At 59.7% G+C, this 109,399-nt stretch carries 92 protein-coding genes, 8 tRNA genes and 3 pseudogenes; 44 read left to right on the top strand and 59 right to left on the bottom strand.

The window, feature by feature from the left end; translation table 11 throughout:
* Positions 1 to 13: 13 nt before the first annotated feature.
* From GWQ27_RS15800 to miaB, 6 genes are all read right to left on the bottom strand, one after another.
* Positions 14 to 1,342, bottom strand: a complete 1,329-nt coding sequence (locus tag GWQ27_RS15800; protein WP_275907744.1) for an IS4 family transposase — start codon at positions 1,340 to 1,342, stop codon at positions 14 to 16.
* Positions 1,343 to 1,476: 134 nt separating this feature from the next.
* Positions 1,477 to 3,021, bottom strand: coding sequence for an apolipoprotein N-acyltransferase (gene lnt / locus GWQ27_RS15805; RefSeq protein WP_275907745.1), 1,545 nt, complete (start codon positions 3,019 to 3,021; stop codon positions 1,477 to 1,479).
* A gap of 277 nt (positions 3,022 to 3,298) precedes the next feature.
* On the bottom strand, positions 3,299 to 4,183 hold the full coding sequence (gene corC, locus GWQ27_RS15810) for a CNNM family magnesium/cobalt transport protein CorC (RefSeq protein WP_005317320.1): 885 nt from the start codon (positions 4,181 to 4,183) through the stop codon (positions 3,299 to 3,301).
* Positions 4,184 to 4,278: 95 nt separating this feature from the next.
* Positions 4,279 to 4,743: an rRNA maturation RNase YbeY gene (gene ybeY / locus GWQ27_RS15815; RefSeq protein WP_219592881.1), complete on the bottom strand. Its 465-nt coding sequence runs from the start codon at positions 4,741 to 4,743 to the stop codon at positions 4,279 to 4,281.
* Positions 4,740 to 5,783, bottom strand: a complete 1,044-nt coding sequence (locus GWQ27_RS15820; protein ID WP_275907746.1) for a PhoH family protein — start codon at positions 5,781 to 5,783, stop codon at positions 4,740 to 4,742. Before GWQ27_RS15820 ends, ybeY begins: the two co-directional genes overlap by 4 nt.
* 56 nt (positions 5,784 to 5,839) lie before the next feature.
* Positions 5,840 to 7,273 carry a tRNA (N6-isopentenyl adenosine(37)-C2)-methylthiotransferase MiaB gene (gene miaB, locus GWQ27_RS15825; RefSeq protein ID WP_265452494.1) on the bottom strand — a complete coding sequence of 478 codons (1,434 nt, stop codon included), beginning with the start codon at positions 7,271 to 7,273 and terminating at the stop codon, positions 5,840 to 5,842.
* 267 nt (positions 7,274 to 7,540) lie between these two features.
* Between miaB and GWQ27_RS15830 the strand changes: the two genes are divergently transcribed.
* The 3 genes from GWQ27_RS15830 to GWQ27_RS15840 all read left to right on the top strand — a co-directional run bounded on the left by GWQ27_RS15830 (position 7,541) and on the right by GWQ27_RS15840 (position 10,698).
* Positions 7,541 to 8,704: an FAD-dependent monooxygenase gene (locus tag GWQ27_RS15830; protein ID WP_275907747.1), complete on the top strand. Its 1,164-nt coding sequence runs from the start codon at positions 7,541 to 7,543 to the stop codon at positions 8,702 to 8,704.
* A 175-nt stretch (positions 8,705 to 8,879) separates the two neighbouring features.
* A complete protein-coding gene (locus tag GWQ27_RS15835; RefSeq protein ID WP_275907748.1) occupies positions 8,880 to 9,539 on the top strand; it encodes a cold shock domain-containing protein in 660 nt (219 codons plus the stop codon).
* 202 nt (positions 9,540 to 9,741) lie between these two features.
* Positions 9,742 to 10,698: a sensor domain-containing diguanylate cyclase gene (locus tag GWQ27_RS15840; RefSeq protein WP_265455720.1), complete on the top strand. Its 957-nt coding sequence runs from the start codon at positions 9,742 to 9,744 to the stop codon at positions 10,696 to 10,698.
* Here GWQ27_RS15840 and GWQ27_RS15845 read toward each other — a convergent pair.
* Positions 10,684 to 11,646, bottom strand: coding sequence for a LysR family transcriptional regulator (locus GWQ27_RS15845; RefSeq protein WP_275907749.1), 963 nt, complete (start codon positions 11,644 to 11,646; stop codon positions 10,684 to 10,686). The two genes, GWQ27_RS15840 and GWQ27_RS15845, sit on opposite strands and share 15 nt — an antisense overlap.
* A 115-nt stretch (positions 11,647 to 11,761) precedes the next feature.
* Between GWQ27_RS15845 and GWQ27_RS15850 the strand changes: the two genes are divergently transcribed.
* Positions 11,762 to 11,986, top strand: coding sequence for a hypothetical protein (locus tag GWQ27_RS15850; protein WP_058393800.1), 225 nt, complete (start codon positions 11,762 to 11,764; stop codon positions 11,984 to 11,986).
* A complete protein-coding gene (locus GWQ27_RS15855) occupies positions 11,983 to 12,636 on the top strand; it encodes an HAD-IA family hydrolase (RefSeq protein ID WP_275907750.1) in 654 nt (217 codons plus the stop codon). Before GWQ27_RS15850 ends, GWQ27_RS15855 begins: the two co-directional genes overlap by 4 nt.
* 62 nt (positions 12,637 to 12,698) lie before the next feature.
* Here the strand turns inward: GWQ27_RS15855 and GWQ27_RS15860 are convergent, their stop codons facing one another.
* The gene (locus GWQ27_RS15860) at positions 12,699 to 13,301 is read right to left on the bottom strand and encodes a nitroreductase family protein (protein ID WP_275907751.1); all 603 of its coding nucleotides are present in this window, start codon (positions 13,299 to 13,301) and stop codon (positions 12,699 to 12,701) included.
* A 321-nt stretch (positions 13,302 to 13,622) separates the two neighbouring features.
* On the opposite strand from GWQ27_RS15860, the pseudogene GWQ27_RS15865 reads away from it, so the two are divergent.
* Positions 13,623 to 13,941, top strand: a pseudogene (locus GWQ27_RS15865) (diguanylate cyclase); the annotation flags it as partial.
* Positions 13,942 to 14,175: 234 nt separating this feature from the next.
* Complete coding sequence (locus tag GWQ27_RS15870; protein WP_212538966.1) at positions 14,176 to 14,649, top strand: YMGG-like glycine zipper-containing protein; 474 nt, start codon at positions 14,176 to 14,178, stop codon at positions 14,647 to 14,649.
* Positions 14,650 to 14,719: 70 nt separating this feature from the next.
* Here the strand turns inward: GWQ27_RS15870 and GWQ27_RS15875 are convergent, their stop codons facing one another.
* The 5 genes from GWQ27_RS15875 to GWQ27_RS15895 form a co-directional block, all read right to left on the bottom strand.
* Complete coding sequence (locus tag GWQ27_RS15875; RefSeq protein ID WP_275907752.1) at positions 14,720 to 15,676, bottom strand: D-2-hydroxyacid dehydrogenase; 957 nt, start codon at positions 15,674 to 15,676, stop codon at positions 14,720 to 14,722.
* A 127-nt stretch (positions 15,677 to 15,803) separates the two neighbouring features.
* On the bottom strand, positions 15,804 to 16,556 hold the full coding sequence (locus GWQ27_RS15880) for a DUF3530 family protein (RefSeq protein WP_021138193.1): 753 nt from the start codon (positions 16,554 to 16,556) through the stop codon (positions 15,804 to 15,806).
* Positions 16,557 to 16,675: 119 nt separating this feature from the next.
* On the bottom strand, positions 16,676 to 17,242 hold the full coding sequence (gene efp / locus GWQ27_RS15885; protein ID WP_021138194.1) for an elongation factor P: 567 nt from the start codon (positions 17,240 to 17,242) through the stop codon (positions 16,676 to 16,678).
* A 45-nt stretch (positions 17,243 to 17,287) separates the two neighbouring features.
* Positions 17,288 to 18,475, bottom strand: coding sequence for an elongation factor P maturation arginine rhamnosyltransferase EarP (gene earP, locus GWQ27_RS15890; protein ID WP_275907753.1), 1,188 nt, complete (start codon positions 18,473 to 18,475; stop codon positions 17,288 to 17,290).
* Positions 18,476 to 18,607: 132 nt separating this feature from the next.
* A complete protein-coding gene (locus GWQ27_RS15895) occupies positions 18,608 to 19,651 on the bottom strand; it encodes a GMP reductase (protein WP_058393805.1) in 1,044 nt (347 codons plus the stop codon).
* A gap of 403 nt (positions 19,652 to 20,054) precedes the next feature.
* Between GWQ27_RS15895 and GWQ27_RS15900 the strand changes: the two genes are divergently transcribed.
* Positions 20,055 to 20,558 (top strand): ATP-dependent zinc protease, encoded by a 504-nt coding sequence (locus GWQ27_RS15900; protein ID WP_087755086.1) that lies wholly within the window; start codon positions 20,055 to 20,057, stop codon positions 20,556 to 20,558.
* 74 nt (positions 20,559 to 20,632) lie between these two features.
* On the opposite strand, the gene GWQ27_RS15905 is transcribed toward GWQ27_RS15900, so the two are convergent.
* The 7 genes from GWQ27_RS15905 to GWQ27_RS15935 form a co-directional block, all read right to left on the bottom strand.
* Positions 20,633 to 22,078: an ATP-binding protein gene (locus GWQ27_RS15905; RefSeq protein ID WP_275907754.1), complete on the bottom strand. Its 1,446-nt coding sequence runs from the start codon at positions 22,076 to 22,078 to the stop codon at positions 20,633 to 20,635.
* A 76-nt stretch (positions 22,079 to 22,154) separates the two neighbouring features.
* The gene (locus GWQ27_RS15910) at positions 22,155 to 22,844 is read right to left on the bottom strand and encodes a response regulator (RefSeq protein WP_005317257.1); all 690 of its coding nucleotides are present in this window, start codon (positions 22,842 to 22,844) and stop codon (positions 22,155 to 22,157) included.
* Between the two features lie 112 nt (positions 22,845 to 22,956).
* Entirely contained in the window at positions 22,957 to 23,589 is a 633-nt protein-coding gene (locus GWQ27_RS15915; RefSeq protein ID WP_275907755.1) for a tetratricopeptide repeat protein, read from the bottom strand.
* Positions 23,586 to 24,446: an SDR family oxidoreductase gene (locus tag GWQ27_RS15920; protein WP_275907756.1), complete on the bottom strand. Its 861-nt coding sequence runs from the start codon at positions 24,444 to 24,446 to the stop codon at positions 23,586 to 23,588. Before GWQ27_RS15920 ends, GWQ27_RS15915 begins: the two co-directional genes overlap by 4 nt.
* Positions 24,447 to 24,516: 70 nt before the next feature.
* Positions 24,517 to 25,173 (bottom strand): iron-containing redox enzyme family protein, encoded by a 657-nt coding sequence (locus GWQ27_RS15925; protein ID WP_021138202.1) that lies wholly within the window; start codon positions 25,171 to 25,173, stop codon positions 24,517 to 24,519.
* On the bottom strand, positions 25,170 to 26,666 hold the full coding sequence (locus GWQ27_RS15930) for an AMP-dependent synthetase/ligase (protein ID WP_275907757.1): 1,497 nt from the start codon (positions 26,664 to 26,666) through the stop codon (positions 25,170 to 25,172). The genes GWQ27_RS15925 and GWQ27_RS15930 overlap by 4 nt, the downstream gene beginning before the upstream one ends.
* Entirely contained in the window at positions 26,663 to 27,307 is a 645-nt protein-coding gene (locus tag GWQ27_RS15935; RefSeq protein WP_111587353.1) for a thermostable hemolysin, read from the bottom strand. Before GWQ27_RS15935 ends, GWQ27_RS15930 begins: the two co-directional genes overlap by 4 nt.
* A 238-nt stretch (positions 27,308 to 27,545) precedes the next feature.
* Between GWQ27_RS15935 and GWQ27_RS15940 the strand changes: the two genes are divergently transcribed.
* Both GWQ27_RS15940 and GWQ27_RS15945 read left to right on the top strand, forming a co-directional pair.
* Positions 27,546 to 28,184 (top strand): class I SAM-dependent methyltransferase, encoded by a 639-nt coding sequence (locus tag GWQ27_RS15940; protein WP_111587354.1) that lies wholly within the window; start codon positions 27,546 to 27,548, stop codon positions 28,182 to 28,184.
* 81 nt (positions 28,185 to 28,265) lie between these two features.
* The gene (locus GWQ27_RS15945) at positions 28,266 to 29,486 is read left to right on the top strand and encodes a winged helix-turn-helix domain-containing protein (RefSeq protein WP_275907758.1); all 1,221 of its coding nucleotides are present in this window, start codon (positions 28,266 to 28,268) and stop codon (positions 29,484 to 29,486) included.
* A gap of 77 nt (positions 29,487 to 29,563) precedes the next feature.
* Here GWQ27_RS15945 and frdD read toward each other — a convergent pair whose 3' ends face one another.
* The 7 genes from frdD to mscM all read right to left on the bottom strand — a co-directional run bounded on the left by frdD (position 29,564) and on the right by mscM (position 39,401).
* Positions 29,564 to 29,920 (bottom strand): fumarate reductase subunit FrdD, encoded by a 357-nt coding sequence (gene frdD, locus GWQ27_RS15950; RefSeq protein WP_042020380.1) that lies wholly within the window; start codon positions 29,918 to 29,920, stop codon positions 29,564 to 29,566.
* A gap of 11 nt (positions 29,921 to 29,931) precedes the next feature.
* Entirely contained in the window at positions 29,932 to 30,330 is a 399-nt protein-coding gene (locus GWQ27_RS15955; protein ID WP_021138209.1) for a fumarate reductase subunit C, read from the bottom strand.
* A gap of 16 nt (positions 30,331 to 30,346) precedes the next feature.
* Positions 30,347 to 31,081, bottom strand: a complete 735-nt coding sequence (locus tag GWQ27_RS15960) for a succinate dehydrogenase/fumarate reductase iron-sulfur subunit (protein ID WP_169045585.1) — start codon at positions 31,079 to 31,081, stop codon at positions 30,347 to 30,349.
* Entirely contained in the window at positions 31,074 to 32,858 is a 1,785-nt protein-coding gene (gene frdA, locus GWQ27_RS15965) for a fumarate reductase (quinol) flavoprotein subunit (protein WP_059111472.1), read from the bottom strand. Before frdA ends, GWQ27_RS15960 begins: the two co-directional genes overlap by 8 nt.
* 516 nt (positions 32,859 to 33,374) lie before the next feature.
* Entirely contained in the window at positions 33,375 to 35,252 is a 1,878-nt protein-coding gene (locus GWQ27_RS15970) for a methyl-accepting chemotaxis protein (RefSeq protein ID WP_099994083.1), read from the bottom strand.
* 117 nt (positions 35,253 to 35,369) lie between these two features.
* Positions 35,370 to 36,095, bottom strand: coding sequence for a glycerophosphodiester phosphodiesterase (locus GWQ27_RS15975; RefSeq protein ID WP_275907788.1), 726 nt, complete (start codon positions 36,093 to 36,095; stop codon positions 35,370 to 35,372).
* Positions 36,096 to 36,119: 24 nt separating this feature from the next.
* Positions 36,120 to 39,401: a miniconductance mechanosensitive channel MscM gene (gene mscM / locus GWQ27_RS15980; RefSeq protein ID WP_275907759.1), complete on the bottom strand. Its 3,282-nt coding sequence runs from the start codon at positions 39,399 to 39,401 to the stop codon at positions 36,120 to 36,122.
* Positions 39,402 to 39,556: 155 nt separating this feature from the next.
* On the opposite strand from mscM, the gene GWQ27_RS15985 reads away from it, so the two are divergent.
* The gene (locus GWQ27_RS15985; protein WP_275907760.1) at positions 39,557 to 40,894 is read left to right on the top strand and encodes an MATE family efflux transporter; all 1,338 of its coding nucleotides are present in this window, start codon (positions 39,557 to 39,559) and stop codon (positions 40,892 to 40,894) included.
* A gap of 96 nt (positions 40,895 to 40,990) precedes the next feature.
* Here GWQ27_RS15985 and GWQ27_RS15990 read toward each other — a convergent pair whose 3' ends face one another.
* The gene (locus GWQ27_RS15990; protein WP_275907761.1) at positions 40,991 to 41,815 is read right to left on the bottom strand and encodes a peptidoglycan DD-metalloendopeptidase family protein; all 825 of its coding nucleotides are present in this window, start codon (positions 41,813 to 41,815) and stop codon (positions 40,991 to 40,993) included.
* 47 nt (positions 41,816 to 41,862) lie between these two features.
* Positions 41,863 to 42,717 (bottom strand): hypothetical protein, encoded by an 855-nt coding sequence (locus tag GWQ27_RS15995; RefSeq protein WP_275907762.1) that lies wholly within the window; start codon positions 42,715 to 42,717, stop codon positions 41,863 to 41,865.
* 176 nt (positions 42,718 to 42,893) lie between these two features.
* Between GWQ27_RS15995 and GWQ27_RS16000 the strand changes: the two genes are divergently transcribed.
* A complete protein-coding gene (locus GWQ27_RS16000) occupies positions 42,894 to 43,670 on the top strand; it encodes a BPSS1780 family membrane protein (RefSeq protein WP_275907763.1) in 777 nt (258 codons plus the stop codon).
* A gap of 67 nt (positions 43,671 to 43,737) precedes the next feature.
* Here GWQ27_RS16000 and GWQ27_RS16005 read toward each other — a convergent pair whose 3' ends face one another.
* The gene (locus tag GWQ27_RS16005; RefSeq protein WP_059111480.1) at positions 43,738 to 44,637 is read right to left on the bottom strand and encodes a LysR family transcriptional regulator; all 900 of its coding nucleotides are present in this window, start codon (positions 44,635 to 44,637) and stop codon (positions 43,738 to 43,740) included.
* A 128-nt stretch (positions 44,638 to 44,765) separates the two neighbouring features.
* Between GWQ27_RS16005 and GWQ27_RS16010 the strand changes: the two genes are divergently transcribed.
* From GWQ27_RS16010 to oxyR, 4 genes are all read left to right on the top strand, one after another.
* Entirely contained in the window at positions 44,766 to 45,626 is an 861-nt protein-coding gene (locus tag GWQ27_RS16010; protein ID WP_275907764.1) for a Vmh family MBL fold metallo-hydrolase, read from the top strand.
* Positions 45,627 to 45,708: 82 nt separating this feature from the next.
* On the top strand, positions 45,709 to 46,344 hold the full coding sequence (locus GWQ27_RS16015; protein WP_275907765.1) for a DsbA family protein: 636 nt from the start codon (positions 45,709 to 45,711) through the stop codon (positions 46,342 to 46,344).
* 224 nt (positions 46,345 to 46,568) lie between these two features.
* A complete protein-coding gene (locus tag GWQ27_RS16020) occupies positions 46,569 to 48,209 on the top strand; it encodes a methyl-accepting chemotaxis protein (RefSeq protein WP_265433366.1) in 1,641 nt (546 codons plus the stop codon).
* Between the two features lie 159 nt (positions 48,210 to 48,368).
* On the top strand, positions 48,369 to 49,265 hold the full coding sequence (gene oxyR / locus GWQ27_RS16025; RefSeq protein WP_021138222.1) for a DNA-binding transcriptional regulator OxyR: 897 nt from the start codon (positions 48,369 to 48,371) through the stop codon (positions 49,263 to 49,265).
* A gap of 61 nt (positions 49,266 to 49,326) precedes the next feature.
* Here oxyR and GWQ27_RS16030 read toward each other — a convergent pair whose 3' ends face one another.
* Positions 49,327 to 51,813, bottom strand: coding sequence for a PBP1A family penicillin-binding protein (locus GWQ27_RS16030; RefSeq protein ID WP_275907766.1), 2,487 nt, complete (start codon positions 51,811 to 51,813; stop codon positions 49,327 to 49,329).
* A gap of 285 nt (positions 51,814 to 52,098) precedes the next feature.
* Between GWQ27_RS16030 and tapM the strand changes: the two genes are divergently transcribed.
* The 18 genes from tapM (at position 52,099) to GWQ27_RS16120 (ending at position 70,005) form a co-directional block, all read left to right on the top strand.
* Positions 52,099 to 53,172 carry a PilM family type IVa pilus assembly protein TapM gene (gene tapM / locus GWQ27_RS16035; protein WP_275907767.1) on the top strand — a complete coding sequence of 358 codons (1,074 nt, stop codon included), beginning with the start codon at positions 52,099 to 52,101 and terminating at the stop codon, positions 53,170 to 53,172.
* Entirely contained in the window at positions 53,160 to 53,738 is a 579-nt protein-coding gene (gene tapN, locus GWQ27_RS16040) for a PilN family type IV pilus biogenesis protein TapN (protein WP_005317129.1), read from the top strand. Before tapM ends, tapN begins: the two co-directional genes overlap by 13 nt.
* Entirely contained in the window at positions 53,735 to 54,334 is a 600-nt protein-coding gene (gene tapO, locus GWQ27_RS16045) for a PilO family type IV pilus biogenesis protein TapO (protein WP_275907768.1), read from the top strand. The genes tapN and tapO overlap by 4 nt, the downstream gene beginning before the upstream one ends.
* Positions 54,331 to 54,861, top strand: coding sequence for a pilus assembly protein PilP (locus tag GWQ27_RS16050; RefSeq protein WP_275907769.1), 531 nt, complete (start codon positions 54,331 to 54,333; stop codon positions 54,859 to 54,861). The genes tapO and GWQ27_RS16050 overlap by 4 nt, the downstream gene beginning before the upstream one ends.
* A gap of 16 nt (positions 54,862 to 54,877) precedes the next feature.
* The gene (locus GWQ27_RS16055; RefSeq protein ID WP_111587368.1) at positions 54,878 to 57,070 is read left to right on the top strand and encodes a type IV pilus secretin PilQ family protein; all 2,193 of its coding nucleotides are present in this window, start codon (positions 54,878 to 54,880) and stop codon (positions 57,068 to 57,070) included.
* 191 nt (positions 57,071 to 57,261) lie between these two features.
* Entirely contained in the window at positions 57,262 to 57,780 is a 519-nt protein-coding gene (gene aroK / locus GWQ27_RS16060; protein ID WP_005317117.1) for a shikimate kinase AroK, read from the top strand.
* Positions 57,781 to 57,794: 14 nt separating this feature from the next.
* On the top strand, positions 57,795 to 58,874 hold the full coding sequence (gene aroB / locus GWQ27_RS16065; protein WP_275907770.1) for a 3-dehydroquinate synthase: 1,080 nt from the start codon (positions 57,795 to 57,797) through the stop codon (positions 58,872 to 58,874).
* Positions 58,867 to 60,462 (top strand): SPOR domain-containing protein, encoded by a 1,596-nt coding sequence (locus GWQ27_RS16070; RefSeq protein ID WP_275907771.1) that lies wholly within the window; start codon positions 58,867 to 58,869, stop codon positions 60,460 to 60,462. The genes aroB and GWQ27_RS16070 overlap by 8 nt, the downstream gene beginning before the upstream one ends.
* A gap of 70 nt (positions 60,463 to 60,532) precedes the next feature.
* The gene (locus GWQ27_RS16075; protein WP_017412038.1) at positions 60,533 to 61,405 is read left to right on the top strand and encodes a Dam family site-specific DNA-(adenine-N6)-methyltransferase; all 873 of its coding nucleotides are present in this window, start codon (positions 60,533 to 60,535) and stop codon (positions 61,403 to 61,405) included.
* A 192-nt stretch (positions 61,406 to 61,597) separates the two neighbouring features.
* On the top strand, positions 61,598 to 62,272 hold the full coding sequence (gene rpe, locus GWQ27_RS16080) for a ribulose-phosphate 3-epimerase (RefSeq protein WP_005317108.1): 675 nt from the start codon (positions 61,598 to 61,600) through the stop codon (positions 62,270 to 62,272).
* Positions 62,259 to 62,927, top strand: a complete 669-nt coding sequence (locus GWQ27_RS16085) for a phosphoglycolate phosphatase (RefSeq protein WP_058393825.1) — start codon at positions 62,259 to 62,261, stop codon at positions 62,925 to 62,927. The genes rpe and GWQ27_RS16085 overlap by 14 nt, the downstream gene beginning before the upstream one ends.
* 38 nt (positions 62,928 to 62,965) lie before the next feature.
* Positions 62,966 to 63,970, top strand: coding sequence for a tryptophan--tRNA ligase (gene trpS, locus GWQ27_RS16090; RefSeq protein WP_021140399.1), 1,005 nt, complete (start codon positions 62,966 to 62,968; stop codon positions 63,968 to 63,970).
* A gap of 123 nt (positions 63,971 to 64,093) precedes the next feature.
* Positions 64,094 to 64,309: a hypothetical protein gene (locus tag GWQ27_RS16095; protein ID WP_005317103.1), complete on the top strand. Its 216-nt coding sequence runs from the start codon at positions 64,094 to 64,096 to the stop codon at positions 64,307 to 64,309.
* A gap of 21 nt (positions 64,310 to 64,330) precedes the next feature.
* The gene (locus GWQ27_RS16100; RefSeq protein WP_096118611.1) at positions 64,331 to 64,912 is read left to right on the top strand and encodes an aminodeoxychorismate synthase component II; all 582 of its coding nucleotides are present in this window, start codon (positions 64,331 to 64,333) and stop codon (positions 64,910 to 64,912) included.
* Between the two features lie 277 nt (positions 64,913 to 65,189).
* The gene (locus GWQ27_RS16105) at positions 65,190 to 66,407 is read left to right on the top strand and encodes an aspartate aminotransferase family protein (protein WP_059111492.1); all 1,218 of its coding nucleotides are present in this window, start codon (positions 65,190 to 65,192) and stop codon (positions 66,405 to 66,407) included.
* Between the two features lie 75 nt (positions 66,408 to 66,482).
* Positions 66,483 to 67,502 carry an arginine N-succinyltransferase gene (astA, locus tag GWQ27_RS16110; protein ID WP_005317100.1) on the top strand — a complete coding sequence of 340 codons (1,020 nt, stop codon included), beginning with the start codon at positions 66,483 to 66,485 and terminating at the stop codon, positions 67,500 to 67,502.
* Positions 67,503 to 67,586: 84 nt separating this feature from the next.
* Positions 67,587 to 69,056 (top strand): succinylglutamate-semialdehyde dehydrogenase, encoded by a 1,470-nt coding sequence (gene astD / locus GWQ27_RS16115; RefSeq protein ID WP_275907772.1) that lies wholly within the window; start codon positions 67,587 to 67,589, stop codon positions 69,054 to 69,056.
* A 151-nt stretch (positions 69,057 to 69,207) separates the two neighbouring features.
* Positions 69,208 to 70,005, top strand: coding sequence for a DUF1338 domain-containing protein (locus tag GWQ27_RS16120; protein ID WP_169045599.1), 798 nt, complete (start codon positions 69,208 to 69,210; stop codon positions 70,003 to 70,005).
* A gap of 192 nt (positions 70,006 to 70,197) precedes the next feature.
* Here the strand turns inward: GWQ27_RS16120 and GWQ27_RS16125 are convergent, their stop codons facing one another.
* On the bottom strand, positions 70,198 to 70,794 hold the full coding sequence (locus GWQ27_RS16125; RefSeq protein ID WP_275907773.1) for a beta-phosphoglucomutase family hydrolase: 597 nt from the start codon (positions 70,792 to 70,794) through the stop codon (positions 70,198 to 70,200).
* Between the two features lie 186 nt (positions 70,795 to 70,980).
* Here GWQ27_RS16125 and GWQ27_RS16130 point away from each other — a divergent pair, with 186 nt between their 5' ends.
* Complete coding sequence (locus GWQ27_RS16130; protein WP_021140393.1) at positions 70,981 to 72,345, top strand: MDR family MFS transporter; 1,365 nt, start codon at positions 70,981 to 70,983, stop codon at positions 72,343 to 72,345.
* 81 nt (positions 72,346 to 72,426) lie between these two features.
* On the opposite strand, the gene nifJ is transcribed toward GWQ27_RS16130, so the two are convergent.
* From nifJ to GWQ27_RS16160, 6 genes and pseudogenes are all read right to left on the bottom strand, one after another.
* Complete coding sequence (gene nifJ, locus GWQ27_RS16135; RefSeq protein ID WP_275907774.1) at positions 72,427 to 75,969, bottom strand: pyruvate:ferredoxin (flavodoxin) oxidoreductase; 3,543 nt, start codon at positions 75,967 to 75,969, stop codon at positions 72,427 to 72,429.
* A gap of 383 nt (positions 75,970 to 76,352) precedes the next feature.
* Positions 76,353 to 77,507, bottom strand: a complete 1,155-nt coding sequence (locus GWQ27_RS16140) for an MFS transporter (RefSeq protein ID WP_275907775.1) — start codon at positions 77,505 to 77,507, stop codon at positions 76,353 to 76,355.
* Between the two features lie 10 nt (positions 77,508 to 77,517).
* Entirely contained in the window at positions 77,518 to 79,077 is a 1,560-nt protein-coding gene (locus tag GWQ27_RS16145; protein WP_275907776.1) for an ABC-F family ATP-binding cassette domain-containing protein, read from the bottom strand.
* Positions 79,078 to 79,460: 383 nt separating this feature from the next.
* Complete coding sequence (locus tag GWQ27_RS16150; protein WP_275907777.1) at positions 79,461 to 81,251, bottom strand: hypothetical protein; 1,791 nt, start codon at positions 81,249 to 81,251, stop codon at positions 79,461 to 79,463.
* A 483-nt stretch (positions 81,252 to 81,734) separates the two neighbouring features.
* Positions 81,735 to 83,373, bottom strand: a pseudogene (locus GWQ27_RS16155) (alpha-glucosidase).
* A 160-nt stretch (positions 83,374 to 83,533) separates the two neighbouring features.
* Positions 83,534 to 83,875 (bottom strand): DUF1622 domain-containing protein, encoded by a 342-nt coding sequence (locus tag GWQ27_RS16160; protein WP_275907778.1) that lies wholly within the window; start codon positions 83,873 to 83,875, stop codon positions 83,534 to 83,536.
* A gap of 236 nt (positions 83,876 to 84,111) precedes the next feature.
* Between GWQ27_RS16160 and GWQ27_RS16165 the strand changes: the two genes are divergently transcribed.
* Positions 84,112 to 85,782 (top strand): molecular chaperone HscC, encoded by a 1,671-nt coding sequence (locus GWQ27_RS16165; RefSeq protein ID WP_275907779.1) that lies wholly within the window; start codon positions 84,112 to 84,114, stop codon positions 85,780 to 85,782.
* Here GWQ27_RS16165 and GWQ27_RS16170 read toward each other — a convergent pair.
* From GWQ27_RS16170 to pnuC, 7 genes are all read right to left on the bottom strand, one after another.
* Complete coding sequence (locus tag GWQ27_RS16170; protein WP_275907780.1) at positions 85,779 to 88,550, bottom strand: J domain-containing protein; 2,772 nt, start codon at positions 88,548 to 88,550, stop codon at positions 85,779 to 85,781. The two genes, GWQ27_RS16165 and GWQ27_RS16170, sit on opposite strands and share 4 nt — an antisense overlap.
* A 2-nt stretch (positions 88,551 to 88,552) precedes the next feature.
* Complete coding sequence (locus GWQ27_RS16175; RefSeq protein WP_017412610.1) at positions 88,553 to 89,302, bottom strand: DUF1266 domain-containing protein; 750 nt, start codon at positions 89,300 to 89,302, stop codon at positions 88,553 to 88,555.
* Positions 89,303 to 89,407: 105 nt separating this feature from the next.
* The gene (locus GWQ27_RS16180) at positions 89,408 to 90,286 is read right to left on the bottom strand and encodes an alpha/beta hydrolase (RefSeq protein WP_275907781.1); all 879 of its coding nucleotides are present in this window, start codon (positions 90,284 to 90,286) and stop codon (positions 89,408 to 89,410) included.
* Positions 90,287 to 90,373: 87 nt separating this feature from the next.
* Positions 90,374 to 90,700, bottom strand: coding sequence for a N(4)-acetylcytidine aminohydrolase (yqfB, locus tag GWQ27_RS16185; protein WP_275907782.1), 327 nt, complete (start codon positions 90,698 to 90,700; stop codon positions 90,374 to 90,376).
* A gap of 21 nt (positions 90,701 to 90,721) precedes the next feature.
* A complete protein-coding gene (locus tag GWQ27_RS16190) occupies positions 90,722 to 91,393 on the bottom strand; it encodes a Crp/Fnr family transcriptional regulator (RefSeq protein ID WP_275907783.1) in 672 nt (223 codons plus the stop codon).
* Positions 91,394 to 91,540: 147 nt separating this feature from the next.
* Entirely contained in the window at positions 91,541 to 92,266 is a 726-nt protein-coding gene (locus GWQ27_RS16195) for a nucleoside phosphorylase (RefSeq protein WP_059168408.1), read from the bottom strand.
* Positions 92,263 to 92,985 (bottom strand): nicotinamide riboside transporter PnuC, encoded by a 723-nt coding sequence (pnuC, locus tag GWQ27_RS16200; RefSeq protein WP_275907784.1) that lies wholly within the window; start codon positions 92,983 to 92,985, stop codon positions 92,263 to 92,265. The genes GWQ27_RS16195 and pnuC overlap by 4 nt, the downstream gene beginning before the upstream one ends.
* 295 nt (positions 92,986 to 93,280) lie before the next feature.
* Here pnuC and GWQ27_RS16205 point away from each other — a divergent pair, with 295 nt between their 5' ends.
* On the top strand, positions 93,281 to 95,113 hold the full coding sequence (locus GWQ27_RS16205) for an SLC13 family permease (RefSeq protein WP_275907785.1): 1,833 nt from the start codon (positions 93,281 to 93,283) through the stop codon (positions 95,111 to 95,113).
* A gap of 193 nt (positions 95,114 to 95,306) precedes the next feature.
* Here GWQ27_RS16205 and GWQ27_RS16210 read toward each other — a convergent pair.
* The 14 genes from GWQ27_RS16210 to lolB all read right to left on the bottom strand — a co-directional run bounded on the left by GWQ27_RS16210 (position 95,307) and on the right by lolB (position 103,364).
* A tRNA-Leu gene (locus tag GWQ27_RS16210) sits at positions 95,307 to 95,391 on the bottom strand.
* A gap of 8 nt (positions 95,392 to 95,399) precedes the next feature.
* Positions 95,400 to 95,476, bottom strand: a tRNA-Met gene (locus GWQ27_RS16215).
* Positions 95,477 to 95,610: 134 nt separating this feature from the next.
* Positions 95,611 to 95,685 (bottom strand) — tRNA-Gln (locus GWQ27_RS16220).
* A 13-nt stretch (positions 95,686 to 95,698) separates the two neighbouring features.
* Positions 95,699 to 95,775: transfer RNA gene (locus GWQ27_RS16225), tRNA-Met, on the bottom strand.
* A gap of 134 nt (positions 95,776 to 95,909) precedes the next feature.
* A tRNA-Gln gene (locus tag GWQ27_RS16230) sits at positions 95,910 to 95,984 on the bottom strand.
* A gap of 40 nt (positions 95,985 to 96,024) precedes the next feature.
* A tRNA-Gln gene (locus GWQ27_RS16235) sits at positions 96,025 to 96,099 on the bottom strand.
* A gap of 13 nt (positions 96,100 to 96,112) precedes the next feature.
* Positions 96,113 to 96,189: transfer RNA gene (locus tag GWQ27_RS16240), tRNA-Met, on the bottom strand.
* A gap of 235 nt (positions 96,190 to 96,424) precedes the next feature.
* Entirely contained in the window at positions 96,425 to 97,516 is a 1,092-nt protein-coding gene (gene ychF, locus GWQ27_RS16245; protein ID WP_017412588.1) for a redox-regulated ATPase YchF, read from the bottom strand.
* 171 nt (positions 97,517 to 97,687) lie between these two features.
* Complete coding sequence (gene pth, locus GWQ27_RS16250; RefSeq protein ID WP_021140052.1) at positions 97,688 to 98,284, bottom strand: aminoacyl-tRNA hydrolase; 597 nt, start codon at positions 98,282 to 98,284, stop codon at positions 97,688 to 97,690.
* Between the two features lie 196 nt (positions 98,285 to 98,480).
* Entirely contained in the window at positions 98,481 to 100,469 is a 1,989-nt protein-coding gene (locus GWQ27_RS16255; protein ID WP_275907786.1) for a bifunctional metallophosphatase/5'-nucleotidase, read from the bottom strand.
* 101 nt (positions 100,470 to 100,570) lie between these two features.
* Entirely contained in the window at positions 100,571 to 101,518 is a 948-nt protein-coding gene (locus GWQ27_RS16260) for a ribose-phosphate pyrophosphokinase (RefSeq protein WP_005317019.1), read from the bottom strand.
* 311 nt (positions 101,519 to 101,829) lie between these two features.
* A tRNA-Gln gene (locus tag GWQ27_RS16265) sits at positions 101,830 to 101,904 on the bottom strand.
* Positions 101,884 to 102,753 (bottom strand): 4-(cytidine 5'-diphospho)-2-C-methyl-D-erythritol kinase, encoded by an 870-nt coding sequence (gene ispE, locus GWQ27_RS16270; RefSeq protein WP_275907787.1) that lies wholly within the window; start codon positions 102,751 to 102,753, stop codon positions 101,884 to 101,886. Before ispE ends, GWQ27_RS16265 begins: the two co-directional genes overlap by 21 nt.
* 26 nt (positions 102,754 to 102,779) lie before the next feature.
* The gene (gene lolB / locus GWQ27_RS16275) at positions 102,780 to 103,364 is read right to left on the bottom strand and encodes a lipoprotein insertase outer membrane protein LolB (protein WP_058393840.1); all 585 of its coding nucleotides are present in this window, start codon (positions 103,362 to 103,364) and stop codon (positions 102,780 to 102,782) included.
* 120 nt (positions 103,365 to 103,484) lie between these two features.
* On the opposite strand from lolB, the gene hemA reads away from it, so the two are divergent.
* The 7 genes and pseudogenes from hemA to GWQ27_RS16310 form a co-directional block, all read left to right on the top strand.
* Entirely contained in the window at positions 103,485 to 104,741 is a 1,257-nt protein-coding gene (gene hemA, locus GWQ27_RS16280) for a glutamyl-tRNA reductase (protein WP_005317012.1), read from the top strand.
* Between the two features lie 53 nt (positions 104,742 to 104,794).
* The gene (gene prfA, locus GWQ27_RS16285) at positions 104,795 to 105,883 is read left to right on the top strand and encodes a peptide chain release factor 1 (RefSeq protein WP_005317010.1); all 1,089 of its coding nucleotides are present in this window, start codon (positions 104,795 to 104,797) and stop codon (positions 105,881 to 105,883) included.
* Positions 105,884 to 105,932: 49 nt separating this feature from the next.
* Positions 105,933 to 106,802, top strand: a complete 870-nt coding sequence (gene prmC, locus GWQ27_RS16290) for a peptide chain release factor N(5)-glutamine methyltransferase (RefSeq protein ID WP_275907789.1) — start codon at positions 105,933 to 105,935, stop codon at positions 106,800 to 106,802.
* A 44-nt stretch (positions 106,803 to 106,846) separates the two neighbouring features.
* On the top strand, positions 106,847 to 107,230 hold the full coding sequence (locus GWQ27_RS16295; protein WP_021140057.1) for a SirB2 family protein: 384 nt from the start codon (positions 106,847 to 106,849) through the stop codon (positions 107,228 to 107,230).
* 11 nt (positions 107,231 to 107,241) lie between these two features.
* Positions 107,242 to 108,042 (top strand): tetratricopeptide repeat protein, encoded by an 801-nt coding sequence (locus tag GWQ27_RS16300; protein ID WP_021140058.1) that lies wholly within the window; start codon positions 107,242 to 107,244, stop codon positions 108,040 to 108,042.
* 155 nt (positions 108,043 to 108,197) lie between these two features.
* Positions 108,198 to 109,052 carry a 3-deoxy-8-phosphooctulonate synthase gene (gene kdsA, locus GWQ27_RS16305; RefSeq protein ID WP_021140059.1) on the top strand — a complete coding sequence of 285 codons (855 nt, stop codon included), beginning with the start codon at positions 108,198 to 108,200 and terminating at the stop codon, positions 109,050 to 109,052.
* A gap of 118 nt (positions 109,053 to 109,170) precedes the next feature.
* A pseudogene (locus tag GWQ27_RS16310) lies at positions 109,171 to 109,399 on the top strand (IS3 family transposase); the annotation flags it as partial.

Here is a 109,399-nt window from a genome sequence, read left to right on the forward strand (position 1 = left end):
TAATGCCAGTCAGTTAAGCCTGACTGGCATTGTTTTTATTGGCTTTTTTTACACTGTATTTCTGTGGCCTTGGCTTCACGCAGCGGGGGTAGCTTCGTTCCCTTCGTGCCGGCAGCACAAACTGCCCCGCCTGCTGCTCCAGCTCCGCCACCCGCTTCGGGATATTTCCCGCGGACATGTACGGCATGCAACTCAGTTCATGGATGAGGTACACCGATGCCATGTGAAAGCTCAGCTGGCTTGCCGTGTATCCCTTTAGACTCGCCGCCATCTTCACCATCTGGCTGCGCAGCAGGTTGTACGCCAGCAGCACGCCCCACAGCTCTTGCCGTATCCCCGTCGCCTTCTTGCTACGCAGGGTCAGTCGGTGTTGTTGCAGGCTGTGCTTCATCTCCCGATAGCCCAACTCGATTTCCCAGCGATGGCTGTAGAGCTCGACAATCTCGGCACCCGGAAAGCGCATCGGGTCAACCATTGAGGTCAGCACTTGGCGCTCCTTGCCGTTGAGGCTACGGGTCAGCAAGCGGGCTTCTATCGTCTCTGGCAGTTGCGGCCACTTCTTGCGTGCCTGTGGACTGGTCTTGAGCTGCACCAGTGCATCCTGGCGCCCCAGCTTGCGTACCACCTCGTATTGCGTGCCCTTTTTGAGCGGTAGCAACCAGTGTCGCTCGCTGCCGGTGGTGTGCCAGGCGTGGAGCAGACCGAGGGAGTAAAACCCCTTGTCGAACAGGGTGAGCGAGTGGTCCGGTGTGCGTGCAATGAGCTGCTCGGCCAGCGCCATCTCGTTGATGGCGCAACTCTCCATGACAGCCTGAACAAGCAGGTGGCTGGTCAGCTCCATCTGGCAGAGCATGCGCACCTGCGGATAAGCGGTCTCACCATGCTGGGTGCCGGGCTTGGCAAACGCAGCAGCATTGTCCGGGGTATCGGACGTGCGCCACATCACGCCATCGACGGCGAGCAGTTGCAGCCCGGCCCAGCCGGGGTGATTGGCCTGCTGGTGCCAGAGAGAGGCGGTCTCGTGAAACAGGCGTTCGATGCTCTTGTGGCCAAGCTTCTGGCGAGCTTGCAGGAAGGCGCTGGGGGCGACAAAGGGGCGGTCACCGGGCAAGAGGATATCGAGCTGATTGACCAGCTGAGTCATGGGGACGTTGCGGAAGATAGCCATGCCGATGATGGCCCAGACCAGTCGCTCCATGGGTATGCGGCGACGGCGCAGGGTCACGACATCCTCTTCGGCGAGCAGGGTAGTGATGAGCGCAGGGGGAATGAGGTCGGAGAGTGATTCAAACTGGGCAGCATTGCTGGCGTGAAGGAAATCGAGGGCCTGTTCGATACGCATAAAAAATCCGAAACCAAATCAACAGGTTTCAGATTTTTACACATCAGCAGGATCGGTCAATGGATCCTTAACTGATCGGCATTACCCCATGGGGCGCCTCTTTTGTTGATGTACAGGTGTCGGAACGTGCCGGATCAGAATTCACGGGCCCAGGGATGGGCACGTGGACGCAACGCCAGCGCGAGCCCCAGCAGCAGGGCCGTCATGCCGTACAGCGGCCAGTCGCCAAAGCGCAGGTAGGGGGTGGATCCGTGGGCGGGACGTACCTCGGCGCGCAGCACACCTGCTTCGAACTGCGGGATCTGGCCTATGATGCTGCCGTCAATCTCGGTGACGACAGTGATACCAGTGTTGGTGCCCCGCAGCAGCGGGCGGGCCAGCTCGAGGGCGCGCATGCGGGCGATCTGCAGGTGCTGCCAGGGGCCGATACTGGTGCCGAACCAGGCATCATTGGAAACGGTCAGCAGGAAGTCGGTATCGGGCTGCACATTGCGGCGCACCTCTTCGGGGAAGATGATCTCGTAGCAGATGGCGGCGGCAAACTTGAGCCCCTTGGCAATCAGGTTCGGTTGCTGTTCGTCCCCCCGGCTGAAGGAGGACATGGGCAGGTTGAAGAAGGGGGCTATGGGGCGCAGTAGATCCTCAAACGGCACGAACTCGCCGATGGGCAGCAGGTGGTGCTTGTAGTAGCGGTTCTTGTGCTCATAGTGATACGCCTCCTTGCCGTCAGCGTCCTGCACTCCCATGCCAAGCACAGTATTGAAGAAGCGCTGCTGCTCGAAATCGTAGTGGACTATGCCTGCCAGCAGACCCGTATCGTTCACCTTCATCGCCTTGTCCAGGCTCTCCAGGTAGTTGCCCATCTCTTTCTCGATGGCCGGGATCGCCGATTCCGGCCAGATGATGATGTCGGCATCCTGATTTTCGCGGCTGAGATCCTGATAGGTGCGCACCGTCGGTACCAGGGCCTCCGGATCCCACTTGAGGGACTGGGCGATATTGCCCTGTACCAGAGCTACCTTGACCGGCTCGCCCCGGGTCACCCAGTTGAGCTGCATCAGTCCATGGGCGGCACCGATCAGTGCAACGGGCACCAGCAGCCAGACGGGTTTGCGGTTCTGCCACACCAGCCAGAGAGCGGACGTCGACAGCAGCAGTGCCAGCGTGATTCCCTGCACCCCCAATATGGGGGCAAAGCCCTTGAGCGGTCCGTCGATCTGGCTGTAACCAAACCAGAGCCAGGGGAAGCCTGTCATCACCCAGCCCCGCAACCAGTCAGCTACCAGCCAGAGCGCCGGGAAGGCGAGCAGCCAGCGGCTCCAGTGACGGCCACTGAAGAAGCGGGCAAAGGCCCAGCAGGCCAGGGCCGGATAGAGCGCCAGATAAGCCGAGAGCCCTGCCAGCAATACGAAGGCGACCGGCAGCATGATGCCGCCAAACATGGTCATGCTGACGTGGATCCACCATAGCCCCGGCAGGAACAGGCCCATGGCATAACCAAAACCGCGCCGGGCCGCCTGTTTGGGATTGGCCTTGTCCAGCAGCGCGTAGAGGCCGAGCAGGGAAGGGATGACCAGAGGCCAGTAGTCGAACGGCGAGAAGGCCAGGACGGCGAGCGCGCCGGATGCCATGGCAAACAGACTGGTCAGGAGTTTTGATTTCACGGGCGATGATTTCACGGACTATGCAGGCTCGGATTGGACGATAACAGGTTGATTGGCCGGTATCTTAACCTGTAAATGCGGTTAACGGCGAGCCTCCCGGCTGCCTGGGCCTGTTCAAGCAAAAAGCCGGGCAGGAAATGGGCGACAGGCACGGTTCACTGGGGGAAGGGAGGGTTGTGGGGTCAAGGGGCGGCAGCTTGCCCTGCCACCAAACGGCAAGCGCCCCGACGAGCGGGGCGCTGATGCTTCACGGCAATACAGTTGCGTGAGGCTTATAGGGCGTCAGAGCGACTTATTGCGCTTCAGACTGGGCCGCGACATGGTTGTCGGGGATCTTCACCTGCAACTGCTGCAGGCGGCGCCGGTCGGCGTGCATCACCTTGAACAGGTAACCTTGCAGCTCGATCTCCTCGCCCTTTTTCGGCAGGTGGCTGAAGGCGTGCATCACAAGACCGCCCACAGTATCCACCTCTTCATCGCTGAACTGGGTGCCGAAGAAGTCGTTGAAATCCTCGATCTCGGTGAGGGCACTGACTGCGAAGACCCGCTTGCTGATGCGGCGGATCTCGTCCGGCTCATCTTCGATGTCGTCGAACTCGTCATCGATCTCGCCGACGATGAGCTCCAGTATGTCCTCAATGGTCACGAGACCCGAGACACCGCCGAATTCGTCCACGACGATGGCCATGTGATAGCGCTCTTCGCGAAACTCCTTGAGCAGCCTGTCGACCCGCTTGCTCTCGGGCACTATCACGGTCGGGCGCAGGATTTTTTCCAGCTGCAGCGGCTCGCTGGCATGGTGGCCGCCAAAACCGAACGGCAGCAGATCCTTGGCGAGCAGTATGCCCTCCACATGATCCTTGTCTTCGTTGATCACCGGAAAGCGGGAGTGACCTGACTCTATGATCACGGGCAAGATATCGTCCACCGGCTGGGACTTCTCTATGGTGACCATCTGGGAGCGGGGGATCATGATGTCGCGAACGCGCAACTCGGCTATTTCGAGTACGCCTTCAATCATGTCCTTGGTGTCCTGATCGATGAGATCGCGCTCCTCGGCATCCGCTATCACATCCACCAAATCGTTGCGGTCTCTTGGCTCGCCCTGGAAGAGTTGGCTGAGTTTGTCGAGCCAGGTTTTCTTCGGCGAGCCGGTACTAGGGTGATCGTCAGTCATTTTTTCTCTTGGTTACTCGCTTGAACACATTTGGAATTGTTTTGGGTATGTAAGGATGGCCATCGGCTGTTTCAAGGCGATGACGATCCCGTCCTTTACTCTTCGTCGTTCAGATAAGGATCGGCAAAGCCGAGTTCCTGCATGATGTCACGTTCCAGCTGTTCCATCTCCTCTGCCTCGTCATCCTCGATATGGTCATAACCTAGCAGATGGAGACTGCCATGCACAACCATGTGGGCCCAGTGTGCTTCCAGCGGCTTGTTCTGCTCGGCAGCCTCCTGTTCCACCACCTGGCGGCAGATCACCAGATCGCCGAGCAGCGGCAGCTCCAGACCGGGCGGTGCCTCGAACGGGAAGGAGAGCACATTGGTGGGCTTGTCCTTGCCGCGATAGGTGAGGTTGAGCTCGCGGCTCTCCGCTTCGTCGACGATACGCACCGTCACTTCGGCCTCTTCTTGGAAGCCGAGAATGGTACCGTCCAGCCAACCTTGCAGCTGTGCTTCGCCGGGCAGGCCGTCGGTGTCCGCGCAGGCCAGTTGCAGATCCAGGGTCACACTCATTGGGCACTCTCCTTATGGGATTTGCTGGCCGCCTGCTCGTCTGCCAGTTTGGCATCGAACGCTTCGTACGCCTGCACTATGCGTGCCACCACTGGGTGGCGAACCACGTCTTTGGATTCAAAGAAGTTGAACGACAGGCCATCGACACCTTGCAGCACTTCCAGCGCGTGGCGCAGACCGGATTTGGCGCTACGTGGCAGGTCCACCTGAGTGATATCACCGGTCACTACCGCCTTGGAGTTGAAGCCGATGCGGGTCAGGAACATCTTCATCTGCTCTGTGGTGGTGTTCTGGGCCTCATCCAGGATGATGAAGGCATCATTGAGGGTGCGACCGCGCATATAGGCGAGCGGCGCCACTTCGATGATATTGCGCTCCATCAGCTTCTCGACCCGCTCGAACCCCAGCATCTCGAACAGGGCGTCGTAGAGCGGGCGCAGGTAAGGGTCGACCTTTTGGGAGAGGTCCCCGGGCAGAAAGCCGAGTTTCTCACCCGCTTCCACCGCAGGACGGGTCAGCAGTATGCGACGGATCTCCTGACGCTCCAGCGCATCCACCGCCGCCGCCACTGCCAGATAGGTCTTGCCGGTACCGGCCGGGCCTATGCCGAAACAGATGTCGTGGCTGACGATATTGGCAATGTACTGGGCCTGATTGGGGCTGCGTGGCTTGATGAGGCCGCGTTTGGTTTTGACCGTCACCTCTTTGTCATAGGGGATGCTTGATGCCGGTTCGTCATCTTGCTCCAGCACCCGCGACTCCTGAATGGCCAGATGCACCATGTCGGGGATGATGTCGGTCACCTTGCCGCCCTTGAGGGGCTGGGTTTCCACATAGAGGTGCTTGAGTATGACGGCCGCCGCATCCACCTGGGCCTGTTTGCCCAGCAACTGGAAGTGGTTGTCACGGTAGCTGATCTCGACGCCGAGACGGCGCTCCAGCTGTTTGATGTTGTCATCGAAGGGGCCGCACAGGCTGGCAAGGCGCTGGTTGTCGGCGGGCTCCAGATGCAGATTCAGGGTCGCTATGTGTCGGCTCAAAATATCCTCGTCTTGACGCAGTGCCCATCCGACAAGGCCAGATGGGCACGAAGAGATTAGTGGGGAGTGAAGGCGGCCACGCCGAGGGCATCGGGCACATTGTCGGGACGACGAGCCAGGATCTCGCGGGGCGCAGTGGCGATGCGCAGGTTCATCTCATCCTCACCGCGGATAAAGCGACCGCGCAGTGAGTTGGGACGCACCTCTGTGATCTCCACATCGGCAAAGCCGCCGATCAGGGTGTGCTGCCCTTCGAAGTTGACCACGCGGTTGTTCTCGGTGCGACCACACAGCTGCATGGGGTCGAGCCTGGAGGGCCCTTCCACCAGGATGCGCTGGGTGGAGCCCAGCATGGCACGGCCAATCTGCATCGACTGGTTGTTGATGACATGCTGCAGGCGAGCCAGACGGACCTTCTTCACTTCCATGTCGACGTCGTCTGGCATATCGGCGGCCGGCGTGCCGGGACGCGGGCTATAGATGAAGCTGAAGCTCATGTCGAAGTTGATCTCTTCGATCAGCTTCATGGTGGCCTCGAAATCCTCGTCCGTCTCGTTCGGGAAGCCGACGATAAAGTCGGAACTGATGGTGATGTCGGGACGGGCGGCGCGCAGGCGACGGATCTTGGACTTGTACTCCAGCACGGTATGCGGGCGCTTCATCATGGTCAGGATGCGATCCGAACCGCTCTGCACCGGCAGGTGCAGGAAGCTGACCACTTCCGGCGTGTCCTTGTAGACCTCGATGATGTCGTCGGTGAACTCGATGGGATGGCTGGTGGTGTAGCGAATGCGGTCTATGCCGTCGATGGCGGCCACCAGGCGCAGCAGCTCGGCAAAGGAGCAGATGCTGCCATCAAAGGTCGGGCCCCGATAGGCGTTGACGTTCTGGCCCAGCAGGTTCACCTCGCGCACGCCCTGTTCGGCGAGCTGGGCGATTTCGTAGAGCACGTCATCCATCGGCCGGCTCACCTCCTCGCCGCGGGTGTAGGGCACCACGCAGAAGGAGCAGTATTTGGAGCAGCCTTCCATGATGGAGACAAAGGCGGTGGCGCCTTCGGCGCGGGGTTCAGGCAGACTGTCGAATTTTTCGATCTCGGGGAAGGCGATGTCCACCTGGGCACCACGGCCCTCCTGGACCTGCTTGATCATGGCGGGCAGGCGATGCAGGGTCTGCGGACCGAAGACGATATCCACATAGGGGGCGCGACTGCGGATGTTCTCCCCTTCCTGAGAGGCCACGCAGCCACCCACGCCGATCACCAGACCGGGTTTGTTTGCTTTGAGCTTTTTCCAGCGGCCCAGCTGGTGGAACACCTTCTCCTGTGCTTTTTCGCGAATGGAGCAGGTATTCAGCAGCAAGACATCTGCCTCTTCGGGCTCTTCGGTCAGCGTGTAGCCATTGCTGGCATCTAACAGGTCGGCCATCTTGGACGAGTCATACTCGTTCATCTGGCAACCCCAGGTTTTAATGTGAAGTTTCTTGCTCATTGCTTCTCTTGACTTGTGTTGAAATCGGCATGGTCAAAGGACCGGGCATTTTACTCCGCAATCTGGATACTGCCTAGCTAATATCCAGCCCGCCATGGGGGGCTTTGCCTCGGAGCATGTCCGTATGGGTATGGGCTTTCTCCTTGATTTGGCGCAGCAATTCGCAATTTGTCTCACTGTTTCTGCCGGTCCCTTGCGGTATCATGTCCCCATTCGGTCCGGCCCCGCCTACTCTGGTCCGGTGCGTCCCCTTTCAGGAATCAAGTTATGGAACAGTGTGATATCGCCATCGTCGGCGCTGGCATGGTCGGCGCCGCCACCGCCTGTCTGCTGGCGGCACAGGGCCTCTCCATTCGGGTCATAGAGACCCAATTACCCGAGCAATACGCCCCCGAGCAGCCGCTGGATCTGAGGGTTTCCGCCATCAGCCAGGCCTCGGTGGCGATGCTGGATCAAGCCGGCGCCTGGTCGCACCTGCAGCAGATGCGGCTCTGTCCCTACCGCCGGCTGGAGACCTGGGAGCTGGATGGCTTTGTCACCCGTTTCGACGCGGCCGATCTCGGCCTGCCCCAGCTTGGCTACATCATAGAGAACCGGCTGGTGCAGCTGGCCCTGCTCAAGAGGATGGAGGATTTTCCCAACATCCAGACCCACACACCGACAGCGGTGATGAGCCTGCGTCAGAGTGCGGATGAGGCGGTACTGACCCTGGACGACGGCACAGAGCTTTGCGCCCGCTGGGTGCTGGCCTGCGATGGTGCCGAGTCCCAGATGCGCCGGCTGGCTGGCATAGGCGTGTCCCGCTTTGAATATCGCCAGCACTGCATGCTGATCAACATCGACACCGAGTTTGCGCAGGAAGACATCACCTGGCAGCAATTTACCCCGAGTGGCCCGCGCGCCTTTTTGCCTCTACCCGGCCAGCACGGCTCTCTGGTGTGGTATGACAATCCCGCCCGCATTCGCGCCTTGTCGGCCATGAGCAACGAAAAGCTGGGGGAGGAGGTGCGTCGCCACTTTCCGGCCCGGCTCGGCGGCTTCACCGTCACGGCCAAGGGGAGTTTCCCGCTGGTGCGACGCCACGCCAATGACTATCACGCCGATCGGGTGGTGCTGCTCGGCGATGCCGCCCACACCATCAACCCGCTGGCGGGGCAGGGGGTCAACCTTGGCTTCAAGGATGTGGCCTGCTGGACCGGGTTGCTGGCAAAAGCCGGTGCCGACTGGCATCAGCTGGCCCTGGCGGAGCGTTACGAGCGCCGCCGTCGCCCCGACAATCTTTTAATGCAGTCGGGGATGGATCTCTTCTACGGTGTGTTCAGCAATGAGATAGGACCGCTCAAGCTGGCTCGCAATCTGGCCCTCAATCTGGCGGACAAGGCAGGCCCGCTCAAGGAGATGGCGCTACGTTACGCACTGGGGCTGGTATGACCCGCATCGGGTTGAGGGCGTGGCACCGCCTTGGTGATGTACGTTAATTCGCCAGAACCTTTTCGATCCCTTGTCTTTGCTCACTATTTTGAGATTTTCCCCCTGATCCCTCTGTTGAGCTGGCGCCGTTTTAGGGCAACATGGTGTCAGCATTGATGGCCACAAGGATGAGGGCATGCGTTATCAGGGACGGATCGCGAGCTGGAACGAGGCGCGAGGCTTCGGCTTTATTACGCCGGAGCAGGAGGGGGGCGAGCAGCAAGGGAGCGAACTGTTCGTGCACATTTCGGCCCTGCAATCCGATGGCTCGCTGCCCAACGTCGGGGAGCGCGTCTCCTACCAGCTAGGCACTGGCAAGGATGACAAGCCCAGAGCCGTGCAGGTGTTCTTTCCCGACAGACCCTTGTCGCTGGCGGACGGGTTCAATCCACCTTCGGCATCCCCCCGGCTCGGCAGAGAGACCAGCACCCGATCGCCACAACCAGCATCACCCAGACCCGGCTCCCGCCCTCGCCCCGCCTATCGCCACAAGAGCAGCTGGCGTGGCAAATTGATCCCCCTGCTGCTGGTGGTGGGATTGTTCTCCCTCTACTCCCTTTTTTCGACCGACTCTGTGGTCCCCTTGCCGGTTTCCTTCTTCATCGGTGATGAAGGCAGTGCCTCCCGTAGCACGCCACAGACCTCTGCTCTCAGCTATCAGTGTGATGGTCGTGAGTATTGCTCCCAGATGACCTCTTGCGAGGAGGCTACCTGGTTCTTGCGACATTGCCCGAATACCAAGATGGACGGAGAGGGGGATGGGGTGCCCTGTGAACGGCAGTGGTGTGGCCACTGAGGCTGGCCTGCCCGATTGCCGCTGCGAATATCCACCACTCTTTTCAGGCTGATGCAGCATATCGGATAGGGTAATACCGGGCCATGCCCTGTCTGTTCGTTGGCGCCACCTTTGTTGGCAAGGTGACGGATGGCAGCTTTACTTCTAGTGCTGACTCGTTTGTTGCCGTATATGCCGTTTATTATTTTTCAGGATCATGGTCATGGTGGATTACTTTCAGGGCTCGTTGTTTCACTTTTCCGAACGGGCGCAGTACCTGGCAGCCTTGCTGAACTCGCTGGAAGACCAGATCGCCGTGATTGATCGGGCTGGGGTTATCCACTACACCAACCTCGCCTGGAACCGGTTTGCCGAGCAAAACGGCATGCCAAAAGGGTATGACTGGCTGGGTATCAACTACTTGCGGGTGTTCGACAGTGCCGTCGAGCCGTTGGTGCTGATGGCGGCAGAGGGGATCCGCCGGGTGCTCTGTGGCGAACAGGACCATTTCCATCTGGAGTATCCCTGCCACAGCCCGGATATACAGCGCTGGTTCATGATGCGGGTCTCCCCCGTGCTGGGGGTGGATGTCGAGTTTTATACCATCACCCATATCAATATCACTGAGCGCAAGTTGCTGGAGCTGGATGTGACCCACCTTTCCCAGCATGATCCCCTGACAGGTCTTGCCAACCGGCGCCTGTTCAACAGTTTTCTGCATAACGAGTGGCGCCGCAGCATGCGGGAGCGCACGCCCATCTCTTTCATCATGCTCGATCTGGACAACTTCAAGGCGTGCAACGATCACTTCGGCCATCAGGTTGGAGATGATCTCTTGCGGCAGGTAGGTCACCTGCTCAACGCCTTTTGCCAGCGGCCTGCGGATCTGCCAAGCCGGTTCGGGGGCGATGAATTTGCGGTGGTCCTCGGCAATACCGGCAAGGAGGCCGCCTTGAGGATGGGGGAGGCGATTCGCCTCGGGATCAAGGAGTTGAGTATGAATGAGCTGGGCGATGCCCGGCTCAGCGCCAGTATCGGCATTGCTACCCAGCTCCCTGAGCGGGTGCTGATCTCGGAAGATGAGCTGCTGGCCGCTGCCGACATGGCTCTCTACACGGCCAAGAAGGAGGGGAAGAACCGTTGCCACAGCGTGGCTTGCCCCTCATTACCCAACCCTTGAGTGAAGGCCACATTCAACAATGGGACCATGGCGAGGCTTTATCCCTTCGGACTCTGCCGGCTGAGGTGCGGGATGTGCCGCCATGACCAGTTGCAGGAATCGATCGCGAATGGGATCGGCAAACTCGGAATTCCAGACCAGACTGATTTCCCACTCTGACTTTGGCCCGGACAAGGGGTAGAGGGTAACACCCTGGCCCGCGATAAAGCTGACGCTGCGTGGCAGTATGGCGTTGCCGATCCCGGCGGCCACCAACGCGACCAGTGTCTGTATATCCTCTGCTTCCTGGACTATGGCGGTCAGCCGGTTGGCGCCAAGGAAGCTGGCGATCTGCTGGCTCAGCCCAGGACAACGATGGCCGACCATTTGCAGCAGGGGCTGGTTGGCGAGGGCCCACTCAACGTCGAAGGTGGCCGGATCCGGCCCCGTCATCTGGCTGGGAACGGCCAGCACCAGCCGGTCGGTCAGCAATCTGTACTCTTGCAATTGAGGGGCCTGTGGTCTGCGCATGAAGCCCAGTTGCAATTGACCCGACAGCAGACGCTCATGCTGGGTGGCTGAGGTCATGTCCTGCATGTGTACCATCACATCGGGTACCTGCTGCTTGAAGCGAGCGACCAGCGAAGGAGCCAGCGCAAAGCTGGACAGCCCGAAGCCAATCTTGAGCCGTCCGGCAATGCCGCTCGCCAGCGCCAAGGCGTGGCGTTCAAATCCCCTGCCGTGCTCGACCAGTGCGCTGGCCTGGGTGAGCAGCTGGGTGCCGATGGCGGTCAGTTGGGCGCCATGGCGACCCCGGTTGAACAGGGTGCTGCCAAGGGCCAGCTCCAGCCCCTGGATCTGCTTGGTCAGCGCCGGCTGGGTGATAAACAGCCGGCTGGCAGCCTCCCGGTAGTTGGTGGTCTCGGCCAGCATCACGAATGCCTGCAGTTGCCTCAAGTCGAATTTCATTCCGTTTGGTTATCCAATGTAGCGATTAATTGATTATAAATTATCTAACTGCCTTGTTCTAATGGTCTCGTTACGGGCCATTTGCCCGCTCTGACGTGCAACAAGGAGCCATATCATGTCTACCGAACGCTATCTGTTTTTGATCAAGGGAACCCTGGTGATGGCCCAGCCACTGGCTGCGCCGGAGACTGGAGAACTGCTGACCAGCCTGCTGCAACAAGGCTTCGTCGTCGGGCCTTTGCAAGTGTGGGCGAGCAATGCCGAGCAGGCGTTGGCCTGTTATGAGCAGAGTGCCCAGCAGCGGGCCTTCAGCAATGTGTTGGCTGGGGCCTCGTCATGACCTGGCTCACCCTGCGGGCTGCGGCCCTGTTGCTGGACATGGATGGCACCCTGGTTCACTCCACCGACGAGGTGGAAACCGTGTGGCGACTCTGGTGCCGACGTCATCAGCTGGCCCCTGAGCCCGTGCTGGCCATGTGTCACGGCTTGCGCTCGCGGGAGGTGATCCGGGCCCTGGCGCCGCAGCTGGACATGGCGCAGGAGGTCGCCTTGCTCGATGAGCTGGAGATCCATCACACCGGGCGCGGTGAGGCCATCATGGGCAGCCGGGCTCTGCTGACCCGCTTGCCAGCCGAGCGCTGGGCGCTGGTCACCTCTGCCAGCCAGAGGGTTGCCCGCCATCGGCTGGAGAGTGCCGGTTTGCCGCTGCCTACCCTGCTGGTGGCAGCGGAGGACGTGGTTCATGGCAAGCCGGACCCCGAACCCTATCTGCTGGGGGCCGAGCGGCTCGGGGTTGCCCCTGCCGACTGTCTGGTGTTCGAGGATGCACCGGCTGGCATACAGAGCGCCCTGCGAGCCGGTTGCGCCGTGGTGCAGGTCGGAGGCAAGCGGTTGCTGGATCCGGCCGTCATAGCCGTGATCCAGGATTGGCGTCAGGTGAGTGTGGAAGAAGACGAGAAGGGTATGTTGCAGGTTGGCCTGCTGACCTGACGGGCGTCTGGAAACAAGCAGCCCCCGACCAGCGGGGGCTTGAAGCGGATGTGGGGTCCGGGTTATTTGAAGACGCGAAACCGCACTGCATCATCCATGAAGGTCTTGTCGCCAGCCGGTTGCTCGATGCTGCCAAAAGGCATCTGGGCGCGCAGCAGCCAGCTGGCGGGCAGGTCCCACTCCTTGCGTACCGCGTCGTCGATCAGTGGATTGTAGTGTTGCAGGGAGGCGCCAACCTTCTCCTGGGCCAGGGTGGTCCAGACCGCAAACTGGGCGATGCCGGTGGCATGTTCCGACCAGATGGGGAAGTTGTCGGCATACAGCGCAAACTTCTGCTGCAGATCCTTGATGACATCCGTATCCTCGAAAAACAGCACTGTGCCGAACCCTGCGCGGAAGCTGCCATCTACCTTGGTTTCACTCTGGGCATAGGTGTCCGGTGGCACGATTTTCTTCAGCTCGGCCTTGACGATATCCCACAGCTTGTGGTGCTGGGCGCCAAACAGTATGACGGCGCGGGAGCTCTGGGAGTTGAAAGAGGAGGGGCTGTGCTTGATGGCATCCTGGATCAGGGTCGTCAGCTGCTCCGGCGTGTGAGACACCTGGTCGCCCAGGGCATAGATGGTACGACGTACTTTGATCTGTTCGATAAACGGACTGCTCATAACATCTCCTTTGTTTGACAGATAATCGCATTCGGTGGTCGTTGCAAGGCCATCCGGCTCCGATTGTGCAAGCTATAGACTATAACACTCGCTTCCTCCTTAACCGTCAACGCCCAGTGGTCACTGTTTTTACTCTCCGTGGATATTGGTTGGCAGGGAAGAATGAGCCGCCTCACATTCTGGCGTTTTTAATCCATAGGCGGTTCTCCCGCCGATATCTATCGACGATTGCTTCTGCCTTTTCACCACAAGTTCAGTTCACATCTGCTGTTTCAGTGGCAGTGTGATGATCAAGTAGGTGCCCAACCGGGTAGACGAGCTGCCGAGCCTGGCACCGGCGCCGTCTATCGGAGCGGGGGGACGAGTTGGCTGCCCTGCTGCCGTGGGAGCGCCACGAGCGGGAGTCGCGACTGCATCATCTGCTGGCGCGGGTACGCAACCAGCAGTGGCTGGAATCCAGGCACAGGTCACCCTGAGCGCGGGCGGTGCCCACTACCCGGAGGATGGCCTCTTTTTGTTCGAGCGAGCCGACGAATGCCTCTACCAGAGCAAGCGACCGGGTCGGGATCGCTGGCATCTCTTTCCATATCCAGATACTGGCGGTGAGCCTGCATCCCCCGGGGTGACAATATCTGTCTGATCCCTGCATGCCGTTGCCGGGCTGCGACAGCCTGACGCTGGACTAAATACCGTTCACCTTGTGCCGAACTGAGATTTTTTATCTTTATTTTCATGGTGTTAATTTTTGATTTTTCTTCCTGACGTCTTGCCGGGATTCCTTTGGATTAAATGTCAGGCTGTTTGCGCCACTGGCGCGGCGGGTGGCCATTTGTATAGTGCAGGGGAAATTAATCAGGTTTGACAGGAGTACCCCATGGAGATGAAAAAGCGCGGCATGAGTGCCCTGGCCCTGTTGGGCTCCCTGCTGCTGATGAGCGGCGCTGTGCAGGCCTCGGAAACCCTCAACACCATACTCGGTGGCGGTGCAGGCGGTGTGGCGGGCACCATGATTGGCAAAGAGCTTGGGGGCGATACCGGAGCCCTGGTCGGTGCGGCACTCGGCGGTGCGGCCGGTGGCGCCGCCACTGCCAATAAGGGAAACAAGAATGAGGCTGCCCTGGGTGGCGCCGTCGGTGCACTGGGTGGCGCGGCCATCGGTAAGAGCGTCGGCGGCAGCACAGGCCAGCTGATCGGGGCCGGTGTCGGGGGGGCCAGCGGCTCGGCCATCGGTGCCAAGACGGGGGATGGTCACAAAAGCAATAACAACCGCTACGACGACGATCATCACTACAAGAAACATAAGAAGCACAAAAAGCACAAGAAACACAGATGGCACGACGATGACTGATGTCAGCCTTGCTGCGTGCTGGCGACAACTAGAAAGAGGGGCCAACAGGCCCCTCTTTGCATGATATGACTCAGACCAGCCGGTGCTGGCGTCGTCCCTCGGCGAAGGCGTTGATATTGTCGATCAGCTGATCCGCGAGGCGCTGCATCGACTCCTCGCTGGCCCAGGCCACATGGGGCGTCAGGATGAAATTGGGGTATTGCAAAGCCTGCATCAGCGGATGATCCGAGGGCGGCGGCTCGACGCTCGCCACGTCGAAACCGGCGCCGCCGAGGCGACCGTTGGCCAGCGCCTTGAGCAGTGCCGCTTCATCCACCAGGCCGCCACGGCCCACGTTGATGAGCAAGGCGCCCGGTTTCATCAAGGCCAGCTCCCGTTCGCCGATCAGGTGGCGGGTGTAGGGGGTGAGCGGGCAGTGCAGGCTGACCACATCCGAGCTTTGCAGCAGCGCATCCAGCGGCAGCCGATCTTCGTCGTGGCTGGCGCCTGTCTGGCTCTGGGCGTAACGCACTATCATGCCCATCCTCTGCGCCCGTTCGCCGAGCCCCTGACCCAGGGTACCTTTGCCTATGATGCCGAGCTGCTTGCCGTGCAGATCCATGATGTTGTGGTCGAAGAAGCAGAACTGGCCGCTCTGCTGCCAGCGCCCCTCCAGCAGGGACTGGCGCCAGGCAAACAGGTTGCGCGACAGGGCCAGCATCAGTGCCATGGCGTGCTCCGGCACAGAGGGGCCCGAGTAGTTGCGGATGTTGCACACCCCGACGTTGGCTGCCCGGCACGCCTCCAGATCCACGTTGTCGCTGCCGGTGGCCGCCAGGGCGATCAGCTTGAGATCCGGCAGTTGTGCCAGCTCAGGGGCGCCGATGCGTACCTTGTTGATGATGGCGATGCTGGCATTCCTGAGCCGTTCCACCACCTGCTCGGGGGCCGTGCTTGGATGGCTCTGCCAGTGATGGGGAAATTCGGGCCTGTGCAGTGTGATGCCCGCATCCAGGGTATCGCTATCGAGAAAAACTATCTGCTGCATGACGCCTCCTGCCATTGGAGCCGTCATGATGCCAAACATGGGCGCCAGGGAGCCAGTCCGAACGCCGTCAATGGTGAATCAATGGCGCTGTCTGTGACGCTGGCGGCATTTTGGGGGCAGGTCGAGGTCAGAGCCAGCCGAGGTGGGTGAGCCAACCCTGAATGCGGGTCGGTGTTTCATCCAGCTCCATCAAGGCGTAGGGGCGGTAGTTGAGCTTGTGGCTGCGGCGGCTCTCGCTGCGACGAGCTTCGGCGGCCAGCAGTGGCCAGCGCCCGCCCTCTTCCTGATAGAGATCCAGGGTCGGCATGGTGGCCTGGGCTACCTGCTTGGCCAGGGTCTGGTTACTTTGCACATTCGGGAAGAAGCCATCGAGCAGCACCAGAGCATCGGGGGCGGGCACTTGCTCGCTGGCGATGAGATTGGTGGCCCAAGCGGCGCTGGTGCCCTGGGCCAGTATCAGCTTGAAGCCCCCTTCTTGCAGTTTGGCATCCCCCAGCTTGATGATGCGGGCGGCAAACTGCTTGCGAAAGTCGTCGATGGCCTGCTGTTTCTTCTCGGCGGCGGGGTCCAGCTCCGCCTGTTGGGGAGAGGGAAGCAGCAGCAGGGTATCGAAGCCGAGCCGGCCGAGGGCCCGTGTCAGTTGCCACAGCTGGCCGCTGCGCTGCCAGTCCGGCAGCAGGATCGCCAGCCCCACATAACTGTCGCTGTCGTGCTTGGCGAACAGCACTGTCTGCTTGTCGATCTGGGTGCTATCGGGCAGCCCTTGCCAGTCGCTGTTCTGCCAGTAGTCGAGGGGGGCGGGTGGCGTGACTTCGCTGGCCTGCGAAGCACCGCTTGCCAGCAGGGTCAGTAACAGCAGTGATAAGGATAATCTAGCCATAGTGCGCTCCCCGGTTAACTGGGTTAGCGGCGGCGGGCCGGTTTTCTGAAGTGCGGCCAGGGGATCAATAAAAAAGCGAGCCAATGGCTCGCTTTTTTGCATTCAATTCAAGGGGTCGATCAGGAGAGACGACGCTTGAACTCGCCGGTGCGGCTGTCGATTTCGATCTTGTCGCCGATCTCTACGAAGGCGGCAACCGCCAGCTCGTAGCCAGTGCCCTTCAGGCGGGCAGGCTTGGTCACTTTACCTGAGGTGTCGCCACGGGCGGCCGGCTCAGTGTACTCAACTTCGCGAACTATGGTGGTCGGCAGTTCTACGGAGATGGCTTTCTCGTTGTAGAAAGTCACTTCGCAGATGTCTTCCATGCCGTCTACCAGGTAGTTCAGCACGTCACCCAGGTTGTCTTTCTCGACGTCGTACTGGTTGTACTCGGTATCCATGAAGACATACAGGGGATCGGAGAAGTAGGAGTAGGTGCACTCTTTACGCTCCAGCTGAACCACGTCCAGCTTGTCGTCGGCCTTGAATACAGTCTCGGTCGCGCTACCGTTGAGCAGACCCTTCAGTTTCATCTTGACCACGGCGGAGTTACGGCCGGATTTGTTGAACTCAGCCTTCTGGACCACCATCGGCTCGGTGCCGATCATGACTACGTTACCAGCGCGGATTTCCTGTGCGGTTTTCATGTAAAAAATTCCTGTTCGTGAAACGGACGGATAAAAACTGCCAGATTATATACGGCTTTCTAAAAATTTCACCAACCGCGTGACGAGATCCCCGTCCTCGAGCAGCTTCTGTGACCAGCTTCGCGCATCTTGCTGCCAAATAGCACTATATCGGGGCCATTGGGCCCAAAGTTTGCTGGTATCTTCCCCCAGGTTGAGGGCGTGGTTGAAAGCCCGCAACCATTGGGCTGCCTCCGGGGGAAAGTCCGCCAGGTAGTGATCGAGAAAACCGTCCAGCTTGATCATATGGGCCTGCTCTTCCTGCGGGTAGATGTGCCACAGGAAGGGGCGGGCGGCCCACTGTGCCCGCACGAAGGAGTCCTCGCCGCGTACCAGATTGAGATCACAGCTCCAAAGCAGCCGGTCGTAGCCTGCCTGATCCGTCATGGGCAGCAGCTTGATGGTGAGGCTGCCCGCGTGCAGCAGATCCCCCGCCTTGGCGGTGGCGATGGCGCTCGCAAGGCCGGCGCCGCGCAGCACGTCATTGAGCGAGCGCCCCAGCGGCAATAGCAAAGTGACGGGGGTTGGGCTCTGGCACCAGCCCTCTATCAGGCTCACAAGCGCTTCGCTCTCGTAGGTAAAGAGGCTGACTCTCAGCTCATTGTCCCTTTTGGGCGGCAATCCCAGGCTGGCCCAGTAGGCGGCAAGGCCAGTCTCATCCTGTTGCCACTGGTCACGTTCGGCGATGAGCCCCGGTTCGCACAAGAGGCCGCCGGTGCTGGGGGTGAAGCCCGGGAAGAAGAAGTATTTGTTGAGGCTCAGGTCGCCGACCCGCTGGGGCGACGCAAGGCCGTGGCAATCTTCGACCCAGGGTTCGGCCGAGAGGTACTCCAGATTGATCCAGCAGGGGGTTGGCTGCTGCTGCGCCATACGTTGGGTAAAGGCAGCGGGCAGTTCGCAGGCAAACGCCTCTATGACCACCTTTGCCGGTATCACATCCGCCGGCAGCGCGTCGTGCCAGTGCTGGATATAGATGCCCTGTTGCCACTGACCGTCCAGCGCGGGATCGAGCCCCGGACAGATGCGGGCGAAGCTGGCCAGATCGTCCACCCAGAGCCTGACGCTACCCTGGTCTTGCTGTTTCAGCTGACGAGCGAGCCGCCAGGTGACGCCTATGTCGCCGAAGTTGTCCACGACGCAGCAGAAAATATCCCAGTCGAATGGCGGTAGTTTGAGTGGCGAAGAGGTTGTCATGTGAGGGCACCGATGGAAAAGAGATACAAAAAAACCGGTGTGCAGGGTAGCACACCGGTTGGCTGGCTTCTAAGGGACTGCCGTCAGCCTGCCTGGCTCATCGCGTTGCGCTGGCAGACAGCAGGGGCAGGTTCATTCCTTGCCGTAGACGTTGTTTTCTTGTTCGCGCACCCGGATGAAGGTGGTGCGCTTGGTGAGCTCCTTGAGCTGGCTGGCACCCACGTAGGTGCAGGTGGAGCGCACACCGCCCAGGATGTCGCGCACCGTGTTCTCGACCGGGCCGCGGTAGGGCAGCAGCACGGTTTTGCCCTCGGAGGCGCGATAGTCGGCGACGCCACCGGCGTGTTTGTCCATGGCGCTGGAGGAGCTCATGCCGTAGAACTTCATGAAGGGGGTGCCATCCACGTCCACCACTTCGCCGCCGCACTCCTCGTGGGCTGCCAGCATGCCGCCCAGCATCACGAAGTCGGCGCCGCCGCCGAAGGCTTTGGCCACGTCACCCGGGCAGGTGCAGCCGCCGTCACCGACAATCTGGCCGCCCAGACCGTGGGCCGCATCGGCACACTCTATGATGGCGGAGAGCTGGGGGTAGCCGACCCCTGTCTTGACCCGGGTGGTACAGACCGAGCCCGGGCCTATGCCGACCTTGACGATGTCGGCGCCGGAGAGGATCAGCTCCTCGACCATCTCGCCGGTGACCACATTGCCCGCCAGGATGACATGGTTCGGGCAGGCTTCACGGATCTTGCGCAGGAACTCGACGAAGTGCTGGGAGTAGCCGTTGGCCACGTCCACGCAGATGAAACGCAGGGCGGTTGACATGGCCAGGATCTGGCGGGTCTTGGTGAAATCGTCTTCGGAGGTGCCGGTCGATACCATGACATGGCCGAGCAGTGCCGGATCCGTGCTGTTGACGAAGGCTTGCCACTGCTCAAGGCTGTAGTGCTTGTGTACCGCTGTCATCATCTCGAAGCCTGCCAGTGTCCTGGCCATGGCGAAGCTGCCGACGGTATCCATGTTGGCGGCGATGACGGGAACGCCCTGCCATTGGGTCTGGGTGTGCTTGAAGGTGAACTGACGGGTCAGGCTGACTTGGGAACGGCTCTTGAGGGTAGAGCGCTTGGGGCGGAACAGGACATCCTTGAAACCGAGCTTCAAGTCTTCTTCGATACGCATTACGAATTCCTTATTGAGCCTTGTTGAAAGTCACTTTTGCAGTGGTCAATTTTCGGCAGGCGCAAAAAAACCGGCGGTTTTCAGGGCCTCCGGTTTACAACAGTGTAGGCAAAAATCCCGCCAGAACAAGACTGATAATTCACACATCATTGTGGTAGCCTTTGGCGTCACAACCTGAGCACAGCCTCAGGTGTCATCCAGCACCACTTTTTCTCCCAACGCTTTCGTCAGTTAACGCCTCAAAAGAATCCCTTTATGGCCTGAGGCCGTGATCCTGACGCGGGCAGCTCGAGCGCCGTGCTCACCGGCATGACGCCGTGTTTCGTCAGTTGACAGCAGGCGTTTCCATCCCCACTCTTGGCCTCTCGGGCCCTTGTCGGCCCAGATCTGACGAGGATTGAAAATGCTTGTACTGCGAACCATGACCTTGCTGTTGGCTTGCCTCTCCCTGCCGGGAATGGCATGGGCGGCAGCGTCCCCTGCCGTGTATGGCTGGATTGAGAAGGGACTGATCATGCCAGGCGGTGTGGCGGTGAAGATGAAACTCGATACAGGCGCTCTGACCTCTTCAATGGATGCGCGGGATCTGCACCACTTCAAGCGCGATGGCAAATCCTGGGTGCGCTTTACCCTGCAACTGACCGATGCCAACACCGACAAGCCGGTGAGCCAGACGTTGGAGCGTCCGGTGGAGCGCATGGTCAAGGTGCGCGGTGCCGGTGGCATGGAGCAGCGGCCGACCGTGACCATGTCCATCTGTCTGGGGGACAAGGTATACAAGGAGTGGTTCACCCTGCGGGATCGCAGCAAGATGATCTATCCGGTGCTGATTGGCCGTCGTTTGCTGGCGGAGCTGGGTGCCGTGGATTCGAGCCAAACCTTTACGGTGAAGCCCGCTTGCCGTTGAAGGTCAGTGTGAATGTCATGAACAAGGAAGTGGAGGCCCCGGCCTCCACTTTTTATTGATGCGCCTTGCCGGCTTTATGCCAAGGCGCGCAGGGGTGGCGCAGGCAGCCGCACGCTGACTTCCAGTCCCCCCTCTGGCCGGTTGTGGATGTCCAGATCTGCGCCGTGCAACTGGGCGATGCGCGAGACGATGGCCATGCCGAGCCCGACCCCGTCACCTTGTTGGGGATTGACCCGAAAGAAGCGCTCACACAGGCGCGACAGAGCCGCAGTGGGAATGCCGGGGCCTGTATCGCGGATATCGACCCTGACCCGATTGCCCTCCTGCTGCACCTCGACCGCGATCTCGCCCTGGACCGGGGTGTAACGCAGCGCGTTGTCGATGAGGTTGCTGAACATCAGATCCAGCAGTGTGCTTTGACCCATTACAGTCAAGTGCTCGGCCCCCTCCAGTGACAGCTGCTGGCCCTTTTTAAGGGCGATGGGCGCCAGCGTGGCCAGTGTGCCTTGCAGCAAATTCCCCAGGTCAAGTTCGGTCAGCTCCAATCCTTGCTGGCTGTCGATGCGCGCCTGGGTCAGCAACTGGCGGATCAAGCGATCGCTGCGATCGAGCGCCAGCAACATCTTGTGCAGTGACTGCTGACGGCTGACGTCATCATCGGCGGCCAGCGCATTCTCGCTGTGGATGCGCAGTACCGCCAGCGGCGTGCGCAGCTCGTGGGCCGCTTCGTTGGTAAATTGCTTCTCCCGCTCTATGGTGTCGGCCAGAGCGTGCATCAGGCGGTTGATCTCATCGGTGAGCGGGGTCAGCTCCTGGGCGCGGATCTTCAGATTGAGCGGGCTCAAGTTGGCAGGATGACGTTCGCCTATGGCCTGTGCCAGAAGTCGCAGCGGCGCCAGGCCACGGGAGATGAGCCACCATAGCAGACCGAGCAGGAAGGGCAGCGTGATGAGCAGCGGCAACATGGCAAGGGTTGCCATCTTGCTGGCCAGTTCACTGCGCTCGTCATCCCGCTCCGCCACGACGAGCCAGGTATGCTCGTTCTGGTTGTAGAGAGTGAAGGTGCGCCATTGATGCCGGTCTTTTTCTACCGTGTTGAAGCCGGGGGCCAGCTCGACCAAGGGCTGGTTCGGGGCGCTCGGGGAGCGCAGCAGTATGCCGCCTTGCTCATTGAGCAGCTGAAAGTAGAGATTGCGCTCGAACTCGTGCCCAAGGGGGGTCAGCTCCCTGTCCTCTCCTCGCAGATTGAAGCTGGTGTCCTTTTGCCACTGGTCCGGGTTGTGCTGTTCCCACTCTTCATAGACGGTGCCGTTGGCGGGCAGGGCGCTGTGCTGATCCAGATAGCGGCTGAGCAGCTGGTTGGTGATGCGGGAGGATTGAGCGAGACGAGCATCGAACAGCTCCTCCATCTCGTGGCTCGCCTCCAGATAACCGATAAGGGCGCTGATGGCCAGGCTGGTACTGACCAGCGCCAATATGCCGGAGAGCAGAAAGCGGCGGATGGAGCGGGGGTGATTCATGCAAAGGGCTCCCTGTGCTGTGGCTGCTCAGAGTCGGGGGATATGTTGCCGCTGCCGCGAGCTGAACCAGGGTGACTCATGCAAGGTGACCTTTGTGCTGTGACTGTTCAAGCTGGGGGACTATGTAACCGACACCACGGATATTGCGGATGAGGTCGCTGTAGAACTTCTTGCGCAGATGGTGGATATGCACCTCCACCGCATTGCTCTCGGCGCCTTCATCCCAGCCATACAGGCTCTGCTGCAATTGATCCTTGCTCAGTACCCGGCCGCTCTGGGTAACGAGCTCCTGCAACAGTTTGTATTCGTGGGGGGTGAGCTTGACCGGTTCGCCCCTATAGGTGACCTGTTGTGACTCCGGGTGGATGAGGATGTCGCCATATTCGAGCACCGCCTGGGCTTGCCCCTTGCTGCGCCGCACCAGGGCGCGCAGGCGGGCATTGAGCTCCTGCAGGGCGAAGGGCTTGACCATGTAATCGTCGGATCCCGCATCCAGCCCCAGCACCCTGTCGTCCAGGGCATCGCGGGCCGTGAGGATCAGTACCGGCAGCACCTGGCCTTCCCGGCGCAACTTGCGCAGCAAGCTGATGCCGTCGATGTCCGGCAGATTGAGATCCAGAATGAGGGCAGCGAACTCCTCACTCTTGAGCACAGACAGGGCGGGCAGCCCCTGCTGCAGCCAGTCCACCGTGTAGCCACTGCTGCGCAGGGCATCCACCATGCCATCGCCCAGCATCACATCATCTTCTACCAGCAGGATCCGCATTGTGTTCCCCCTTGCTACCTGGTTCATGGTTTACGCCAGTGACATAAACGACGCTGCCCACCAGTATGCAAGCGGGCGGGCAGAGTTTACATCACTGATTTATCAGGGTGATTTATAGCTTGGCGAGCCGGTCGCGAATTTCGAGGCGACGGCCCTGATCTGCCAGCTCGCGGCCGGGGCGGTCCGGTGCAGCTAGCGCCTTGTCCAGATAGGTTTTCGCTTCGACTTTGCGACCCTGATCCAGCAGGAAGTCGCCATAGAAGAAGTTGGGATCTATGCCGGCGGGGTTGAGTGCCAGCGCCTGCTTGAGCAGCTCCTCTGCCTTTTCATCATCGCCAAATCCCACCGGCCAGCCCGGTACCTGGTAGTAGAGTGAGCCCAGACTGGTGTAGGCAGAGCCTTCCAGCGCCTTGGGATCCTGCTTGAGGGCGATCTCCAGTTTGGCCTTGGCCTCTTTCACCAGACCCAGGGCATCAAGCCCACCCTTGGCGCCGGCCCAGGTGCTCTTGACGATGGCCGACCAGATCAGCAGGTCGGTCCGAAAGGCCTCTTTGGCGCTGGCCTGATCGGCCTGGCTGCTCAGGGTTTCAAGGCAGCTCTCCTTGGCCTTGCCGGTTTGCTGGTACTGGCAGACGGCCCACTGTTGCTGGATCGGAATAAGCGCATCATCCGCAGCCGCGACACAGCTTGAACCCAGCAGGAGGGCGATGGCACAGGAGGTGGCAGAGTTAAGGGAAAAGGTCATATCAAGGTTCCTTTTTGGTCGGGATCGGGCGGGACAATGCCGCTTGCGCTGGTGTCTGCCGTCCTTGGTGGAAGGTGGCGGGCGTAGCGTTCAATGATGGGCAGTTGTTTGGCCAGCGCCCGATCGACGATGCCGGGCAGCAAGGCATTGAGCCGTACGAACAGTTTTTCGGGCCAGCCGAGCCAACTGCGGCGGGTCTCGTTGCACAGGGCGATGACGGCGGCTTCGGCAACTTCCTGCGGGCTGTCGGTCTGGGTACCGAGCTCGGCATTCATCTCGTATGCTGCCTCTGAGTTGAGACGGGTACGGGTCGCACGGGGAGCGAAGTGCAGCACCTTGATACCGGAGCCTTCCAGTTCCCGCCCCAGCGCTTCGCTAAAGCCGCGCAGGGCGAACTTGCTGGCACAGTAGACGCTGTAACCCGGATACCCTATGGCACCAAAACTGGAGCCGATATTCATGATGATGGCGGGTTTGCGCAAATGGGGCAGCAGGGTGCGGGTAAGCTGAATAGGGGCCTCTATATTGAGCAGCAGCTGACGCTCCACCTGCTCGGCGCTTTGATCTTCCAGCCAGGCAAACTGGTTGCAGCCAGCGTTATTGATCAGCACATCCAACCCCTCTTCCAATGCAGGGTGTTGCAGCAAACGGGCCCGTTCCTGGTGGGAGCCCAGATCGGCGACCACTGTCTGGTGGCGTTCCGGATGGGGCAGCTCCTTGCAGAGGCGATCCAGCACGCTGGCTCGGCGACCGTGCAGCAACAGGTGTGCCCCCTGCGCCGCCAGCTCCTGGGCCAGCGCTTCGCCTATCCCGCCGCTTGCGCCCGTGAGCAGCACTCGCTTTCCTTGCAGTTTCATAGGGTTGGGGTTCCTGTTCCTTGATTGAGCCTGCCGTGGGTGAGCGACATGTTTTTCTCCCTTTGCCGTCTCATTGCGGGTTGTCTGTCAGCTGATAGAGCATGTCGGCATAGAGGCGATAAACCACCTTGGCCGAGTGGATGATGGCGGCCTGATCGGCGGGATCTTCCACCCGGTTCATCAGGGACTCGAAGAACTTGAGATGCTCCTGATCCAGGGTGCCGTGGGAACTCAGGTAGCTCATGGCCTGGGGGGGCAGACCGAGGCCAGCCTTCAACTGGTCGGCCACGGTCAGGGCGATGGCGACACTGGTGCCTTCCAGCACCTGCACCATGCCGAAGAATCCCATGGGGTTGCCGCGCTGGATCTGGTCATAGAGAAAAGCCACCATCAGCTCGATGGGCAGACCGGGCTGGCCATGGCGCACCGCCTCGGCATCCCCGCCACAGGCGCGGATATCGTTCAGGATCCACTCCTGATGGCCGTACTCCTCATCAATATATTCGGCAATGGCGCCCCGTACCCATTCGTACTCCTGACCCAGCTTGCCGCCTGTGGCCATCAGCAGAGGTACCGTATGGCGCACGTGATAGAAGGCTTGAGACAGAAAATCAACATAGGTGCCGCGGGAGATATCTCCCTTGCGGCACGCCTCTATGATGGGGGCATTGAACAGATGTTCCCGTGCCGATGCAGTAGCGTGTTGCAGCGTGTGATAGAAGCTCATGAGGTCTCTCCGGTAAGGCATTGGCTGATTTGACGGGAAAAGTGGTGATAGATCCGCTCGCGGCGGGGGCGACCGTTGGCAGTCAGCAGATCGGGATGCTGATCCAGTGTCACCGGCAGCCAGTGATGGATGCGGGCATAGTCGGGCAGGCGCTGGTTGAGCTGCTCAACCTGTTGCGCCAGCTGGGCGTCGGCCCCGGGTCGTGACTGGATCAGGGCGACGTTGGCCGGCTGGCCGTCACCGAAGATCACGATGCGGGCAATGGCCGGACATAGCTGGGCTTCGGCCTCGACCCATTCGGGGGAGAAGTTGCGGCCAAAGGCGGTGATCTGCACGTTCTTCTTGCGCCCCGTGATGTGCAGGTAACCCGCCTCATCGAGATGACCCAGATCGCCGGTGGCGATCTGCACGGTAGAAGGGTCATCGGTGGCAAGCCGGGCGGGTTGTTGTTCGTCTGACCCCAAATAACCCAGCATGGCAGCGCCCTCCACCAGGATCTCGCCATCAGCGGCGATCTTGACCCGGCAGTGAGGCAGGGGCTGACCCACGCTGCCGAGGCTGTGGCCATCAGGCCCATTGAGTGCGACGACGGAGCCGCATTCCGACAGGCCATAGCCTTCAAATACCGGCAGCCCCAGCTTGCGGGCGCGGCTGATAAGCTCGGGGGCGACCTTGCCGCCGCCCACGGCGACGAAGCGCAGGCTGGTGAGGCGTTCGGCCAGTGCCACATCGGCACTGCACAGGGCGAGCAGCAGGCGCAGCAACTCGGGCACCAGCACCAGGCTGTGGGTTGGCCAGCGCAGCAGGGCCTGGGTCAGGGTGGCCGGATCCAGTTTGCTGGAGCCGGAAAATCCCAGTTCACCCAGCGAGGGAATACGGCTGCAGGCACCGGTGAGCAACGGCACGTAGAGGCCGGTCAGGTTCTCCAGCAGTGTGGTCAGCGGCAACAGGGTCAGGTGTTTCTCTACCTGCGCCGGGGCGACTCGCCGGGCCAGTGAATCACAGACCGCCATCATATGTTCAAGGGAGAGACAGACCCCCTTGGGTTGCCCCGTGCTGCCGGAGGTGTAGGTTATCTTGGCGGTACCGGCGGGCAGGGTGGGCACCCGTACCGGCTGGATGCGCCACAATGGCAATTCACCCACTGAGAGGAGCAGTGGCGCACTTGCCTGCCAGCCCTGGTGATGAGGGCCGATCAGGGCATCTGCGCCGCTGCTCTCCAGTAGCCACTCCTGCTGCTCCGGGCTGAAAAAGTGCGGCACAGGAATGACGACTATGCCTGCCTTTGCGCAGGCGAGATCGACCAGCGCCCAGGGCAGGCCGTTATCCAGTTGCAGTGCCAGCCGGGCAATGCCTGCCTGTTGCAGGCGCTCGGCCAGGGCGGAGATCTGCAGCCACAACTGTTCGTAGCTGATCCTATGATTGCTGCCGCTCAGCGCCGTGCTGTACGGATCACTGTGGGCGAAGTGGGCTATCCGGTCGAACAGTATCATAAGGCGCTCCGCTGCGGGCAGTTGAACAGGGATGGCATGGGGGCTAGCAAGGAGAGCAGCAAGCTGCCTTGGGCCAGGGCTTGCCGCCCCTGATTGAGGTCACCCACCATCACCTTGGGCTGGCAGTGGTAGTAGGCGCCCCAGGCATTGGCATCCTCTCCGACCTGGTCGGCCCTGGCGGGGGCCAGCTCGATCAGGCTGAGACTGAGGCGATGAAAGCTGTTGCGCAGTTTGGCTGTGCTGGTGAAGACAACGTGATCGAGGGCGTTGTCGCACAGCAAACGACACAGCGCCGCAAACATCAGGTGGGCATTGCCCGGTTCGCTGCAGGCCAGATTGCCGACCTCGACGATGCGATCCCGCCGGGCACGCACACCCAGCCGGGTCTCGATGGCTGCCTCTATGGGCTGATCCAGATACTGTTCCAGATAGAGGCGCTCCTCGCTGGCCTGCTTGAGGCCACAGGCGCCGACCAGCAAGCCATCGGCCCGGTAGAGACCCAGCAAGCAGGGCAGGAAGTGGGGGATACGGGCATCGAATTCGTGGCTGTAGGCGGCCTGAATATAAGCCTGCAAGGCCATGACCTGTTCCGGTGTGTCGGCCAGGATCAGCCGGTAGGGGGCTTGAATGTCTGTGGTCATGGATGGCTCCTTCTTGTCTGTTAGGGTCAGACTAAAGGGGCAAACTTAAGAAACACTTAAGAGTGGGAAGAACAGCCTCATTTTTACCCAAAGGAACAGAAAACAGCCGCAACTAGCGGGGCTGCAGGCGGTTATTCCATGGGACAAAACCCCTTGTCAGCGGCCGCCCGGGCAGGCAAGCTGGCGCCCATTTCGAGCCCATCCCGGATTGGGCCTGTCACTCTCGTGAGGAAATCCCATGTGCCCGTCTCCTTGCCCGCTGTGCGGTGCAGTCGATTCCTATGCGCTGCCGGTGGCCGGCAAGCATTACCATCGTTGCCGGTCTTGCGAGCTGGTCTGGCTGGATGGCGCCGATCATCTGGGGCCGTCAGCGGAGAAGGCAGTCTATGACGGACACGACAATCAGGTGGACGATCCCCGCTACCGCCATTTTCTGATGCGCGCCTTCGGCGAGGTGCTGAGCCGGGTGCCGCCACCGGCCAGCGGTCTCGATTTTGGCTGTGGCCCCGGGCCTGCGCTCATCGCCATGGGGCAGGAGGCGGGCTACCAGATGGCGGGCTATGACAAGTTCTATGCCGACCTTCCCGACTTGCTCACCCGCCAGTATGACTTCATCACCAGCACTGAGGTGATCGAGCATATCGCCGACCCGTGCGCAGCACTGGACGTGCTCTGGGGCTGCCTCAAGCCCGGCGGCATCCTGGTGCTGCAGACCCAGCGGGTGCTGGACGACGACCGTTTCAAAACCTGGCGCTATCGCCATGACCCGACTCACATCGTCTTTTTTGCCGAGCCCTCGTTTCGCGCTCTGGCCATTCGCTGGCAGGCCGACGTCCTGTTTCCCCATGGGGATGTGGTCGTCTTCACCAAACCCTAAACCCTGAGCAGGGCGTTTTCATTTGGTCATGAGTTGGGCATGCTGGTGGTCTTAAACCCCGGAACGGATGCCCCTATTTCCATGTCGATCCCTCATTTGTCACTGCAAGATGCCCGCCACCTGCAGCTCGCAGCCCAGGGGCTGCTGACCCCGCGTCGTGCCAAGGCCAAGCCTGCGGATCTGCTGGCGACCATTCGGCGTATGGCACTGCTGCAGATAGATACCATTTCAGTGGTAGCGCGCAGCCCCTATCTGGTGCTGTTCAGCCGACTGGGGCAGTACGATCCTCGCTGGCTCGAACAACTGTTGGCCGAGGGGGACATCTTCGAGTATTGGGCCCATGAGGCCTGTTTCATTCCCCGCGAGGATTACCGCCTGCTGCGTCATCGCATGCTGGATCCTGCCGCCATGGGCTGGAAGTTTTCGGCCAACTGGCTAGCCACCCATCAGCAGGAGATAGGCCAGATTATCGAGCGTATTCGCCAGCATGGCCCGGTGCGGGCCGCCGACTTTGAGCGCAAGGGGGAGAAGGGCAACGGCTGGTGGGACTGGAAGCCGGAGAAACGCCATCTTGAGGTGCTCTTTACCGCAGGCCAGCTGATGGTGCGCGAGCGGCGCAATTTCCAGCGAGTCTATGATCTCGCCGAGCGGGTCATGCCTGGCTGGTGTGACGAGCGGGATTTGCCGAGCCAGGAACAGGTCCGGCGGGAAATGGTGCAGGCAAGTTGCCGCGCCCTTGGGCTGGTCAAGACCGGCTGGGTCGCCGACTACTATCGGCTGCGCCGCGGTAAATACGATGCCCTGCTCCATCAGCTGGCGGACGAGGGGGAGCTGTTGCCGGTACGGGTGGAAGGGTGGCAGCACGGCGCCTTTGTTCATGCATCCCTCGCCGATGAGTTGGCCATGGCCCTGGCCGGCACCCTCAAGGCGACCCACACCACGGTACTGTCGCCGTTTGATCCCCTGGTCTGGGATCGCAAGCGGGTCAGCGAGCTGTTCAACTTTGACTATCGCATCGAGTGCTATACCCCGGCGCCAAAGCGCCAGTATGGCTACTTCGTGTTGCCGCTGCTGCACCGTGGCAAGCTGGTGGGGCGCATGGATGCTAAGGCCCATCGCAAGGAGGGGGTGTTCGAGGTCAAGAGCCTCTATCTGGAGCAGGGAGTCAGGGTGACCGCCAGCCTGGCGCAGGATCTGGAGAAGGCACTGCAAAAGCTGGCGCAGTGGCATCAGACACCGCTGCTTCGCCTCGGCGCCATGCCGGCGCCCCTGCAGGCCCTGTGGCCAACGCAGCGCACCTAGCCCGGCCGCTGCATATCAGCCAAACAAAAACCGGGCGCTGGGCCCGGTTTTATCATCTGTTGCTGGCAACTTAAGGATTACTGGAATACCAGCACCATCAGCAGACCGACTGTGATGGCAGACACCAGGAAGGCGAAGCCATAGAACACATAGTGGTGCAGCTTGGTGGTGTGGATCCCCAGATCATGCAGACCGTGGTAGATACGGTGCATGCCGTGCCAGATCGGCAGGGCGATGATCACCAGCAGTATGCAGGCACCCCACCAGGAGCTGGCGAATGCGTGGACACGATCAAAGCTCATGGTCTCCACGTCCATGATGCCCATGGGCACCAGCAGACCTGTGATGAGGACAATCACCGGCAGCAGCATGGCAACCACCATGCCACCGGCACCAAACAATCCCCAGTAGATGGGCTCGTCAGAACGTCTCATTATTAATCTCCTCAAGCCACGATGATCAGGATCAGCAGGGATACCACCGCCAGCGCCACATACTGGGCGATAACGATCGGCTTCTCCGGCACCAGGTCTTCACCACGGAAGATGCGCATGGCCTTGGGCGCCAGGGCGAACCAGGTCTTGGCGTGGAACAGGCAGGCCGCCAGCGCGATGACGTGGAACAGGATGGCGATCGGGCTTTGCAGGGATTCCAGCCAGCCGTTGAACGCTTCCTGACCCTGAACCAGTCGCAGCAGACCCCACATCAGCACGACGGCATAGATGGAGACGAAGATACTGGTGCCTTCACGGATCATGTAACCGGTGTAGAAGGCATTCTTCAGCCACCAGTCTTTCTTCATTTCGCGGACGTAAGGCTTACGTTTGCTATTGGTGTTGTTCATGGTCTCATTCCTGATCTCAATCTGGCTTGAACATGGCGATCATGTAGTCCTTGGCACTCTCGACCTTGCCAAGCTGAATGGCTGCAGCCGGATCCACGCCCTTGGGGCAGACATCGGAGCAATAACCCACGAAAGTACAACCCCAGACGCCTTCGTCCTGGCTGATGATCTTCATCCGCTCTTTGGACGCGCTGTCACGGTTGTCGACGTTGTAGCGATAGGCCAGCGCCAGCGCCGCAGGACCGGTGAACTTCTTGTTGATGCCATACTGCGGGCAGGCGGCGTAGCACAGGCCACAGTTGATGCACATGGAGAACTGGTGATATTTCGCCATGTCGGCCGGGGTCTGGGTGTACTCGCCATCACACAGGCTGCGCGGTTCGCTCGGGATGATGTAGGGCTTGATGCTCTCCAGCTTCTCGATGAAATCGGACATGTCGACCACCAGATCGCGCTCGATCGGGAAGTTGTTGAGCGGCTCGATTTTCATCTTGCCCGGCAGATAATCGCGCAGGAAGGTCTTGCAACCCAGCTTGGGAATACCGTTGACCATCATGCCGCAGGAGCCGCAGATCGCCATCCGGCAGGACCAGCGGAAGCTCAGGGTGGAGTCGAGCTGATCCTTGATGTATTGCAGTGCATCCAGCAGGGACATCTCTTTCAGGTAAGGCACCTGAAAGGTCTGCATCCAGGGCTCGTTGTCCTGCTCCGGGCGATAACGCAGGATTTCAATTTCGATCATCTCAGCCATTCTTCTTAGCCTCGTCTTGTTTCTCACCCTCGGAACCGTACACACGCTTGGCCGGTTGGGATTTAGTGATCTTCACATCGGAGTAATCGATGGTCGGGGCGCCTTCCTGGTTGTAGAAGGAGAGGGTGTGCTTGAGGAAGTTCACGTCATCACGCTCTTCATAACCGTCCAGACGCTGGTGGGAACCGCGGGACTCTTTCCGGTTGAGAGCGGAGTGCGCCATGGCTTCGGCCACGTCCAGCATGTAGCCCAGTTCGATGGCGTACAGCAGATCCGTGTTGAAGACAGAGGACTTGTCGTTGATCTTGACCTTTTTGTAGCGTGCCTTCAGCTCGTTGATCTTGTCGATGGTGCCTTGCATCAGCTCTTCGGTACGGTAGATACCGACACCGGCTTCCATGGACATGCCCAATTCGTTGCGGATATCGGCCGGGTTTTCGGTCCCGTCTATGTCCATCAGCGAGAGGTGCTGCTTGATCAGTTGCTCGGCCTTGGCGGCCAGCGCTTGCGTGTCGCCGTGGGCTTGGGTCTTGGCGAATTCGCCGGCGTGCTCACCCGCCACCTTGCCGAACACCACTATCTCGGACAGGGAGTTGGAGCCCAGGCGGTTGGCGCCGTGCAGACCGACGGAGGCACACTCGCCCAGGGCGTACAGACCCGGCATGCGGGTAGCGCACTGACCGTTGGTCTCGATACCCCCCATGGTGTAGTGGGCAGTCGGACGTACCGGGATCGGCTCCTTGACCGGATCCACACCCACGTAGGCCTTGGCCAGCTCGCAGATGAAGGGCAGACGCTCTTTCAGATACTTCTCGCCGAGGTGGCGCAGGTCTAGGTGAACCACGTCGCCCATCGGGCCCTGGATCACGCGGCCTTTCTGCTGCTCTTGCCAGAATGCCTGGGAGAGACGGTCACGTGGACCCAGCTCCATGTGCTTGTTCTTCGGCTGGCCGACCGGGGTTTCCGGGCCCAGACCATAGTCTTGCAGATAGCGGTAGCCATCCTTGTTGACCAAAATGCCACCTTCACCGCGACAACCTTCGGTCATCAGTATGCCGGTGCCAGGCAGGCCGGTCGGGTGATATTGAACGAACTCCATGTCGCGCAATGGCACCCCATGGCGGTAGGCCAGGGCCATGCCGTCACCGGTGACTATGCCACCGTTGGTGTTGTAGCGGTAAACACGACCGGCGCCACCTGTAGCCAGAATGACAGACTTGGCCTGGATGAAGCGGGAGATGCCGTTCTGGATATCGAAGGTCAGGACGCCCTGCACGCGGCCATCTTCCACGATCAAGTCCATGCAGAAGTGCTCATCGAAGCGCTTGATGGTTGGATACTTGATGGAGGTCTGGAACAGGGTGTGCAGAATGTGGAAACCGGATTTGTCAGCCGCGAACCAGGTGCGGGGGATCTTCATCCCGCCGAAGCGACGTACGTTGGCTTTGCCGTCCGGCTTGCGGCTCCAGGGGCAACCCCAGTGCTCAAGTTGAACCATCTCTTTGGTGGCATTGTTGACGAAGTAGTCGACCACGTCTTGCTCACACAACCAGTCGCCACCGGATACGGTGTCGTTGAAGTGGTTTTCGAGGGAGTCATCATCACGGACAACACCGGCGGCACCGCCCTCTGCGGCCACTGTGTGGCTGCGCATCGGGTAGACCTTGGAGATCAGGGCGATCTCCAGCTCCGGGTGGGCTTCTGCTATGGCGATTGCGGCACGCAGGCCACCACCACCGGCACCGATGATGGCGACATCGGTCTTGATAATATCCACATCTGCCTCCTTAGGGATAGATTTGCTGGGCACGATTTTGCTCTATTAAAAAAATTCAGGCTTGATGCAAGTCAAACTGGTTTGTTTTAGTGCTTGGCAATGGTGAGTTTTATTAAAATCACCCCATTCCTTGGATGAAAACGCCGTAATTATCGCCATCCTTCAGTTATCGGTATCAGCCGCTGTCATTGCTATGGTTATTTTAAGCTCAGGATTATACGTAGTTTTCTTTCAAAAAAATGAGAAACACCTCTCTTTTTAGGTATTACCCATAAAGTTTTTAAGTTTTTTATCAAAAATATTTAATAAGAATTATTCACTGATTCGTGTTGGGTTATTTAAGTTAAAAAAACTAATCCAAATGCGGGGTGGGATTTGTTGTTTCATGACGGGGAACTGTGCCGGATGAGCATTTATTTCCTCATAGTCCGGACGGTTCATATGGTAATAACTATTGAAACAAAAGCATTTTTTCATAAAAAAAGGGGCCTGCATGGCCCCTTTGGTTTGTGCTGATCAGATGCGGAACATGCCGACCTGATTGCTCAGTTCACCTGAAATATTTTTAAGTTGCTCAGAGAGGTTGCGTGAGCTGTCGGCATCGACTGCCAGCTCGTCGGAGACATCCTTGACCGCCTGGATGTTGCGACTGACTTCGTCGGTGACGGCACGCTGCTCCTCGGCGGCACTGGATATCTGGGTCGCCATGTCGGAGATCTGGTTGATGGAGGTGGTGATTTGCTCCAGTGCCTGAGTGGCATCGTTCGCATCTTCCACGCTGTTCTGGGCCAGCAACTGGCCTTCGTGCATGGTGCTGACAGCGCCCTGAGTATTACGCTGCAGCGTCTCAATCATGCTGCGGATCTCGACGGTGGAGCTGTGAGTACGTTGTGACAGCACCCGCACCTCGTCGGCGACTACGGCAAAGCCACGACCCTGCTCACCCGCCCGTGCAGCCTCGATGGCGGCGTTGAGCGCCAGCAGGTTGGTCTGCTCGGCGATCCCCTGGATGGTCGAAAGGATGGTGTTGATCTCCTGGGCGTTCTTCTCCAGTTCCTGAATGATGCCGGAGGCCTGTTTGACCTGAGTGGCGAGATCCGTGATGGAACGCTGGTTGCGGGCGATGACTTGCTTGCCATGCTCACAACTGCTGGAGGAGCTGCGGGCCGCATCGGCGGTCTGTTCGGCGTTGTTGGCCACTTCCACCGCAGTAGCTGACATTTCGTGCACTGCCGTGGCGATCTGGGAGATCTCGTTTTGCTGACGTGCCAGACCCTGACTCGATTTCTCGGCCATGTTGTGGGAGGACTTGGCCTGGTGGTTAAGCTGACCGGAGGAGTTGGAAATATCCTGCACCATCACGTGGATGCGATCGATGAAGGTGTTGACGTGCTTGGCTACAGCACCCACCTCATCTTCTCGCTCAATCTTGATGCGGCGGGTCAGGTCACCGTTGCCACGGGAGAGGTCGGCAATGGCTTCCCCCAGGGTTTTCAGCGGAGCCAGTGAACCGTTGATGGCCACATAGGAGAAACCGGCCACGATGAGAATGGTCAGCAAGCCTTGCAGCAGGGCGGAGGTGACCATGCGGGAGACGGACTGATAGGCAACGGCTTCGTCCACCATCATGCCGTAATACCAGTTGGTATTCGGGATCGCGTTGAAGTCATAGACCTCTTTCTTGCCGCTGATCACCAGCTCATTGATCATGCCATCGTGAGCCACCTGGTTGATGTAAGCCGCTGTCAACTCAGGTGCCAGACTGGTGGCGGGCTTCAGACTCAAGGAGGCATCGGGATGGGCGATGATGGTGCCATTGCTGTCTACCAGAATGGCGTAGGTGCCTTCTGTGGTGACCGCCAGAATGTCAGAAACCAGCGAGCTGATGGAGAGGTCTCCGGCGATGACCCCCTGGGTATTGCCACGCTGGAAGGGTTCGGCAATGGTCACGATCAACTGGCCAGTGGTGACGTCTGCATAGGGTGAGGTGATGGCCAGTTTGCCCGCAGCCATTGCATCCTTGTACCAGGGGCGTTGGCGGGGATCGTAACCGGCCGGCAGATCGGTCGGTTTACTCTGGATCATGCGCCCATCAGTGGTGCCGGCATAAACCAGATCAAAGCCACCCGCGTTCATGGATTGAGCCAGATGGCTGATCGGCTCATCTTCTTTGGCGAAGGCCTCCTTGGTGGAGGTGACCATGTTGATCCTGGCATCGAGCCAGCGGGAGATCCCCTTGACGTTGGCCACCGAGCTTTCGTCAATGATATTCCATACCAGCCGTTGGGTTTCGCTGCGCAGTTGGGAGGTGTTGTACCAGACTTGCAGGCCTGTGATGACCAGGATAATGACCCCGATGGCGAGGACAAGTTTGTTCTTGATGGATAAGTTCATGTGTACATCCTTGTGAGCGTCAGTCTGCGATGTGAGGTGTTATTGTTATGAGCCAACTCTTATCGGCCAAAGTTGAACTTTTTGTATCCCGGTGCGCACTTAAATTTATAGCCTAAATCAGCGCTTAGGGATCTCCTGCCGAAGTAATGAGTCCCCTTGCTTCGGGGGCAGGAAGCGATCCGGCCGGTTGGTAAATATGCCGTCAACCCCCATGGCCGCCAGTGCGGTCAGATCGTCACCATGATCGACCGTATAGACCAGCACTTTCAATCCGCGGTTGTGGGCATCCTGCACCAGTGCCTCATCAACGAAGTCCACATCACAGTTGAGAGACCAGGCGCCGAGCTCGGCAGCAAAGCGCGCCAGGGTGAGTGGTAGGGTAGCGGTCAGCGCCCCAAGCCGGATCTCGGGTCGCAAGGCAGCGAAACGGGCCAGTTCCGGGTGGTGGAAGGAGGAGACGACCCACTTAGCCGGTGTGAAACCCAGTTCGGCTTCGGCGCGCCGGGTCAGCAAGGCCACCTCGCTGGCAGTGTGCGCCCCTTTCAGCTCTATGTGCAGCTCGGCGCGACCGGCAATGGTTGTCATCACCTGCCACAAGGTTGGGATTGACTCCCCTTGTCCGGCATCCAGACTGGCCAGATAGGCGCAAGATTGGGCTGTCAGCACGCCACTTCCGTCAGTACAGCGCTCGAGCCGCCGGTCGTGGAATATCCACAGCTCGCCATCGGCCTGCTGCACGTCTATCTCGATGGCTTGGGCCCCCAGTTCCAGCGCCAGCTGGATGGCCTTGAGGGTATTTTCCGGCGCCAGGCCACTGGCCCCTCGATGGGCGATGATCTGCATCATATAACTCCTTTTATGTCCCGATCAGGCGCGGCTAAGTCGAATATCGATCTGCTGGTGCGGCAGTCCCATACCTTGTTGCTGCAGTTTCTCCAGCACCAGCGAGTGCACCTCGTGGGTGATGGGCATGCGGTGATCCATGCTGTTCACATAGAGGCGCATCTCGTAGATCAGCGCCGAATCGGTGAACTCGATCAGGAATACTTCGGGGGTGGGGGTCTCCAGCACCAGAGTGGAGGCCTTGATCGAATCTTCCAGAATGGTCTGTATCCGTTTGGGATCCTGAGTCAGGCCGATGCGGATGCGCAGTTTGACCCGGGTGATGGAATCAGAGAGCGACCAGTTGATGAACTGCTCCGTGATGAAGGCCTTGTTGGGAACAATGATCTCCTTGCGATCCCAGTCCACTATGGTGGTGGCGCGGGTTTTGATCTTGGTCACTGTGCCGGTCAGCTCGCGGATGGTGACAGTGTCGCCGAGCCGGATCGGCTTCTCGAACAGTATGATGAGGCCGGAGACGAAGTTGGCGAAGATCTCCTGCAGGCCGAAACCCAGGCCGACGGAGAGGGCTGCCACCATCCACTGCGCCTTGGACCAGTCGATACCAAGAATGGAGAAGCCGCTGAGCGCCCCCACTACCAGCACTATGTACTTGGTGACAGTGGTGATGGCAAACCCTGTGCCCGGGGACAGGCTCAGGTGCTGGAGCAGGGTCAGCTCCATCAGGCCCGGCAGGTTGCGGGCAGTGACCACCGTCAGTATGAAGGTGAATGCCGTCAGCATCAGATCCTGCAGTGTGATGGGTGAGAGTTGCTCTATGCCGCCAATCTTGCTGGTGACGTGCCACACTTCGATGCTGCGCAGGAAACTGAACGCCGAGTTTAGCTCGGACCACTGCACCACCAACAGCATGGTGAATCCCAGCATCAGCAGGGTGCGCACCAGCCCCAGCGACTGGGCACTGATGGTGTCCAGATCCAGCTCGGTATCTTCCACCACGTCCGGTATCTCGGAGCTGAGCTCGTCGTTCCCCTCTTCCCGGCCGCGTTGGGCGAGTATCTCGGCCCGTTTGCTTTTGGCCCGATCGAAGGCAAGACGGCGGCGCTGGATCAGCATCCAGCGGTGGGCCAGATAGTAGATGAGCAGGCAGCCGAGTCCCATCAGCAGGCTGAGCTCCAGCTGACGCAGCAGGATGCGGGAGGTGTAGAAGTAGCCGAGCAGGGAGCCGATCACCGCCAGCAGGGGGGCCAGCATCAGGCTGTTCCAGATGAAGTGGTGCAGCAGATGGGGCTTGCTCATGTCGGCCTGACCCCAGGTCAGCGGCAGTCGCTCCCGGTTGAGGCGGGCAAAGAACAGCAGCAACCAGAGGGCGCCAACGATGAACGCCATCCGGCCGAGGGAGTCATAGAAAGCGTGTTCCTGATAGCTGTTGGCCATGCCCTGCACGAAAAAGCTGGGGATGATCACCAGCAGCAGGGTGCGAAACTGGCTCCACACCTTCTGCACCCACTCTTTCTGCCAGCGAAAATGCAGGATCAGTATCCCTTTTTCCAGCGTCAGGTGGCGCGCCATCAAGAGTGCCAGCAGCAGGAACCAGATTTCACTCAGACCCCGGGCGACCGCCACCGCGAAAGGGTATTGCCAGGCACCGTCGAGCAGGCCATGCACCATCAGCACCATGGCGGGCAGAGGCAGGGAAGCGAGCAAAGAGCGCACCAGCAGGCGGCTGGTGAGGCTGAACTTGTCCTGGGTCACCTTGCCGATGCGCGGTGCTATGTGCTGACTGTAATGCGTCAGGTGGCGGGCGAGCTTGAACCAGCACCAGGCCAGCACCAGTATGCCGATACCGGCCAGGGTGAGGGTGATGGGATTGTTCTCGGCGATGGCTTGCGGCAGTTGCAGCCAGTTGGTCGGGTTGAAGGCAAGGCCGAGGGCCGCCGGAATGCCGAGCAGCACGGTCGGGGTGAGCGGACGCACATCCGGCATCCAGAACAGGTGGCTGGCGCTGAGGTCGCGGATCTCGTCGATCTTGCTGTTCTGGCGGCTGTAGAGCAGCTTGAGGCGGGTCTGCTCCTGGATCAGGCTGTCGGACGCGTCATTGAGACGGGTCAGCAGTTGCCGTCTGGCCTTGAGCAGATTGTCGAGCACCGCCTGCTGGGAGCGATCGAGCGCCACCTCGTCGGTGGCCATCAGCCGCTCGCGCATCTGGCGCGGATCCTTGAGGGCATCCTGCTCGGTTTCGTACTGGTATTTGGCCATGCGGGCGTTGACGATGGCGGACTCCAGCTTGTCGAGCGGGAAGTAGGCGGGCAGGTCGGAGAGCTTGCTGCGCAGGTTCTCGCCGTAGGCGTTGCTGATCTGCAGCCACTCCAATTGCTCCCGCACCGAATTGACCAGATCGTTCAGGGCCGACAGGTTCTTGTCGATGGCCCTTTGATCGTCCTGCACCCGCTCTATCTGATCTTCCAGCGCACCCAGCTGGATGGAGAGGGCCTGGTTCTGCTGTTGCTGCTCCAGCAGCAGCGGCATGTCGGAGGTGAGCTGCTTGCGCAGCCGCTCGCTTTCGGCCAGCGCCTGCTCCGTCTTGTCGCGGCGCAGCTGGTTCTGCTGGTTGAGCAGGCTGGCCTGCCACTCGTCTTCATCCGTGATGGCCAGATTGAGCTCCTGCAACTTCAGCTTGCCGAGATCGTTGCGCTGCTGGGCGGAGAGCTGCTCCAGCTCCAGCATCTGGATCCGGTCGGCGAGACTCTGCTCCTTGAGGCGGGTGGCCAGCCGCTGGGCATCCTGCTGGCGATCCGACTCGCTGCTGAAGCTGAGCCGGTCGAGCAGGGTACGGGTCTGCTGCAACTGCTTGCGCAGCTCGTCGACCCTCAGGTGGTACTCCTGGCCCGTGCTCTCCAACTGGTTGAGGCTGTCCATCACCGCCTGACGCTCCTTGCGCAGGTTGAGTTGACGGTTGCTGCTCAGGCCGATGGCCTGGCGCAGGGCTTCTTCTTTCAGGGAGGAGAGGGACGGGCGGGACTGGGGCTGGTAGTTGTGCAGGCTCTCCTTGAGGCGGGCCGACTCCTTGGGGTAATCAATCAGGATCTGCTGATAAGCCTTGCCCTGCTCACGATAGCGCTGGGCTTCCCGGGCAAACTGCAGCGCCTGTTGATAACTCTCCCGCAATTTCTGGTTTTCCGGGGTGTCCGTCTTGGGGACGCTCTGCAGCAACTCCTCTACCTGGGTGATGGCGTCATCGGCCTGGACGAGCAGGGGGAAGAGAGAGAGGGAGAGCAGCAGCAGAGAGAGCAGGCGTTGCAACATGGCGCACGTTTCCGTTCATGAGAGGTCGCCCTAGCCTAAAGCAGGGGCTGGAGCGGGTAAAGTTTTCCATATTAATGATTTGTAACATAAATAACGGGCGATCCTGGCCTTGTTTGGCTATGATTCTGGCCGTTTCTCCCTCCTTTGAGCATCTTATGTCTGCAGTCGATCTGGGCACGGCCCCACTCTCTCGCCTGTTTTTGCGCTACGTCACGCCGACCGTGGCCGCCATGCTGGTCACAGGCATCTATGTCACCATAGACGGCATCTTCGTCGGCCATATCCTGGGTCAGGACGGACTGGCGGGCATGATGCTGGCGTATCCCATCTGCGCCGTGCTCTATGCGGTGGGGGCGCTGATCGGCATGGGCTCCTCGTCGCTCGCCTCCTTCTACCTCGGCAAGGGGGAGCAGGCAACCGCACGTCACATCGTCGGCAATGCGCTGGTGATGGTGCTGATGGCCTCGGCCGTGCTCACCTTTATCGGTATTCGCTATGGTGAGGACATGCTCTCCTGGATGGGAGCCGAGGGGGAGATCTTCAACGCCGGCATGGCCTATCTGCGCTGGTATGCCTTGCTCGGGGTATTTGCCGTGCTCTCCATGGCATTTACCGCCTTGCTGCGCAACGACGGGCGACCGGGTCTCACCACCTGGATCCTGGTCGGCGGTGGCGTGCTCAACGTGCTGCTCGACTATTTGCTGATGGCAGTCATTCCCTGGGCACTGGCGGGGGCGGCCATTGCGACCATGCTATCTCAAGCCGTGACCGGCGGACTCTGTCTGTGGCACTTTTTCACCCCTCGCAGCCAGTTGCGTATTCGTTGGGATACCCTGACGCCGAACTGGCGGCTGATGAGAGAGACACTGCGCCTCGGGATATCGAGCTTTCTGATGTACCTCTACCTGTCGGTGGTGCTGGCGATGCACAACAAGGCGCTGCTGGCGGTGGGCACCTCGCTGCACGTGGCAGCCTATGGCGTCATCAGCTATAGCGAAGCCTTCTTCTATCTCATCTTCGAGGGGATCGCCATGGGCATACAGCCCATCGCCAGCTTCAACGCGGGGGCGGGCAACTGGCAACGGGTATTGCGGGTGCGCAACCTGGCGCTGGGGGTCACCCTGTTGGTGGCGCTGTGCGGCATGATCCCGCTCTATCTGTGGCCTGAGGGGGTCGTCTACCTGTTTGCCGGCGACAATGCAGCCCTCTTGCCGGTGGCGAGCCTCGGCATCTGGCTCTACTTCTGGGGCCTGCCGATGGAGGGCTTGCTGCTGGTGGGGGCAACCTACTTCCAGGCCATCAACCGGGCGCGCATCGCCTCCCTGCTCACCGGCGGCAAGCTGGTGCTGATCGGCGGCTTCCTGTGGGGCTTCTCCTCCCTGTGGGGGGTATCAGGTGTCTGGCTGGCGTTGCCGACTTGCAGCACTGTGCTGGTGCTGGTGATGTGGCGCGCCATGCGCAAAGAAGCGGGATTGCACGTCCCCGCCCATTGAGCTATGTCCCCAAAACAGAAAAGGCAGCCTTGGCTGCCTTTTCTGTTTTATCCGTTCTGTTCATCACGGCTGATGCACTGGATTGGCTGTCTCGAGTCAGGGCTTGAAGGCCCCGATAAAGATGGCGGGATCGACCCTGGCATCGTTGAGGCTGACGTTCCAGTGCATATGGGGGCCGGTGGCACGGCCGGTTGCGCCGACTCGACCGACTATGCCGCCGCGGGGCAGGCTCTGGCCGAGCTTCACATCGATCTTAGACATGTGGCAGAACATGCTGATGAGCCCCTGACCGTGGTCGACGAACACTGTGTTGCCGTTGAAGAAGTAGTTGCCAATCAGGATCACCTTGCCAGCAGCCGGTGCCTTGATGGGGGTGCCGGCACCGACCGCGAAGTCGAGTCCTGAGTGGGGGTTGCGCTCCTCGCCATTGAAGAAGCGGCGCAGACCAAACGGGCTGGAGAGGGGCCCCTTGACCGGTTTGTCGAATAGCAAATTGCTGGGCTGGGTGGGGCTGAAGGTCTGATAGGCCCGGGTCTGCTCGGCCAGTTCGCGGTTGATGCGCACCATGTCTTCGGCCAGCGGATTGACCTGGCGGCTGTTCTTGAGCTTGATGTGCTGCTCGCGATAGTGCTTGGGCGTGACTGTGAAGCTGAGGGGGCGGCCATCATTGACCGTCAGCTGCTGGGTTCCCTGCGGGGTTTTGAGGGGAATGCCGACGATGGCAATCCAGCGTTGGCCATCCTCTCGCACTACCAGCACAGGCTTGTCCTGATAGCGGACTGTGGGGGCCTGCAGCCCATTCCCGAGCGGTACCACGGCCACACCGCCGGGCACAGGGTGGTTGAGCAGACGGCTGATAAATCCCTCGGCGAGGGCGGACTGGCTGGCCAATAGCAACAACAGACAACAAACGACTCTCATGACAGATCCACGCTATGGGTTGGGTCAAACGAACAAGGTTAAGGGCATCAGGAGGCTGGCTGGAAGTGCTGGTAGATGGCTTCCATCTGGACCGAGACCTCCTGGCGCACCAGATCCAGCTCCAGCATCTCTTGCAGCACTTTCAGCTGGCTCGGGTTCAGGAAGGTACGGCTGCTCTCCAGCACGCGTTGGGTATAGGCCTTCTGGTTTTCCAGATAGGTACTGGCATCGCCACTCTCCTGCTGGGACAGTTGCTGGTTGGCATCACTGAGCAGACGCGTCAGGGATTGGCGCTGGGTCGGGGCCAGCAGCTCGCCGCGTTCCGCCAGCCGGCCCTGGATCTCCAGCAGCCGATTGATGTCACCCGAGTAGAGATCCTGCTCCAGCCGGGTGCGGGTATCCTCACCCAGCAGGTTGCTGATATTGCTCCAGATCCGCTGGCTCTCCTGCTCATAGGCATCGGGGTGATCGAAGCCGAGGCGGTAGAGCTCGCGCAACAGCTCCTGTACCTGACCGCGCACATCTTCCACTACGTCCAGCCGGTCGAATACCGTGGTGAGATGGCGGCCCTGCTCTGCATCGTAGAGGCGCTCGATCAGCACAGAGCCGTCGCTGGACTGGCTCCACTGGCTGATGGCGGCCTCCAGCTCCGGATTGGGGGGAATGGCTTCCTGAGCGGTGGCCGGCTCCCCCTGAGCGCTTTTGCCCGGCAGCTTGGCCATCAGGTTCTGGCCCGTGCTCTGGCTGGCGTTCGGGTTTGCAGCCCCATCGCACTGCGCTGTCCGGGGGGCTGCATCGGGCTCGGGTTGGGAATGGCCTGCGGTGGCAGGCTGGGCCTGCCATTGCCAGAGGTTGAGCAGCAGTGAGGCCAGCAGGATCAGTGCCAGATGAAGTTTACGCATCTTGGATTCTCTTGAATAAGTGAATGCCCCTGGTGCGGGGGTCTCTTATGATAACTGTAACGCCTGATACAAGCAGCCATGACATGCGAAGTGCTCGCCTATGGTCACCGCCATTGAGTCAGTCGGCCCATGGCTCTAGAATCGGCAGCCAGCCCTTTATCATCTGAGGAAACGTTATGAATGGATTGTCCCCCCTGCGAGCCGAACCCGCCCGTCACCCCATCGGGCGTGGCTGGGTCTGGGTGCGATCCGGTTTCGATATTTTCAACAAGGGCATGGGTATCAGCGTCGCCATGGTCCTGATCTGGTTCGCGGTCGGTCTGCTGCTGGATCGCCTGCCTGCGGGCGGCCTCATCTCCCAGTTGCTTTATATGGTGTGGGGTGCTGGCTGGGTGGTCGTGGCCCATCGGGGCTATGAGGGAAATGAGCTCAAATTTGCCGACTTCTTCGCCGGGTTTCGCAACAAGCTGACTCCGCTGATGCTGGGGGGCCTGCTGGTGCTGGCCCTCTTCACCCTGATCGGCCTCATTTGCCTGGGGCTGCTCTCCATGTGGGGGCTGACCTCCCTGCTGACCCAGGATCCCGAATCCATGGTGGTGAGCGTGGCTCAGGCGCAAGGGCTCTTGTTCTGTCTGTTGCTGGGACTGGCGCTGCTGATCCCTGTATTGATGGCCATCACCTTCGCACCCGCCCTCATCTATTTCCACGATATGGGCATATTGCAGGCAGCCAGATTGAGTTTCAGGGGCTGTCTCACCAACATGTGGCCTTTCCTCTGGTGGGGCCTGATCACGGCTGGTCTGATGCTGTTTGGCGCAGCCCTGATGTTGATTGGCCTGCTGGTGGTGATACCGGCCCTCAACTACTCCATCTATGTGGCATATCGGGACATCTATCTGGATGTGGCTCAGGAGGCTCAGTCCGAGGCGCCATTGACCGGTTTTGAAGCCTGATCCGGCTACAATTGACCGGGATATACAGTGACAAGGGGCCTGCGGGCCCCTTTTGCATGACGTCGCTTTACTCCTGCCACATGGGGTCGGCCCCCATTCTGACCACCAAAAAATCGAGGAAGCTGCGTAGCAGGGGAGACATCTGTTTGCGGGTACCATACACGCCGTAGACGCCGAGCCGCTTGGGTTGCCACTGGCTCAGCAGGGGCACCAGAGCACCGCTTTCCAGATAAGGTTGCGCCGAGTAACGGGGCTGCATGCTGATGCCTGCCCCGCCCAGGGTGGCCTCCAGCAGCAGGTTGGAGATGTTGGCGCTGAGATTGCCGCTGACTGGCACAGATTCCGGTCCGGCCGGCCCCTGAAACTCCCACAGGCTCTTGCCAAAATAGGTGTAGGTGAGGCAGTTGTGCAGGGCGAGATCCTGCACTTTCTGTGGAGTCGGGTGCCTTGCCAGATAAGCCGGGCTGGCACAGACCACTGAGTGGCAGGTGCCGAGCCGGCGGGCCACCAGGTTGGGATCCAGATCATTGGTGATGCGAATGGCCAAGTCGATCCGCTCCTCCACCAGATTGACGGTGCGGTCCAGCAGCAGTATATCGATGGCGGTACCCGCATACTGGGCCAGGTAGTCATTGGCAGCCCCCACCAGCAGGGCCTCCGATAGGGAGTAGCTGCTGGTGATACGCAGTTGTCCCTTGGGAGCCTCATCGCCCCGGATGGCGATCTGCTCCATCTCTTCCCCCAGCGCCAGCATGGCTCTGGCCCGGTTCAGTGCCTCTTCCCCCGGGCCGGTCAGGCTCAGTCTGCGTGTGGTGCGATGCAGCAGACGAGCCCCCATCCACTGTTCCAGCTCCGCCAGATAGCGCGTCACCATGGCGCGCGACATTTCCAGCTTCTCCCCGGCGCCACTCAGGCTGCCCTGTTCGACTACGCTGACAAAGACCCGTAATGCGGTCAGTCGATCCATGTGCAGGTCCTCTATATGTTCGATTAATGCAACAGTGATGCGCTTATTATGCTGTATTTGTACCGTTAATGATCCAATAAACTGTGTCTATCTGATGAACCACCCGATGACTTGATAAGGAATACCCGATGAACAATACCCTGATCCGCAATCTGACCCTGGCTACCACCCTGTTGAGTGGCGCTGTCCTGGCGGGCCCCCTGACCGTGACTGTCTACAACCCGGGCGAGAAGGCGATCTTCCCGGTCTCTTCCTCCCTGGTGGCTGGCGACAAAGAGGCCATTCTGATTGACGCCCAGTTTGATGTGAAGAACGGTCAGGCCCTGGTCGACATGATCAAGAAAAGCGGCAAGCAGTTGACTACCGTTTATATCAGCGCGGGTGACCCCGATTTCTACTTCGGTCTGGAGCCCATCCTGGCTGCATTCCCTGGCGTCAAAGTGCTGGCAGACCAGCATGTGATCGACCACATCAACAAGACCAAAGATGACAAGCTGACCTATTGGGGACCCATACTGGGCGAAGGTTCACCCAAGAGCCTGACAGTACCTCAGGTACTGACGGCCAACCACCTGACCCTGGAAGGGGAAAAGATTGAAATCAAAGAGATGAACACCCCGACCGCTTACCTCTGGGCGCCGTCCATCAAGACCGCATTCGGTGGTGTACCGGTTTATCACGGTGTTCACGTGTGGATGGCGGACAGCCAGACCAAGGAAGCCCGTGCTCACTGGGTGAAGACCCTCAACGAATTGCAGGCGATGAAGCCCGAGCGCGTCGTACCGGGCCACTTCCTGGGCACTGAGCCCAAGGGAACCGAAGCCGTGACCTTTACCCGTGACTACGTACAGCGTTTCGAGCAGGAGCTGGCCACATCCAAGAATTCTGGCGAGTTGATTGAAAGCATGAAGAAAGCCTTCCCGTCCCTGCCGGTCGATGACGGCCTGGCCATCGGCGCCAAGGTCAACACCGGCGAAATGAAGTGGTAAGCCACTGAGCCTGCTTTCCCTGTGTTTTTTGCCGGGCCCTGGGGCCCGGTTTTTTTTAGCCAGACAATCGAGAGTGAATCACATGAAAGAGACAAGCCTGCATTACGTATATGACCCCCTCTGCGGCTGGTGCTATGGCGCAGCCCCCTTGCTGCAAGCGGCTGCCGGGATAGCGGGCCTTCGCATTGAACTCCATGCCGGCGGCCTCTGGCTTGGCGAGCGTCGCCAGCCCATGGGCCTGGCACTGCGCGATTACGTTCGCCCTCATGACGAGCGGATCCAGGCCCTTACCGGCCAGCCCTTCGGCGAGCGCTACTTCAACGACTTGCTGCTCAGTGATGGCCTCTTGCTCGATTCAGAACCGCCCATCCGTGCCATCCTGGCGATCACGGCGTTGGGTGGCAATGGCCTGGCCCTGCTTCATCGCATCCAGCAGTCCCATTATCGCGATGGCATCTGGGTCGGTTCCCTCGCGCACCTGAGCAGTCTGGCGGCAGAGCAGGGCATTGACTCAGCTGCATTTGCTGATGCCTATCAGAACGTGGATCTGACCACTCATCTGGCGGACAGCCAGGGCTGGATGCGCCGCCTCGGCGGTCAGGGCTATCCCACTCTGGGTCTGGTGCAGGGTGCCAAAGTGACACCTGTGTCGGCTTCGTCCTTCCTGGGGGAACCGGATGCATTTGCTCGCAAGCTCCGGGAGCTGATGGGACGTTGAATTCCTTACCCTGCTGTTGAGGCGCAGGATGAGCAGGGGGCTTGGTGGCGAGATGTCGCTTTTCATCTACCCGCCCTGCGCCGAGGCCTTGGCTGATATGACGATATATCGATTGACGGATAGTTTGAAAATCATCCGCTTGCACTCATCACGCTATGCTTTATGGGAAGTTGCTCGGGAGTGTGGCTCCACGGGTTTGCGTCCAGCTGCCAAGGATATCAATCATGTTCAAAAATATGTCTATCGGTCAGAAGTTGAGTACAGGGTTTGCGGTGCTGGCGCTGCTTGTGTTTGTGCTGGCTGGCTTCGGGATCTCCCGGCTCTCCTACCTGAACAACAATACCCAGCTCATTACCGATAATCTGGTACCTTCCATTCGGTATGCAAGTCAGATGCAGGTAGCCTTGCTGGATGCACGCAGAGCCCAGTTGGCCATGGTGATCGCCCGTGCCAACAATGACAGCGCCGACATCACAAGACGCAACGACAGCGTCACTGAAGCAAAAGGGCGTTTTGCCAAGGCTGTGGCTGACTATGGGCGCCTGACATTCAATGCGACCGATGAAGAGCAGACATATGCAGCCTTGCAGCCAGCAGGGGAGGCCTATTTCAGTGCCCATGATCAGCTCTATCAGGCTGTGATGCAGAACGACAGTGCCCGCATAGGGGATTATCGGGACGGCTTGACGCGCACAACCCTGGAGCAGGCGACCAAGCTCACCACGACTTTGCATGAGATTAATGATCGGATTGGGCGGACGATGGAGCGAAACGGCGATCAGACATACGAGTCCGCCAAGCAGCTCAGTATGGCCATCGGGCTGGTGACGCTGATCTTTGTGGTGCTGGTGGCCTGGTATCTGACCCAGCAGATCAAGCAACCGGTCAACAAATTGCTGGAGCTGGTGGGCAAGGTCGCAGCGGGGGACCTGGCTGCTCACCTCGACTTGAAGTGGTTCAATAACGACGAGTTGGGCAAGCTGGCCAAGGGGTTTGGCGAGATGCAGGGAAATTTGCGCAATCTGGTCAGCGAGGTGTCTGGCTCTGTGGTGCAACTCAGCTCAGCGGCGGAAGAGATAAGCGCCGTCGCCCGTCAATCCGCCAGCAATATGAACAATCAGCAGCATGAGCTGAACCAGCTGGCCACCGCCATGAACGAGATGCAGGCCACAGTGCAGGAGGTCTCCCGCAATACCAGTGACGCCGCCAGTGCCGCGACTCAGGTAAGCAGCTCCGCCGAGCTGGGAGCCAATACCGTCAACGACTCCATCAAACGCATTGAGCAGGTGGCCGGTGCCATCGAGAGCACGGCAGTGGTGATCCGCCAGCTCGGCGATGACAGCCGCAATATCGGCATGGTGCTGGAGGTCATTCGTGGCATAGCCGAGCAGACCAACCTGCTGGCATTGAACGCCGCCATCGAAGCTGCACGGGCTGGTGAGCAGGGCCGTGGGTTTGCCGTGGTGGCCGATGAAGTGCGCACCCTGGCCAAACGCACTCAGGACTCCACTTCCCAGATCAACACCATCATCGCCGAGCTGCAGCAGCGGGCCGAGCAGGCTGGCACTACCATGCAGCAGAGCCAGGAGATGATGAACTCCACCGTGAGCACAGCCCGGGAGGCGGGACTGTCCATTTCGGAGATCAGCAATTCGGTAGAGAGCATCTCCCACATGAACATCCAGATTGCCACCGCAACCGAAGAGCAGGGGGCGGTGAGCGAAGAGCTCAACCGCAACGTGGTCAACATCAGCCACGCCTCGGAAGAGGTGGCGGCCGGTGCGACCCAGATGGCGCAAGCCTGCAACGACCTCAATCACCTGGCGAACCAGCTGCAGGAGATGGTTCGCCGCTTCCGGGTGTGATCATCGGGAGACACCAATCCATGGAGCGGGTCCGGATCCCATATTCGGGCCCGCTCTGTTTTTAGTCAGGCCTGATTTCCTGCTCTGCCACCATCCCTTGTCCCTCTCGCCGTTCTTGGGCATGCTAATGGCCCATTTGGTTGGCAGGATTCTGGATGTATGAACCTTCGCGATCTCGAGTATTTGGTGGCACTGGAAGAGGAGAAGCACTTTCGCAAGGCGGCGGAGCGCTGCTTCGTCAGCCAGCCGACCCTGAGTGGTCAGCTGCGCAAGCTGGAAGATGAACTGGGGGTGATCCTGATCGAGCGTACCTCGCGCAAGGTGCTGTTTACCCCGGCCGGTGATGCCATGGCCCATCAGGCGCGCAAGGTGCTAAAAGAGGTGCGTGAACTCAAGAACATAGGCCAGCACTTTGCCGAGCCCATGTCTGGCGAGATCCATATCGGCTTCATTCCCACCGTTGGTCCCTATCTGTTGCCCCACATCATTCAGGATCTGCGCGAGCATTTTCCCAAGCTGGAGTTCTACCTCTATGAGGAACAGACCCAGTTGCTGCTCAAACGGCTGGAGGAGGGAGAGCTGGATTGCCTCATCCTCGCCGAGCTGGACGGCATGGAAGGGTTTGGCTCCATCCCCCTCTATCAGGAGCCCATGTGGCTGGCGGTGCCGCAGCACCACCCGGAAGCCAAGGCCAGGGCTGTGCCGCTCAGCAATCTCAAGGGCAAAAAACTGCTGATGCTGGCCGATGGTCACTGCTTGCGGGATCAGGCGATGGGATTCTGTTTTGCCGCCGGCATCGGTGAGGATCAACGCTTCAAGGGCACCAGTCTGGAGACGCTGCGCAACATGGTCGCTGCTGGCAGTGGCATGACCCTGGTGCCCAGGCTTGCCGTACCCGCCAATGCCGAGGAGGGCGGCGTCAGCTATCGGCCTGTGGTCGACCCAGTGCCGGGGCGCACCATCTCACTGCTCTATCGTCACTACTCGGTACGCAGGCCCTGCTTCAACGAGCTGGCCTCCCGCATTTCCAGTCTGATGAAGAGCCTGCTCGGCTGACATTGCAGGCGTAGAAAAAGAAAACCGGCGCCTTGGCGCCGGTTTTGTCATCTGGTGTTGCTTAGAAGATATCGTCGGTGGAGACGGGTCCGTCAGTGGGCGAGCCATCGCCGCCATACACCTGATTGCCGTCCGAGCTCTGGGTCGCAAAGCGGGTCGGTTCCGTGCCTTCCTTGAAGAACTCCTCGGTGCTGCCGTCTGCGCGGTTGGTCAGCAGACCGGTTTCACGGTCGATCCGCACCGTGATGATCCCCTCCGGTACCGGCATCTTGCGCTCGGGTACCTGTTTGAGCGCCGTCTTCATGAAGTCGATCCAGATGGGCTGCGCAGCTCCGCCGCCAAACTCGGCCCGGCCCAAACCACGCTGGTGGTTGTCAAAACCGATCCAGGAAGTGGCGACCAGATTCGGGGTATAGCCGGAGAACCAGGCATCACGGGATTCGTTGGTGGTACCCGTCTTGCCGGAGATATCGTGACGCTTGAGATCCCGCGCCGCGCGCCAGCCGGTACCGCGCCAGCCATTGCCACCCCAGATGGCGGTGGTCAGGGTATCTGTGACCAGGAAAGCGCTCTGGGCACTGATGGTCTGCGGCGCCATGTTGTTGGGCACGACAGGATCGATAGGGCACTGGGCCTTCCAGTCAGGAGCTGTATTGGCATAGGCATCGGCACTGTCGAGGCTTGCCGCCGCCAGTACGCCGCAATCACGGCAGGCTGCAGCCGGATTGGCCTGATAAACGGGGACGCCAAAGCTGTCGACTACTTCCGTGATGAAGTAGGGGGTCACCTGGAAGCCGCCATTGGCGAGGACTGAATAGCCACGCACCACTTCCAGCGGGGTGAATTCGGCGGCTCCCAGAGCCAGCGATTCGTTGGCGGAGATGGTATCGCGCGCGAATCCGAAGCGGGTCAGACCGTCGATATAGGTGTCCAGACCGATGGCGCGCATCAGCCGCACCGACATCACGTTCTTGGACTTGGCAAGGCCGAGACGCAGTGAGGTGGGGCCTTCGTAGATGGCCGGGGAGTTCTTGGGCTGCCACATGGGGCCCTTGGAGGGATCCCACTGGTTGATGGGGGCATCGTTGATGAGGGAGGCCAGGGTATAACCCTGCTCAAGCGCTGTGGCATAGAGGAAAGGCTTGATGTTGGAACCTATCTGGCGGCGTGCCTGATCGACCCGGTTGAATTTGGACAGCTCGAAGCTGAAACCGCCGACCAGTCCCTCTATGGCACCATCCTGCGGATTCATGGCCACCAGAGCAGCGTTGACCTCGGGGATCTGGGAGAGCAGCAAGGCTTCGCCCTTCTCTCGGACCCAGATCTGGGCGCCAACTTTCAGCACATCACGGGCGGAACGGGGGGCGTAGCCCTGGCGATCGTCCGTGATGAAGGCGCGAGCCCACTTGATGCCGTTCCAGCCAAGCTCAGCCTGCTTGCCATTTTTCAGCACCAGGGTCGCCCCCTTGTCATCCAGCTTGGTGACCACGGCCGCCATCAGGGGTTCATAAGTAGGTTGCTTGGCCAGATGGGCCATTATCTGCTCGTAATCCCAATCGGCTTCGCCTGATTTCCACAGCAGTGCTGTCACGCCACGGTAGCCGTGACGAGTGTCATAGTCGAACACCCCATCCAGCAAGGCCTGACGGGCGGCGCGCTGGCGCTTGGCACTGACAGTGGTATAGACGTGCAGGCCCATGGTGTAGGCATCTTCACCGAATTGCTGCACCATCTTCTGGCGCACCATCTCCCCGAGATAGGGAGCATTGAGGGTGATCTCGGCACCGTGATAACGGGCCTTGATGGGCATCTTGGACGCCTCGTCATACTGGGCCTGGGTGATCTTGCCGGTTTCCAGCATTCGACCCAGCACCACGTTGCGGCGGGCAAAGGCACGTTCCGGTGAACGGATCGGGTTCAGCATCGACGGTGCCTTGGGCAAGCCGGCTATGATGGCGATCTCGTCCAGGGTCAAATCCTTGACCTCTTTGCCGAAGTAGACCTGAGCGGCTGCACCGACCCCGAAGGCACGGTAACCGAGGGGGATCTTGTTCAGATAGAGCTGCAGAATTTCGTCTTTGGAGAGATTCTGCTCGATGCGCCAGGCCAGAAACACCTCCTTGACCTTGCGCACTATGGTTTTTTCGTTGCTCAGGAAGAAGTTGCGGGCGACCTGCTGGGTGATGGTACTGGCACCCTGGCGAGCCTGGCCGGAAACAGCCCAGACAGTGGCAGCCCGAACGATACCGATCGGGTCGATACCCGGATGCTCATAGAAGCGGGCATCCTCGGTCGCGAGCACGGCATCGATCATGGGTTGGGGAATTTCGTTCAGATGCAGAGGGATGCGACGAATTTCGCCAAATTGGGAGATCAATTCCCCATCCCGGCTGTACACCTTCATCGGGGTGGCCAGCTTGACGTCGCGCAGGGCGGTCACATCCGGCAATTGGGGCTTGATGTAGAAGTAGATACCGATGAGGCTGGCAACACCCAGCACAGCACCCAGTATCATGACAATAAACAGGCGTACGAGCCATTTCAGCATGGAAGAACTACCAATCGTCTTAAAATTAGCCAACGGGCGCAGAGTATAGCCCTTTTGCCTCCGTAAATTCGAGGTTTTCCTGTTCGTAGTCAGGGTCCTCGACAAGAGGCGGGAGGTTAGCATTCTGTGGCTCAATAACCAAGGGGAGGTGGGGGCAGCCAGAAAGCGAGATGCATCACTTTTCGGTACAAACTTTATGACATTGATAGATAGAGCATTTAGGATGAGTTAAGCCATCACCTTGCTGTGAGCTGTCCTACAATCAATCCTAAAACCCAATAACGCATGGATGTGTATATGTTTGGGCTATTTAATAAAGGTTCCTTGCTTCCCTTGGCAGGCATTGATTTTGGGAGCCAGACCATCAAGGCCGTGACCATCACTGGTCGCCCCGGCAAACTGCATCTCGAATCGGTGGCGGAAGTCGTTACCCCCAAGGGCACCCTGGTCGATTACCAGTTGCAGGATATCGAACGGGTCAGCCAGTCTCTCAAGACTCTCAAGCGCCTTATCAATGGCAACAGCCAGTATGCGGCCACTGCCGTTACTGGCTCCAATGTCATTACCAAGGTGATCCAGGTCGATGCTCGCCTCAGCGAAAATGAACTGGAAAATCAGGTACAGCTGGAAGCCGAGCAGATCATCCCTTTCCCCCTCGATGAAGTGAGCCTGGATTTTGAGATCCTGAGCCTGGCCAGTGATCAGGACCGGCAGGAAGTGTTGTTGAGTGCGGCCCGTACCGAAAGCGTGAACGGGCGGGTCAGCGCCCTGGCAGAGGCGGGCATGACCACCAAGGTAGTAGATGTGGGAGCTCATGCCCTTGGGCGCGCCGTCCTCGCCTGCCAGCCCGAGCTGCTTGCCTGGGAAAAACCGGTTGGAGTGATCGATATCGGGGCCAGTGCCATGACGTTTGCGGCCTTGGTCAAAGGCCAGACGATTTATTCCAGACTGCAGAATTTTGGCGGGGATCAATACAGTCAGGCACTCTCCTCTTTTTACAGCATGAGCCTGGAGGAAGCCGAGCAGGCCAAGATCAAAGGCACTCTGCCCGCTGACCATGAGCTGGATGTGCTGTTACCCCATGTCAATGCCCTGTTGCAGCAAGTCAGGCGCAACGTTCAGCTGTTTTGCAGCTCCTCTGGCTATCGGGAGTTGTCAAAGCTTGTCCTGACCGGAGGCGGGAGCCTGCTGCCCGGGCTTGTCAGTCAACTGCAAGATGAACTCAATTGTGAGGTGTTGCATCCGGATCCTTTCAGCTTGTTCGGCAAGCCTAAAGGGGAGGGAGGTGTGGTCCATGGTGCCAAGTACATGACGGCGCTGGGGCTGGCATTGAGGAGCTTCACACCATGTCAAATATAAACCTGCTCCCCTGGCGCGAAGCCCGCGCCCTGCGCCAGAAGAAACAGTTCGGGGTCATGCTCGGGATTTTCCTGGCGATCACCGCCTCTCTCGGCTTTGCCGCCGACTGGCTGGTGAAGCAGCAGATCAGCCATCAGCAGCAACGCAATCAGCGTTTGTTGCAAGAGATGACCATACTCGATGCGCAACTTGGCGAGATCCGCTTGCTCAAGGAGCGACGCAAGGAGCTGATCGATCGCATGCAGTTGATTGAACAGCTGCAGATGCGTCGCAATTTGCCGGTTCGCCTGTTCAATCAGCTGCCTTCGCTGGTGCCCAATGGGGTTTATCTGAATACGCTTGCTTTGCAAAGCAACCGGATCGACGTCAACGGCAAGACTGAAGCCTATGGCAGGGTCGCCAGCATGATGCGGCGCATCGATGGTTCCGGTTGGCTGAGCCAGTCACAGATCAGCACGATTTTTGCGGCAGATGTCGCACCTGTGTCGCTGAGTCAGTTCTCCATGATGTTTCTGGTCGCGACGACAGCCGGCGTCACCGTCGATGTGACTAAGGGGCAACAATGAACCTGCAACAACTCAATGAACTGGATCTCAACAGCATTGCCAGCTGGCCCAAGCTGGCCAAAGGAATTTTCATCCTGTTTTTCTGTACGTTGCTGGGGGGGGCCATCTATTACTACGTGATAGCAAATTCGTTGACCTTGCTGACACAGGAGACAAATAAAGAGGCGGAGCTGAAGGGGCAGTTTGAGAGCAAGGCGATGCTTGCGGCCAATCTGGGCGCATACAAGGCGCAAATGGTGCAGCTTGAACAACTGGTGGATGCCCAGCTCAAGCAGTTACCCAACACCCATGAGGTGGCGGGTTTGCTGGACGATATCAGTTTCATCGCGACCGACAATGGCCTCAAATTGAATCGCATCAATTGGGAGCCAGAGATCAAGCACGAGTTTTCGACCGAACTGCCCATGCGTATCGAAGTAGTGGGCACCTACAATCAGATTGGCAAGTTCACGGCGGACATGGCGGCTCTGCCGCGTATTGTCATCCTTGAGTCGTTCAACCTTGGCCAGAGCAAGGGAGAAGATGAGCTGATCGCCATGTCGATGCTGGCCAAGACCTACAAGTACAACGGCAAGTCAGTGGGGCAGAAAAAATGAGAATGATCTGCGTGCTGTTGCCGGTGTGTTTGCTGACCGCCTGCAGTGGCCAGGATGACATGGATAATTATGTGGCTCAGACCAAGGCCAGGAAGCCGGTCCCCATTGAGCCATTGCCTGAAATCAAACCCTTTTCTCCCATGGCTTATCGGCTCAGTGAGCAGCGTAGCCCCTTTATTACTCCCCAGCCGGAGACCAGCAGTGCCAAGGTCGATGCCAAGGTCAAGCCTGATTGTGCCCAGATAGTGGCCAACCGGGAGAAGGAGGTACTGGAGAGGTACTCTCTGGCCAACCTCATCATGCAGGGCTCCCTTGGCCAGCAAGGGCAGCTGTGGGCTCTGGTCCGGACGCCGGATGGTCAATCCATACGGGTTGGTCTCAATCAGCACATGGGATTGGATCAGGGGCGGGTGATCAGGATCACTGACACTAGCATGGATTTGATTGAGACTGTACCGGATGGCAAAGGATGTTGGGTCACCAGAGAAACCCAGTTGAGCATGGCCAATCTTGAAGCAAAACGATAATCAGGGATGAACTGCGATGAGAGCAACAATAGGTAGTGTCACCAGAGTAGTCCTGCTGTTTTGCGCCGGAGTATGTGGCCAGGCCTGGGCCGTGGCCACATTGCAAGAGGTCAGGGTCAATCCGCTGATGGCCGATCAGCTGTTGCTGGAGCTGAGCTTCAGTGAACCCGTCAGCGGATTTACCGACCGCCTCTCCTATCAGCCTAACCAGCTGCTGTTGCATGTGCCTGGGGCAGTGGGGGCGCTCAATGTCAATCCGCTGCCGATCAAGCAACAGGGGGTCGACAACCTCAAGGTAGAGGGTAAAGGGACAGGTCTCGACATCAAGATTGCCCTCGACCAGTTGACCCCTTATCAGGTGCATCAGCAGGGCAACAAGCTGCTGGTGGCGCTGGGAGACAAGGCAAGCATGCCACCTCCTGCCTCGTCCCAGTCATCCGGCATGGTATCGTCAGCACAGTCTGCGCCTGTCAATACACAAGCCGTCACTCAGTCAGCCTTGATTAATACCCAGATAGTTGCCCAGTCAGCCCAGGCTGCCGCCCCTGTTGCCAGCAAACCGGTTTTGCCCGTATCCCGCACCGAGGCGAGCGGCGCCTATTTCAATTCCGTCAAGGGCGTGGACTTCAGACGGGGCAAGGATGGGCAGGGGGAGTTTCTGGTGATGCTGGACAACAGCTCTGCAGCGGTGGATGTCAGCAGCCGCGGGCAGACAGTGCTGGCCAAATTTCATGGCACCCGGATACCGGATGAGCTGCTCAACCTGATCAATGTGCAGGACTTCGCCACCCCCGTATCCCAGGTGGAAGTGTTCCGTCAGGGCAATGACACCCTGTTCGAGCTCTCCGTCAACGGCCAGTTTGATTACCGTTACGATCAGGCTGACAAAATGTTCATCGTAGAGGTGAAGAAACGCATAGCGGCAACGGCTGGAAAACAGTATCAGGGCAAGCCTATCTCGCTCAACTTCCAGGATATCCCGGTGCGAACCGTGTTGCAGCTCATCGCTGATTTCAACAACCTCAATCTGGTCACCACGGACTCAGTGGCAGGCAACATTACCTTGCGACTCGATGGCGTGCCCTGGGAGCAGGCGCTGGACATCATCCTCAAGGTGAGAGGGCTGGATAAACGGCTGGATAACAATATCTTGCTGGTAGCGCCTGCCGAAGAGATTGCGCTGCGTGAGAAGCAGCAACTGGAGAGTCGCAACCAGGTGGCCGAGTTGGCCCCTCTCTACACAGAATACCTGCAGATCAACTATGCCAAGGCGACCGAGGTAGCCTCCCTGCTCTCCTCCGAGAACACCAAGCTGCTCTCTGCCAGAGGGGCGGTGAGCGTGGATGAGCGGACCAACGTGCTGGTGGTCAAGGACACTGCCGATGTGATCAGCAACATCAAGCGGATGCTGGATATCCTCGACATTCCGGTCAAGCAGGTGGTGATCGAAGCGCGCATGGTCACCATAGATGATGGTTTTGACGAGGCGCTCGGGGTGCGCTGGGGGGTGACCAAGAACGACGGGCACGGTAACAGTACTTCAGGCAGCATCGAGGGCAACGATGGATCAGGCAACAACAACGGTGGTTCTGCCATCACTCGACCCGGGGTAGAAGACAGGATGAACGTCAACCTGCCGGTCACCAACGCCGCTGGCACCCTGGCATTCCAGGTTGCTCGTCTGGCGGATGGCACTCTGCTGGATCTTGAACTGTCGGCGCTGGAAAAGGAGAGCAAGGCCGAAATTATCGCGAGTCCAAGAGTCACCACGGCCAACCAGAAACCTGCATTGATCGAGCAGGGGACCGAGATCCCCTATGTGGAGTCTTCCTCCAGTGGTGCTACCTCGGTTACCTTCAAGAAGGCTGTCCTCAGCCTCAAGGTTACCCCCCAGATCACGCCGGACAATCGGGTTATTCTGGACTTGACCGTGACCCAGGATACCAAGGGTGAAACGGTACCGACCGGTACCGGTGATGCGGTTTCCATCAACGCCCAGTCCATCACGACCCAGGTGCTGGTCAACAATGGCGAGACCCTGGTGCTCGGCGGCATCTATCAGCAGACCATCAAGAGCGACGTCAGCAAGGTGCCTCTGCTTGGTGATATCCCGGGCCTTGGCGTGTTGTTTCGCAAGACAACCAGCGAGAATAAAAAGCGGGAATTGCTGATTTTCGTGACACCCAAGATAGTTACCGACGCCTTCTGAATGCTTTACATGTGAGGGTAAAACACATATAACCTTACGCCCCAATGATGCTGGGGCGTAAGGGCTGCGGTTGCCAGTCCTGATTTCTATTGAGATAATCCCCCTCCTGATCCATCGCAAGATAAGGTTCATAGGTACCCCGATCGAGTGTTTGTCGGGGTCGTACAGTTTGTAATTACTAACGAAAAGACATGGCTGAGAAACGCAATATTTTCCTGATAGGTCCCATGGGTGCGGGCAAGAGCACCATAGGTAGACATCTGGCAGAACAACTGCATATGGAGTTTTTCGACTCAGATCATGAGATTGAGCGCCGCAGTGGTGCCGATATCGGCTGGGTGTTCGATGTTGAAGGCGAAGAGGGTTTCCGGATCCGCGAAGAGAAGGTCATAGGCGACCTTTCAGAACAGCAGGGTATCGTGCTGGCGACAGGTGGCGGTGCCATCAAGAGCCGAGAAACACGGAACAAGCTCTCTGCTCGCGGTATCGTGGTATACCTCGAAACAACGATTGAGAAGCAGCTGGCGCGTACACAAAGAGACAAGCGTCGCCCACTGCTGCAAACCGAAGAGCCGCCGCGCGAAGTGCTCGAGCGTCTGGCACAAGAGCGCAATGCGCTGTATGAAGAAGTGGCTGACTTTGTCATCCAGACTGATGATCAGAGCGCTAAAATCGTTGCCAATCAAATTGTTAAGTTGATCGGCATGTAATCTAGAGGACGTCCATGGAAAGGTTGAAGGTCGAACTGGGTGAACGCAGTTATCCCATCGAGATAGCGGCGGGTCTGTTGCAGCATGCAGAAGTGCTGACACAAACCATCAAGGGAAAACGGGTCATGATAGTGACCAATACCGTTGTCGCTCCCTTGTATCTTGAGCGGATTATCCAGTTGCTGTCCGGTTTTCAGGTTGAACACCTGATACTGCCGGACGGTGAGGCTTACAAGACCCTGGCAACCTTCGAGTGGATCATGTCTGCTCTGCTGGAAACCAATCATGGTCGGGACACGACACTGATCGCCCTGGGGGGCGGTGTGATAGGAGATGTTGTCGGCTTTGCTGCGGCAAGCTATCAACGTGGCATTCCTTTTATTCAAGTGCCTACCACACTGCTCTCCCAGGTTGATTCCTCCGTCGGCGGCAAGACCGCCGTCAACCATCCCCTCGGCAAGAATATGATTGGAGCCTTCTATCAGCCCAAGCATGTGGTCATTGATACCGAGTGCCTCAAGACCCTGCCTGCCCGCGAATTTGCCGCCGGCATGGCCGAGGTCATCAAGTACGGCATCATCTGGGACGCCGAATTTTTCTCCTGGCTCGAAACCAACATGTCCCGTCTGCAGGCGCTGGAACCAGCGGCCTTGGCGTATGCCATCCGCCGTTGCTGCGAAATCAAGGCCGATGTGGTGACGCAGGATGAGACGGAGCACGGGGTTCGCGCTCTGCTCAATCTTGGTCACACCTTTGGTCACGCCATCGAGGCTGAAAAAGGGTATGGCAACTGGCTGCACGGTGAAGCGGTTGCCGCAGGCATGATGATGGCTGCCTCCACGGCCGAGGCTCGGGGCGATCTGGATGCAAGGCAGCTTGCCCGCATTCGCGATCTGCTGCTGGCGGCCAATCTGCCCATTCAGGCACCTGCCGATATGGATTTCGCTGCCTTCATTCGCCATATGCGCCGAGACAAGAAGGTATTGGAAGGCAAGTTGCGACTGGTGCTGCCGGTCGGTATCGGTCACGCACAGGTCGTAGCCGATGTCTCCGATGATGAATTGCTGGCGGTGATTGAGTCTGGTCGTGAGTAACAATAAGCTGCTTAAATTTCCTTCCCAGCGGCAGCTGGTTGATCGGCTGCTGCATCTGATTGAATTCAATCACCCTTTTATTTTTCTCTCCGGCAAACCCGGTAGTGGCCGCGGCACCCTGTGTGAATCCCTGCTCGGCAACTTGCCCGAAAAAGTGCGGGTAGTGAGCCTGATTGGCAGTGCAGCCATGAAGATGGCGGACGTGCGCCAGCTGCTGCTGCCCCAGGTGGTGGCAAGGCCGCTGTTCAATCCGCAGGATGCGCTGGCAGAGAGTTTCTTTCGCATGCTGGAGGGCAAGCCCTCCACCCTGTTGCTGCTGATCGAGCGTGCTGACGAGCTGCCTGTCGAGCTGGTCGGCGAGCTGTGGAGTCTCTGTCGTCACAACGATACCCTGCCCATGCCACACCAGCTGGCGATCGTGCTCTCCGGGAGTGACGTCTGGTGTCGCACTCAGAAGAGCCTGCTAAAAGGGCGGGCCATGCCGGCTCTGGAGCTGGAGGTCGCGCCACTGAGCGCACCGGAGCAACGTATCTTCTTGTATGAGAAAGCCAAAGAGCTCAAGATCCCGACAGCCCTCTTGCCCAAGCTGAAAGTGGAAGAGATCCTGAACGTGGCGAATGGACATCCGTCCACCATCATGCAGTTACTGGAGGATATCATGACCGACAGAAGGCCCAAGAAACGTCAGGCCGAGTTGCCCGTTAAAAAGATTGCCATAGTGTTGGCGCTGGTTGCCGGCGGTCTGCTGGCCCTGAGCTATCTGCTGCCAGCCCTGTTCAGCGACGAAAGCAAGAGCACCGGGCTCACCCCCTCGCAAACCACTGCTTTGCCCATTCCCGTCTCAGGCGGAGATCCACTGACCGCAGGCGGTAGCAGCAATGACGGTCAGAATGGCGGTCAAAGCAGCCCGAATGTCAGCGGTGATAACCCCGGCGGTGTGGTGCGTGATTGGCAGCCTGATGCCAAGGTATTGCCCAAAGCCGTCGAGAGCGAAACGCTGACCACTGAATCGACCAACTATGAGGGGCGCCGTGTGGTGATCTCCGACGAGGTGGTCCAGAAGTTGATGAAACAACCCAATGTCAGCGGTGCCTTGCCCACTGGTGTGGTGGATGAGCTGACCGGTGTCAGTTCCCGGGCTGCTTCGACCGAGACCCCATCGACCCAGGGACTGACAGCGCAAGCTCCCCAATCGGCCACTGAGCCCAAGGCCCGGAACACGGCCCCCGTTACCAAACCGGTCGCCAAGCCAGCCGTTGTCGAACCGGCGGCTGCACCTGCGCCCAAGGTCGCCCTGACGCCGACGGCGACCCTGAACAAGAAGCCCAGAAATCACTACAGCGTCCAGCTGATGGGGGCGAGCAACACTGCCGCGGTTGACAAGTTTGTGGCCGAACATGGTCTGACTGGCAATGTCTGGGTCTACAAAACCCAGTTCCGTGGCAGCCCCTGGTATGTGGTGCTGCAAGGGGATTACGCCAACACCACTCAAGCCAAGGCCGCCATTCGCAAGCTCTCGCCCGCCCTGCTCAAGGGGCAGCCTTGGCCCAAGTCGTTTGCTCAGGTACAAAAAGAGTTGAAGCAATAGCCATTCGGCCTGAGAAGGGGGTAGAATCGTCCCCCTTTTTGGGTCTATGCCTTCTTAACACCGGATTTCCATGAAAAAAACACGCGCTTTTTTAAAATGGGCCGGGGGAAAATACTCCCTGGTTGAAGAGATTGCCGAGCGTTTGCCTGCCGGGCGTGTGTTGTTGGAGCCCTTCGTCGGGGCCGGGTCTGTTTTTCTCAACACCGACTACGATGCCTATGTGCTCAACGATATCAATCCGGATCTGATCTGCCTGTACAACCATCTCAAGGTGATGCCGGATAATTTCATCACCGAAGCACGCAAGCTGTTCGTAGCGGAGCACAATCACAAGGCGGCCTACTATCGGCTGCGCACCCAGTTCAACCAGACTGAAACTACCTTCGAGCGGGCGATGCTGTTCCTGTTTCTCAACCGCCACGGTTTCAATGGCTTGTGCCGTTACAACAAGAAGGGCGGCTTCAACGTGCCGTTCGGTTCCTACAAGAAGCCCTACTTCCCTGAAAAAGAGCTGTGGGCCTTTGCCGAGAAGGCGCAGAAGGCGACCTTCATCTGTGAAAGCTACGCCGATGCCATCAAGCGTGCCGAGGAAGACTGGGTGATCTACTGCGATCCCCCCTATGCGCCACTCTCCAACACGGCGAGCTTCACCACTTATTCAGCCGGCGGCTTCACCCTGGACGATCAGGCCATACTGGCGCGGCTGGCACGTCATACCGCTGCCCGCAAGGGGGTGCCGGTGCTAATCAGCAACCACGACATAGCGCTGACCCGTGAGCTCTATCGTGGCGCCCGACTGGACGAGATCCTGGTCAAGCGCACCATCAGTCGCAACGGAGGCAGTCGCAACAAGGTAGCCGAGCTGCTGGCGCTTTATCCGCCCGGTATAGAGCCGGAACAGGGCTACTACCCAAGCGACGCCGAACTTGTTTCGCTCGGCTGATCCTCTGGCGGCACTTTCGGGTGCCGCTGCTGTTTCTGCCTGCCGCCATCCTGGTGTTCGCCTCGTATTTGCTGGATATGGGCGATAAATCGGGTGACCCGCTTTTTCCTGCCTGTGTTCGGGTCGTTTTCATCTGATATTTGCGGTAAAATTGCGCCGCTTTTTCTGCCACGCTGCCAATGGATGACGCTGATGAAAGACTTTCTGATTGCCCCCTCAATCCTCTCCGCCGATTTCGCTCGTCTGGGTGACGATGTTGCCAGGGTGCTGACCGCCGGTGCCGACGTGGTGCATTTCGATGTGATGGACAACCACTATGTTCCCAACCTGACCATAGGCCCCATGGTCTGTCAGGCCCTGCGCGACTATGGCATCAAGGCGCTCATCGATGTGCACCTGATGGTCAAGCCGGTGGATCGCATCGTTCCGGACTTCGCCAAGGCGGGGGCCAACCTGATCACCTTCCACCCGGAAGCGTCCGATCACGTGGATCGTACCCTGGGTCTCATCAAGGAGCAGGGCTGTCAGGCCGGTCTGGTGCTGAATCCGGCGACCTCGCTCTCCTGTCTGGAGTACGTGATGGACAAGCTGGATGTGATCCTGCTGATGTCGGTCAACCCTGGCTTCGGTGGCCAGAGCTTCATCCCCGGTACACTCGACAAGCTGCGTCAGGTGCGTCGCCTGATTGACGAGAGCGGCCGTGACATTCGCCTCGAGATCGACGGCGGCGTCAAGGTAGACAATATCCGCGCCATCGCCGAAGCGGGTGCCGACATGTTCGTGGCGGGCTCTGCCATCTTCAGCCAGCCTGACTACAAGGCGGTGATCGACCAGATGCGTGCGGAGCTGAGCCATGTCCAGCGCTGAGCGTGATTTTGATCTGGTGCTGTTCGATCTGGATGGCACCCTGATCGACAGTGCCCCCCAGCTGGCGCTGGCGGTCAACCGTACCCTCACTGAACTGGGTCTGGCCGAGGCTGATGAAGCCGTGGTGCGTACCTGGGTCGGCAATGGCGCCGACAAGCTGATCCAGCGCGCCCTGGATTATCGTGAGGCTCCTGAACTGTTTGCCAGGGCCCGCCCCCTGTTCGATCAGCACTATCAGGCCTGCCTGCTGGAAGGGCTTGAAATGTATGATGGTGTGGAACAGAGCCTGCGCCGCTTGCAAAAGCTGGGTTACAAACAGGCCGTGGTGACCAACAAGCCGAGTCACTTCGTGCAGCCAATCCTGGATGCCCTTGGCATCAGCGACTGTTTCGCGCTCTGGCTGGGTGGCAACTGTGTGCCGGTCAAAAAGCCGAGCCCCGAGCCCCTGCTGCATGCCTGCCATGAGCTGGGCGTCAGTCCGTCCCGCACCCTGATGGTGGGCGATTCCGAAAATGACGTGCTGGCTGCTCAGGCTGCCGGCATGAAAGTAGTGGGGCTCACCTACGGCTACAACTATGGACGTCCCATTGCAGATTCCCGCCCGGACTGGGTATATGAGCAGTTTGCCCAGCTCGATGCCCTGTTAGCCGAGTAAGGTGTCGGGTTGGCCGAATAACAAGGATTAACACTCTCATGACTAAACCAATCGTACTGAGCGGGGCTCAGCCGTCGGGTCAGCTGACCATAGGCAACTATATGGGCGCCCTGCGTCAGTGGGTCAACATGCAGGATGACTTCGACTGCCTCTACTGCATCGTCGATCTGCATGCCATCACCACCCGTCAGGAGCCAGCGGCCCTGCGCAAGGCGTGTCTCGATGCCGCCGCCCTCTATCTGGCGGTGGGGATCGATCCGGCCAAGAGCACTGTCTTTATCCAGTCCCACGTGCCGCAGCACGCCGAGCTGGGCTGGATCCTGAACTGCTACACCCAGATGGGCGAGCTGTCGCGCATGACTCAGTTCAAGGACAAGTCCGCCCGTTTCGAGAACAACGTCAACGTCGGCCTGTTCGGTTATCCGGTGCTGATGGCGGCAGATATCCTGCTCTATCAGGCCAACCAGGTGCCGGTCGGCAACGATCAGAAACAGCATCTGGAGCTGACCCGCGACATCTGCACTCGTTTCAACAACCTGTACGGTGAGGTATTCACCCTGCCGGAACCCTTCATTCCGACCGAAGGGGCGCGGGTGATGAGCCTGCAGGATCCGACCAAGAAGATGTCCAAATCTGACGACAACGAGGCCAACTTCATCGGCCTGCTGGAAGATCCCAAGCAGATCGTCAAGAAGATCAAGCGTGCCGTGACCGACTCCGACGAGCCGGCCGTGGTGCGTTTTGATCCCGAGAACAAGCCGGGTGTCTCCAACCTGCTGACCCTGATGTCCGGGGTGACGGGCCGTTCCATCCCCGAATTGGAGCAGCACTTCGAAGGCAAGATGTATGGTCACCTCAAGACCGAGACCGCCGAGGCGGTCGTTGCCTTGCTGGAGCCCATTCAGGCGCGCTTCCGCGAGTTGCGTCAGGATGAGGCTCATCTGCAAACAATTTTGGCGGCAGGCGCACAAAAGGCGCGTGAAAGGGCTGAAAAAACACTGACCAGCGTATATGATGTAGTCGGCTTCGTTCCTCGAGCCTGACATACTGGGAAGGTGTAGTAGAAGAGAGCTGGGTCTTTGCCTAGCTTTCTTTGTTTTACCCGACCTGCTATTCGTTAATTCATCTTCCAATTTCAAACGCGGGCTTCTGCCCCAAGAGTGAGCATGTCTGTCGAATTAAACACCACGATTGAAGAGTTGGGTGACAAGGGTCACTGGCTGCGTAAATTCCGCAAGGCCAAGAACCTCAATACCCTGCAACTGATGGTCTCCAACGCCATCGACAAATATCACAACACCCCCGCCATTGCCGCCGCCATCTATCTGGCAGAATGCCAGCGCGAGCGCGAAATGGAGCAGGGCCGCTATCTGGATCGTTGATTCTCTGCCTCTGGTTGCCCCATGCTCTTGTTGATCGATAACTACGACTCCTTTACCTGGAACCTGGTGCAGTATTTTGGCGCTCTGGGGCAAGAGGTGGTGGTAAAGCGCAATGACGAGCTGACGCTGGATACCATAGCGCAGCTAGCTCCCCGTTATCTGGTGATCTCTCCCGGCCCCTGCACGCCCAATGAGGCGGGTATCTCCCTGTCGGCCATCAGCCGTTTTGCGGGTCAGCTCCCCATCCTTGGCGTCTGTCTCGGTCACCAATCCCTGGCTCAGGCTTTTGGTGCCCGGGTGGTGCGCGCGCGTCAGGTGATGCACGGTAAAACCTCCCTTATTCGCCATCAGGGCGAGGGAGTATTCAAAGCGCTCAACAACCCGCTGCGGGTCACCCGCTACCATTCGCTCATCGTGGAACGGGAAACCCTGCCCGACTGCTTCGAGGTTACCGCTTGGAGTGAACACGCCGATGGCTCTTTTGACGAGATCATGGGTCTGCGCCATAAGCAGTTGAATATAGAGGGAGTTCAGTTCCATCCGGAGAGCATTTTGAGCGAGCAGGGCCACCAATTGCTGGCCAATTTTCTGACAAGTTCCTGAATGGTTGTGATTGGCCTCACAGAATCGAGATGAGGCCAAAAATATTTTCCCTGACACTTTATTCACCCCCCTCCCTGTCCAAATTATCTCTTGCCAATACCCCCTGAGCCGTTATGCAATGCGGTTGCCTAAAATCTCACAGGCAATCGAACATTGTTCCCTGTAACTTGCTTTGTTGCAGACTTTTAGCTTTTTTTCTGTGACAATGCCGATGTGTTTACATGGATTTAACTTTTGGGCGGTGGATTATTCTGTCGCCAGATCGAAGGAGAGCAATATGTCAGAGTTGTTGGCAGTGACACGTGAAGTGTTTGATGAAGTGATGGTTCCCAACTATGCGCCCGCCAAGATAATCCCGGTGCGTGGTGAAGGGTCACGTGTCTGGGATCAGGAAGGCCGTGAGTATGTCGACTTTGCCGGCGGGATCGCCGTCAATGGCCTCGGCCATTGCCATCCCAAGCTGGTCGAAGCCCTGAAAACCCAGGGCGAGAAGCTGTGGCACCTTTCCAACGTGATGACCAACGAGCCGGCTCTGCGCCTGGCCAAGAAGCTGGTTGCCGCCACCTTCGCCGACAAGGTCTATTTCTGCAACTCGGGCGCCGAAGCCAACGAAGCGGCCCTCAAGCTGGCCCGTCGTTATGCCATCGAGAAGTTCGGTGAGCACAAGACCCAGATCATCGCTTTCCATCAGGGTTTCCACGGTCGTACCTTCTTTACCGTCAGCGTGGGTGGCCAGGCTGCCTACTCGGATGGTTTCGGTCCCAAGCCGGCTGATATCACCCATGTGACTTACAACAATCTGGCGGAGCTGGCTGCCGTCATCTCCGACAATACCTGCGCCGTGGTGATGGAGCCGCTGCAAGGGGAGGGTGGCATCATTCGTCCGACCGACGAGTTTGCCAAAGGGGTGCGTGAACTCTGTACCAAGCACAATGCCCTGCTGGTCTATGACGAAGTGCAATCCGGGGTTGGCCGTACCGGCGATCTGTTTGCCTATATGGGTCTTGGCGTCACGCCTGACATCCTCACCAGCGCCAAGGCGCTCGGCGGCGGCTTCCCCATCGGCGCCATGCTGACCACCAATGAAATCGCGGCTCACCTGAAAGTGGGCACTCACGGCTCCACCTACGGCGGCAACCCGCTGGCGTGCGCGGTGGCCGAGGCGGTGATCGACGTGGTCAATACCCCGGAAGTGCTGAGCGGCATCAAGCAGCGTGAACAACTGTTCCGCGCCGGTCTCGACGCCATCAATGCCAAGTACCACTGCTTCAGTGAAGTGCGTGGCAAGGGCCTGTTGCTCGGCGCCGTGCTGAACGATGACTACAAGGGCCGCTCCCGTGATTTCTTGCTGGCTTCCATCGACCAGGGGCTGATGGCACTGGTAGCAGGCACTAACGTGGTGCGCTTCGCACCGTCACTGGTTATTCCGGAAGCGGATATCAAGGAAGGGTTGGCACGGTTCGAGAAAGCGGTTGCCCAGGTGGTTAACGCCTGATCCTAATTGAGGTGGGGAGCCCTCCCGGCAGGAGCCGGGACCCCACCTGTCGTCAATGAAAGGGAGTTGTCATTTATGTTGGTTATCCGTCCTATCGAGCAAAAAGATTTTGCCGGTCTCAAGACCTGTGCCATTGAATCCGGCACCGGCATGACATCATTGCCTGTCAACGATGAACTGCTGCAGCGCAAGATAGATGCCTCGACCCAGACCTTCTCGGACAAACCGGCAGGTAAGGGTGATTGCCTCTACTTCTTCGTGGCTGAGGATCTGGAGACCGGCGAAATGGTCGGTACCTGCGCCATCGATGCGGCCGTGGGCCTGTCCCAGCCGTTCTACAACTATCACATCGGCAAGGTGGTGCACTCTTCCCCCAAGCTCGGCATCTACAACGTGGTCGAGACGCTCACTCTGTCAAATGACTACACCGGCAATTCCGAGCTGTGCACCCTGTTTTTGCGCGAATGCGCCCGCGAGGGGCTCAATGGCCGCCTGCTCTCCAAGCACCGTTTCCTGTTCATGGCCGAGCACCCCGAGCTGTTTGACAAGACCGTCTTTGCCGAGATGCGTGGCGTCTCCGATGAAAAAGGTCACAGCCCCTTCTATGAGTGGCTGCAAAAGCATTTCTTCTCGATGGATTTTCCTACCGTCGACTATCTCACCGGCATCGGCAAGAAGCGCTTCATCGCCGAGTTGATGCCCAAGTACCCCATCTACGTCAACCTGCTGAGCAACGAGGCGCGCGCCGTCATCGGCCAGACCCACGAGAAGACCCGCCCGGCCATCAAGATGCTGCAGGATGAGGGGTTCGTGAACCGTGGCTACGTTGATATCTTCGATGCCGGCCCCACCGTCGAGTGCGACGTAAAGAATATCCGCAGCGTGCGCCGCAGCCAGAAGCTGCGGGTGCTGATTGGCGAGCCCATAGGTGGCAAGACCCATCTGATCTGCAACACCCGTTACGAACAGTATCGCGCCTGCCACGGCAATATCCGGGTCGATCTGGACAAGCACGAAGCCATCATTCCGCCCAAGATGGCGGCGGCACTCAAGGTGCAGGATGGCGACATGGTGCGTGTCGTCGATCTCGACTGAGCCGCCTTGTCTGGTGTTGAAGGCAGCAGAACCGCATATGAAACAGGCAGCCAAGGCTGCTTGTGAAACACAGGGAGTGAATTGATGAGCCATTTAGTACAACTTATCGACGGCCAGTGGCTGGCGGGTGAAGGCAAGCCGTTCAAGTCAATGGATCCGGCCAAGAATGAAGTCGTCTGGCAAGGGGGCGCCGCCAGTGCCAGTCAGGTGGATGCTGCCGTCAAGGCGGCCCGCGCTGCCTTCTACCATTGGTCCGAGCTGGCCCTCGAGGATCGTCTGGCCATAGTGCGCCGCTACGCCGATCTGCTCGGCGAGCACAAGGAGGCGCTGGCGCTCACCATTGCCCGGGAAACTGGCAAGCCCCTGTGGGAAACCCGCACCGAAGTGGCCGCCATGCAGGGCAAGATTGCCATCTCCATTCGCGCTCATGACGAGCGCACCGGCACTGTCGAGAACCCCATGCCGGGTGCCAAGGCATTCGTGCGCCACAAGCCCCACGGCGTGGTCGCCGTGTTCGGCCCCTACAATTTCCCTGGTCATCTGCCCAACGGTCACATAGTACCGGCACTGATCGCGGGCAATACAGTGGTGTTCAAGCCCTCCGAGCTGACCCCCATGGTGGCTGAAGCCATGCTGAAGATCTGGCAGGAGGCGGGTCTGCCCAAGGGGGTACTGAACCTGGTACAGGGTGAGGTAGAGACCGGCAAGGCGCTGGCAGGCAATCCGGATATCGACGGCCTCTTCTTTACCGGCTCGTCCCGTACTGGCCATTTCCTCCATCAGCAGTTTGCCGGTCAGCCTGGCAAGATCCTGGCGCTGGAAATGGGGGGTAACAACCCGCTGATCGTCAAGGACGTGAGCGATGTGGATGGCGCCGTCCATGCCATAGTCCAGTCAGCCTTCATCACTTCCGGCCAGCGTTGCACCTGCTCACGCCGTCTGTTTGTCGAGCGCGGCGCCCGGGGCGATGCCCTGGTCAAGCGTCTGGTGGAGGTGGTCGGCCAGATCAAGGTTGGTCTCTATGATGCCGCCGAACAGCCTTTCATGGGGGCCATGATCAGCGAGAAAGCGGCTCTCGGCATGGTAGCTGCGCAAGCCAACCTGCAACAACTGGGTGGCGAGAGTCTGCTCACCCTCAAGCACCTGGAAGCGGGCACCGGCTTCGTGTCGCCCGGCATCATAGACGTGACCGCAATCGGTGCACTGCCGGACGAAGAGTATTTCGGCCCGCTGCTGCAACTCATTCGCTACGACGACTTCGATGCCGCCATCGACCAGGGCAATGCCACCAGCTTCGGCCTATCTGCGGGCCTGCTCGGTGACAACGAGGCGGACTGGCAGCATTTCTTCAAGCGGATCCGCGCCGGTATCGTCAACTGGAACAAGCCCATCACGGGGGCATCCAGCGCCGCGCCGTTCGGTGGCATAGGTGCCTCCGGCAACCACAGGGCGAGCGCCTACTACGCCGCCGACTACTGTGCTTATCCCGTTGCCTCCGTCGAGGACAGCAAGGCTGCCATGCCGGATCAGCTGTCTCCGGGTTTGACCTTTTAACGAGGAAGAGGCCGACAGCAAGGCCGCCACGGCAGGCACTGTCCTCCTCTGCGCTGAGCGCTGATAGCAGAAAGCTGAGCGCTGATAACAAAAAATAAAAGGGGCACTGAACAGGTGCCCTTGTCTGTACCCGCAATCAAAGGAAAGAGAGATGCAAAAGGATATCGACACCCTGTTCGGTCACTTGTGGGATAACTACATTCAAGTCACCCCGAGTGCCCTCAAGGTCCACACCCTGCTGGGTGGCGGCGAGCCCATCGTCAATGATCACGTGGCGTTTCGCACCTACAACCTGCCCAAGCTGGGGCTGGAGAAGCTGGCCGCCCACTTCCTGGCGCTCGGTTACGAGCAGAAGGGTGAGTATGTGTTCAAGGCCAAGAAGCTCTATGCCAAGCACTTTGAGCATCAGGATCCGGATGCCCCCAAGGTGTTTATCAGCGAGCTGAAGGTGGAGGAGCTCTCCGAGGCGGCCCAGGCCATCATCAATAAGCTGGCTGAGCAGGTGCCTGATCACCTGACCGACACCCAGGCATTCCTCTACACGGGGGCGCCCTGGCAGGTCTCCTGGGCCGATTACCAGACCCTGCTGGCAGAGAGCGAATACGCCGCCTGGATGGCGGCCTGGGGCTATCGCGCCAACCACTTCACGGTCAATATCAATCGCCTCAAGCAGTTCGATACCATCCAGCAGGTCAACGCCGCCCTCAAGGCGGCCGGCTTCGTGCTCAACGGCGTGGGTGGCGAGGTGAAAGGGGACCCGCAGGTGATGCTGGAGCAATCCTCCACCATGGCCGACAAGGCGGATGTACCCTTCAGCGACGGCGTGCGCACCATTCCGAGCTGCTTCTACGAGTTTGCCCTGCGCTACCCGCAGGCCGACGGCGTGCTCTACCCGGGCTTCGTCGAAGCCTCGGCCGACAAGATCTTCGAATCCACCAACGCCATGTAACGGCGATGGTTGGCAAAAACGCCCCGAAAGGGGCGTTTTTTATGGCGTTTTGTGCCGGGCCCAGATCCCTTGACTTCGTAAACCCCCGTTTGTCGCTGATATGCTCTCATCCAGGCCGCTGCGCGATATCTCAGCCGAGTCGGAGTTGAACGACCGAGCCCACCCGCAAGGGTGGGCCAGGATACTCGTCTGTCACACCTGCTGCAGCGCGCCTTCGGTGGCCAGCAGGGTGGTCATGCCGCCGGCCTTGCCTGCCTGAATGCCGATCTGGGTATCTTCAAACACCAGGCAGTTGGCGGGATTGGCGCCGAGCAGCTCGGCTACCTTCAAGAAGGTATCCGGATGGGGTTTGTGGTTGTGGATGTCGTCGGCACTGACCAGCACGGAGATATAGGCATCCAGTCCGGTGTTTTTCAAAATGCGCTCGGCATGATCCCGCGATGACCCAGTGCCTATGCCCATCGGCACCTTGCCGTGGCAGCCCCTGACCAGCTCCCACATGGAGGGGAAGACGCTGACCTTGTCGATATGCGCCAGATAGAGGGCCACCTTGCGGCGAGTGAAGGCATCCACATCGATATCCAGTCCGTGCTGCTCGGCCAGCATGCTCACTATCTTGCGGGTGGGAATGCCGCCATATTCATTGAGTTGCTCACGATTGAACGGCAGACCGAACTCTGCGCTGGTTGCCTCCCAGGCATCCAGATGCAGGGGCATGGAGTCCACCAGGGTGCCATCCATATCGAAAATCAGGGCGTCGTATTGATCAAACCGGAACTGCTCGGACATGGGTCTGCTTCCTCTTGGGCCAAAAGACCACACTACCAGATCCGGCGTTCGGATGCCGCGACGGCCGTCATGGTCAAGGGGCTGGCCGCTGGATGGCAGTGGTTTTAGCCATCGGATAATGATTTATGAGACAATAATAAGTTCTTTGCCGCAGATTTTGGCATTTCACATTAGCGAGCCGGTTATATGTCCCCAAAAACCATCTTCTCAAGCGTGGCCCTGGTGATCGCCCTGGGTTCACTGGAAAAGAGCATAGTCACCACCCCCTTGCCCATCATTGGCGCCGAGCTGAACGCAGGCGCAGCCCTCACCTGGGTGGTGACCGCCTATCTGTTGGCAGCCACTGCCGCCCTGCCCGTGTATGGCAAGTTGAGCGACCTGTTCGGTCGGGTACGCATGCTCAATATCGGTATTGGTCTTTTTCTGGCGGGATCCGTGGCCTGCGCCCTGGCGCAGGATCTACCGACCCTGCTGGCGGCTCGTGTGCTGCAAGGGCTGGGGGGCGGCGGCCTCATTGCACTTGCCTTTACCGTGATTGCCGACTGCATACCGCCACGGGAGGTGGGCAAGTATCAGGGTTACATCTCGGCCGTGTATGCGGTCTCCAGCATCGCCGGGCCTCTGCTCGGCGGCTACTTTACCGAGCAGTTGAGCTGGCGCTGGATCTTCTGGATCAACCTGCCTCTCGGGGCGCTCGCCATCTGGCTGGTGAACCGCAACCTCAAGCATCTCAATGTGCGTCGTCACAGCCGTTTCGACTGGAAGGGGGCGGCACTGCTCATCACAGTGACCACGCTGACCCTGTTGCTGTTATCACCCGAGACTGCGTTGCCCCCCATCTGGCTGGCGGCGGGTTTGGCGGTTGCCTTGCTGCTGCTGATCCTGGTGGAGCGACGTGCCCATGATCCTATCCTGCCTGTCCATCTGGTGCGGTTGCCCGGTTATCTGGTGAGCGTGCTGCTGGCACTGGTTTCGCAACTGCTGATGTTTGCCGTGCTGGTCTATCTGCCGTTGCAGATGCAGTGGCAGAAGGGAATGGGGGCCAGTGAGAGCGGCCTCTACATGGTGATCTTCATGGTCTGCATCACGGCGGGTGCTTTCGTCGGCGGCAAGCTGATCGGTCGCACCGGTTACTACAAGCGGTTCGTGGTGGTGGGCTTTGCACTGTCTGCGCTGGCTTTGTGGCAAATTCATTTCGATGTCTGGGCCAGTCTGGGGTTGGGCTTTGCCGGTCTGGGTCTGGGGCTGGTGCTGCCGGCCCTCGCGGTTGTGGTGCAAAATGCATTGCCGGCAGCGGATCGCGGCATCGGCATGTCCCTGTTCAACTTCGGCCGTGAGCTGGGAGGCGCGGTCGGGGTCGCCATCTGCTCCGTGCTGTTTCATGCCGCCCTGCCAGCGGGCACCAGCCACAATCTGGCCAGCCTGAGTCCGGTCGAGCTGGCTCCGGGGTTCAGCGCCACCTATATCGGCATGGCGCTGATCGCCAGTGCCGCCTTGCTCATCACACTATTGGCATTGAAGCGGCACGAGCTGGCTACCATGCCTGCCTGATGACGATCAGACTGGATGTGAAGAGGGCTCCCAACGGGAGCCCTCTTTGTTATCCGGTTTCACTGGTCGCCGGCAGGCCGATCACTCCTGCGGGGGAGCTTCCTTGCCAGCCAGCTGGCTGAGCCAGGCGAAGCGGCGGTTTGCATCCAGCTCCGCCTCCCGGTAGAGCTGGGTGGCGATCTCCGGCAGCTGACGTTCGAGGCGCTGGAAGCGGGGCTCCTGGCTCAGGGTCTCGGCCAGCGAGGCGTTCGGTGCCCGGGAGTCGAGCGCCAGCGGCAGCTTGCCCTCGTCGCTGCGGCGCGGATCGAAGCGGTAAAGCGGCCAGAAGCCGGTGGCGGTCAGCTGCTTCATCTGCTCGTGGCTCTGGGCCAGATCGTAGCCGTGCTCCTCGCAGGGGCTGTAGGCGATGATGAGCGACGGCCCCGGGTAGGCTTCCGCCTCCTGAATGGCCTTCACCGTCTGATTCATCTGGGCGCCGAGGGAGATCTGCGCCACATAGACGTGGCCATACATCATGATGCTGGCCCCGAGATCCTTGCGCCCCTTGCGTTTGCCCTGCTCGCCAAACTTGGTGATGGCACCGAGTGGCGTGGCCTTGGACTGCTGGCCGCCGGTGTTGGAGTAGCACTGGGTGTCGAGCACCAGCACATTGATGTTCTCCCCCAAGCTCAGCACGTGGTCGAGCCCGCCAAAGCCGATGTCATAAGCCCAGCCATCGCCGCCGATGAGCCAGACCGATTTCTCCACCAGGTAGTCCGCATCACGGGCCAGCTCCTGGGCCGCTACGTCGGTGCGCCCCTGCAGCAGTGCGCGCAGTTGCTCGATTTGGGCGCGCTGCTCGGAGACCGGCAGGCCGGCATCTTGCAGCTCCTGTTGCAGCCCGGCCGGGACTGCGTCGCCCAGGCTGGCCAGCAGGCGTTGCATCCGCTCGCGATGCTGATCGACGGTGAGCCTGAAGCCCAAGCCAAATTCGGCGTTGTCTTCGAACAAGGAGTTGGCCCAGGCCGGGCCACGGCCCTCGGCGTTGGTGGTGTAGGGGGTGGTGGGCAGGTTGCCGCCATAGATAGAGGAGCAGCCGGTGGCGTTGGCGATCAGCAGCCTGTCCCCGTAGAGCTGGGTCAGCAGCTTGATGTAGGGGGTCTCGCCGCAGCCGGAGCAGGCGCCCGAGTATTCGAACAGCGGCGAGATGAGCTGGGAGGTGCGAATATCGATGCGCTCCAGTTGCTCGGCCGTGCGCTCAGGGAGGTCCAGGAAGAAGTCGTAGTTCGCCTTCTGGGCATCGAGGTGGTCGAGTCTGGATTCCATGTTGATCGCCTTGCGGCTCGGATCGGTGCGGTCCTTGGCCGGGCACACTTCGACGCAGAGGTTGCAGCCGGTGCAATCCTCAGGCGCTACCTGCAGCACATATTGCTGGCCGCGCATGTCGCGGGCCTTCACATCGAGCGCGTCCAGGGTCGCGGGGGCATCGGCCAGCGATTCTTTATCCACCACCTTGGCGCGGATGGCGGAGTGGGGGCAGGCGGCCACGCAGTAGTTGCACTGGGTGCAGAGGTCCGCCTGCCAGATGGGCACCTCCTTGGCGATGTTGCGCTTCTCCCAGCGGGTGGTGCCCACCGGCCAGGTGCCGTCAGGCGGGAAGGCGGAAACCGGCAGGCTGTCACCCAGCCCCGCCAGCATGGCGGCGGTGACCGTCTGGACGAAGTCGGGGGCCTTGGCCGATACCACGGGGGGGCGCTGATGGCTGCTGTGATCGAGTACTTGCAACGGTACCGGGATCAGCGCCTCGCAGGTGGCGGCCAGCGCCAGCCAGTTGCGCTCGACCAGCTCGGCGCTCTTGTTGCCGTAGCTCTTGGCGATGGCCTGCTTGAGCAACTCGGTGGCTTCTACCGGCGGTATGATGGCGGTCAGCTGGAAGAAGGCCATCTGCATCACGGTATTGATGCGGTTGCCGAGCTGGCACTCGCGGGCGATCCTGGCGGCGTTGATGATGTAGAAACGCGCCTCTTTTGCACGCAGGGCCTGTTGCACCTCTTGCGGTAATCGCTGCCAGATCTCTGTCGGGCCATACGGGCTGTTGAGCAGGAAGATACCGCCGAACTTCAGCCGCTCCGCCATCTGGTACAGGTCGATGAACTGCCACTGGTGGCAGCCGATAAAGTCCGCCTCATCCACCAGATAGGCCGATTGCAGCGGCCGCTCGCCGACCCTCAGGTGGGAGACGGTGAGGCCCCCCGCCTTCTTGGAGTCGTAGACGAAGTAGCCCTGCGGATAGAGGTCGGTGTGGTTGCCGAGGATCTTGATGCTGTTTTTGGCCGCCGAGACGGTGCCATCGCTGCCAAGGCCGTAGAACAGCGCCTCCAGCTTGCTCTGGCTCGGCTTGTGTTGCGAAGAGCCGAGTACCGGCAGCGGCAGTGAGAGGCCGGTGATGTCGTCGAAGATGCCGACGGTAAAGCGCGGCCTTGGGTTATCCAGCATCAGCTCGTCAAACACCGCCTGCACACAGGCCGGATTGAACTCCTTGGAGGAGAGGCCGTAGCGACCGCCGATGACCCGCGGCAGGCTGGCACGCTCGCCCCGGCTGACCGCCTCGGCCAGCGCCGTCATCACGTCCAGATAGAGGGGCTCGGCCTGGGCGCCTGGCTCCTTGGTGCGATCCAGCACCGCAATCTTGCGGGCGCTCTCGGGAATGACCGCCAGTAGATGCTCGGCACTGAAGGGGCGGTAGAGGCGCACCTTCACCAGCCCCACCTTCTCGCCTCTGGCCAGCAGCCGTTCGATCACCTCTTCGCAGGTGCCGATGGCGGACCCCATCAGCACCAGTACCCGCTCGGCCTGCGGGTGACCCACATATTCAAACGGCTGGTAGTGACGGCCGGTTAGCGAGCCGAAGGCCGCCATCGCCTCGCTCACGTGGCGATAGCCCTCGTCATACCAGGGGTTGCTCGCTTCACGGCACTGGAAGTAGGTGTCCGGGTTGGCTGCTGTGCCGCGAATGACAGGCTTGTCGGGGGTGAGCGCCCGATCGCGATGGGCGCGGATCGCCGCCTCCGGCAGCAGGGCACGCAGTGTGTCATCCGCCAGCGGCACTATCTTGGCTATCTCGTGGGAGGTGCGAAAACCGTCGAAGAAGTGGATGAAGGGCAGCCGGCTGTTGAGGCTGGCCACCTGGGAAATCAGGGCGAAATCCTGCGCCTCCTGCACATTGCTGGCACAGAGCATGGCGCAGCCGGTCTGGCGCACCGCCATCACGTCCGAGTGATCGCCAAAAATGGAGAGGGCGTGGGTCGCCACTGTGCGCGCCGCCACATGCAGCACGAAGGGAATGAGCTGACCCGCCAGCTTGTAGAGGTTGGGGATCATCAGCAAGAGCCCCTGGGACGAGGTAAACGAGGTTGCCAGCGCGCCTGTCTGCAGGGCGCCGTGGACGGTGGCGATGGCGCCCCCCTCCGACTGCATCTCCACCACGCGAGGCACATCCCCCCACAGATTCTTGCCCCGATCGCTCGACCAGGCCGACGCCTGCTCCGCCATGCTGGAGCTGGGGGTGATGGGGTAGATGGCGATGACTTCGCTGGTGCGGTACGCCACTGAGGCGACTGCGTTATTACCGTCTGTGGTGATCATGAGTTGTCCACTTGCTATGCCAGTTTGAAGGCCGGTTGCGGGCAACCGGCCATGGATAGGTCGCAGGCATAGTAAGAGGGTTGGAGAGATCGCATCAAACGGGATAAATAATCAATTAATACATCGTCTATTCGCCATTTATACCCTTGAAAATAATCGGGTCTATTTGTCGGGATATATCTATCGAGCCAGCGTGAATAATGGTGGCAGGAATGAGTCGGTACCGAAAACGTTGAATTAAATAAATCATGAAATTAAATAATTAGATGGAAGAGTCATGTTTGCTTGCGCAGACAGTTTGAGTTGGAAACAGGTCGCCGCTCATGGTGGATGGGCGACCTGTTGGGGTGCGGGCCTGGTTCACGCCCGCTTTCTGTCGGTGATCAGGCCGTGGCGTTGACCGGCCGCAAGACCACGATGGCACTGCCGAACAGCAGTATGGCCAGGGCGGCCATGGCCACAGGCCCTGCGCTGTAGGCAAATCCGGCGACACCGGACCAGAGCGCCACGCCAAGGTGCATCATGGTCATCGCCAGTGACATCAGCATGCCTCTGTTAGCCGCAGAGAGCTGCGCAATATAGCCCTGCAGCGCGGGCGATCCTATGCCGCCTGCCAGTGCCCACAGCAGCAGCGGCACTATCAGAAGCATGGGCAGCAGCATGGGTTGCCCCGCCGGATAGAGGTAAAACCAGACGCTGACCAGCAGGCAGACCACCAAGGCCATACGCATCAGGGTGCGCCCGCTCTTGACCCGGCCAGACAGGCGGGGCATCAGCAGGTTGCCGATGACGCTGATGATGCCAAGCAGAGCGTACAAGCCCCCCACGGACCCGATGGACCAGTCCTGGGTATCGCGCAAATGCTGACCGACGAGATTGAACAGGCCTATGCCGCCCCCCAGACCCAGGCACATGGCGAGCAGGGCACCCACAGCACCCGGGATGGCCAGTATGCGGGTAGCCTTGCCATCCTGATGTTCCCTTGATGGCTCTGCCGGCTCCTGGTCAGCGGGCAGCAACGCCAGCGCCGCCGCCACACACCAGGCGCACACGCCAAGCAGGATGAAGGCAGCCCGCCAGGAGAGCCATTGGGTCAGCAGTGCCCCGACAGCTGGGCTCGCTATCATGCCCAGGGTCAGGCCTGCCTGGACCCAGGCAATGCGTTTCATGGCATCTGTCCCTGCGCTGTCTGCAGCCATGGCAAAGGCGATGGGCAACATGCCGGCACTGGCAAGGCCGGTGAGCACCCGGCTTGCGAGCCCCCATTCAAAGTTCTCCACCAGGCCTGTTGCGACTGAGGCCGCCCCGAACAACAGGGCGGCGGGCAGCATCACCTTCATTCGGCCCAGACGATCCGAGAGGCTACCCAGCAAGGGGGCGACCATCGCCAGCGCCACACTGTAAGCCGTGATAAACAGGGTGATGCGCTCGGGTCGAACTCCCAGATCCTTGCCGATGGGAGCCAGTATGGGGCCCAGCATCAGCTCATCGGCCCCCACCAGAAACGCAATCAAGAACAGCAATATTTTCAAAAACATATCTTTGACCTCAAACGCAATACGTATGTTCAGCGGCAGTGAAGGCGTGAATATCCACCACCCGATCCGGCCAGTGGGCGATGAACTCCCGTTCGTGGCAGACCAGCACCACAGTACCTGGATAGTCCTGCAAGGTCTGTTGCAGGGCTGCTTTGACGGTGGCATCCAGGTGTGTGGTCGGTTCGTCCAGTACCAGCAGATTGGTGGGTTGCAGGGTCAGCCTGCACAGTTTCACCCTGGTCTGCTCACCACCACTGAGGGAGGCAATCGGCCGCAATGCCAGTTTTCCTGTTATGCCGAAGCGTGCCAGATGTTGCCGCGCCACCTTGTCATCCACGCCCGGGCACACAGCTTTGACCAGATCCACCGGTGTGGCATCCGGGTCGGCCCAGCGCAGCGCCTGCTCGAAATAACCCAGTTTGAGGGCCGGTGACAGGGCGAGCTGGCCAGATACCGGGGGCAGCTCGCCCACCAGGGTTTTCAGCAGGGTAGATTTGCCGATGCCGTTGAACCCGGCGATCACCACCTTTTCGCCCCGAGCAAGGGTCAGCGAGATGGGCGCCAACAGGGGGCGCCGATAGCCAATGACCAGCTCAGTGGCGGCAAGCAACTGCTGCCCATTGTGCGGGGCGTTACGAAACGAGAAGGCGACGGCCTTTTCCTGCTCCGGTGTTGCCAGTCTGTCTATGCGGGCCAGCTGTTTCTTGCGGCCATTGGCGATGCTGGCATTGACCCCGGCCCCGTTTTTGTCGATGAACCGTTCCAGCTTGTCGATATGTCGCTGCTGCGCCAGATATTGCCTCCCGTGGGCGGCATCTTCAGTGGCTTTCTGAGCCATGGCTTTGTCGACGTTACCCTTGAATTTGCGGATTTGTTGCCGGTCTATATCGCAAATGGCCGTGGCAATCCGGTTTAGAAATGTCTTGTCGTGAGAGACCACCATAAAAGCTCCCTTGAAGCCGTTCAGGTAGTTCGCTAGCCAGTCAAGGTGAAGGGTATCCAGATAATTGGTCGGCTCGTCCAGCAGCAGGACATCCGGCGCGAGCAACAGCAGGCGGGCCAGCATGACCTTGTGCCTTTGTCCGCCGCTCAATTCCCCCAACCGGGTATGCATACCCAACTGAGTGATCCCCAGGCCATCCGCCACCGCATCAATGCGGCTGTCGACCAGATAAAACGACCGGCTCTCCAGGCTGGCCTGAAGGGTGGCGGCACGTGCCAGATGGCGGGCTTGGACACTTTTCGCCGGGCAGGCGTAGATGGCCATCATCTCGGCCTCCTGCCGGTAGAGATCTGCAAAAGCGGTGTGCAGGTATTCGCGCACCCTTGTTTGCGCGTCCATCTCGGCATGCTGATCCAGATAACCGAGGCTCACAGCGGGCTGCCAGAGGATGTCGCCCCCGTCGGGCAACAGCTCCGCCTGCAGCAGTTTCAGCAAGGTGCTTTTACCTGCCCCGTTTTTTCCCGTGACGCCGATATGCTCGCCGGCGAAGAGGGTGAAGTTGGCCTGCTGGTAGAGGGTTTTGTCACCCATGTGACAAGTCAGGTTTTGAATGGTGAGTAAACTCATGATGTGACATCCATAAAAAACGGGGGGCTGGTACTTGGCGTACCGGCCCCCCGTTTCAAGCAATATTGAAACTTTGTCCTGAATATCAGAAACAAAAAGGCCGGCGATGAAGCATCTCGCCGGCCTGAGTCCCCTGTTTTCATCAGATGCGGGGCCGCCTCCCTGTGAGAGGGCATGCACGCAGCTGATGAAGATTCAGAAGAGGGATGGCTCCGGGCAACACTTCATCGTGTTAGTGCACGGAGCACAGCCTCCTGACAGAGCATTTGAACAGGATGTACAACATGGAAAAGCGGTCCAACAAAAATTTTCTGGTCGCAAAATACACAGAACCCGCTTGTGAGTCAAATAACCATCGGTTGAACGCCTGGATCAAGCCCTCGCTACTCGTGGTGCAAGGTGATGCAATCCAGGCCGCCGTTGCCCCTGAGCAGAGCCTCCGCCTGGTTAAATCCCCCCCGCGTGCTGCTTGCTGTCTGACCCACGAAGTAGGTGGTCAGCTCGGGCACCTCGCGTTTCAACCAGGCGCTGAAGGCCTGATTCAGGGGGGCTATGCTGGCGGCGTTGGTGATGTAGAAGGGTTGCTGCGCCGTGCCCATGATGCCGTTCATCCAGTTCACCGCCCGCTTGTTCACGTTGAAGGCGCCCGGGGTGGCGATGGGGGGCAGACCGGCGTCGGTCAGCTGCTGCCGGATGAGGGCATGGATCTTGTGCCAGCGCTCGGCCTGTTTCCGCAGGCTAGTGAGCGTCTCGGTGAGGCCCTGGCGTTCGCTGTCGCTCAGGCTGCCATCATTGGTCAGTACCTGCTGGATCAGCGCCTCGCTGGCTGCAGGGTCGTTGAACAGAATGCGGCCATCGGCCAGCGGGCGCATGGCCATGTCGAGGTGAAAACCGGGTTGGGCCAGGATCACCAGATCGCGCTCGGCCACCTTAAGCTCCTGCGCCATCAGGCGCTGGCTGATGGCCATCATGGCGAGGAAACGGCGGGTCTGCTCATCCAGCTCGGCGCCGGCCAACTCCTTGCGTTGGTAGCCGCCGGCCTGCAGCATGCGTCCCAGCCGGGTCAGGGTGGCGGCATCGGCCTGCAGGGTTTGCAGCTCCTTCTCTATTTGGTCATCAGCAAAACCAGAGTGGAGATCGGCGGTCACCACCAGGCTGGCGTACTCCTGCTTGAGGCGGGTCAGCAGATCGAAGGAGGCCGGCAGCGGTTGGCCATGGATGGCGCGATAGCGCTCGGCAATCCGCTCCCCTTGCTGCGGGCTCAGAAACATCCGCTGCTCCGCCGCCTCCCGGGTTGACCCATCCACTTCGTACTTGGCGAGCTCGGCCTTGGCACGCGCGGTTTTGGCAAAGGCGTGGCGCTGCGGCTCATCCAGCCCCTGCGGCAACAGGTTGGCCGCCTCCAGCAGGATGAGGTCCACCTCGGTGTCATGACCCTTCTGGAAGGTATAGGGGCTGCCCAGCCACTCCTCTTCGTTCAGGTGCAGCCGAAACTCGCCGTCGCGCTCCATCTTCTCCTGCAGGGCGGCGATGCGCTCACTGTCCAGCCGGCTGTGGTGCAGGGTGGTCTGCAGCAGGGCATCGCGGCCGATCAGGGCATAGGGGATGCCGTCGGCTCGCTGGCCGGTCAGCATGTTGCCGCCATCTATGATGGAGAAGGTCGGGATCAGCTCCCGTCCCTGTTCGTTGGCAAAGGTGTCGGCCTGGGAGAGCATGCTGTCGTTGAGCCCCTGGGAGGCCTGGCTGCCGAGGCTGTGGTGGCCCTCCTGTTCGGCCTGCGGGCTCTGCTCGGTCAGGGCGGTGACGAAGACGTGGTAGCTATCCTTGTCGGCCAGCGGCGCCCGGGGGCGGAAGATGAGGGCACCATCGCGCGACAGCCACATGTTGTCCTCGGTCCAGGTGTACATGTCAGCGTGGCTGCTGACCGAAAACCCCTGCTCCCTGCCGATCTGCTCCAGCTCCGCCACCAGTTCCGGTTCGGTCTGGAGGGGCAGGTGGAGCTGGTGGATCCGGTTGCCCAGATCGTCCTGCGCCAGCTGGAAGGTGCGAGCGAGGGCGGGCGTCTCTGGTCCATGGCTGGCCAGCGGGTCGTCCGGGAATATGATGGGGGTTGCCGTGGCCGAATTGAACCAGAAGAGAGTCGAGATGGCGAGTGCCACACCGGTTTTACGCATGATGATTACCTTTTTGTTATGGCGGGATAACTATCCCGCGAGCCTGAACTGCATGTTGGCGCAGAACGAGGATCTCCTCGCGCCGGATGGAAACCATAAGGTTCAGGCTTGGAATAACAAGGCCGCAGATTTGAATTGACTTTTAACCCTGGCTAAACAGCACAAAATACATCCTGTAAATAACCATTAAATAGACTTTAATTCGTTATTACTTCATTAGAAACAATGCATTGTGGTATCTCTATTATCTATAAAGAGATCGGTTTTTATATTTCAGGCTGGTCGCCATCCGCCTGAAAATACGAAGTTTTTAAGTGATTAAAGATAAATGGTGCAAGCCAATAGGGAGGAGAGCCATACAGGGAAATAACAGGGTCAGGATCTGGTCATGTATTGGCGGCGATAAACGAGGCGGATATTGGGAGTCTGCACAAGCGGGGAGGCCATGTGCCGGCCCCGAAGCGCCGCCTGTCACTCACCCGCTTATGCCTGCATCAGCCAGACGGTGGCCTGATAGGGAGCAAAGTGAGTCGTGGGCGCGTCCGGGTAGTTGCCCATCAGCAGGGTGGCCCCCCTCTCCACCAGGTCAAGATGGGGCATGGGCAAGGTGCCCGCGGTGAGATTGGCGAGCAGCAACAGGGTGTGGGTCTCGCCGGTGGCAGGATCCCGCCACCGACGGCGGTAGCTGATGCGCTGTGGATCATCACAATCGAGCAGCTCGAAGTCGCCGTGGCGAATGACGGGGTGGGCCTTGCGCAATGCAATCAGCTGGCGATAGTGGTGAAACAAGGAGTCGGGGCGGGCCTGCTGCTCGGCGGCGTTGATGTCCATGTAGTTGTCGTTGAGCGCAATCCAGGGGGGGGGGGGCTAAAGCCTGCGTGAGGGTTGTCATCCCACTGCATCGGGGTGCGGGCGTTGTCGCGGCCGATGGCATCCAGTCGTCGGCTCAGCTCGGCGGGATCCAGCTCCGCCTGGCTGGCACAGTAGTGGATGGCCTCCACATCGCGCAACTCATCGGCCTGCCAGTGGCGGTTGGTCATGCCCAGCTCCTCTCCCTGATAGATGAAGGGGGTGCCCTGCATCATGTGCAGCACCAGGGCCCACTGTTTGGCACTCAGCTCGCGCCACTCGGGCCTGTCGTCGCCAAAGCGGGAGACGGCGCGGGGCAGGTCGTGATTGCCGAGAAACAAGCTGTTCCAGCCCCGGCCGTGCAGCCCCTGCTGGTGGCGGGCCATCGCCCGCTTGAAGGTGAGGAGATCAAAGCGGGATGACCATTTATCCTGCCCCAGACCCAGATGCTCGAAGTTGAACACCATGCTGAACTCGCTGCCATTCGGGTTCGAATAGTGCTGCATATGGGCGAGATCCGCCCCCCAGGTTTCCCCGACCGTGATGATCCCCTTGTTGCCGAAGCTGGCGCCGTTGAGCTCGCGGATATAGTCGTGCAGGCGGGAGCCGTTGCTCATGGCAAGGGGCGACCACTCCTTGCTCACCATGTCGATCACATCGAAGCGGAACCCCTTTATGCCCTTGGCCAGCCAGAAGTTGATCACTTCAGCCATCTCGGTGCGCACCGCCGGGTTGTCCCAGTCGAGATCGGCCTGGCTTATGTCGAAGTTGTGCAGATAGTAGCGATCAAGCTCTGGCACATACTCCCAGCCGCTGCCGCCAAAGATGGACTCCACCGGATGGGCATCGACGAAGGCTTTATCCCGGAAAACGTAATAGGCCTGATAGCGGGCGTCCCCGGCCAGCGCCCGTACAAACCACACATGCTCGGTAGAGGTATGGTTGGCGACTATGTCCATCATGATGCCCATGCCGCGTTTGGCAGCCTTCGCAATCAGCTGCTCCATGTCGGTCAGGGTGCCGAACGCCGGGTCTATGTGGCGATAATCAGCCACGTCATAGCCGTTGTCCCGTTTGGGGGAGCAATAGACAGGGGTAAGCCAGAGCATGTCGACCCCAAGCTCGGCCAGATAGTCGAGGCGCTGGCAAATGCCATTGATATCCCCCATGCCATCGCCGTTACTGTCCTGAAAGCTCATGGGGTAGATCTGGTAAATCACACAGTTATCGAGAGGGGTCATGGGTCAGGCCGGGCACAGAGAGATGACCCCATTCTAGGTGTTTGCAGATGCGTAGGGCAGGGCGTGGGAACGTCTGAAAAGGGTTCCATAGTTGACTGATTGTCAAAAATGAGGGGAGGGTCACAGGCCGCCCTCCCTTGCCACATGCGTGGCAGGAATGGCGGCGCCTTCAATACCGATGATGGGAAAGGATTATCGGTTGGCCGTGATCTGTTCAGCCTGCTGGCGCTCAGCCTGTGCCTCCAGCTCCTTGCCGAGGAAGTAGTTCAGGAAGGTGCGGATCACCGCAATGATGGCGAGACGGATCAGCTCCTCCTTGCTCGGCGCGACAGTGGTGGCCAGGATGTCGGCGGCGAGCTGGAACTCCAGCGCCAGAATAAGCCAGCTGCCAAAACAGAGCCGGATCCGCGGAAAGCCGGGCTGGTGATCCCGTACCCGCGCCGCCAGCCAGAGGGTCTTGCCAAGGCCAATGACCACGCAGGCGATGGAGATGATCTCCAGCAGCAGCTGGAACAGCTCGACCCCGTGCATCATGCCTTCTCTCCATATTGAAATGTCTAACCAAGCCATCACAAGGCGTTCTCCTTAGCCGGTAATGATTAGAACAATGTTATTAACATATTGATTCATAAAGGCCAAACCATAGTGATAGCCGCATACTATCTGGATGGATGGGCAATAGGACGCTTGGTTCCACTTGACCACTTTTTGTATGGGAAGCACAATTCTTGCTCTTTCATGGACTTAAACAGTTAAGAGGCATTCTCATAATGGAGACGCTGAGGCCAGCTATTGGTATCGATCTGGGGACCACCAACAGTGCGATTGCCGTATGGCAGGATGGCAAGGCCCATCTCATTCCCAATGCGCATGGCCAGGATCTGACACCATCGATAGTCTGCATTGGTGATGACAATACCTTGTTGGTGGGTCAGGCAGCTGCCACCCGCCTGCTAACGGATCCATCCAATACCGCCTCCCACTTCAAGCGTTTTCTTGGCAGTGAGCGGCGTTACAGGCTTGGCAAGGAGCAGTATACCCCGACTGAACTCTGCGCACTGGTGTTGGGTAGCCTGAAGGCTGATGCCGAGGTGTGGCTTGGCCACGAGGTGTATGAGGTGGTGATCTCGGTACCTGCCTACTTTGGCGATCAGCAGCGCAAGCAGGTGCGCCTAGCGGCCGATTTGGCGGGGCTCGATGCGGTGCGTCTCATCAACGAACCGACGGCAGCCGCTATGGCCTACAGTCTGCACGAGCAGCATAGCCGCCGCTTTCTCGTGTTCGATCTGGGCGGTGGCACCTTCGATGTGACCGTGGTGGAGTACCAGGACGGTATCATGGAGGTGCGAGCCTCGGCAGGTGACAACCGGCTTGGCGGCGAGGACTTCACTCAGGATCTGGTCGACGCTGTGCTCGATCAACTCGGCACAGATCGCAGCGATATGCCACTCTCGCAGCTTGGGCAGGTTTATTTGGCCAGCGAGCGGGCAAAGCGCCATCGCAGTGGTAGCTGCTTGGAGGTCGAGCTTGGTGGCGAGTGGAACCGCACACTGCGTTTTTCCGAAATTGAGCTGGCTGGCATCTGGCGCGAAACCCTCAACCGGCTGCGCAAACCGCTGAGCCAGGCGCTCTCCGATGCGCGCCTGCACCCCGAGGAGGTTGATGAGCTGATCTTCGTCGGCGGGGCGAGCCGCCAGAGCGAGGTTCAGCAAACGGCAGTACGCTTGCTCGGCCGTTTTGGCCGTCACGATCTGGATCCTGATAGGGTGGTGGCTATAGGGGCAGCCATCCAGGCCGCCTGCCGCCTACGCGATAGCGCGGTGGAAGAGCTTATCATGACAGACGTCTGTCCTTTTACGCTGGGCATCGAGGTCAGCCAAGGAGATCAGCACGGTATCTTCAGCCCCATCCTGGAGCGCAATACCGTGGTGCCGGCTTCACGCGTAGAGCGTTACCGCAGTGGTCACGAACAGCAGAAGGCTGTGTCTATCAGCATCTATCAGGGAGAGCGCTTCTGGGTACGGGACAACTTGCATGTTGATAACCTCGAGATCCCGCTGCCGACCGGCAAGGGCATTCAGGAGGTAGATGTGCGCTTTAGCTACGACATCAATGGCATGCTGGAGGTGGACGTGACGCTGGTAAGCACCAGCGAGCTGTTTCAGAAGGTGATCGATAGAAGCCCGGCAGGTGTGACTGAAGAGAGAAAGCGCGAGAGCCGCGAGCGTCTGGCCCGTCTCAAGCACCATCCGCGCGATGCGCTGCCCAATCTGACCCTGAGCGAGCGACTGGAGCAGCTTTATGAAGAGAGTACAGGAAATGAGCGGCGTCAGATAGAGCAGTGGCTGCTGCAATTTGAACGGGTCCTGGCTGGCCAGGACCCGCAGCTTATCCGCTCATTTCGCGAAGAGATGAACGCCCTGCTCAAGCAGTGGCACTAGCCAATAATCTCCTCAAGCGACATGCGGCCCTTGGCATAGAATGCCTTGGGCCACCCGTGGCGCAGCTCTCCCGCTTTGACGCCTGATATGGCAAGTAGATGCCCCAACCAGATGGGCAGTCCCCAAAACGCCGAATTGGAGAGAAACAGAATCGAAAACCACATTGCGCTCCATGGCCAATAGAGCTGTAACACGGGCCGCCGTTTGGTGCCTCGCGTTACCTGATAGATGAGATAGACGTTCAAGAATAAGACGCTACAGAGGGAGAGCAGACTGCCACGCTCCGTCTTCCAGGCCATGTAGGGATCACCCAGTATGGAGAAGGGGTGGTCGCTCAACGGGAAGACCATGAAGAGTTGCAGCAAGCCGATGAGCATGGTGAACAAGAGTGCGCCCTTACCCAGCTGTTTAAAGCGTGAGCGGTCATGAGCTCTGTCATGTGCAAGCTGTTGATTGAGCTTGTCTTCGAGGTAACCGAGCGTGAGGCTCGCCGCCTCTCGCTGGTGGGGGGTGAGCAATTCCTGATCCCTTAGCAGCGGCTGGATGAGTCGGCTGTTAAAACCGCTTCGATTCACATCATGGGTCAATAGCCCGATGCAATAGCAACTGGGATGGACAAAGGTGGCGGCATTCTCACAAGGAAGATGCTGCTCCAGAATCGTGGGCGCGGTTATCGTGTCGGTGTCCTGAATCAGGTATCCGTATATGAGGGACTCCATGTTATACGGATAGTTTGTCAAATCCAGATTCCACTCCTTTCTGATGGCCTCCATTCGTCTGCGTAGCGGGCTCAGCAGGTAGCTATAGGCCGCGTTGCTCTCCGGGTGGCAGAGCAGCAGGTTCCACAGCACTATGTTACTGGCGAGATCCGGCTCGTTATCGAGGCGCCGGCCAATCAGGGCTGCGAGCGCAGGCAATTCATGGGCCCTGGCTCTGTCTAGCAGCGACTGATCGCTCACCTCCGAATTGCGCAGCAGAGCGGTCTGATTGCTCAGGGTCACTGACAGCACGTATTGCTCTGGCCAGCGGGCGCATGCCGTGGTGATGGCCGCCTGATAGATAGTGGGCTGTGCCGAGAGACGCAGTACGGTGGTGAGCGGGGTGTCATCCTGGCTGGGGGGGAGCACGCCCATGGCGTTGCGCAGTGCAGCGAGATGCTGTGTCGGTGTCCAGGCGTAGGCGTAATAAAACTGTGCCCAGCGGAAACAACCGGGCCAGCTTTCGCCGTGCCAGGCATCGCCAAGGCGTGTGTCGCTGTAAAGACGATGGTGTGAGAGATAAGCTCCCAGATGTGTTCCCTTAACCATGTCGTCTTGCCACTCTTCCTCGTCGGCACGCTGAGCGATGGCCTGGAACCAGGCGTCCGGTATCAGCGGATAGCGGCGCAGGCACTCGAGCCACTGTTGCGGCGTGGCGCAGGCAATCTGCTCGGCACTGGGAGGCGCGATACTCAGCCAGTCATCGCTGCCATAGCTGTCAAGCAGTGCGTCAAGCTGGGGTAGTTCTGGCCGTTCGGCCAGTTTGCGGCGAGCGTGGTGTTGTAGCAGGTGTGTGAGATACCGCCAGCCACCCTCGGCCTCGGACAGCTCGGGCTGTGTCAGAGCCGCCTCCAGTGCCTGCCAGGTGCCATATTCGCTGTGCCACCAGAGTCGGGCCAGTGCGCCCCTAAGCCCAGGAATGGACTCGAGTACCAGTATTGTCTGGGGGGCCTGGTCCAGTTTCAGCATCAGATCATGCAACCACTCCTCCATGGGGTCGGGCTGCTGCCAGGGCAGCATCAGCCACTGGGGCTCCCAAAAGGCACTGCGTGCGGTGGACCAGTCGCTGGCGATGGCAAAGGCCTGTAACCAGCGGGCCAGCGTCTGATCGCTGCCCAGATGCCACTGGATAAGGTGGTTGGCGAGCAGCGCCTCGTATTCCCGCTCTGCCAGCGCCTCGGCGATCTGCATCACCAACTGCTCCTTGCCACAGAGCAGGGCTGCGTCGGAGAGTAGGTGCCAGTCGTCTTCACTCAGTGAATCCTGCTCCAGCAGGGTGAGCGCGAGTGAGAGGCGATAACTGGTATTGCCGTCGTTACCGGCGGCGCGCAGGGCTCGCAGTTGCAGGCGCAGCAGATCAGGGTGATCGCCGACCATGTGCTGGGGGTAGTGATAGAGCAGCCCCAACACGTTGTTGCGATCGCCGGCCTCGAGCGATAGGAGCAGGGGCTGATAGAAGGAGAGCACGGCGCGCTGGCGCGCATGATCCAGGGTCGCGAGCCACGCCAGCGGCGCCGGCAGCGGCGCCTGGCGCCAACTGTCGAGATATTCCCCTTGCCGTTGCAGATCGCCACTACGGCGCAGCAGCGCGGCCCAGTCGAGTGCCTGCCACAGGCGCTCGATGAGTGGCCCCGGCAGCCAGTGCCACGCGAAGATGCGCTTAAGTACTTCGTCCGAGAGTTGGCTCTGCTGCACCAGCGAGAGCGGTTGCAATGATGCTTGCCAGAGATCCCACTCGCTGGCGACAAAGCGCCGTTTGGCGTCCCCGAGCAGTGCCAGCAGTGCGGCCAGTTCTGGGGCCTCGGCCGGGCGGGCCAAGCCACCCGCTTGCTCTGCGGCATCACGCATGGCGGGGCGTGGCCGGCTGGCGGCCTCATAAGCCTCACGCAACAGGCGAAATCCCTCCGGGTCATCCTCCGGGTGGCAGTCACGCAGCTTGAGGTGGTAGGCGCGCTTGATGGCGACCAGATCGTCGGTCTCTTGGATCCCGAGTCGTTGCCAGATATCCATGTTTATTCCTGCTGCTCACTGTTGAAGAGGTCGATGAGGCTTTGCGGTTGTGCGACGTCAGGCAGTGGCACCTCATACCAGCTCTGCCCGTGGATCGGGTTGTCGGGGTCTTTGAGGGCGTCCGTCAACATAGATCGCATCAGCTTAGCGATCCAGCCGTGCAGCAACGCATGAGCGGCCTGCTCCGGATCTCCCTCTTCATGGCTGAACTTCCAGAGGCAGCGACCGGCATACCAGGCCTGGGTGTACTGTTCCCAAGAGTGGTAACGCCGACGAGCCTGGTGGGCGAGATGGTTGTGGATGAAGCAGAACTCCTCCTCGCTGACCCAGCCAAAGCGCAGCCCCTCCCGGGTGAGGTACGAGGCGCGCCCATAGTCCCATGCCTGCACACCATGGGGGCCGATATAGGGGGCGGTGCGAGCCACAAAATCGAGAGAGGCGCGGTGACTCGGCGAGGTTGCACGCTCACACATGGCTTGCCACTGGCTCGGTGGCAGGCAGTGAAAGGCGCCGTAGTCCTCAAGCATGAGGTGGCCATGGCATTGGCCGAAGGCCAGCTCACGTACCTGCATGTGCAGATCGACGCGGTTCTCTATGCCCCAGTCGTCGGCGAGGGTACTCCTATCATCCAGGCCATCCCGCAGTGAGGTGGGTTTTAGATACTCGCGCCACTCGGTCTGGAAGGCGATTTGCGGCGAGGTTAGGGTCAGCCACCATCGTTCGTATGGGGCAAGATTGGTACTATCTAACATGGGTTTCACCGGGGGGCATTTGAGTCAGCTGGTAACTATAAAGGTGTGCGAAAATGGATGCAATTGATCCTCTGTTACTGGTTGCGCAACCAGCCGGATAGTCGGTCAATGAGCTGACGTGCCTCCGGCCAGTTGGAAGAAGCCGTGTATAACCCCCTGTTGCCGCTGACAGATAGCCGTGACACCGGCTTGCAGCAGTTTGCGATAGAGCGCTTCCCCCTCATCGCGCAGCGGATCATATTCTGCCGTTACGATATGGGTCGGCGGCAATCCTGACAGGGCGGGATGGTGGAGCGGGCTGGCTTCGGGGTGAGTGGCGGGCAGCTCTCCCATATAGGCGTGAAATCCGCTTAGCAGCATGTCGCGGGTGACTAGGTAGTCATCCCCCAGCAGGCGATAGCTGTCACTTTCGCTCACAGCATCGAGCATTGGATAGATGAGCAGCTGGGCGGCTGGCAAGGGGGCACCTTGCTCCTTGAGTCGCAAGGTGGTGATCAGGGCGAGGTGGCCGCCGGCACTGTCGCCAGCAAGGACAATCCGCGCCGGATCGCCATGCCATTTCTCCACATCGGCTATGATGGCGAGCGTGGCTGCCAGTGTATCGTCATGGGCGGCAGGATAGGTGTGTTCAGGTGCAAGGCGGGTATGTACCGCAAACACCAGTGCACCGGTGCGATTGCACAGCATCCGCATTTGGCGGTCGTGGGTGTCGAACTCGCCGCTGACAAAGCGGCCGCCATGAAAGTAGATTAGGGCCGGACGGCTTGTGCTTGAGGTTGGCGCTGGTTGATAGAGGAGAACGGAATAATGGTCGTTTTGCCACTTTTCGACAGAGCCAACCTCTTCCCGTTCACCGCCCAATACGGCCGAAGCAAGATAGCCTTCACGTCGCGCCTGCCAGCTCAGGCTGCTCGCCTTGGGGCGGCCTGCTGCAATGAAATCCGCCACCATGGCCGCAATGGCCGGTTCAAGTTGTGTTTCCATAACGCACCAATAACTGTATATAAAAACAGTCACTGTGCGCTTTTAGCCAGAGAGCGCAACCGGCGTTAACTGAGGCAGCTCACAAAATCAGGCTTCAATCAGCACGAATTCAATGACATAGAGTGGCGGCAGGTCAGGGTAGATATCCCGGATCACCTGTTTTAGCTCCGCCAGGGTCATGTTCTCCTGGCGGGCGTGTTCGTCGTTGAGGGCATCGAAGGCGACCGACGTGACCGACAGTACCTCAATGGTGCCGAACGGCTGGTGCTCGGGGTTGGTAAAGAGTGCCAGTCGCTGGCCCGGTTGCCACCGGGCTTCGCTCTCGTCGCGAATGGTGATGGTCTTGCGGCCCGCCTGAATATCGGTCACGAAGCGGCTGAAGAAGGTGAACTCTGGGTAGGATTGGGAATGCATGGGATGTCTCTTTGATAGCAGTTAAAGGTTGAGGTAGGCGCGCAGTTTGGCGAGATCGGCGATGGTGAGGCCGTCAGCGCCTTCGCACACGATTCCCTGCCCGACCAGCTCCTTGAGGGCGCGGCGATAGACCCGCTCCGTGGTGCCAAAGCGCGCCGCTTCATGAGCCCGCTTGCGCGAACCCAGCATGGGAGTGCGCTGGCGCTCGCGCCATAGCTCATAAGCAATGTTGTAGGCGATGGGATGCAGCAAGCGGCTGGTGGTGATGTCCAGGGTATCGAGATAATCACTGGCCAGGGCCGCGGCGAAGAAGAGTACCAGGCCGGGTTCTGCCAGCAGCCGCTGGGCCAGCTTGTGCGCACAGATGACGCTGGCATCCAGCTCGGTCTCGGCCACCACGCTCCACTGCACCGGGGTGGCACTGAAGAACTCCATCTCGCCGAAGATCTGGTTGTGGCAGGCTATTTCACCGAGTTGAAAGATGCGCCCCGAGTGCACAGTGCTGTTGAGGGAGACCCGGCCCGTCTCCACCAGATAGAGGCATTCGCTCTGCTCCCCCTGCCGCATGATGGGTTCGCCCGGCAGGTAGCGGCGCAGGAACAGGCTGCACTCCTCGAGTACCTTGGCAAATTCGGGTTCTTGCTGGCTGAGTTCGGCGTGAAAGCGGCCGAGAGGATAGGGTTGTTGCTGCATGAGAAGCCCGCGGGGGAAACGAGGGCCATGAGGCTAGCAAGAGCGCGGGCCGGATACCAGCGCCCGTGCCATTGAATGTGCCGGGCTTAACGTTTTGTCAGGGGCCGCTGCGGTGCCAGCCCCTGAAGGGGTCAGGATGAGCCTGGCTTACTGCACCAGGGCATGGAGCGCGGCGGCGATGGCCAGTCGCTCGCCGGTCATCATGGCCTGCTCGGCGCTGGCGTAGTCACCCACGCCCTGCTGCACGTCCTGCTCGAATGCCACCACGTTGCAGAGCACGGCGGCGACCCGCACCTTGCGCAGGCGACCCACTGTGAGCAGGGAGGCTGTCTCCATGTCGGCCCCCAGCAGGCCGCGCTCGTGCCAGTAGCGGCACACCGCCAGCTCGTCATCCCGGTAGAAGCTGTCGTGGGATCGCACCAGACCGTGCCAATGGGGCAGGCCGCTGGCGGCGATGTGGTCGAGCAGGGCTGCCTGCAGGCGAATGTCGGCGCAGGCAGGGTACTCGGGGGGCAGATAGGCTTGTGAGGCGCCATCGTGGCGCACGGCCCCTTCCACCACGATGAGATCTCCCAGTGCTATCTCATGTTGCAAGGCCCCCGCCGAGCCGACCCTGACCAGTGCTCGGGCGCCGGCTTGCACCAGCTCCTCCAGCGCTATGATGGCCGACGCGCCGCCTATGCCTGTGCTGCAGACTGTGATTGGCAGCCCCTGATAACGGCCGTTGATCAGGCGAAACTCCCGGTGCTGGCCCAGTACGTCACACGACGCCAGCTGGTTTGCGATGCGATCGACCCGGGCCGGGTCGCCGCACAAAACCACCCGCTCGGCAATCTGATCCGGGCGGCATTGCAGGTGGGGCAGCAGGCTCATGCGATCACTTCCTGCCGTTGGCGTTTGGCCGCAAGCATCCAGAGGCGGGTACCGTTGGCGGCAATAAACAGCAGGATCAGGTACTCCAGCGACATGGCATAGACGCCCTGGGCGGCATAGACGCCGATGCTGATGATGTTGATGACAACCCAGAGGATCCAGTTCTCCACGTATTTGCGGGTCATCAGGATCTGGGCGACCACGGAGAGCACCGTCATGCTGGCATCCCAGAACGGGAAGGCATCGGGGGAGGGCTCAGGGGTTGCGAGATTAGCGCCCAGCAGGTTGAGCAGTGAGACGGAAGTGCGCGCCAGCGCGGCGAACACAGGGTCGATATAGCGGGTCAGCAGGGCAATGGCCAGCACGCTCAGGGCAGCGGTCATCATCAGCTTGGACTTGCTCAGCCAGCGGACTTGCAGTGTGTCCCCCTGATCGTTGGCGGGCCGAGTCCAGGCGTACCAGCCGTAGAGGTTGGCACAGAAGAAAAAGAGCTGCAGCATCAGCAGGCCGTAGAGCTGGATCTGGAAGAAGATGATGGCAAACAGACTGACGTTGATAAGGCCGAACAGGTAGTTGATGGTTTTCTCCTGACTGGCAAACCAGATGCAGGCCAGGCCAAACAGGGTGCCGATGGCTTCAATCCACGACATGGCGTAACCGCCGCCCAGCGGTATGGTCACCAGGGTGTGATTGATGCTGAACCACTCGAATATGCTCATTTTCGTTTCCTTTGAAAATTTGAAAAAAGGGAGGTGATCGGAACGGGCCTATTCTAGGGGCTGCGCGGTGTCGGCCGCAGGACTTTTGTCCGCCCCGGCCTGAGCCACATCAAAGAATGGGTCAAAGAAGTGTGACGACGGCGCACCCTTTTACGAATCGTGTGGGGGGCGGGATATGCGATGATGCTCCTCCCCTTTATTGATATGTAACAAATCGGGGCAGAATAAGCTGTGGTCTGATGGAGTCCGTGGTTGCACCCTGGTGCAATGGCGGAGATGAACGAAAGGAGCGAGTGTGAATGCCGAACTGATCTGGGTCCTCTGCATGCTGGTGGGGGCCATCTATCTGTTTATGACCAACAAGGTACGCATGGACGTGGTTGCCCTGTTGATCATCATACTGTTTGTGCTGAGCGGCACCCTGACACTGCCGGAGGCGCTGGCGGGGTTCAGCGATCCCAACGTCATTCTGATCGCCGCCCTGTTCGTGGTGGGGGAGGGGCTGGTCCGTACCGGCATCGCCTATCAGGTGGGGGATATGCTGGTGAAGGTGGCGGGCAGCAGCGAGATCCGCATGCTGGTGCTGTTGATGGTGGCTGTCTCCCTGCTGGGGGCCGTGATGAGCAGCACAGGGGTGGTGGCCATCTTCATCCCGGTCGTGCTGAGCGTGGCGAACCGCATGGGGATACCGGCGGGCAGGCTGATGATGCCACTCGCCTTTGCCGGCCTCATCAGTGGCATGATGACGCTGGTGGCGACCCCGCCCAACATGGTGGTCAACAGTGAGCTGATGCGCCACGACATGCCCGGTTTCGGCTTCTTCGACTTCTCTCCCATGGGGGTCATAGTGCTGGCGATGGGGATCCTCTACATGCTGCTGATGCGGGGCTCCTTGGTGCGTGAAGGGGAGGAGGGCAAAGGCAAGCCGGCAGGACGCAGTACCATGCGGGAGCTCATCCGTGATTACCGCCTGACCGGGCGGGCTCGCCGCCTGGCATTGCGCCCGGATTCCCCCCTGATTGGCCACACGCTGGACGAGTTGCAACTGCGCGCCCGTTACGGTGCCAACGTCATAGGGGTGGAGCGCTGGCGCAAGTTCCGGCGGGTAATGGTCACCGTCTCCGGCGTTACCGAGTTTCAGGCCAGGGATGTGCTGCTGATCGACATGTCCGATCCCGAGGTGGATATTCGCGAGTTTTGCAGCGAGGCTCGGCTCGAACCCATGATACTGCGCGGTGAATATTTCTCCGATCAGGCGCGGGAGGTCGGCATGGCCGAGGTATCGCTCATTCCCGGCTCTCGCCTGCTGGGCAAAAGCATTCGTGAGGTGGCGTTTCGCTCCCACTATGGTCTGAGCGTGGTCGGGATCCGCCGCAACGGCGAGGCGCTGACCGGCAAGCTGGTGGACGATCCCCTGCTGATGGGGGACAGCCTGCTGGTGGTGGGGAACTGGAGCCTGATCCGCTTGCTGCACACCCATAACCGTGACTTCCTGCTGCTTGGGCTGCCCGCCGAGGTGGACGAGATGGCGCCAGCCCGTAGTCAGGCCATCCACGCCCTGATCTGTCTCGGGGTCATGGTGGTGCTGATGGTAACGGATCCCGTGCCCAACGTCGTAGCGGCCTTGATTGCCTGCCTGCTGATGGGACAATTTCGCTGCATCGACATGGAGAGCGCCTACAAGGCCATCCACTGGCCAACCCTGATCCTCATCGTTGGCATGCTGCCCTTTGCCCTGGCGCTGCAGAAGACCGGCGGGGTGGACCTGATTGTCGGTGGTCTGATTGCAGCCGTAGGTGAGATGGGCCCACGGGTGATGCTGGCCAGCCTGTTTGCCCTGTGCGCCCTGATTGGGCTGTTTATTTCCAACACTGCCACGGCAGTACTGATGGCGCCCATAGCGCTCGGCACGGCCCAGCAGATGGGCGTGTCACCCTATCCATTTGCCATGACCATTGCCATCGCGGCCTCGGCGGCCTTCATGACGCCAGTCTCGTCGCCGGTCAATACCCTGGTGCTCGGGCCTGGTAATTACAAATTCATGGATTTCGTGCGCATTGGCGTGCCCTTCACCCTGTTGGTGATGGTGGTGAGCGTCATCGCCATCCCCTGGTTCTTCCCGTTCTGACCTGTGGTTATCAGGGAAAAGAGACAAGCGGCCTGCGAGCCGCTTTTTATTGGGCTGTCGCGATTACAGGGAGGGGCAACCGCGGTTGAGCAGGGCTGTGGTGTGAGCTGGGCAAGGGATGACAAGAGGCTGCCTGGTGAAAAACAGGTACAAAAAAACCAGCATGAGCTGGTTTGTTTGGTACTGCTATTAATGGTGCGGAAGGAGAGACTCGAACTCTCACACCTTGCGGCGCCAGAACCTAAATCTGGTGCGTCTACCAATTTCGCCACTTCCGCAGTATTAATGGTGGCTATGACGGGATTCGAACCTGTGACCCTCGCATTATGAGTGCGATGCTCTAACCAACTGAGCTACATAGCCGTCTTGTGCTCGACGCGAGTCAAATACAAGTAATAATGGCTGGGTACTAGGGTTTGGACCTAGGCACGTTGACGAGATCAAAGTCTCTCACGCTTACCACAGCAAATCATCGACAGGTCGATGACGGGTAAAAATGGCTGGGGTACTAGGATTCGAACCTAGGAATGGCGAGATCAAAACCCGCTGCCTTACCGCTTGGCGATACCCCAACAGAAAAATTAATGGTGGCTATGACGGGATTCGAACCTGTGACCCTCGCATTATGAGTGCGATGCTCTAACCAACTGAGCTACATAGCCGTCTTGTGCTCGACGCGAGTCAAATACAAGTAAAAATGGCTGGGTACTAGGGGTTGGACCTAGGCACGTTGACGAGATAAAAATCCCTCACGTTTACCACAGCAAATCATCGACAAGTCGATGACGTGTAAAAATGGCTGGGGTACTAGGATTCGAACCTAGGAATGGCGAGATCAAAACCCGCTGCCTTACCGCTTGGCGATACCCCAACAGTGATGTCTGACAAAGACTATCAAACACCTTTAAAAATGGCTGGGGTACTAGGATTCGAACCTAGGAATGGCGAGATCAAAACCCGCTGCCTTACCGCTTGGCGATACCCCAACTTCAGAAATAGTGGTGGCTATGACGGGATTCGAACCTGTGACCCTCGCATTATGAGTGCGATGCTCTAACCAACTGAGCTACATAGCCAACCGTGCTTCCAGTGAGTCGTTGCCTCGTCACTGTGCGGGCCGAATTATGCGTATCTGGCTCTGGGGCGTCAACCCTTTTTTTGTCAGAAAAACCGAATTTGGGTGCGTTTGGCGAGTTATTGGTCGCTGTCGTGCAAAAGCCCAACAATCTGGTTTTTTTTACGACATTTGCCGGAAGATGCCCGACAAGTACAGATAGAAAAGAGGCCAGCAAATGCTGGCCTCTCATGGGATTAGACGTTGAACAGGAAGTTCAGTACGTCGCCATCTTTGACGATGTAGTCTTTCCCTTCTGCGCGCATCTTGCCCGCTTCCTTGGCGCCTTGTTCACCCTTGTAGGTGATAAAGTCTTCGAAGGCGATGGTTTGAGCGCGAATAAAGCCTTTTTCAAAGTCGGTGTGGATCTTGCCAGCGGCTTGCGGTGCAGTGGCGCCAACCGGTATGGTCCAGGCACGCACTTCTTTCACCCCGGCGGTGAAGTAGGTCTGCAGCTTGAGCAGCTCGTAACCGGAGCGGATCACCCGGTTCAGGCCCGGCTCTTCGATGCCAAGATCTGCCATGAATTCGGCGCGGTCTTCGTCATCGAGCTCGGCGATGTCCGATTCGATGGCGCAGCAGACCACTACGACAACCGCGTTCTCGGCGGCGGCGATTTCACGCACCTTGTCGAGGTAGGGGTTGTTGTCAAAACCGTCTTCTGCCACGTTGGCGATGTACATGGTGGGCTTGAGGGTCAGGAAATTGAGGTGGCTCACGGCCTCCAGTTCATCCTTGTCCAGCTTCATGCCACGGATCATCTGACCGTTTTCCAGTGCGACCCGGATCTTCTCCAGGGTTTCCACTTCCAGCTTGGCATCCTTGTCACCGCCCTTGGCGCGCTTGGACTGGCGATGAATGGCACGCTCGCAGGCGTCCAGATCCGACAGGGCCAACTCAGTGTTGATCACTTCGATATCGTCGGCTGGGGAAACCTTGCCGGCAACGTGAACTATGTTGTCGTCATCGAAGCAGCGTACCACGTGGCCGATGGCTTCGGTTTCACGGATATTGGCCAGGAACTGGTTACCCAGACCTTCGCCCTTGGAGGCACCGGCAACCAGACCAGCGATGTCGACGAATTCCATGGTGGTCGGCACGACGCGCTGGGGATTGATGATGGCCGCCAGCTGGTCGAGACGGGGATCCGGCATGGGAACCACACCCGTGTTCGGCTCAATGGTGCAGAATGGGAAGTTGGCGGCTTCGATGCCGGCCTTGGTCAGCGCATTGAACAGGGTGGATTTACCTACATTGGGCAGGCCCACGATACCGCATTTAAAACCCATGGATTGTTACCTTACTTGATAGATGCTGTGAGGGACGCAGGCGCATCCAGTTATATACTTGCCGGCCTTGACGCTGTGCAAGCGGTTCATGGCCTTGGTCATAGCGTGTTTGAACAGTCTGTCGGTGGCGCAGGTGGGCATTCACCCCTGACGTCATCCATCAAACCTTGTTCAGACTTTCTCGGCCTTGAAGCTGTGCAAGCGGTTCATGGCCTTGGTCATGTCTTGTTTGAACAGTATGTCGGTGGCGCGCAAGGATTCATCCAGTGCGGCATCGATCAGGTTCTGTTCGCTGCTCGGGGCCTTGGTCAGCACGAACCCGGCCACCAGCTCCTTGGCGCCAGGGTGGCCAATCCCGAGACGCAGCCGGAAGAAATTATTGTTATTGCCCATCCTGGCAATGATGTCTTTCAGACCGTTGTGACCGCCGTGGCCGCCGCCCTGCTTGAACTTGGCGATGCCGGGGGGCAGGTCCAGTTCATCGTGGGCCACCAGCATGGCTTCCGGCTCTATCTGGTAGAAACGGGCCAGTGCGGCCACTGCCTTGCCGGAGAGATTCATGTAGGTGTTCGGGATGAGCAGACGCACATCCTGCCCTTCCACCTGAATGCGGGCCGTGTGGCCGAAGAACTTGGGTTCTTCGCGCAGGCTGACATTGTGCCAGCGAGCCAGTTGCTCCACATACCAGGCGCCCGCGTTGTGGCGGGTCTTGGCGTATTCAGGGCCGGGATTGCCCAGACCCACGATCAGTTTGATTTGGTTTGTCACGCTTGATGTCTTCACTCGCTACTTGCAATGGGCAGACCGCCCAAGGCAATGGGACGCGATATTCTAGCCGCCGACTGGCGATCACTCAACCAAAGCTCGGCAACCGTGAGGGAATAACCCTGGTTCGGGTCGCGAATGGCCGCAAAACGGGCCTCTTTTCGAGGCCCGTTCTGGTCAGTCTTACCCGGGGGGAGCCTTATTCGGCCCGCAGTAGCGTGACGGTCGGTTCACTCAGTGCCGTCAGTGTCGGTCGCTGCTCTCGCACGTATTGCACGAAGGAAGCCGCATCCGTACCGCAATTGACGGCCCTGGCCTGGCAATCGAGCGTTTGACCATGGGCATAACGGGCGTTCAACTGATCGCCGTTCTGCTCCACTTTCTCGATGGGGAAACCGGTCAGCTTGCCATCCACCCAGGCGAGATCCAGTCGCTCGGCCCGCAGGGCCTGGGCGCTGGCCAGCGCCTGCCAGCCGTCGTTGCCGTTGGCGCTGTAGGCGTTCATCACCACTCGATAGCGCTGGTTGTCGACCAAGTCCTGCCACTGTCCTTCGGTCGTTTGCCATTGCAGCTGGGTCAGGTCGCCACGCTTGCCCGCTTCGGTTTCGGTGAAGGTGTAGCGAAGATGGCCGCCGTAGGGGAACTTGCCGGCATGGGCGCTGGCAGGCAGGGTGGCCGTGATGGTCTCGGTCAGCAGGGCGCGCACGTCCGCGCCGCTCAGGGTCAACACGGATAACTGGTTTTTGAATGGCAGCAGGGTGAGCGCCGCATCCCCTTCGCGCAATTCTCCTGCGGGCAAGTCGGCGCGCACGCCGCCCACTGCCAGCAACGCAAAGTGAACCGGGCCACCGGTCAGGGCCTGCACCGCCTGGGTGTTGGCCCAGTAGTATTGGCCTTCGGCCACCAGGGGGGCGACGTCTGAGCCGTGGCTGTCGCTGCCATTGTCACCGGGGCGGCGGGCATTTTGCAGCGGTGCCGGTACAGTGGCGATAACGGGGCCAAAGGCCTGCTCCAGTGCGGGCTTGTAGTGACTGTCGATGATGCCACGCAGGCGCGGGTCTTCATCCACTGTCACCAGGTTGGGTTGGGCATTGACAAACTTGCTTGCCTGTTTGCCACTCGCCTTGTCCAGCGCCTGCTGGCGGGCAGGGTCGGCGAAGAAGTCGCGGCTGGCCAGCAGCTTGTTTTGACCCTTGCAACCAATGACCCGGCCCTGGGCGTCGAAGCTGACCCGGGCCAGGCCGATGGCCTGGGCGTAGGAGCCAGCCTGCACCACGCAGGTCAGGCCAACGCCGTCCGGATTGGTCACCAGCTGGGCGTATTCGCCGGTCTTGCCCCAACCTATGTTGGTAAAATCGCCGAGCAGGCTGTGGGAGTGGCCGCCGACGATGGCATCGATGCCATTCACTCTGGACGCCAGCGCCAGATCCCGCTCATTGCCGATGTGGGTCAGGGCGATGACGTGATGGATCCCCTTCTTGCGCAGCATGTCCACTGTGCTCTGGGCCGATTCAACCTCCTTGCCAAAACGCAGTTTGCCGACGTTGGGGGAGATATTGGCCATGTCCTCCAGCACCAGTCCCATCACGGCCACCAGTTGCTTGCCCTGGGGCAGCTTGTTGAGATCGGTAACCGGACTCTTCTGGTTGCCATCGAAGGCATAAACCACGAACGCCTTGAGGTTGGTCGCGTGGCGCAGCGCCGGATCGTCACGGGTGTCCAGGTTGGCGGCCAGCAGAGGGAAGTTGACCCCCTCGATGAAGCGGGCCAGCTTCTGGTTGTCGAGATCGAACTCGTGGTTGCCCAGCGCCATGGCATCGAGACCGAACTGGCTTAGCAGCTCGGCGTTGGCCATTCCCTCGTTGAGTTTGAAGTAGCCGCTGCCTTGCCAGGCATCGCCGCCGTGCAGCAGCAACAGTGGCTGATTCTTGGCGAGCGCTTCGGCCTGATAGGATTTCACCATGGTGAGCAGGCGCGGATAGCCGCCGAAGCGGGTGTAGAGGGTGTCGGTTTCCCCCTGCTTGCCAAAGATGGGTCCCTTCAGCTCGGCGTTGACCGGGTCAAACTGGGAGTGAGTGTCGTTCATGTGCGCCAGGGTCAGTGCGAAAGGCTGGTTTTCTTTGGCGGGCTGACAGGCGAACAGGAAGCTGCAGCAGGCAAGAAGCAGCAGCGGGCGCAAGCGATTCATGGATCAATCCTTAACCTGCGGTGGGGCAGGGCAATACCGGGTGTGACAGGGCTAGAAAGACAAAAACCGCCAGTTGGCGGTTTTTGTCACAACAGTGTCTATCAATGCTCAAACATGGCAGAGATGGACTCTTCGTTGCTGATACGACGAATGGCTTCGGCCAGCACGGTTGACAGAGTCAGCTGCTTGACCTTGTCCACCGCCTTCATCTCGGCTGTGAGCGGGATGGAGTCGGTGATGATCAGCTCGTCGATCACGGAGTTCTTGATGTTTTCCACGGCAGAACCGGAGAAGACCGGGTGAGTGGCGTAGGCGAATACACGCTTGGCGCCGCGCTCTTTCAGGGCTTCTGCCGCTTTGCACAGGGTGCCGCCGGTGTCGATCATGTCATCGACGATAATGCAGTCGCGGCCGGCGACGTCACCGATCAGGTGCATGACCTGGGAGACGTTCGGGCGGGGACGACGTTTGTCGATGATGGCGATGTCGGTATCGTCCAGCAGCTTGGCGATGGCACGAGCGCGCACCACACCACCGATGTCCGGCGATACGACGACAGGGGATTCGAGGTTTTTGGACTTCATGTCTTCCAGCAGCACAGGGCTGCCGAACACGTTGTCGACCGGGACGTCGAAGAAGCCCTGGATCTGTTCGGCATGCAGGTCAACGGTCAGCACACGGTCCACACCCACGCTGGAGAGGAAGTCGGCGACAACCTTGGCGGTGATGGGAACACGGGCGGAGCGGACGCGGCGGTCCTGACGGGCATAACCAAAGTAGGGGATAACGGCAGTGATACGGCCAGCTGAAGCACGACGCAGAGCATCCACCATGACGATCAATTCCATCAAATTGTCGTTGGTCGGGGCACAGGTGGATTGAATGATGAAGATATCGCCACCACGTACATTCTCATTGATCTGTACGCTGATCTCGCCGTCGCTAAAGCGACCTACGGCAGCATTGCCGAGTTTGATAAACAGGCGATCTGCGATCTTCTGGGCTAGTTCCGGCGTTGCGTTACCAGCAAACAGCTTCATGTCAGGCACGGTTTGAAACCTCGGGGTTGCATCCAGTATGTGGGGAGTCTGATTCAGACCCGTATCGTTTTGGGGCAAACGATTTATCAAGTTGACGGGTCAGGCCACTATAGGCCGCTTTCAGGCTAGGTGCATATCGTTACATGTTTCAAATCGGATGGCTGTCGCGTTTGGACAGCCCGTCATCAACGAGGCCGATGACCTCTTCGCGATTAACCCGGGGCACCCTGTTGGCGGCAGACCAGCTTGACGAGATTGCGCTCTTTCAAGTTTCGCTGCGGCCAGTCAATCGATGCACCCGTATCAATCACCAAAGAGAATGGCTGGGGTACTAGGATTCGAACCTAGGAATGGCGAGATCAAAACCCGCTGCCTTACCGCTTGGCGATACCCCAATCACTGATTTGTTGCAATGTCACGAATAGTGGTGATATGTTCTCGCCCTTGGCGACAAACCCATCCCATCTTTCCGGCACCTTTGCCAACACTTCCCGAGCAGCCTTTTCGTCTTCAAATTGAGCAAAGACGCAGGCTCCTGTGCCCGTCATTCTTGACGGCGCGTATTCTAGCAACCAGCCGAGCGCATTGGCAACCTCGGGGTGGCGCTTTTTCACCAGCAATTCGCAATCGTTTTTCCACTCCCCCTCCAGCAAGTTGTGAAATGCCATTTTCGGGGTCGCTCTGGGCAGGTCCGGATCCTGGAACACGGCGGCCGTTGCCACGTGGCAATCGGGCTTGAGTACCAGATACCAGGCGCCTGGCAATTCGACCGGTTGCAGTCGCTCGCCCACCCCTTCAGCAAAGGCCGCGCGTCCGCGCACAAACACCGGCACATCGGCCCCCAGCTGAACGCCAAGTTCCGCCAGTTCATCTTCGCCCAAGCCTGCCTGCCAGAGGTGATTGAGCGCCACGAGCGTGGTGGCTGCATCCGAGGATCCACCGCCGATACCACCGCCCATGGGCAGCAGCTTCTCCAGCCGGATATGGGCCCCCTGCGGGCTGGGCAGCCTAGCCTGCAGCAGGCGGGCGGCGCGGATGATGAGGTTCTGCTCATCGGGCACGCCGGGAATGGCCGGGCTCAAGGTGAGCTGGTCTGTGTCCGGCAGCGGCTCGAATTCGAGCCAGTCGCTGTGGTCCAGAAAGATGAACAGGGTCTGCAGCTCGTGATAGCCGTCCGGACGACGGCCATTGACGTGCAGGAAGAGGTTGAGTTTGGCCGGTGCCGGCCAGCGAATGGCTGTCATTCTTGGCTCCTTGTCAGTCGCAGTCATCAGCGTGCAAGCGTCCATTGGTTGATCTGCAACTTGAGGCGACTGCCCTGGCCCGTCATGGTCAGCAGGTGGGGCAGGCGATAGCCGTCCTGGTCTCGGTAGTCGCCATAGACAATCTGCCACTGGCCGTCACGCACACTGGCCAGGCTGCTGTCGGGATTGAGTTCGAATTCGGCCTTGCCCGGCAGTCCCTTGATCCACTCCGGCAGCCCCTGCACCGGAATGTTCCAGCCAGTGAGCTGATAGATGAGTGCCTCGGCATCCTGGCTTTGGTGCGGGTTGCCCTCGTTGTCGATCAGGGTGATCTCGCCCTTGCTGCGGGAGAGCTCCAGAATGTGGGTACCGATCAGGCTGGTTAGGTTGAGGCGATAATCGTCGCCATTTTGCTGCCAGTTGACCCGGGCGCTGCCCTTCTGCTGGGCTGTGATGATGGCCATCTTGCCAGACAGCTGCCAGTGGCTGAGCTGCTCGAGGCGAGTCCGCTCTTTCTGCCAGTTGACCTGATCCCGCTGGGGCTGGGTGGTGGTACAGCCGGCCAGCAACAGCAGGCAGCCAAAGGTGAAAATACGCAAGAACAAGGTCATGCTCCAGATGAGGGGATTTGCCACAGTATACGGGGCGGCCGTATTGCTTTTAAAGACTTACCCTTTCTCGTACAATTGGCAGCCTTTGCACCCAGTGTATGAAATGATCGTCGCCCACTCATGAGTTTGCTTGCCCTCGGAATCAACCACAACACCGCCAGTGTCGCCTTGCGGGAGCGGGTCGCGTTCGGCCCGGACTGCATCGATCGCGCCTTGCGTGAGCTGGTCACCCAACCCGGCGTAAGCGAGGCGGTGATCGTCTCGACCTGCAACCGCACCGAGCTTTACTGCAGCCTGGAAAAGGGGCAGGGAGAGCAGGTGCTGCACTGGCTGCAACGTTTCCACGGCCTGGATGCGGCCGAAGTGGTATCCGCCATTTACCAGCATCAGGACGAAGAGGCAGTGCGTCACCTGATGCGGGTGGCCTGCGGCCTGGATTCGCTGGTGCTGGGTGAGCCGCAGATCTTGGGGCAGATCAAGCAATCCTATGCCCATGCCCAGCAGTCCGAAGCGGTGAAAGGCTCGCTGGAGCGCCTGTTCCAGAAGTCCTTCTCCGTGGCCAAGCGGGTGCGCACCGATACCGAGATTGGCGCCAGCGCCGTCTCGGTGGCCTTTGCCGCCGTCAGTCTGGGGCGACGCATCTTCTCCGATCTCTCCCAGACCAAGGTGCTGCTGGTCGGTGCCGGCGAGACCATAGAACTGGTGGCCCGCCATCTGCGCGAGCAGAACGTCACCCGCATGATGGTGGCGAATCGCACCCTGCAGCGGGCTCAACTGCTGGCCGAAGAGTTCGGTGCCCAGGTGATGACGCTCGAAGAGATCCCGGATTACCTGCACGAGGCTGACATTGTCATCAGCTCCACCGCCAGCCCCTTGCCCATCATCGGCAAGGGCATGGTGGAGCGCGCCCTCAAGGCCCGCCGTTTCAAACCCATGTTTCTGGTGGATATCGCCGTGCCGCGGGATATCGAGGCCGAGGTGGACGAGCTCTCCGATGCCTATCTCTACACGGTTGATGACCTGCAGGGCATCATAGAGCAGAACCTGGAGACCCGTAAAAGGGCCGCCGCCGAGGCGGAGATTATCGTGCTGGAAGAGCGCGATGAGTTCATGGGCTGGTATCGCAGCCAGCATTCGGTGGATCTGATCCGCGATTATCGTCATCAGGCCCAGCAGGTGGCCGATGAGGAGTTGCAGCGCGCCTTGCTGTCCCTGCAACAGGGCGAGAATGCCGAACAGGCCCTCAAGGCCATGGCACACCGCCTCACCAACAAGTTGATCCACGCACCGACCCAGGCCTTGCGCCAGGCGGCGGCCCAGGGGGATCATCATCAGTTGTCCCGCCTGCGCCAGGTGCTGGGATTGCCACAAGAGTAATTGTTCGGGGTGGCCAGCTGGCGGCCCCTTCCTCCATCGAGAAAACAAGATTTATGAATCCGTCACTGATCAGAAAGCTGGAAGGCCTCATCGAGCGCCACGAAGAAGTACAGGCCATGCTCGGCGAGCCCGGGGTGGCCTCGGATCAGGATCGCTACCGCGCCCTGACCCGGGAATATGCCCAGCTGGAAGATATCGTTCATGCCTTCCAGCGCTTCCGCCAGGCCGAAGAGAACCTGGAAGCCACCAAGCTGATGCTGGAAGAGGATGATGCCGACCTGCGCGAGATGGCGCAGGAGGAGTTGCCGCTGGCCAAGAGCACGCTGGAGGAGCAGGAGCAGGCGCTGCAGGTGATGCTGCTGCCCCGGGATCCCAAGGATGACAACAACTGCTACCTGGAGATCCGTGCCGGTGCCGGTGGTGACGAGGCGGCCATTTTTGCCGGTGACCTGTTTCGCATGTATTCGCGCTACGCCGAGCGTCAGGGCTGGCGTATCTCCATCGTCAGCTGCAACGACGGCGAGCACGGTGGCTACAAGGAGGTGATCGCCAAGGTGGATGGCGAGCATGTCTACGGCCGCCTCAAGTTTGAATCCGGTGGCCACAGGGTGCAGCGGGTGCCCGAGACCGAATCCCAGGGCCGGGTACACACCTCCGCCTGTACCGTCGCCGTGCTGCCGGAAGTGCCGGAAGCCGAGCAGATCGAGATCAATGCGAACGACCTGAAAATAGATACCTTCCGCGCCTCCGGGGCCGGTGGTCAGCACGTCAATAAGACGGATTCCGCCATCCGCATCACCCACCTGCCGACCGGCCTGGTGGTGGAGTGTCAGGATGAGCGTTCCCAGCACAAGAACCGCGCCAAGGCGATGTCCGTGCTGTCTGCCCGTCTGCAGGCGGCAGAGGATGAGCGCCACCGCGCGGCCGAGCAGAGCACCCGTCGCAACCTGGTGGGTTCCGGCGACCGCTCCGAGCGTATCCGCACCTACAACTACCCGCAGGGACGTCTCTCGGAGCATCGCATCAACCTCACCCTCTATCGCCTTGGCGAGATCATGGAGGGGGATCTGGACTGCATCATCAGCCCCATGATCCAGGAATATCAGGCCGATCAGCTCGCCTCCCTGGCGGAAAACAGCTGATGCAGTCCGTTTGTGCAGATATCGCCGTCACGGCGATGGCGCGCCGTTGATGCAGATCCAGCAGGCCCGCGCCCACATAATGGCGACCCTGGCCGGGGGGGAGTCTCCCCGCGCCGACGCCGACGTGCTGCTCTGCCATCTGCTTGATTGCCGGCGCAGTTATCTGATGACCTGGCCGGAGCGCGAGCTGGATGCGGCCCAGCAAGAAAAGCTGCAAGGGTGGCTCACTCGTCGGCTGGCTGGCGAGCCCATCGCCCATCTGGTAGGGGAACGGGAGTTCTGGTCGCTGCCGCTCAAGGTGAGCCCGGCTACCCTGATCCCGCGTCCCGATACCGAGGTGCTGGTCGAACAGGCGCTGGCACGGCTGCCCCCCAGACCAGCCTCGCAGGATCAGGCGCCCTGCGCCCTGCTGGATCTGGGCACTGGCACGGGGGCCATCGCATTGGCGCTCAAGTCAGAGCGACCAGATGCCGATGTATGGGCGGTGGATCGGATGCCGGAGGCGGCCGCACTGGCGCGCGACAACAGCGTCGCGCTGGGTTTGCCCATCACGGTACGCGATGGCAGCTGGTTTGAGCCGCTTTGCGATCCGCTCCTGAGTCAGGCCCCACGCTTTGCGATGATTGTTTCCAATCCGCCCTACATAGACGGTGCCGACCCTCATCTGAATGAAGGGGACGTGAGGTTCGAACCTCGTTCAGCCCTGGTCGCCGACGAGCAGGGGCTGGCGGATATCCGCCTCATCGTCGCCGGTGCGCCTGCTCATCTGTGTCCTGGTGGCTGGCTCTTGCTGGAGCATGGCTGGCAGCAGGGCGAGGCGGTGCGTCAACTCCTGCTGCAACAGGGGTTCAGCCGGGTGGAAACCGTGCGCGATTACGGGGATAACGAGCGGGTAACGCTGGGATGCCTGGCTCATTGATGGTGAATGGCGGGCCTGAGCCTGCCTTTGTTCAAGGACACGTTATGTATTTTGCTCTCAAGCATCTGCATCTGGTGCTGATCGCCTCGGCCGTGCTGATGTTTATGCTGCGTTTTTACTGGGTGCAGACCGGTTCCGGCCGTGCCTACAGCGGCCAGATCATGAAGGTGAGCGGCTGGCTGAACGGGCTGGTGGTGCTCTCCGGCGTGCTGCTGTGCATGGTGCTGGATCTCAATCCACTCAACAACGGCACCCCCTGGCTCAGTGAGAAGCTGACCGCCATCCTGGTGGTGGCGTTTTTGGCCATGATGGCACTGCGACTGGCTCGCAATAACGGTATCCGCTGGTTTGCCTTCCTCGGCGCCATCGGTTGGGTCTTCTTTATCGCCAAACTGGCCGTATACAAGCAGGCCAGTCTGTTCGGTTAAGGATGATGACGATGATACGTGTAGACGAATGGACCGATTTCGAGGCCCACGACATCGCCGAGCTGGCGCTGTCGGTAAGTGACGAGATCCATGGCATCAGTGGCCGCGGTGAGGCCGAGCTGGCCCGTCTCGATGCCTGGCTGGACGAAGCGATTGCCGAAGGCAGTTGTGACGAGGTACGCCGCCAGCTGTTGCAGGGGTTCTACCAGACCCTGGGTTTTCACGGTGACTGGCAGGATTATTTTTCTGCCGCCAATTCCGATCTCGCCCAGGTCCTTGCCACCAAGCGGGGCATACCGGTTAGCCTCGGCATTCTCATCATACAGCTGGGCCGCAAGCTCGGGCTGGATGTGGAGGGGATCTGCTTCCCCGGTCACTTCCTGGTGAGCTTTGCCGGCAGCGAAGGCGAGGTTTATGTGGACCCCTTCACCGGTGACGAGTTGAGCCTGCACCACATGGAGTTGTTGCTGCGCGGTGCCCTTGGCAATCTGGCCACCCTGACCCCTGAACACCTGCAACCCTCGGGCCAGTGGGAGATCATCGAACGGCTGCTCAACGTCAGCAAAGGTGCTCTGCTGCGGGAAGATCGTATGACCGAAGCCCTGCGTTGCAGTGAGCTGCTGCTGCGTATGAAGCCGGGCGATCCCCTTGAGACGCGGGATCGGGGGTTCATCTATGAACAGCTCGACTGCCCGCGTTTCGCCGCCGACGATTTTGAATACTTTATTGAACAATGCCCGGACGATCCGGTGGCCGATGTGCTCAAGGTACAACTGGCCGCGCTTGATCTTAGCCCCAAGCCCCTTCATTAAGGATGCCCGGGAACTGAAATATTATGCCCCCCAGCCTCTTCACTTTAAGGATGCCTGGGAACTGAAACAGAAGAATATCAAGGCCGCTGTGCCCAGGGCGCAACGGACCGACTTGGATGCAAGCCCCCAGCCTCTTCACTTTAAGGATGCCTGAGATGGAACAGAAGAATATCAAGATCAATGACATCGATGTAGCCAACGACAAACCGTTCGTGCTGTTCGGTGGCATGAACGTGCTGGAATCCCGCGACATGGCGATGGCGGTGTGCGAGAAGTACGTGGAAGTGACCAGCAAGCTTGGCATCCCCTTTGTGTTCAAGGCGAGCTGGGACAAGGCCAACCGCTCCTCCATCCACTCCTACCGGGGTCCTGGCCTGGAAGAGGGGATGAAGATCTTCCAGGAGCTCAAGGCGACCTTCGGCATGCCGGTGATTTCCGATCTGCATGAAGTGCATCAGGCCAAGCCGGTTGCTGAAGTGGTTGACGTCATTCAGCTGCCCGCCTTCCTGGCGCGCCAGACCGATTTGGTGGAGGCCATGGCCCGCACTGGCAACGTCATCAACATCAAGAAGCCGCAGTTCCTGAGCCCGAGCCAGATGAAGAACATCACCGACAAGTTCGAGGAGTGCGGCAACGACCGCCTGATCCTGTGCGAGCGTGGCGCCAACTTTGGCTATGACAACCTGGTGGTGGACATGCTGGGTCTGGGCGTGATGAAGAAGAGCACGGGCGGCTATCCGGTGATCTTCGACGTGACCCACTCATTGCAGTGCCGTGATCCGCTGGGGGCCGCTTCGGGTGGTCGTCGGGATCAGGTGACCGAGCTGGCCCGTGCTGGCATGGCGGTTGGTCTGGCCGGTCTGTTTATCGAATCCCATCCGGACCCGAAAGTGGCCCGTTGTGATGGCCCGAGTGCCCTGCCGCTGGACAAGCTGGAAGGCTTCCTCAAGCAGATGAAGGCGATCGACGATCTTATCAAGGGCTTCGAGCCACTCGATACCTCCGCCTGATAGCGGCACCCGCCAGTCAGAAAATATGGAAAAGGCCTCGCGATGCGAGGCCTTTTTGTTACTGGTGTCCCGTCCTGAATATGGTTTACACCTTTCCCCCCAATAAATGGAGAACCCGATGGGACAAGGTGTGAAACGGACACAGCGCGATTACTCGCTGACTTTTAAACTGGCACTGGTCGAGCAGATTGAAAAAGGCGAGCTCACCTACAAACAGGCCCAGGCGCGTTATGGCATTCAGGGCCGCTCCACCGTTCTGGTATGGTTGCGTAAACATGGTCGGCAAGATTGGAGCCAGGGGGCTTCTGTGCGCGCCGGCAGGAGCATCACCATGCCTGACCCCGACA

This window comes from Aeromonas sp. 5HA1 (assembly GCF_029237245.1).
Classification (GTDB): Bacteria; Pseudomonadota; Gammaproteobacteria; order Enterobacterales; family Aeromonadaceae; genus Aeromonas; species Aeromonas salmonicida.

What these genes read in the sequence shown, in the direction of transcription:
- GWQ27_RS15920 (WP_275907756.1), bottom strand. Translation starts at nt 24,446, where the DNA reads ATGAAACTGCAAGGAAAGCGAGTGCTGCTCACGGGCGCAAGCGGCGGG.
- GWQ27_RS16125 (WP_275907773.1), bottom strand. Translation starts at nt 70,794, where the DNA reads ATGTCCGAGCAGTTCCGGTTTGATCAATACGACGCCCTGATTTTCGAT.
- GWQ27_RS15835 (WP_275907748.1), top strand. Translation starts at nt 8,880, where the DNA reads ATGCGTTATCAGGGACGGATCGCGAGCTGGAACGAGGCGCGAGGCTTC.
- GWQ27_RS15855 (WP_275907750.1), top strand. Translation starts at nt 11,983, where the DNA reads ATGACCTGGCTCACCCTGCGGGCTGCGGCCCTGTTGCTGGACATGGAT.
- tapO (WP_275907768.1), top strand. Translation starts at nt 53,735, where the DNA reads ATGAACCTGCAACAACTCAATGAACTGGATCTCAACAGCATTGCCAGC.
- ybeY (WP_219592881.1), bottom strand. Translation starts at nt 4,743, where the DNA reads ATGAGTGTGACCCTGGATCTGCAACTGGCCTGCGCGGACACCGACGGC.
- GWQ27_RS15960 (WP_169045585.1), bottom strand. Translation starts at nt 31,081, where the DNA reads ATGGCTGAGATGATCGAAATTGAAATCCTGCGTTATCGCCCGGAGCAG.
- mscM (WP_275907759.1), bottom strand. Translation starts at nt 39,401, where the DNA reads ATGTTGCAACGCCTGCTCTCTCTGCTGCTGCTCTCCCTCTCTCTCTTC.
- GWQ27_RS16085 (WP_058393825.1), top strand. Translation starts at nt 62,259, where the DNA reads ATGTCCAGCGCTGAGCGTGATTTTGATCTGGTGCTGTTCGATCTGGAT.
- tapN (WP_005317129.1), top strand. Translation starts at nt 53,160, where the DNA reads ATGTCAAATATAAACCTGCTCCCCTGGCGCGAAGCCCGCGCCCTGCGC.
- GWQ27_RS16160 (WP_275907778.1), bottom strand. Translation starts at nt 83,875, where the DNA reads ATGATGCACGGGGTCGAGCTGTTCCAGCTGCTGCTGGAGATCATCTCC.
- GWQ27_RS16150 (WP_275907777.1), bottom strand. Translation starts at nt 81,251, where the DNA reads ATGCGTAAAACCGGTGTGGCACTCGCCATCTCGACTCTCTTCTGGTTC.
- GWQ27_RS16180 (WP_275907781.1), bottom strand. Translation starts at nt 90,286, where the DNA reads ATGGAAACACAACTTGAACCGGCCATTGCGGCCATGGTGGCGGATTTC.
- GWQ27_RS15870 (WP_212538966.1), top strand. Translation starts at nt 14,176, where the DNA reads ATGGAGATGAAAAAGCGCGGCATGAGTGCCCTGGCCCTGTTGGGCTCC.
- corC (WP_005317320.1), bottom strand. Translation starts at nt 4,183, where the DNA reads ATGACTGACGATCACCCTAGTACCGGCTCGCCGAAGAAAACCTGGCTC.
- GWQ27_RS16000 (WP_275907763.1), top strand. Translation starts at nt 42,894, where the DNA reads ATGAATGGATTGTCCCCCCTGCGAGCCGAACCCGCCCGTCACCCCATC.
- GWQ27_RS16020 (WP_265433366.1), top strand. Translation starts at nt 46,569, where the DNA reads ATGTTCAAAAATATGTCTATCGGTCAGAAGTTGAGTACAGGGTTTGCG.
- GWQ27_RS16050 (WP_275907769.1), top strand. Translation starts at nt 54,331, where the DNA reads ATGAGAATGATCTGCGTGCTGTTGCCGGTGTGTTTGCTGACCGCCTGC.
- GWQ27_RS15945 (WP_275907758.1), top strand. Translation starts at nt 28,266, where the DNA reads ATGTCGATCCCTCATTTGTCACTGCAAGATGCCCGCCACCTGCAGCTC.
- pnuC (WP_275907784.1), bottom strand. Translation starts at nt 92,985, where the DNA reads ATGAGCATATTCGAGTGGTTCAGCATCAATCACACCCTGGTGACCATA.
- GWQ27_RS16015 (WP_275907765.1), top strand. Translation starts at nt 45,709, where the DNA reads ATGAAAGAGACAAGCCTGCATTACGTATATGACCCCCTCTGCGGCTGG.
- GWQ27_RS15850 (WP_058393800.1), top strand. Translation starts at nt 11,762, where the DNA reads ATGTCTACCGAACGCTATCTGTTTTTGATCAAGGGAACCCTGGTGATG.
- GWQ27_RS15875 (WP_275907752.1), bottom strand. Translation starts at nt 15,676, where the DNA reads ATGCAGCAGATAGTTTTTCTCGATAGCGATACCCTGGATGCGGGCATC.
- GWQ27_RS16120 (WP_169045599.1), top strand. Translation starts at nt 69,208, where the DNA reads ATGCAAAAGGATATCGACACCCTGTTCGGTCACTTGTGGGATAACTAC.
- frdD (WP_042020380.1), bottom strand. Translation starts at nt 29,920, where the DNA reads ATGAGACGTTCTGACGAGCCCATCTACTGGGGATTGTTTGGTGCCGGT.
- GWQ27_RS16190 (WP_275907783.1), bottom strand. Translation starts at nt 91,393, where the DNA reads ATGCAGCAACAACCCTATCCTCTCGGCCGCTTTCACGCCGAACTCAGC.
- earP (WP_275907753.1), bottom strand. Translation starts at nt 18,475, where the DNA reads ATGACAACCTCTTCGCCACTCAAACTACCGCCATTCGACTGGGATATT.
- GWQ27_RS15935 (WP_111587353.1), bottom strand. Translation starts at nt 27,307, where the DNA reads ATGACCACAGACATTCAAGCCCCCTACCGGCTGATCCTGGCCGACACA.
- GWQ27_RS16170 (WP_275907780.1), bottom strand. Translation starts at nt 88,550, where the DNA reads ATGGATATCTGGCAACGACTCGGGATCCAAGAGACCGACGATCTGGTC.
- GWQ27_RS15990 (WP_275907761.1), bottom strand. Translation starts at nt 41,815, where the DNA reads ATGAGAGTCGTTTGTTGTCTGTTGTTGCTATTGGCCAGCCAGTCCGCC.
- GWQ27_RS16010 (WP_275907764.1), top strand. Translation starts at nt 44,766, where the DNA reads ATGAACAATACCCTGATCCGCAATCTGACCCTGGCTACCACCCTGTTG.
- GWQ27_RS16295 (WP_021140057.1), top strand. Translation starts at nt 106,847, where the DNA reads ATGTATTTTGCTCTCAAGCATCTGCATCTGGTGCTGATCGCCTCGGCC.
- GWQ27_RS15905 (WP_275907754.1), bottom strand. Translation starts at nt 22,078, where the DNA reads ATGAATCACCCCCGCTCCATCCGCCGCTTTCTGCTCTCCGGCATATTG.
- efp (WP_021138194.1), bottom strand. Translation starts at nt 17,242, where the DNA reads ATGAAAACCGCACAGGAAATCCGCGCTGGTAACGTAGTCATGATCGGC.
- yqfB (WP_275907782.1), bottom strand. Translation starts at nt 90,700, where the DNA reads ATGCATTCCCAATCCTACCCAGAGTTCACCTTCTTCAGCCGCTTCGTG.
- ychF (WP_017412588.1), bottom strand. Translation starts at nt 97,516, where the DNA reads ATGGGTTTTAAATGCGGTATCGTGGGCCTGCCCAATGTAGGTAAATCC.
- aroK (WP_005317117.1), top strand. Translation starts at nt 57,262, where the DNA reads ATGGCTGAGAAACGCAATATTTTCCTGATAGGTCCCATGGGTGCGGGC.
- miaB (WP_265452494.1), bottom strand. Translation starts at nt 7,273, where the DNA reads ATGAGCAAGAAACTTCACATTAAAACCTGGGGTTGCCAGATGAACGAG.
- GWQ27_RS16145 (WP_275907776.1), bottom strand. Translation starts at nt 79,077, where the DNA reads ATGAGTTTACTCACCATTCAAAACCTGACTTGTCACATGGGTGACAAA.
- ispE (WP_275907787.1), bottom strand. Translation starts at nt 102,753, where the DNA reads ATGACAGCCATTCGCTGGCCGGCACCGGCCAAACTCAACCTCTTCCTG.
- prfA (WP_005317010.1), top strand. Translation starts at nt 104,795, where the DNA reads ATGAATCCGTCACTGATCAGAAAGCTGGAAGGCCTCATCGAGCGCCAC.
- GWQ27_RS15900 (WP_087755086.1), top strand. Translation starts at nt 20,055, where the DNA reads ATGCTTGTACTGCGAACCATGACCTTGCTGTTGGCTTGCCTCTCCCTG.
- oxyR (WP_021138222.1), top strand. Translation starts at nt 48,369, where the DNA reads ATGAACCTTCGCGATCTCGAGTATTTGGTGGCACTGGAAGAGGAGAAG.
- GWQ27_RS15915 (WP_275907755.1), bottom strand. Translation starts at nt 23,589, where the DNA reads ATGACCTTTTCCCTTAACTCTGCCACCTCCTGTGCCATCGCCCTCCTG.
- hemA (WP_005317012.1), top strand. Translation starts at nt 103,485, where the DNA reads ATGAGTTTGCTTGCCCTCGGAATCAACCACAACACCGCCAGTGTCGCC.
- GWQ27_RS15840 (WP_265455720.1), top strand. Translation starts at nt 9,742, where the DNA reads ATGGTGGATTACTTTCAGGGCTCGTTGTTTCACTTTTCCGAACGGGCG.
- astD (WP_275907772.1), top strand. Translation starts at nt 67,587, where the DNA reads ATGAGCCATTTAGTACAACTTATCGACGGCCAGTGGCTGGCGGGTGAA.
- aroB (WP_275907770.1), top strand. Translation starts at nt 57,795, where the DNA reads ATGGAAAGGTTGAAGGTCGAACTGGGTGAACGCAGTTATCCCATCGAG.
- GWQ27_RS15830 (WP_275907747.1), top strand. Translation starts at nt 7,541, where the DNA reads ATGGAACAGTGTGATATCGCCATCGTCGGCGCTGGCATGGTCGGCGCC.
- GWQ27_RS15895 (WP_058393805.1), bottom strand. Translation starts at nt 19,651, where the DNA reads ATGCGTATCGAAGAAGACTTGAAGCTCGGTTTCAAGGATGTCCTGTTC.
- GWQ27_RS15995 (WP_275907762.1), bottom strand. Translation starts at nt 42,717, where the DNA reads ATGCGTAAACTTCATCTGGCACTGATCCTGCTGGCCTCACTGCTGCTC.
- lolB (WP_058393840.1), bottom strand. Translation starts at nt 103,364, where the DNA reads ATGACCTTGTTCTTGCGTATTTTCACCTTTGGCTGCCTGCTGTTGCTG.
- GWQ27_RS16140 (WP_275907775.1), bottom strand. Translation starts at nt 77,507, where the DNA reads ATGTTTTTGAAAATATTGCTGTTCTTGATTGCGTTTCTGGTGGGGGCC.
- GWQ27_RS16130 (WP_021140393.1), top strand. Translation starts at nt 70,981, where the DNA reads ATGTCCCCAAAAACCATCTTCTCAAGCGTGGCCCTGGTGATCGCCCTG.
- GWQ27_RS16030 (WP_275907766.1), bottom strand. Translation starts at nt 51,813, where the DNA reads ATGCTGAAATGGCTCGTACGCCTGTTTATTGTCATGATACTGGGTGCT.
- GWQ27_RS16175 (WP_017412610.1), bottom strand. Translation starts at nt 89,302, where the DNA reads ATGTTAGATAGTACCAATCTTGCCCCATACGAACGATGGTGGCTGACC.
- GWQ27_RS16100 (WP_096118611.1), top strand. Translation starts at nt 64,331, where the DNA reads ATGCTCTTGTTGATCGATAACTACGACTCCTTTACCTGGAACCTGGTG.
- GWQ27_RS15985 (WP_275907760.1), top strand. Translation starts at nt 39,557, where the DNA reads ATGTCTGCAGTCGATCTGGGCACGGCCCCACTCTCTCGCCTGTTTTTG.
- GWQ27_RS16095 (WP_005317103.1), top strand. Translation starts at nt 64,094, where the DNA reads ATGTCTGTCGAATTAAACACCACGATTGAAGAGTTGGGTGACAAGGGT.
- GWQ27_RS15880 (WP_021138193.1), bottom strand. Translation starts at nt 16,556, where the DNA reads ATGGCTAGATTATCCTTATCACTGCTGTTACTGACCCTGCTGGCAAGC.
- GWQ27_RS15860 (WP_275907751.1), bottom strand. Translation starts at nt 13,301, where the DNA reads ATGAGCAGTCCGTTTATCGAACAGATCAAAGTACGTCGTACCATCTAT.
- GWQ27_RS15910 (WP_005317257.1), bottom strand. Translation starts at nt 22,844, where the DNA reads ATGCGGATCCTGCTGGTAGAAGATGATGTGATGCTGGGCGATGGCATG.
- GWQ27_RS16105 (WP_059111492.1), top strand. Translation starts at nt 65,190, where the DNA reads ATGTCAGAGTTGTTGGCAGTGACACGTGAAGTGTTTGATGAAGTGATG.
- prmC (WP_275907789.1), top strand. Translation starts at nt 105,933, where the DNA reads ATGCAGATCCAGCAGGCCCGCGCCCACATAATGGCGACCCTGGCCGGG.
- GWQ27_RS15955 (WP_021138209.1), bottom strand. Translation starts at nt 30,330, where the DNA reads ATGAACAACACCAATAGCAAACGTAAGCCTTACGTCCGCGAAATGAAG.
- GWQ27_RS16300 (WP_021140058.1), top strand. Translation starts at nt 107,242, where the DNA reads ATGATACGTGTAGACGAATGGACCGATTTCGAGGCCCACGACATCGCC.
- GWQ27_RS15800 (WP_275907744.1), bottom strand. Translation starts at nt 1,342, where the DNA reads ATGCGTATCGAACAGGCCCTCGATTTCCTTCACGCCAGCAATGCTGCC.
- GWQ27_RS16195 (WP_059168408.1), bottom strand. Translation starts at nt 92,266, where the DNA reads ATGAGCCTGCTGCCCCACCTGCAATGCCGCCCGGATCAGATTGCCGAG.
- kdsA (WP_021140059.1), top strand. Translation starts at nt 108,198, where the DNA reads ATGGAACAGAAGAATATCAAGATCAATGACATCGATGTAGCCAACGAC.
- GWQ27_RS15925 (WP_021138202.1), bottom strand. Translation starts at nt 25,173, where the DNA reads ATGAGCTTCTATCACACGCTGCAACACGCTACTGCATCGGCACGGGAA.
- GWQ27_RS16055 (WP_111587368.1), top strand. Translation starts at nt 54,878, where the DNA reads ATGAGAGCAACAATAGGTAGTGTCACCAGAGTAGTCCTGCTGTTTTGC.
- tapM (WP_275907767.1), top strand. Translation starts at nt 52,099, where the DNA reads ATGGATGTGTATATGTTTGGGCTATTTAATAAAGGTTCCTTGCTTCCC.
- GWQ27_RS15940 (WP_111587354.1), top strand. Translation starts at nt 27,546, where the DNA reads ATGTGCCCGTCTCCTTGCCCGCTGTGCGGTGCAGTCGATTCCTATGCG.
- GWQ27_RS15975 (WP_275907788.1), bottom strand. Translation starts at nt 36,095, where the DNA reads ATGCAGATCATCGCCCATCGAGGGGCCAGTGGCCTGGCGCCGGAAAAT.
- GWQ27_RS15930 (WP_275907757.1), bottom strand. Translation starts at nt 26,666, where the DNA reads ATGATACTGTTCGACCGGATAGCCCACTTCGCCCACAGTGATCCGTAC.
- rpe (WP_005317108.1), top strand. Translation starts at nt 61,598, where the DNA reads ATGAAAGACTTTCTGATTGCCCCCTCAATCCTCTCCGCCGATTTCGCT.
- GWQ27_RS16075 (WP_017412038.1), top strand. Translation starts at nt 60,533, where the DNA reads ATGAAAAAAACACGCGCTTTTTTAAAATGGGCCGGGGGAAAATACTCC.
- GWQ27_RS16255 (WP_275907786.1), bottom strand. Translation starts at nt 100,469, where the DNA reads ATGAATCGCTTGCGCCCGCTGCTGCTTCTTGCCTGCTGCAGCTTCCTG.
- trpS (WP_021140399.1), top strand. Translation starts at nt 62,966, where the DNA reads ATGACTAAACCAATCGTACTGAGCGGGGCTCAGCCGTCGGGTCAGCTG.
- astA (WP_005317100.1), top strand. Translation starts at nt 66,483, where the DNA reads ATGTTGGTTATCCGTCCTATCGAGCAAAAAGATTTTGCCGGTCTCAAG.
- GWQ27_RS16005 (WP_059111480.1), bottom strand. Translation starts at nt 44,637, where the DNA reads ATGGATCGACTGACCGCATTACGGGTCTTTGTCAGCGTAGTCGAACAG.
- GWQ27_RS15845 (WP_275907749.1), bottom strand. Translation starts at nt 11,646, where the DNA reads ATGAAATTCGACTTGAGGCAACTGCAGGCATTCGTGATGCTGGCCGAG.
- GWQ27_RS15970 (WP_099994083.1), bottom strand. Translation starts at nt 35,252, where the DNA reads ATGAACTTATCCATCAAGAACAAACTTGTCCTCGCCATCGGGGTCATT.
- GWQ27_RS16165 (WP_275907779.1), top strand. Translation starts at nt 84,112, where the DNA reads ATGGAGACGCTGAGGCCAGCTATTGGTATCGATCTGGGGACCACCAAC.
- nifJ (WP_275907774.1), bottom strand. Translation starts at nt 75,969, where the DNA reads ATGATCACCACAGACGGTAATAACGCAGTCGCCTCAGTGGCGTACCGC.